This window comes from Methylocella silvestris, assembly GCF_002891535.1.
GTDB classification, from domain to species: Bacteria; Pseudomonadota; Alphaproteobacteria; order Rhizobiales; family Beijerinckiaceae; genus Methylocapsa; species Methylocapsa silvestris_A.
In genome coordinates this window covers 57,672-169,231 of the sequence record NZ_PDZR01000001.1, presented here as the reverse complement: position 1 = coordinate 169,231, position 111,560 = coordinate 57,672, and the positions used below count along the sequence as shown (strand labels likewise).

General features: G+C 64.7%; 106 protein-coding genes, 1 pseudogene and 1 riboswitch (2 of these 108 cut by a window edge). Of the genes and pseudogenes, 65 read left to right on the top strand and 42 right to left on the bottom strand.

Annotation, left to right across the window (positions count from 1 at the left end; genetic code table 11):
- A protein-coding gene (locus CR492_RS00785) for a DUF423 domain-containing protein (protein WP_102842305.1) crosses the window boundary here: on the bottom strand, positions 1 to 369 show its 5' portion. 27 nt of this gene lie to the left of the window's left edge; 369 of the gene's 396 nt are visible here — the first part of the coding sequence; its start codon is at positions 367 to 369; its stop codon lies beyond the left edge, outside the window.
- Positions 370 to 596: 227 nt separating this feature from the next.
- Between CR492_RS00785 and CR492_RS00780 the strand changes: the two genes are divergently transcribed.
- Both CR492_RS00780 and mepA read left to right on the top strand, forming a co-directional pair.
- Positions 597 to 1,229 (top strand): invasion associated locus B family protein, encoded by a 633-nt coding sequence (locus CR492_RS00780; protein WP_102841814.1) that lies wholly within the window; start codon positions 597 to 599, stop codon positions 1,227 to 1,229.
- 132 nt (positions 1,230 to 1,361) lie between these two features.
- Positions 1,362 to 2,282 (top strand): penicillin-insensitive murein endopeptidase, encoded by a 921-nt coding sequence (mepA, locus tag CR492_RS00775; RefSeq protein ID WP_102842304.1) that lies wholly within the window; start codon positions 1,362 to 1,364, stop codon positions 2,280 to 2,282.
- Positions 2,283 to 2,320: 38 nt separating this feature from the next.
- Here the strand turns inward: mepA and CR492_RS00770 are convergent, their stop codons facing one another.
- From CR492_RS00770 to CR492_RS00760, 3 genes are all read right to left on the bottom strand, one after another.
- The gene (locus CR492_RS00770) at positions 2,321 to 2,569 is read right to left on the bottom strand and encodes a hypothetical protein (RefSeq protein ID WP_102841813.1); all 249 of its coding nucleotides are present in this window, start codon (positions 2,567 to 2,569) and stop codon (positions 2,321 to 2,323) included.
- Positions 2,570 to 2,716: 147 nt separating this feature from the next.
- Positions 2,717 to 3,367 (bottom strand): peptide-methionine (S)-S-oxide reductase MsrA, encoded by a 651-nt coding sequence (gene msrA, locus CR492_RS00765; RefSeq protein ID WP_102841812.1) that lies wholly within the window; start codon positions 3,365 to 3,367, stop codon positions 2,717 to 2,719.
- Positions 3,368 to 3,623: 256 nt separating this feature from the next.
- Complete coding sequence (locus CR492_RS00760; RefSeq protein WP_102841811.1) at positions 3,624 to 3,941, bottom strand: hypothetical protein; 318 nt, start codon at positions 3,939 to 3,941, stop codon at positions 3,624 to 3,626.
- 286 nt (positions 3,942 to 4,227) lie between these two features.
- Between CR492_RS00760 and CR492_RS00755 the strand changes: the two genes are divergently transcribed.
- Positions 4,228 to 4,947, top strand: coding sequence for a DUF1013 domain-containing protein (locus CR492_RS00755; protein WP_102841810.1), 720 nt, complete (start codon positions 4,228 to 4,230; stop codon positions 4,945 to 4,947).
- A 162-nt stretch (positions 4,948 to 5,109) separates the two neighbouring features.
- Positions 5,110 to 5,520 carry a hypothetical protein gene (locus CR492_RS00750; protein ID WP_146030126.1) on the top strand — a complete coding sequence of 137 codons (411 nt, stop codon included), beginning with the start codon at positions 5,110 to 5,112 and terminating at the stop codon, positions 5,518 to 5,520.
- Positions 5,521 to 5,855: 335 nt separating this feature from the next.
- On the opposite strand, the gene CR492_RS00745 is transcribed toward CR492_RS00750, so the two are convergent.
- Positions 5,856 to 6,377, bottom strand: coding sequence for a DUF2244 domain-containing protein (locus CR492_RS00745; RefSeq protein ID WP_102841808.1), 522 nt, complete (start codon positions 6,375 to 6,377; stop codon positions 5,856 to 5,858).
- 64 nt (positions 6,378 to 6,441) lie between these two features.
- Between CR492_RS00745 and nth the strand changes: the two genes are divergently transcribed.
- Entirely contained in the window at positions 6,442 to 7,164 is a 723-nt protein-coding gene (nth, locus tag CR492_RS00740) for an endonuclease III (protein ID WP_102841807.1), read from the top strand.
- 12 nt (positions 7,165 to 7,176) lie between these two features.
- Here nth and CR492_RS00735 read toward each other — a convergent pair whose 3' ends face one another.
- The gene (locus CR492_RS00735) at positions 7,177 to 7,683 is read right to left on the bottom strand and encodes a hypothetical protein (protein WP_146030125.1); all 507 of its coding nucleotides are present in this window, start codon (positions 7,681 to 7,683) and stop codon (positions 7,177 to 7,179) included.
- A 276-nt stretch (positions 7,684 to 7,959) separates the two neighbouring features.
- Between CR492_RS00735 and CR492_RS00730 the strand changes: the two genes are divergently transcribed.
- The 3 genes from CR492_RS00730 (at position 7,960) to CR492_RS00720 (ending at position 12,075) form a co-directional block, all read left to right on the top strand.
- Positions 7,960 to 10,041, top strand: a complete 2,082-nt coding sequence (locus tag CR492_RS00730) for a PHA/PHB synthase family protein (protein ID WP_180982379.1) — start codon at positions 7,960 to 7,962, stop codon at positions 10,039 to 10,041.
- A 166-nt stretch (positions 10,042 to 10,207) separates the two neighbouring features.
- Positions 10,208 to 11,095, top strand: a complete 888-nt coding sequence (gene gluQRS / locus CR492_RS00725) for a tRNA glutamyl-Q(34) synthetase GluQRS (protein WP_102841805.1) — start codon at positions 10,208 to 10,210, stop codon at positions 11,093 to 11,095.
- A gap of 272 nt (positions 11,096 to 11,367) precedes the next feature.
- On the top strand, positions 11,368 to 12,075 hold the full coding sequence (locus CR492_RS00720) for a DUF6134 family protein (protein ID WP_102841804.1): 708 nt from the start codon (positions 11,368 to 11,370) through the stop codon (positions 12,073 to 12,075).
- Positions 12,076 to 12,109: 34 nt separating this feature from the next.
- Here CR492_RS00720 and CR492_RS00715 read toward each other — a convergent pair whose 3' ends face one another.
- A complete protein-coding gene (locus CR492_RS00715) occupies positions 12,110 to 14,107 on the bottom strand; it encodes a M23 family metallopeptidase (RefSeq protein ID WP_102841803.1) in 1,998 nt (665 codons plus the stop codon).
- A gap of 745 nt (positions 14,108 to 14,852) precedes the next feature.
- On the opposite strand from CR492_RS00715, the pseudogene rplU reads away from it, so the two are divergent.
- From rplU to proB, 5 genes and pseudogenes are all read left to right on the top strand, one after another.
- Positions 14,853 to 15,161: pseudogene (rplU, locus tag CR492_RS00710) on the top strand (50S ribosomal protein L21); the annotation flags it as partial.
- A gap of 224 nt (positions 15,162 to 15,385) precedes the next feature.
- Positions 15,386 to 15,661, top strand: a complete 276-nt coding sequence (gene rpmA, locus CR492_RS00705) for a 50S ribosomal protein L27 (protein WP_102841801.1) — start codon at positions 15,386 to 15,388, stop codon at positions 15,659 to 15,661.
- Positions 15,662 to 15,841: 180 nt separating this feature from the next.
- Complete coding sequence (locus CR492_RS00700) at positions 15,842 to 16,486, top strand: GNAT family N-acetyltransferase (RefSeq protein WP_102841800.1); 645 nt, start codon at positions 15,842 to 15,844, stop codon at positions 16,484 to 16,486.
- Positions 16,487 to 16,623: 137 nt separating this feature from the next.
- Positions 16,624 to 17,664, top strand: coding sequence for a GTPase ObgE (obgE, locus tag CR492_RS00695; protein ID WP_102842302.1), 1,041 nt, complete (start codon positions 16,624 to 16,626; stop codon positions 17,662 to 17,664).
- A complete protein-coding gene (gene proB / locus CR492_RS00690) occupies positions 17,661 to 18,827 on the top strand; it encodes a glutamate 5-kinase (protein ID WP_245411913.1) in 1,167 nt (388 codons plus the stop codon). The genes obgE and proB overlap by 4 nt, the downstream gene beginning before the upstream one ends.
- 5 nt (positions 18,828 to 18,832) lie before the next feature.
- On the opposite strand, the gene CR492_RS00685 is transcribed toward proB, so the two are convergent.
- On the bottom strand, positions 18,833 to 19,804 hold the full coding sequence (locus CR492_RS00685; protein ID WP_245411912.1) for an aliphatic sulfonate ABC transporter substrate-binding protein: 972 nt from the start codon (positions 19,802 to 19,804) through the stop codon (positions 18,833 to 18,835).
- 240 nt (positions 19,805 to 20,044) lie between these two features.
- On the opposite strand from CR492_RS00685, the gene CR492_RS00680 reads away from it, so the two are divergent.
- Both CR492_RS00680 and CR492_RS00675 read left to right on the top strand, forming a co-directional pair.
- Entirely contained in the window at positions 20,045 to 21,337 is a 1,293-nt protein-coding gene (locus CR492_RS00680; protein ID WP_102842301.1) for a glutamate-5-semialdehyde dehydrogenase, read from the top strand.
- 59 nt (positions 21,338 to 21,396) lie between these two features.
- Positions 21,397 to 21,984: a nicotinate-nucleotide adenylyltransferase gene (locus tag CR492_RS00675; protein ID WP_210200230.1), complete on the top strand. Its 588-nt coding sequence runs from the start codon at positions 21,397 to 21,399 to the stop codon at positions 21,982 to 21,984.
- 97 nt (positions 21,985 to 22,081) lie between these two features.
- Here CR492_RS00675 and cobD read toward each other — a convergent pair whose 3' ends face one another.
- A complete protein-coding gene (gene cobD / locus CR492_RS00670) occupies positions 22,082 to 23,128 on the bottom strand; it encodes a threonine-phosphate decarboxylase CobD (RefSeq protein WP_348626695.1) in 1,047 nt (348 codons plus the stop codon).
- A gap of 70 nt (positions 23,129 to 23,198) precedes the next feature.
- Between cobD and cbiB the strand changes: the two genes are divergently transcribed.
- The gene (gene cbiB, locus CR492_RS00665) at positions 23,199 to 24,191 is read left to right on the top strand and encodes an adenosylcobinamide-phosphate synthase CbiB (RefSeq protein ID WP_102841796.1); all 993 of its coding nucleotides are present in this window, start codon (positions 23,199 to 23,201) and stop codon (positions 24,189 to 24,191) included.
- Here cbiB and CR492_RS00660 read toward each other — a convergent pair.
- Both CR492_RS00660 and cobO read right to left on the bottom strand, forming a co-directional pair.
- On the bottom strand, positions 24,175 to 25,617 hold the full coding sequence (locus CR492_RS00660) for a cobyric acid synthase (protein ID WP_102842299.1): 1,443 nt from the start codon (positions 25,615 to 25,617) through the stop codon (positions 24,175 to 24,177). The genes cbiB and CR492_RS00660 overlap by 17 nt on opposite strands.
- A gap of 35 nt (positions 25,618 to 25,652) precedes the next feature.
- Entirely contained in the window at positions 25,653 to 26,270 is a 618-nt protein-coding gene (gene cobO / locus CR492_RS00655) for a cob(I)yrinic acid a,c-diamide adenosyltransferase (protein WP_102841795.1), read from the bottom strand.
- Between the two features lie 187 nt (positions 26,271 to 26,457).
- Here cobO and CR492_RS00650 point away from each other — a divergent pair, with 187 nt between their 5' ends.
- From CR492_RS00650 to cobJ, 7 genes are all read left to right on the top strand, one after another.
- Positions 26,458 to 26,973 (top strand): c-type cytochrome, methanol metabolism-related, encoded by a 516-nt coding sequence (locus tag CR492_RS00650; RefSeq protein WP_102841794.1) that lies wholly within the window; start codon positions 26,458 to 26,460, stop codon positions 26,971 to 26,973.
- A 35-nt stretch (positions 26,974 to 27,008) separates the two neighbouring features.
- A riboswitch (cobalamin riboswitch) is annotated at positions 27,009 to 27,216 on the top strand.
- A 107-nt stretch (positions 27,217 to 27,323) separates the two neighbouring features.
- Positions 27,324 to 28,373 carry a cobalamin biosynthesis protein CobW gene (cobW, locus tag CR492_RS00645; protein ID WP_102841793.1) on the top strand — a complete coding sequence of 350 codons (1,050 nt, stop codon included), beginning with the start codon at positions 27,324 to 27,326 and terminating at the stop codon, positions 28,371 to 28,373.
- Positions 28,374 to 31,721 carry a cobaltochelatase subunit CobN gene (gene cobN, locus CR492_RS00640; RefSeq protein ID WP_102841792.1) on the top strand — a complete coding sequence of 1,116 codons (3,348 nt, stop codon included), beginning with the start codon at positions 28,374 to 28,376 and terminating at the stop codon, positions 31,719 to 31,721.
- On the top strand, positions 31,715 to 32,986 hold the full coding sequence (cobG, locus tag CR492_RS00635) for a precorrin-3B synthase (RefSeq protein WP_102841791.1): 1,272 nt from the start codon (positions 31,715 to 31,717) through the stop codon (positions 32,984 to 32,986). Before cobN ends, cobG begins: the two co-directional genes overlap by 7 nt.
- 115 nt (positions 32,987 to 33,101) lie before the next feature.
- Positions 33,102 to 33,749: a precorrin-8X methylmutase gene (locus CR492_RS00630; RefSeq protein WP_102841790.1), complete on the top strand. Its 648-nt coding sequence runs from the start codon at positions 33,102 to 33,104 to the stop codon at positions 33,747 to 33,749.
- Positions 33,746 to 34,489 carry a precorrin-2 C(20)-methyltransferase gene (locus CR492_RS00625; RefSeq protein WP_102841789.1) on the top strand — a complete coding sequence of 248 codons (744 nt, stop codon included), beginning with the start codon at positions 33,746 to 33,748 and terminating at the stop codon, positions 34,487 to 34,489. Before CR492_RS00630 ends, CR492_RS00625 begins: the two co-directional genes overlap by 4 nt.
- Positions 34,486 to 35,265 (top strand): precorrin-3B C(17)-methyltransferase, encoded by a 780-nt coding sequence (gene cobJ, locus CR492_RS00620; protein WP_102841788.1) that lies wholly within the window; start codon positions 34,486 to 34,488, stop codon positions 35,263 to 35,265. The genes CR492_RS00625 and cobJ overlap by 4 nt, the downstream gene beginning before the upstream one ends.
- Here the strand turns inward: cobJ and CR492_RS00615 are convergent.
- A complete protein-coding gene (locus tag CR492_RS00615; RefSeq protein WP_102841787.1) occupies positions 35,232 to 35,993 on the bottom strand; it encodes a cobalt-precorrin-6A reductase in 762 nt (253 codons plus the stop codon). The two genes, cobJ and CR492_RS00615, sit on opposite strands and share 34 nt — an antisense overlap.
- Positions 35,994 to 36,025: 32 nt before the next feature.
- Here CR492_RS00615 and cbiE point away from each other — a divergent pair, with 32 nt between their 5' ends.
- From cbiE to CR492_RS00565, 10 genes are all read left to right on the top strand, one after another.
- Positions 36,026 to 37,267, top strand: a complete 1,242-nt coding sequence (gene cbiE / locus CR492_RS00610; protein ID WP_102841786.1) for a precorrin-6y C5,15-methyltransferase (decarboxylating) subunit CbiE — start codon at positions 36,026 to 36,028, stop codon at positions 37,265 to 37,267.
- Entirely contained in the window at positions 37,264 to 37,647 is a 384-nt protein-coding gene (locus CR492_RS00605; protein WP_102842298.1) for a cobalamin biosynthesis protein, read from the top strand. The genes cbiE and CR492_RS00605 overlap by 4 nt, the downstream gene beginning before the upstream one ends.
- Positions 37,648 to 37,657: 10 nt before the next feature.
- Positions 37,658 to 38,419, top strand: coding sequence for a precorrin-4 C(11)-methyltransferase (cobM, locus tag CR492_RS00600; protein ID WP_102841785.1), 762 nt, complete (start codon positions 37,658 to 37,660; stop codon positions 38,417 to 38,419).
- Positions 38,416 to 39,756: a cobyrinate a,c-diamide synthase gene (locus CR492_RS00595; protein WP_102841784.1), complete on the top strand. Its 1,341-nt coding sequence runs from the start codon at positions 38,416 to 38,418 to the stop codon at positions 39,754 to 39,756. Before cobM ends, CR492_RS00595 begins: the two co-directional genes overlap by 4 nt.
- Before the next feature lie 381 nt (positions 39,757 to 40,137).
- On the top strand, positions 40,138 to 40,752 hold the full coding sequence (locus tag CR492_RS00590; RefSeq protein ID WP_180982377.1) for a GNAT family N-acetyltransferase: 615 nt from the start codon (positions 40,138 to 40,140) through the stop codon (positions 40,750 to 40,752).
- A 159-nt stretch (positions 40,753 to 40,911) separates the two neighbouring features.
- Positions 40,912 to 42,282: an ABC1 kinase family protein gene (locus CR492_RS00585; protein ID WP_102841782.1), complete on the top strand. Its 1,371-nt coding sequence runs from the start codon at positions 40,912 to 40,914 to the stop codon at positions 42,280 to 42,282.
- 123 nt (positions 42,283 to 42,405) lie between these two features.
- A complete protein-coding gene (locus CR492_RS00580; RefSeq protein ID WP_102841781.1) occupies positions 42,406 to 42,555 on the top strand; it encodes an aa3-type cytochrome c oxidase subunit IV in 150 nt (49 codons plus the stop codon).
- Positions 42,556 to 42,633: 78 nt separating this feature from the next.
- Positions 42,634 to 44,028, top strand: coding sequence for a Re/Si-specific NAD(P)(+) transhydrogenase subunit alpha (locus CR492_RS00575; protein ID WP_102841780.1), 1,395 nt, complete (start codon positions 42,634 to 42,636; stop codon positions 44,026 to 44,028).
- Between the two features lie 106 nt (positions 44,029 to 44,134).
- Entirely contained in the window at positions 44,135 to 44,572 is a 438-nt protein-coding gene (locus CR492_RS00570) for an NAD(P) transhydrogenase subunit alpha (RefSeq protein WP_102841779.1), read from the top strand.
- Between the two features lie 3 nt (positions 44,573 to 44,575).
- Positions 44,576 to 45,979 carry an NAD(P)(+) transhydrogenase (Re/Si-specific) subunit beta gene (locus CR492_RS00565; RefSeq protein WP_102841778.1) on the top strand — a complete coding sequence of 468 codons (1,404 nt, stop codon included), beginning with the start codon at positions 44,576 to 44,578 and terminating at the stop codon, positions 45,977 to 45,979.
- Between the two features lie 130 nt (positions 45,980 to 46,109).
- Here the strand turns inward: CR492_RS00565 and hisN are convergent, their stop codons facing one another.
- Both hisN and CR492_RS20330 read right to left on the bottom strand, forming a co-directional pair.
- On the bottom strand, positions 46,110 to 46,907 hold the full coding sequence (gene hisN / locus CR492_RS00560; protein ID WP_102842297.1) for a histidinol-phosphatase: 798 nt from the start codon (positions 46,905 to 46,907) through the stop codon (positions 46,110 to 46,112).
- A 193-nt stretch (positions 46,908 to 47,100) separates the two neighbouring features.
- Positions 47,101 to 47,475 carry a hypothetical protein gene (locus tag CR492_RS20330; protein ID WP_146030124.1) on the bottom strand — a complete coding sequence of 125 codons (375 nt, stop codon included), beginning with the start codon at positions 47,473 to 47,475 and terminating at the stop codon, positions 47,101 to 47,103.
- Between the two features lie 709 nt (positions 47,476 to 48,184).
- Between CR492_RS20330 and CR492_RS00555 the strand changes: the two genes are divergently transcribed.
- The 4 genes from CR492_RS00555 (at position 48,185) to CR492_RS00540 (ending at position 54,225) form a co-directional block, all read left to right on the top strand.
- Positions 48,185 to 49,114, top strand: coding sequence for a DMT family transporter (locus CR492_RS00555; RefSeq protein ID WP_102841777.1), 930 nt, complete (start codon positions 48,185 to 48,187; stop codon positions 49,112 to 49,114).
- Between the two features lie 289 nt (positions 49,115 to 49,403).
- Positions 49,404 to 49,715 (top strand): septal ring lytic transglycosylase RlpA family protein, encoded by a 312-nt coding sequence (locus CR492_RS00550; RefSeq protein WP_180982376.1) that lies wholly within the window; start codon positions 49,404 to 49,406, stop codon positions 49,713 to 49,715.
- A 437-nt stretch (positions 49,716 to 50,152) separates the two neighbouring features.
- Entirely contained in the window at positions 50,153 to 53,572 is a 3,420-nt protein-coding gene (locus CR492_RS00545) for a helicase-related protein (RefSeq protein WP_102841776.1), read from the top strand.
- A gap of 83 nt (positions 53,573 to 53,655) precedes the next feature.
- Positions 53,656 to 54,225 carry a hypothetical protein gene (locus CR492_RS00540; protein WP_146030123.1) on the top strand — a complete coding sequence of 190 codons (570 nt, stop codon included), beginning with the start codon at positions 53,656 to 53,658 and terminating at the stop codon, positions 54,223 to 54,225.
- Positions 54,226 to 54,300: 75 nt separating this feature from the next.
- On the opposite strand, the gene CR492_RS00535 is transcribed toward CR492_RS00540, so the two are convergent.
- Entirely contained in the window at positions 54,301 to 56,949 is a 2,649-nt protein-coding gene (locus tag CR492_RS00535) for an MMPL family transporter (protein WP_102841774.1), read from the bottom strand.
- 735 nt (positions 56,950 to 57,684) lie between these two features.
- Between CR492_RS00535 and hpnH the strand changes: the two genes are divergently transcribed.
- Complete coding sequence (gene hpnH / locus CR492_RS00525) at positions 57,685 to 58,833, top strand: adenosyl-hopene transferase HpnH (protein ID WP_102841772.1); 1,149 nt, start codon at positions 57,685 to 57,687, stop codon at positions 58,831 to 58,833.
- On the opposite strand, the gene CR492_RS00520 is transcribed toward hpnH, so the two are convergent.
- The 6 genes from CR492_RS00520 to hpnA form a co-directional block, all read right to left on the bottom strand.
- Entirely contained in the window at positions 58,723 to 59,484 is a 762-nt protein-coding gene (locus tag CR492_RS00520) for a phosphorylase (RefSeq protein ID WP_102841771.1), read from the bottom strand. The genes hpnH and CR492_RS00520 overlap by 111 nt on opposite strands.
- 2 nt (positions 59,485 to 59,486) lie before the next feature.
- Positions 59,487 to 61,505: a squalene--hopene cyclase gene (gene shc, locus CR492_RS00515; protein WP_102841770.1), complete on the bottom strand. Its 2,019-nt coding sequence runs from the start codon at positions 61,503 to 61,505 to the stop codon at positions 59,487 to 59,489.
- A gap of 218 nt (positions 61,506 to 61,723) precedes the next feature.
- Positions 61,724 to 62,983: a hydroxysqualene dehydroxylase HpnE gene (gene hpnE / locus CR492_RS00510; protein ID WP_102841769.1), complete on the bottom strand. Its 1,260-nt coding sequence runs from the start codon at positions 62,981 to 62,983 to the stop codon at positions 61,724 to 61,726.
- A 14-nt stretch (positions 62,984 to 62,997) separates the two neighbouring features.
- Entirely contained in the window at positions 62,998 to 63,768 is a 771-nt protein-coding gene (gene hpnD, locus CR492_RS00505) for a presqualene diphosphate synthase HpnD (protein ID WP_245411940.1), read from the bottom strand.
- 110 nt (positions 63,769 to 63,878) lie between these two features.
- Positions 63,879 to 64,754, bottom strand: coding sequence for a squalene synthase HpnC (gene hpnC, locus CR492_RS00500; protein WP_102841768.1), 876 nt, complete (start codon positions 64,752 to 64,754; stop codon positions 63,879 to 63,881).
- Positions 64,751 to 65,749 carry a hopanoid-associated sugar epimerase gene (gene hpnA / locus CR492_RS00495; RefSeq protein WP_102841767.1) on the bottom strand — a complete coding sequence of 333 codons (999 nt, stop codon included), beginning with the start codon at positions 65,747 to 65,749 and terminating at the stop codon, positions 64,751 to 64,753. Before hpnA ends, hpnC begins: the two co-directional genes overlap by 4 nt.
- Before the next feature lie 225 nt (positions 65,750 to 65,974).
- Here hpnA and CR492_RS00490 point away from each other — a divergent pair, with 225 nt between their 5' ends.
- The gene (locus CR492_RS00490) at positions 65,975 to 67,270 is read left to right on the top strand and encodes an aminotransferase class I/II-fold pyridoxal phosphate-dependent enzyme (protein WP_102842294.1); all 1,296 of its coding nucleotides are present in this window, start codon (positions 65,975 to 65,977) and stop codon (positions 67,268 to 67,270) included.
- 162 nt (positions 67,271 to 67,432) lie between these two features.
- Entirely contained in the window at positions 67,433 to 69,325 is a 1,893-nt protein-coding gene (locus CR492_RS00485) for an ABC transporter transmembrane domain-containing protein (protein WP_102841766.1), read from the top strand.
- Between the two features lie 79 nt (positions 69,326 to 69,404).
- On the opposite strand, the gene CR492_RS00480 is transcribed toward CR492_RS00485, so the two are convergent.
- The 5 genes from CR492_RS00480 to cobF all read right to left on the bottom strand — a co-directional run bounded on the left by CR492_RS00480 (position 69,405) and on the right by cobF (position 74,203).
- Complete coding sequence (locus CR492_RS00480) at positions 69,405 to 69,707, bottom strand: hypothetical protein (RefSeq protein WP_102841765.1); 303 nt, start codon at positions 69,705 to 69,707, stop codon at positions 69,405 to 69,407.
- Positions 69,708 to 69,876: 169 nt separating this feature from the next.
- A complete protein-coding gene (locus CR492_RS00475; protein ID WP_102841764.1) occupies positions 69,877 to 70,368 on the bottom strand; it encodes a GNAT family N-acetyltransferase in 492 nt (163 codons plus the stop codon).
- 28 nt (positions 70,369 to 70,396) lie between these two features.
- The gene (gene ilvD / locus CR492_RS00470) at positions 70,397 to 72,247 is read right to left on the bottom strand and encodes a dihydroxy-acid dehydratase (RefSeq protein ID WP_102841763.1); all 1,851 of its coding nucleotides are present in this window, start codon (positions 72,245 to 72,247) and stop codon (positions 70,397 to 70,399) included.
- A gap of 59 nt (positions 72,248 to 72,306) precedes the next feature.
- A complete protein-coding gene (locus tag CR492_RS00465; RefSeq protein WP_102841762.1) occupies positions 72,307 to 73,227 on the bottom strand; it encodes a LysR substrate-binding domain-containing protein in 921 nt (306 codons plus the stop codon).
- 217 nt (positions 73,228 to 73,444) lie between these two features.
- Complete coding sequence (cobF, locus tag CR492_RS00460; RefSeq protein ID WP_102841761.1) at positions 73,445 to 74,203, bottom strand: precorrin-6A synthase (deacetylating); 759 nt, start codon at positions 74,201 to 74,203, stop codon at positions 73,445 to 73,447.
- Positions 74,204 to 74,320: 117 nt separating this feature from the next.
- On the opposite strand from cobF, the gene CR492_RS00455 reads away from it, so the two are divergent.
- The gene (locus tag CR492_RS00455) at positions 74,321 to 74,749 is read left to right on the top strand and encodes a nucleoside deaminase (RefSeq protein WP_102841760.1); all 429 of its coding nucleotides are present in this window, start codon (positions 74,321 to 74,323) and stop codon (positions 74,747 to 74,749) included.
- Positions 74,750 to 74,776: 27 nt separating this feature from the next.
- On the opposite strand, the gene CR492_RS00450 is transcribed toward CR492_RS00455, so the two are convergent.
- On the bottom strand, positions 74,777 to 76,117 hold the full coding sequence (locus CR492_RS00450; RefSeq protein WP_146030122.1) for a S53 family peptidase: 1,341 nt from the start codon (positions 76,115 to 76,117) through the stop codon (positions 74,777 to 74,779).
- A gap of 126 nt (positions 76,118 to 76,243) precedes the next feature.
- A complete protein-coding gene (locus CR492_RS00445) occupies positions 76,244 to 77,137 on the bottom strand; it encodes an alpha/beta fold hydrolase (RefSeq protein WP_102841758.1) in 894 nt (297 codons plus the stop codon).
- Positions 77,138 to 77,287: 150 nt separating this feature from the next.
- On the opposite strand from CR492_RS00445, the gene ispH reads away from it, so the two are divergent.
- Together ispH and miaA are read left to right on the top strand one after the other, a co-directional pair.
- Positions 77,288 to 78,247: a 4-hydroxy-3-methylbut-2-enyl diphosphate reductase gene (gene ispH / locus CR492_RS00440; protein WP_102841757.1), complete on the top strand. Its 960-nt coding sequence runs from the start codon at positions 77,288 to 77,290 to the stop codon at positions 78,245 to 78,247.
- Positions 78,248 to 78,278: 31 nt separating this feature from the next.
- Positions 78,279 to 79,190, top strand: a complete 912-nt coding sequence (gene miaA / locus CR492_RS00435; protein WP_102841756.1) for a tRNA (adenosine(37)-N6)-dimethylallyltransferase MiaA — start codon at positions 78,279 to 78,281, stop codon at positions 79,188 to 79,190.
- Between the two features lie 3 nt (positions 79,191 to 79,193).
- Here miaA and ftsY read toward each other — a convergent pair whose 3' ends face one another.
- The 4 genes from ftsY to CR492_RS00415 form a co-directional block, all read right to left on the bottom strand.
- Positions 79,194 to 80,597 carry a signal recognition particle-docking protein FtsY gene (ftsY, locus tag CR492_RS00430; RefSeq protein WP_102841755.1) on the bottom strand — a complete coding sequence of 468 codons (1,404 nt, stop codon included), beginning with the start codon at positions 80,595 to 80,597 and terminating at the stop codon, positions 79,194 to 79,196.
- A 103-nt stretch (positions 80,598 to 80,700) separates the two neighbouring features.
- Positions 80,701 to 81,897, bottom strand: a complete 1,197-nt coding sequence (recF, locus tag CR492_RS00425; protein ID WP_102841754.1) for a DNA replication/repair protein RecF — start codon at positions 81,895 to 81,897, stop codon at positions 80,701 to 80,703.
- A gap of 101 nt (positions 81,898 to 81,998) precedes the next feature.
- Positions 81,999 to 82,811 (bottom strand): CDP-diacylglycerol diphosphatase, encoded by an 813-nt coding sequence (locus tag CR492_RS00420; RefSeq protein ID WP_102841753.1) that lies wholly within the window; start codon positions 82,809 to 82,811, stop codon positions 81,999 to 82,001.
- Positions 82,812 to 82,875: 64 nt separating this feature from the next.
- A complete protein-coding gene (locus tag CR492_RS00415; protein WP_102842293.1) occupies positions 82,876 to 84,408 on the bottom strand; it encodes an FAD-dependent oxidoreductase in 1,533 nt (510 codons plus the stop codon).
- Between the two features lie 208 nt (positions 84,409 to 84,616).
- Here CR492_RS00415 and CR492_RS00410 point away from each other — a divergent pair, with 208 nt between their 5' ends.
- Positions 84,617 to 85,606: a DUF58 domain-containing protein gene (locus CR492_RS00410; RefSeq protein WP_146030121.1), complete on the top strand. Its 990-nt coding sequence runs from the start codon at positions 84,617 to 84,619 to the stop codon at positions 85,604 to 85,606.
- 80 nt (positions 85,607 to 85,686) lie between these two features.
- Here the strand turns inward: CR492_RS00410 and CR492_RS00405 are convergent, their stop codons facing one another.
- From CR492_RS00405 to CR492_RS00390, 4 genes are all read right to left on the bottom strand, one after another.
- Positions 85,687 to 86,004, bottom strand: coding sequence for a DUF2853 family protein (locus CR492_RS00405; RefSeq protein WP_102842292.1), 318 nt, complete (start codon positions 86,002 to 86,004; stop codon positions 85,687 to 85,689).
- 123 nt (positions 86,005 to 86,127) lie between these two features.
- Positions 86,128 to 86,535, bottom strand: a complete 408-nt coding sequence (locus CR492_RS00400) for a DoxX family protein (RefSeq protein WP_102841751.1) — start codon at positions 86,533 to 86,535, stop codon at positions 86,128 to 86,130.
- Between the two features lie 27 nt (positions 86,536 to 86,562).
- Positions 86,563 to 87,162 (bottom strand): NAD(P)H:quinone oxidoreductase, encoded by a 600-nt coding sequence (wrbA, locus tag CR492_RS00395; RefSeq protein ID WP_102841750.1) that lies wholly within the window; start codon positions 87,160 to 87,162, stop codon positions 86,563 to 86,565.
- Between the two features lie 83 nt (positions 87,163 to 87,245).
- A complete protein-coding gene (locus tag CR492_RS00390; RefSeq protein WP_102841749.1) occupies positions 87,246 to 87,947 on the bottom strand; it encodes a pirin family protein in 702 nt (233 codons plus the stop codon).
- 116 nt (positions 87,948 to 88,063) lie between these two features.
- Between CR492_RS00390 and CR492_RS00385 the strand changes: the two genes are divergently transcribed.
- The 7 genes from CR492_RS00385 (at position 88,064) to CR492_RS00355 (ending at position 94,313) form a co-directional block, all read left to right on the top strand.
- On the top strand, positions 88,064 to 88,963 hold the full coding sequence (locus tag CR492_RS00385) for a LysR family transcriptional regulator (protein WP_102842291.1): 900 nt from the start codon (positions 88,064 to 88,066) through the stop codon (positions 88,961 to 88,963).
- 79 nt (positions 88,964 to 89,042) lie between these two features.
- On the top strand, positions 89,043 to 89,519 hold the full coding sequence (locus CR492_RS00380) for a hypothetical protein (protein ID WP_102842290.1): 477 nt from the start codon (positions 89,043 to 89,045) through the stop codon (positions 89,517 to 89,519).
- 11 nt (positions 89,520 to 89,530) lie between these two features.
- Positions 89,531 to 89,992, top strand: a complete 462-nt coding sequence (locus tag CR492_RS00375) for a group III truncated hemoglobin (RefSeq protein ID WP_102841748.1) — start codon at positions 89,531 to 89,533, stop codon at positions 89,990 to 89,992.
- A gap of 180 nt (positions 89,993 to 90,172) precedes the next feature.
- Complete coding sequence (locus CR492_RS00370; protein WP_102841747.1) at positions 90,173 to 90,553, top strand: tautomerase family protein; 381 nt, start codon at positions 90,173 to 90,175, stop codon at positions 90,551 to 90,553.
- A 174-nt stretch (positions 90,554 to 90,727) separates the two neighbouring features.
- Positions 90,728 to 91,756, top strand: a complete 1,029-nt coding sequence (locus CR492_RS00365) for an aldo/keto reductase (RefSeq protein ID WP_102841746.1) — start codon at positions 90,728 to 90,730, stop codon at positions 91,754 to 91,756.
- A gap of 58 nt (positions 91,757 to 91,814) precedes the next feature.
- Positions 91,815 to 92,291: a MaoC family dehydratase gene (locus CR492_RS00360; protein WP_102842289.1), complete on the top strand. Its 477-nt coding sequence runs from the start codon at positions 91,815 to 91,817 to the stop codon at positions 92,289 to 92,291.
- 156 nt (positions 92,292 to 92,447) lie between these two features.
- On the top strand, positions 92,448 to 94,313 hold the full coding sequence (locus CR492_RS00355; RefSeq protein ID WP_102841745.1) for a CHASE3 domain-containing protein: 1,866 nt from the start codon (positions 92,448 to 92,450) through the stop codon (positions 94,311 to 94,313).
- 62 nt (positions 94,314 to 94,375) lie between these two features.
- Here the strand turns inward: CR492_RS00355 and CR492_RS00350 are convergent, their stop codons facing one another.
- Positions 94,376 to 95,002, bottom strand: a complete 627-nt coding sequence (locus tag CR492_RS00350) for an HdeD family acid-resistance protein (protein WP_102841744.1) — start codon at positions 95,000 to 95,002, stop codon at positions 94,376 to 94,378.
- A gap of 400 nt (positions 95,003 to 95,402) precedes the next feature.
- On the opposite strand from CR492_RS00350, the gene CR492_RS00345 reads away from it, so the two are divergent.
- Positions 95,403 to 95,840, top strand: coding sequence for a universal stress protein (locus tag CR492_RS00345; RefSeq protein WP_102841743.1), 438 nt, complete (start codon positions 95,403 to 95,405; stop codon positions 95,838 to 95,840).
- Between the two features lie 25 nt (positions 95,841 to 95,865).
- Here CR492_RS00345 and CR492_RS00340 read toward each other — a convergent pair whose 3' ends face one another.
- The gene (locus CR492_RS00340; protein WP_245411911.1) at positions 95,866 to 97,620 is read right to left on the bottom strand and encodes a bifunctional protein-serine/threonine kinase/phosphatase; all 1,755 of its coding nucleotides are present in this window, start codon (positions 97,618 to 97,620) and stop codon (positions 95,866 to 95,868) included.
- Between the two features lie 252 nt (positions 97,621 to 97,872).
- Complete coding sequence (locus tag CR492_RS00335) at positions 97,873 to 98,790, bottom strand: LysR family transcriptional regulator (RefSeq protein WP_102841742.1); 918 nt, start codon at positions 98,788 to 98,790, stop codon at positions 97,873 to 97,875.
- A gap of 114 nt (positions 98,791 to 98,904) precedes the next feature.
- Between CR492_RS00335 and CR492_RS00330 the strand changes: the two genes are divergently transcribed.
- The 5 genes from CR492_RS00330 to CR492_RS00310 all read left to right on the top strand — a co-directional run bounded on the left by CR492_RS00330 (position 98,905) and on the right by CR492_RS00310 (position 102,018).
- On the top strand, positions 98,905 to 99,522 hold the full coding sequence (locus CR492_RS00330; protein ID WP_102841741.1) for a YceI family protein: 618 nt from the start codon (positions 98,905 to 98,907) through the stop codon (positions 99,520 to 99,522).
- Between the two features lie 16 nt (positions 99,523 to 99,538).
- The gene (locus CR492_RS00325) at positions 99,539 to 100,132 is read left to right on the top strand and encodes a cytochrome b (RefSeq protein WP_102841740.1); all 594 of its coding nucleotides are present in this window, start codon (positions 99,539 to 99,541) and stop codon (positions 100,130 to 100,132) included.
- Positions 100,129 to 100,689 (top strand): YceI family protein, encoded by a 561-nt coding sequence (locus tag CR492_RS00320; protein ID WP_102841739.1) that lies wholly within the window; start codon positions 100,129 to 100,131, stop codon positions 100,687 to 100,689. The genes CR492_RS00325 and CR492_RS00320 overlap by 4 nt, the downstream gene beginning before the upstream one ends.
- Before the next feature lie 3 nt (positions 100,690 to 100,692).
- Positions 100,693 to 101,505, top strand: coding sequence for a DODA-type extradiol aromatic ring-opening family dioxygenase (locus CR492_RS00315; RefSeq protein ID WP_102841738.1), 813 nt, complete (start codon positions 100,693 to 100,695; stop codon positions 101,503 to 101,505).
- A gap of 90 nt (positions 101,506 to 101,595) precedes the next feature.
- A complete protein-coding gene (locus CR492_RS00310; RefSeq protein WP_102841737.1) occupies positions 101,596 to 102,018 on the top strand; it encodes an OsmC family protein in 423 nt (140 codons plus the stop codon).
- A gap of 42 nt (positions 102,019 to 102,060) precedes the next feature.
- Here the strand turns inward: CR492_RS00310 and CR492_RS00305 are convergent, their stop codons facing one another.
- The 3 genes from CR492_RS00305 to madL are packed head-to-tail and all read right to left on the bottom strand — an operon-like array spanning position 102,061 to position 104,006.
- Positions 102,061 to 102,774 (bottom strand): GntR family transcriptional regulator, encoded by a 714-nt coding sequence (locus CR492_RS00305; RefSeq protein ID WP_245411910.1) that lies wholly within the window; start codon positions 102,772 to 102,774, stop codon positions 102,061 to 102,063.
- Positions 102,775 to 102,786: 12 nt separating this feature from the next.
- Positions 102,787 to 103,551, bottom strand: a complete 765-nt coding sequence (gene madM / locus CR492_RS00300; protein WP_102841736.1) for a malonate transporter subunit MadM — start codon at positions 103,549 to 103,551, stop codon at positions 102,787 to 102,789.
- A 5-nt stretch (positions 103,552 to 103,556) separates the two neighbouring features.
- Positions 103,557 to 104,006: a malonate transporter subunit MadL gene (gene madL / locus CR492_RS00295; protein ID WP_102842286.1), complete on the bottom strand. Its 450-nt coding sequence runs from the start codon at positions 104,004 to 104,006 to the stop codon at positions 103,557 to 103,559.
- A gap of 484 nt (positions 104,007 to 104,490) precedes the next feature.
- On the opposite strand from madL, the gene mdcA reads away from it, so the two are divergent.
- The 8 genes from mdcA to CR492_RS00255 form a co-directional block, all read left to right on the top strand.
- Positions 104,491 to 106,137, top strand: a complete 1,647-nt coding sequence (gene mdcA / locus CR492_RS00290) for a malonate decarboxylase subunit alpha (protein ID WP_102841735.1) — start codon at positions 104,491 to 104,493, stop codon at positions 106,135 to 106,137.
- Positions 106,138 to 106,148: 11 nt separating this feature from the next.
- Positions 106,149 to 106,466, top strand: coding sequence for a malonate decarboxylase acyl carrier protein (gene mdcC, locus CR492_RS00285; RefSeq protein WP_102841734.1), 318 nt, complete (start codon positions 106,149 to 106,151; stop codon positions 106,464 to 106,466).
- Entirely contained in the window at positions 106,463 to 107,392 is a 930-nt protein-coding gene (locus CR492_RS00280) for a biotin-independent malonate decarboxylase subunit beta (RefSeq protein ID WP_210200224.1), read from the top strand. The genes mdcC and CR492_RS00280 overlap by 4 nt, the downstream gene beginning before the upstream one ends.
- Positions 107,379 to 108,107 carry a biotin-independent malonate decarboxylase subunit gamma gene (locus CR492_RS00275; protein WP_102841732.1) on the top strand — a complete coding sequence of 243 codons (729 nt, stop codon included), beginning with the start codon at positions 107,379 to 107,381 and terminating at the stop codon, positions 108,105 to 108,107. Before CR492_RS00280 ends, CR492_RS00275 begins: the two co-directional genes overlap by 14 nt.
- Complete coding sequence (mdcG, locus tag CR492_RS00270; RefSeq protein ID WP_180982375.1) at positions 108,100 to 108,837, top strand: malonate decarboxylase holo-[acyl-carrier-protein] synthase; 738 nt, start codon at positions 108,100 to 108,102, stop codon at positions 108,835 to 108,837. Before CR492_RS00275 ends, mdcG begins: the two co-directional genes overlap by 8 nt.
- Positions 108,834 to 109,790: a triphosphoribosyl-dephospho-CoA synthase MdcB gene (mdcB, locus tag CR492_RS00265; protein ID WP_102841730.1), complete on the top strand. Its 957-nt coding sequence runs from the start codon at positions 108,834 to 108,836 to the stop codon at positions 109,788 to 109,790. Before mdcG ends, mdcB begins: the two co-directional genes overlap by 4 nt.
- A complete protein-coding gene (locus CR492_RS00260) occupies positions 109,787 to 110,725 on the top strand; it encodes an ACP S-malonyltransferase (protein ID WP_102841729.1) in 939 nt (312 codons plus the stop codon). Before mdcB ends, CR492_RS00260 begins: the two co-directional genes overlap by 4 nt.
- Before the next feature lie 146 nt (positions 110,726 to 110,871).
- Positions 110,872 to 111,560 carry the 5' portion of a quinoprotein dehydrogenase-associated SoxYZ-like carrier gene (locus CR492_RS00255; RefSeq protein WP_102842285.1) on the top strand. The gene runs 142 nt beyond the window's last position, so the window shows 689 of its 831 coding nt (coding positions 1-689); it begins with the start codon at positions 110,872 to 110,874; its stop codon lies beyond the right edge, outside the window.

Genomic DNA, 111,560 nt, shown 5'->3' with positions numbered 1-111,560 from the left:
CAGCGCGACGACACTGATCGCGGTCCAACCGCAGATCAGCAGCGATCCGCCGATCGGAGCGGCCATCGGAAACAGCCGCGCGTCGCGCAGCGCCCTCGCAGCAAGATCGCCGCAAAAGAGGCAGGCGCCTACAAACAACAGCGCCGCCGCGATGAGAAAACCGCCCGCCCGCGCGGGAGCGGCGAGGCCGATTCCAGCCAACGCCAAAATGGCGAGCGCATGAATGAGCAAAAAATTGGCCGCGGTCGCAAGAAGCGGATTTGAGACGGCGTGCGCGCCGACCGCCGACAGGATTACGCCCGCCGCGCCAAGACCTCCGGCCAGGGCCGCGGCGATGAAAAGTTTATTCGGGCCTTCTGGCATTTTCATCCGGCGCGGTTCCTCATGGAAAGAGACAGCATCTAAGGCGCAGCCGCTGAAAAGGAAATGCAAGCTTTGCCCGGCGCGCGGCCCCTGTTTCTGAACCGCGGCCCGTGATATCTGGCCTTGCGGGTCGATGCGAACCCGCAAAAGTTCAAGCGGTCCTGCAAGGACCGATCGGGAGGGCCGGGGTCTTTAGTGATCCGCGGCGCAAAGCTCAGGTGCAAGGCAGTCCTATGCGGAAATTATCAACGCTCACCGCGCTCGCTTTCGTCGTCTCCGTCGGCGCGGCAATGGCGGAAGCGCGCCCTGCAGCATCTGCTGCGGACAATGTCGCCACCTTCGGCGATTGGAAATTGCGCTGCGGCGAGGGAGCGCCCGGCGAATGGGCCTGTGAGGTCATCGCCTCTGTCGTCCCGCCGGGCCAGACAGAGCCAATCGCCCAGGTTGCGTTCGGACGCAATATTCAGCCGCCGAGTGCTCAAAAGGACAAGCCGGCGCCAGGCAAAACGGCCGACAAGGACAAGCAGACCGCCGAGAAACCGGCGGAGAAAACGGCGTCGAAAGACGAGAAAGCTGGCGAAAAGACGACCCGGCTCGTCATTCTCGTGCCCGTCAATATAACGATCGCGCCCGGCATTGAAGTGTTGGCCGATCCGGGGCAGCCCCCTCTCAAGATTCCGCTGAAAACATGCATTCAGGCGGCCTGTTTCTCGGAAATCGAGCTTAACGACGACCAGTTGCATCTGTTTCGGAACCGGCCGCAACCGGCCCAGATCACCTTCACCGATCCCAGAGGCAACGCCGTCAAGATCATCTTGTCGTTAAAGGGGCTCGACCAGGCGCTCGACGCCCTGGCGAAACGCTGACGCGGTCTGTTGCTTCGTTCGCTATAACGATCGATTAACCCTCGGATCCCATTCTGGCGGGATCCGAACGGTCTCCCAAAGCCGCTGTCCCGGCTCATGCCTTGGGACCCGGCTCTGACGGAAGGAGGCCAGATGCGTTTGCTGTCCCTGGTTCTGGCCGCGCTGCTGAGCACGGCCGCGGCGCGCGCCGTAGAGGCTCAGGAAAAGGGAACGCTCGGCGCCAATGTTTTGCCGCCGCTCGTCAACCCCTCCGCGCCTTCGACTCCGGCGAAAGAACTGTTTGGCCGCGAGCATGGGCCGGCGCCGCTCCGCGCCCGCACCATCGGTTTTTATTCGCGCGGTTGCCTTGCCGGCGGCCGCAATCTGGCGGTCAACGGCCCAGCCTGGCAGGTGATGCGGCTGTCGCGCAACCGCAACTGGGGCCACCCCAAACTCATCGCGTTTCTGGAAGAGTTCGCGCGCAAGGTTCCGCGCGTCAGCAACTGGCCGGGCATTCTCGTCGGCGACATGTCGCAGCCGCGCGGCGGCCCCATGCTGACGGGCCACGCCTCGCATCAGATCGGTCTCGACGCCGATATATGGCTGACGCCAATGCCCGGCCGCGAATTGTCGCGAGCCGAACGCGAGGAAATGTCGGCGACCATGGTGGTCCGCGCCGACCGGCTCGACGTCGATCCGGCGCGATGGACGCCCGACCATCTTGCGGTCATCAAGGCGGCGGCGCAGGACAGTCAGGTGCAACGCATTTTCGTCAATGCGGCGATCAAGAAGGCGATCTGCCGCGAAGCCGTCGGCAACCGCTCATGGCTGACCAAGGTGCGCCCCTATTACGGGCACGACTATCATTTCCACATACGCCTCGCCTGCCCTCCGGGGGAGGAGGCCTGCCGCGATCAGGATCCCGTTCCCCCCGGCGAGGGCTGCGACGCCTCGCTGGATTATTGGTTCTCCGACGCTGTGCTGCATCCGCGGCCGGCGCCGTCGCATCCCAAGCCACCGATCACAATGGCGCAGCTTCCCGCCGAGTGCCGGATGGTGCTGAACGCGAAATAACCCCGCGCGAAGCGGCGAAAAGCTGGATTTGCGCTGACTCAATCGTTTTGAGAAGGCGCCTCATCGGAAAATATTTCGTCCGGCTTCAGCCGGACATGATGCATCTTGGTCTTGTGACGCACGCCGACGCTGCGGCCGAGGACAATGGGCGCCTCATGCCTCTCTGGATAGGCGGCCGGCGCGGCGAGCCCCTGATCAGGGGCAGCTGCGAGTGGGTTGGCGGCCAGACCCCCGGCCGCCATCATGAAGATGGCGGCGCCCAGGACATAAACTCGCAAACAATTCATCTATGGCTCCCAACGCCCGACGCAAATCGCGCCAGCCCAAAATAAGGCGCTTTTACGCCACTTTTATAACACAAACGTTGCGCTAGGAAAATCGCCTTCCTGCGCCCTGTTGACGGATGACATTCCCACAAAAAGCGGCATGTTCGCTCAAGCGGCGACGCCGATCGCGATCGGGCAACACACGCCTGTGCCGCCCAGGCCGCAATAGCCGTTCGGATTTTTGGCGAGATATTGCTGGTGATAGCCCTCAGCATAATAGAACGCCGGGCGCTCAACGATTTCGGTCGTGATCGGTCCATAGCCCTTTTGCGCCAGCGCGCGAGAGAAGGCGTCGCGGCTCGCCACCGCCGTGGCGCGCTGCGCGGCGTCGGCGACATAAACGCCGGAGCGATATTGGGTGCCGACGTCATTTCCCTGCCGCATGCCCTGCGTCGGGTCATGACTCTCCCAAAAACTCTTCAATAAGAGTTCGTAAGAGGTGATTTTCGGATCGAAAGCGACCAGCACAACCTCATTATGACCGGTGAGGCCGGAGCACACTTCCTCATAAGTCGGATTGGGCGTCACCCCGCCGGCATAGCCGACAGCGGTCGAATAAATTCCTTCGCCCAATTCCCAGAACTTGCGCTCAGCCCCCCAAAAACAGCCAAACCCGAACAGGGCGGTCTCGATTCCCTCGGGAAACGGCGGCGCGATTGGGCGTCCATTCACAAAATGCTTGTCCGCTGTCTTGATTGGCTCGAACCGGCCCGGCAACGCATCTGCGGCCGCGGGCAAGGTCAGAAGTTTGCGGAACATGCCTTTCCTTTCAGAAAATTTTGCCGCTTTCGGCCAGCCCCGCTCAGATGAGGCGTCCACGCTCAACTACAATGGTTATGGCTGGGTCAAAGTTGCGTAATTGCGTTAATTTCTCATCAATTCCGCGCGCGCGGCCGGACCGCTTTTCGCAATTCCGCCGTCTGCTTTAATTGAAAAGACGTTTTATAACAAGCAAATATGGCATTTCGGCACGTCCACCAAACATGCAAAAGCGTCAGCATTGCGTGAAGGCGCCTCAGCGGCTCGAATAGCCGATCTTCGGTTTCGGCTTCTGCGCCAGCCACAGAGCGATCAGGCCGATGAGCGCGAGCAAAACAAAACTCGGCAGCCGCCCAAAGGCGTCGAGGGCGGGCTCGAGCCATGACGGCGCCCGGCGCGCGACCGTTTGGTGAAAGGCGTCGAATTTCGACGGCGCAAGAGCCGCGGCGGCGGCGCCGACCTCAGTCAGCAGCACGCGCCCGGCGGCAAAGGAGCGCCAGCCGTCGATCATCAGGGCGGCGAAGGCGCTTGCGAGCGAAAACAGGCCGATGAATTGCAGCACGGAACGGATCATCGAACGCGCAAAGCTCCTTGAAGCAGGGTTACGACATAGCGCGGCGCCGGTAAATTGTTTCAAACGGCGCGGCTGGAACGGGCGGCCGCGAGCGCTTCAATGCAGCAAGCGGATTGCCTTCGCAGTCGGGGGCGCCTATATTGCGGCAATTCCCGTCATGGCTAACGTTCAGCCTCGTCTCGTGAGCTTCGTCTCGTGAGCCTCGCCTCTGCGCGGCGGGCGTTCCAGACGTCGCCTCTTCGCCGTCTGGGGCAATTTCCGTTTTGAGCGCAAAGGAGAAGCTAACATGAACACCGCGCCGCTCATGCCCAAGGCAACCGCCGTGTGGCTCGTCGAGAACACCTCGCTGACCTTCGATCAGATCGCCAATTTCTGCAAATTGCATCCGCTGGAGGTCAAGGGCATCGCAGACGGCGAGGTCGCGAGCGGAATCAAGGGGCACGATCCGATCACCTCCGGCCAGTTGACGCGCGAGGAGATCGCCGCCGCGGAAAAGGATCAGAACCGCCAACTCCAGCTCGCCGTCTCCAAGGTGCGGTTGCCGGAGCCGGCGCGCAAGCGCGGCGCGCGCTATACTCCCCTTTCGCGCCGGCAGGACCGCCCCAACGCGATTTTGTGGCTCGTGCGCAATCATCCGGAATTGAAAGACGCGCAGATCATGCGCCTCGCCGGCACCACCAAATCCACCCTGCAGGCGATCCGCAGCCGCACGCATTGGAATTCCGCCGCGCTGACGCCGGCCGACCCCGTCACGCTTGGACTTTGCTCGCAGATTGACCTCGATTTCGAGGTCAATCGCGCCGCCAAGGACCGGCCGCATGTCGAGGAGAGCCATGGCGACACGCTGTTGCCGGCCGAGACCACGACGCGCGCGCCCTATCGCGAGGAGCCAAGGACGGAAGCCGAAGTTTTCGGCGCGGCCGCGCCGAAGCCGGCAGAGGTCGAGGACGATGTCGACGTGCATTCGGTCTTCGCCAGCCTGAAAGGGCTGAAGGTGAAAGAGTGAATACTTAAACTTGTAATCTTCCCGTATTGATTGGCTTTTCCTGCTTCCCGCAAGATCGCATGGCTATGATTGCTTGCGAATCGCGATCAGCCGATTCGCTCCGGCTCGCCTGAGGCTGGCGACCGGGCGATTCGGCTCATCTTGCCTGGCGGGAGAAGCTTTATGAAGCAATTGGCTGCGCCTGCCCGTGGCGCGGACGCGGCGGCGCCAGTTGAGCGCCGGGCTCGCGCAGACGAGGTCCGAGGTTTGGCGGCGCGCGCGGGGCGTTCCGCCGCCGGCCTCGGCATATCCTGGCTCTGCGCTTTTGTCCTCACCGGCGCCTGCGCGGCGGCGGACCTTGGTTATGCGCCGCGGCCCTATCTTGTTCCGCCGCCGCCGGCCCCTCCGCCCTATGCTTTCGCCGTCGATCCGCGTTGCAGCATTGTGCCAATGCCGCAGGCTGATCTTGTCGGCGATACCGCCCGCTTTCGCGCCACGGCGGTCTGTCAGTCGCGCGGCCTCTACGCTGATTCGCTGATTTTTCCGGGGCCGCCAGTGCTGTACCGCGGCTATAATTACGGAAGGGAGCCATAGGCGCCGCGGGAAACATTGCTCGGCCCAAGATCGGCGCTTTATCCGTCGAACATCCGCCGCAGTCGCGGGCGCGGCGCAGCATTCTTCGCGGGAGAGTTGCGAACCGGCGTCAGAGACGCGCCGATCTTGCAAAACTACTGCGGTTTCAATTCTTTTTTATGTTTTCTTAACGTGTTTGGGTCAGGCACACGCCCCGCCACAGGTGTAGTGACAGCACGCGAGGTTCGATGCCTTCGCGACTTTCGGACGGTTCGCGCCGATTCGTTTCTAAATAGCAGGCGCCGCCATGTCTGGCCGGCCGTTTCACAGGTTGAAACGGCCGGGCCTTCTCGATCTCATTTTCCATCTAAGGAATATCGCGGACCGCGCCGGGCTTCCGCCAGCGCGCGCGCCAAAGCGCCGGCAAAATTCGCTTTCTCGGCGGGACCAAGAAAATCCGCGACCTCAAGGCTGAGGCCGCGCGAAACGAGCGCCAGGCGCAATATGCCGAATTCCTCATGCTCCTCGCGCTCCAGCCGCACGAAAGCGGGATTGAAGCGCCACTCCGCCCGCTCGCCCGCCGCGCTCACCTTGACGACAAACAACTCGAACGGCGTCACCGCGAAATCTTCATAAGCGCGCGCGGCGCGGAAATTTGCTTTGAAGGCGACATAGAGCAGCGCGACGTCGAGGCCGCAGAAGCCGGCGACCGGCCAGGCCCCCAGAAAAATAAACGGCAGGCTGGTGATAATATTGGCCCCTAGAAAAGCCATCAGAAGCAGTCTGAAATGAGCGGCGCGAAGCGAGCGATGCGGCTGCAGCCGCGTGGCGAAAAGGGCGACGTCGCTGGGGAGGATGGCGGACTCGGCGGTTGGCATGGGGGACGCGGCTCTTCTCTCTCGCTCCTTGCCAAACTATAACGCGCCGATGGCGAAAAGAACCATGGCAAAATCCGCGGGCGCGCGCGCAGCGGCCGCCCCTCCGGCCGCTGGCGGCGCCCCGGCCGCCGCAAAAACGCGGGCGGCGACGCAGGCCAGTCGCATCGAAGCGATTTTCGCCCGTTTCGAAGCCGCCTCGCCTCATCCGGAAGGCGAACTGGATTATAGCAATCCCTACACTTTGCTTGTCGCCGTCACGCTGTCGGCGCAAGCGACCGATGTCGGCGTCAACAAGGCGACCAAGGCCCTGTTCGCGCTCGCCGACAGCCCGCAAAAAATGCTGGCGCTCGGCGAAGACCGGCTGCGCGAAATGATCAAGACCATCGGCCTCTACCGGACCAAGGCGAAACATGTCATCGAAGCGTCACGCCAATTGGTCGAACGATTTGGCGGCGAAGTCCCGCGCGACCGGGCCGCGCTGGAAACCCTGCCCGGCGTCGGCCGGAAAACGGCCAATGTGGTGATGAACATCGCCTTCGGCGCGGCGACGATCGCCGTCGACACGCATATTTTTCGCGTCTCGAACCGCATCCCGCTGGCGAAAGGCAAGACCCCGCTGGAAGTCGAGCTCGGCCTCGAACGCGTCATTCCGGACGCCTTCAAGCACCACGCGCATCACTGGCTGATCCTGCATGGCCGGTATGTGTGCAAGGCGCGCAAACCCGAATGCGGGCGTTGCCTTATCGTCGATCTCTGTGACTTTCCCGATAAGACGTTTCCCGCCTGAGATGGAAGACGCCTATTGCTGCGCGCCGGCCGGCGGGATGACGCCGCGCGCCTTGTTGCTGGCCTCCGCGCCGCTGAGTTCGCGCCGGAGCGTGTCGAGCTCGGCCGGATTGCGCGGCTTCGGCCGGGTCGGCTCGGCGCCCCAGGTCGGCTGATAGCTGAGGCTGTCGGGATCGGGGCGCGCTTCCTTCACGAAGTCCTTGGCTTCCGGCACATCGGGCCAGAGCTTGGTGTTCAGCAGCGTATCCAGTGGCGAACCGGCCGGGTTGCGTTTCTCGACGGCGGTCTTCTGTCGCGCAGGTGCGGGCGCAGGGGCTGCCGAAGGAGCGGGCGTCGGATCCGCCGTCTGCGCGGCGAGCGGCGGCGCGGCGAGGCTGAAGGCGGCGGCGACGAGCAACGCCAGCGCTGCGCGCGGCGCCGGGGCGAAATCAGTCGGAAGAAGAGGCGCGCATATGGCCATATCGAGGGTCTCGCCAGTCGGGACGCCGCTTCGACGCCGCTGTTGGATTTTTTTGAGCATGTTCCGAAAATTTTCCGGTCGTTCGGATCGCATGATCGTTAAAACAGAAGTTCAAAGAGGGAAAGGCGCGCCTTCGCCCCGCCGCGCCGATCAGGATCCAGGCAGAATAGCGTCACAACATGGTTTTCCGGCGGCGTAAAATCATTATGATGAGGCCGAGCCGGCCACTGGCCGGCGCGTCTTTAGCTTCTATCCCGGGATAAATTTGCCACCAGGCGCCTCAAGCCAAAACAGCCTGCGGTTGAAAAGAAATAAGAAACCTCAGAGGACAACGCCATGAGCCCGACAGGACCCCGCCGCGCACCGGAAACCGGACAGGTCAACAAGGCCAAGATCGCAGCGCGCAAGAAGCGGGCGCTCGCCCAGGCGTCGGCGCAAGAGAAGCGGCGCGCCAAAACCCCCGCTGCGCAGGCCGCGCCCGGCAATGGCGCGGAGGCGAAAGGCGCGGAGGCGAGCGCCGCTCCGGCCGCCGCGCCGCCGGCGCAACCCGGCTTCCCGGTTGGCTTTCCGGCCGTGCCCCCGGCGTTTGCGGCGCTGTCGCCGATCCTTGCGAATCTCGCGGGTCCGAGCGGAGCGGCGAGCGCCGCGCCAAAACCCGATTTCGAGCGAATGGCCTATAATATCGCGCGGCTCTTCGAACAGGGAGGTAAGGCGCTTGCGGCCAGCCTGAAGCCGCCGGCGAAGGGCGAAATCAAGAGCGAACTCTCGACCGAACTCTCGAATGCAGTCCGCTCGATCAGCAAGGTGACCGAACTCTGGCTGAGCGACCCTAAAAAGACCGCCGAGGCGCAGACCGCGCTGATGATGAGCTTTCTCGGCCTCATGTCGAACACGGTGCGCCGGCTCTCCGGCGAATCCGGCGATCCGCTCGTCCCCTATGACCCCTCCGACAAGCGGTTCGCCGCTCCGGAATGGCGAGAAAGCCCGTTCTTCGATTTTCTGAGGCAGGCGCATGCGATCAGCGTCAATTGGGCGAACGGCCTGATCGAACGCTCCGAGGAGCTTGATCCGCGTACGCGCGAGAAAGCCAAATTCTATTTCCGGCAGCTGTCCAGCGCCTTGTCGCCGTCGAATTTTCTCGCGACCAATCCGGAGGTGTTGAAGGAAACCTGGCAATCGAGCGGCGAAAACCTCGTGCGCGGCGCTTCCATGCTTGCGCGCGACCTTGAGGCCGGCAACGGCCGCCTGAAAATCACCCGCTACGACGCGTCGAAATTCGAGGTCGGCGTCAATCTCGCGACGACGCCGGGAAAAGTCATTTTCCGCAACGAACTCATTGAACTCATTCAATATGCGCCGACGACCGAGACCGTCTACAAACGGCCGCTGCTGATCGTGCCGCCCTGGATCAACAAATTCTACATCCTCGATCTTACCGCCGACAAAAGCTTCGTGCGCTATGCCGCGTCGCAGGGGCTGACCGTCTTCATCATCTCCTGGGTCAATCCCGATGCGCGCCATCGCGACAAGGGGTTCGAAAATTATATGCGCGAGGGCATTTTCGCCGCGCTTGACGCCATCGAGAAGGCGACCGGCGAGACCACCGTGACCCCCATCGGCTATTGCATCGGCGGGACGCTGCTCGCCATGACGCTCGCCTATATGGCCGAAACCGGCGACAAAAGGATCGACAGCGCCTCCTTCTTCACGACGCAGACCGATTTCAGCCATGCCGGCGATCTGAAACTCTTCGTCGACGAAGAGCAGCTGCGCGATCTCGAGGAGAAAATGGCCGGGCCCGGCTATCTCGAAGCGGCCTCGATGGCAAATTCCTTCAACATGCTGCGGCCCGAGGATCTGATCTGGTCCTTCGTCATCAACAATTACATGAAAGGCAAGGCGCCGCTCGCCTTTGACCTGCTCGCCTGGAACTCCGACGCGACGCGGATGACGGCGGCCAATCACATGGCCTATCTGCGCGATTGCTACCTCGAGAATAAATTTGCGCGCGGCCTCTCCTCGTTTGGCGGCAAGCCGCTCGATCTGCACAAGGTGACTATCCCGATTTATCACCTTGCCACGCGCGAGGATCATATCGCGCCGGCGCGCTCCGTCTTCATCGGCGCGCAGCTGTTCGGCGGCGAGGTCCGCTATGTGCTCGCCGGGTCCGGACATATCGCCGGCGTCATCAATTCGGTCGCAAAGCCCAAATATCAATATTGGCTTGGCGAGCCGCCCTCAGGGTCTTTCGACGACTGGGTGGCGAAGGCGACCGAGCATCCCGGCAGCTGGTGGCCGGATTGGGTCCAGTGGGTCACGGCGCAAGCGCCCGCGCGCGTGCCGGCGCGCATTCCCGGCGACGGCGCGCTGAAACCGCTCTGCGACGCGCCCGGCGAATATGTGAAGGTGCGCTACTGATCTCAATCAAGGCGGCCGCCCGCCGAAGCCAGCCGGACCGGCCGCTTTTTCACGCCTTTTTGACCCGCCGAAGGATTTTATGCTTGTAGTAGCGACATGAAAACCGCGATCTTCGAGCCATGATCGGAGCGCCGCGAGGCGACCGTCCCCTCGGACTTCTGAAAACATGACGCGGAGCTTCTCGAACCAGACCTTCCGCTTCGCGCCTTCCTCGAACGGTTTGCTTCATCTTGGCCATGCCTATTCGGCGGCGCTGAATTTCGAGCTGGCCCAAGCGACCGGCGGCCGCATGTTGTTGCGCATCGAGAATATCGACGCGGAACGGTGCCGCGCGGAATTTGAGCAGGCGATCTATGACGATCTTCACTGGCTCGGTTTGAGCTGGGAGCTTCCGGCGCGGCGTCAGTCAGAACATTTCGCCGATTACGCCAATGCGCTCGAGCGGCTTCGCGCGCTCGGAGCGGCCTATCCCTGTTTTTGTTCGCGCGGCGAGATCATGGCCGCCGTCGCCAGCAAGCCGGATTGGCCGCGCGATCCCGACGGATCGCCGCTCTATCCCGGCCTTTGCAAGCATCTCTCGCCAGCCGAGCGCGCCAGGCGATTGGCGAGCGGACGCTCCGCGGCGACGCGCATCGATATGGCGGCGGCGCTGGCCCATGTCGGGTTTCAGCTCGATTGGCTCGAGCGCTCTCCCCAAGGCATGGGCGCCTCGCGCCGCCAGGCGACGCCCGCGATCTGGGGCGACGCAATCATCGCGCGCCGCGACATTAAAACGAGCTACCATATCGCCGTTGTAACCGACGACGCGCTGCAGGGCGTGACCGACGTCGTCCGCGGCGAGGATTTGTTCATGGCGACGCATCTGCACCGCCTGTTGCAGACGCTGCTCGATCTGCCGGCGCCAACCTATCGGCATCACCGCCTGCTTCGAGACGCGTCCGGGCAGAAACTGTCGAAAAGCCTGCGCGCCAAATCGCTGCGGGCGCTGCGTCAGGAAGGTCTGTCGCCGCAAGCGGCGCGCGAATCCCTGAAAATCGAGGCGACCGCCGGCTGATGATTTCAATGGCGAAGATGAAGCAAGATTAACCCGACGCGATGTTGACGCGATCGAGCGAATGGGAATAGCTGAGCGCGCGCCGACAGTAGATCACGATGGTTTTGGATCGAATCAGTCCAAAGTCGCGTGTGGGATCGCCCTAAGCGTTTGGAGTGGAAGGCGGCCCCGCTTTTCCTCAACCCGCCTGTGACGCTGCCGAGCTGGCGCGCGACTAAAATCCGACGCTTTTGTAACTTAGACGATTTCGACCGCAATTTACGGGTGCTGACATGAAAATACTTGGCGTTATGCTTGCTTTGACGACCGCATTGGTCGCTGTGACCCCCGGTCGCGCCGATCCAGCGGCGCCAAAGGGCGAAGCCGCCCCGCATGCGCCTGCGTCTAAACCCGCGGCGAAATCGCAGCAGACCTTCGATATCGTCCGCAAGGGCGACAAGATCGGCTCGAATGTAATTGACATCGAGCGCAAGGGCGATACGACAACAGCCAAGAACAAGACCAATATTTCGGTCAAGGTCATGTATATCGAAGCCTATCGCTACGAGCACGCCTGCAGCGAAACCTGGAAAGCCGGTCAGCTCACCGGCTTCAAATCGCAGACCGACGACAATGGGACGAAGCACACGATCGAAATTGCCCCGTCTGCGACGCCGGACAAGATCACGCTCATCGTCGACGGCAAATCATCGGAGGAGCCGAAGTCGATCGCGCCCGCGAGCCTTTGGAGCCGGGATCTTGTCACTCGGACCGAGCTGTTCGATCCCGCCGACGGCAAAAGATATACGGTAAAGGTCAAGGACCTCGGCGAAGAAACGCTGACGATCGGCGGCGTCGCGCGCAAGACGCAGCATTTTCAGCTGTCAGCCAAGCCGCCCGAGGATTTCGACCGCGACCTCTGGTTCGACGGCGACGAGCTGGTGCGGATGAAACTTGTCGGATCCGACAAGTCGGTCGTTGTCTCCGACCTTGTAAAATAGGTTTCTGCGAGCGCGCCAACGCGCGCCGCACACCCTATTTCGCGCGCTGTTCGGCGACGACGCGCTCTGCCGCCGGCGCCTCGGCGAGCAGACCGTCGATACGGTCGCGTTCGCGCTTGAAAGTGGCCAGCATGCGCCCGTCGAATTCGCGCGTGCGCGACAGTTTCACCTTCATCGGATCGACGAAATGGCCGTTGACCAGCACCTCGTAATGGAGGTGCGGCCCGGTCGCGAGGCCGGTCTGGCCGAGATAGCCGATGACCTGGCCTTGCTTGACGCGCGCGCCCTCGCCCGCCCCGCGCGCGAAGCCCGACATGTGGTTATAGGTCGTGACATAGCCATTGGCGTGTTCGATCTCGACGCGCCGTCCATAGCCTGAATCCCATCCCGCCTTGACGATCACGCCATTGCCGGCGGCGACGATCGGCGTTCCGATCGGGGCGGCCCAATCAACGCCCGTGTGCGGACGCGTGTAACCGAGGATCGGATGGAATCGCGACCCGAATCCTGAGGTGAATTTGGCGTTGAGGATCGGCGTGCGCACGAGGAATTTTCGCGTCGATCTTCCGTCCTGATCGTAGAAATCGACGACGCCGTCGTCCGGCGTCTGAAACCGGTAATAGCGGTAGGTCTCGCCGCGCGCCGTGATCGTCGCGTAGAGGAGCTGATTGCGCGCTTCGCCCTCGTCGCTTTCGTCGTAGAAGGCCTCGAACGAATCGCCGCCGCTAACCGAGCGCTGGAAGTCGACGTCATTGGCGAAGACACGCACGAGATCATCGATGATCGGACGCGGGATTTCCTGTTTCAACGCCGTTTCATAAAGCGAATCATAAAGCCGCAGGCCGTCCTCGTCGTCGTTGTCGTCGGCCTGACGCTTCGCCGGACGCGCGGGCGCCGTCACGCGCACATAGTCGCCGCGATCGTTGATGGCGACGGCGCTCTCGAGGCTCTCCTCCTGGTAGACCGAAAGCCGCGCGAGCGTCGTCTTCTCCTCGGCGCCGTCGAGATCGGCGAACAACAATTTGACGCGGCGTCCCTCGGGAGCCGCCGATTCGCCGGACTTCAGCTTGAATGCGGCAATCACCGAAGCGGCTTTGTCCCTGCTCAGCCCTGCCGCGCGCAAAACGTCGTCGAGCGTCTCGCCGTGGCGCACCACAACGAGCCGCTCCTCCGTCTGCGCCGGCTTTGCCGGCTGCGGCGCGCGGGCGACGTTGGTCACGTTTTCGGGCACCATCCGCACTTCGATCGCCGAAAAGGGCGTCGTCTTGATTTGCTCGGCGGGATTTGCATAGGCGAGCATGCCGGGCAGATTGGCGCGCGCGGTGCGCATCAAAAGCAACTGCGGCGGCAGGGCGATCTGCCGTGATCCCGCCGTCGCGCTGTTCTTCACATGTTCGGCGACCTGGGCGCGAACCTCTTCGTCGCTGAGGCCGGTCGCCGCGAGATTTTCGACCGGCACGTCGCGCATCGTCCAGGAGACTTCCGCGTCATCCTGCACCGGCTCCGGCGCGACATCGATCGGATTGCGCGCGTCTGCGAGAATTTTCAAGGGGTTGAACGCTGGCACGTCAGCCAGACCGCTGCTGCTCGTCAGCAACGTGGTCTCGACGCGGGTAAAGGTGTGGGTCTTCATCACCTCTTTGTCGCCGACCTTGATCGTCGTCGGCGCGCGAAAGCTCTGCTTGGCCGCGACGATGTCGACCGCTTTGACGAGGCGGTCCGCCTTGTGCTGGTTCACGCCGAAATCGACATTGATTTCCTTGCGCGGCGCAAGCGAGGGCGGCTCGGCGATAAAGGCGTGATTCCCGAGCGACGCAAAGATCGCAGCGCCGATCAGCGCGCCGCCTGAGACGCCCGTCAAAACCGTGCCGGACAACCATCGGAACGAAATGCGCCGCCGGTCGAAGGACGAATGACGCTTGCCGTCCGCCTCGATTGCGGGCTCATGCCCGAGATCGACGCCGCCCTGAAAGCGACCGAGCCAGAGCCCCGGGACAAACTGATGACTGCGCAAAGGCGCATCCATGGTCATGCGATTTTCTGGCCCTGATCGAATTCTTGGTCGTTTCCTGGCCGCCGCCGCGCGGCGCTCGGGGAGAACCGCGCTGAAGGTCGTTTGGCGATGATTGCAGCCGAAAGGGGCACTTGGGAAACCGGAACCTGGCGGGAGAAGCTGGCAGAGTGCGGCCTAACCGCGGCGACCCGAAGACTGACGCCGAAAGCGCCGCAGAGCCTGATTGACCGAAAAGCCTGTTGACCTCAGACAGAAGACGTCATTTAGCGTCAAGTCTCTTAAATATCTAAAGGCAATCCTTTCCCGGTCCACGCTTGCGCCAAAAACATGATGCGGCGCGCGCCAATATTGCCCGCCAACGACAAAGCCTGCCGAACATGGCCCAAATTGGGCGTTGCGCACTAGTTCGCCGGCATCGAATGATTTGACAAGAGCGGCCAGCTTTTGTAATTGATCCTTCGCAGCGCGGCGCTCTTTCGTCCGCGCTTTTTCTATTCGCGCCTTGGCTGCTTCACCAACTGGCCGACGCGGAGGACCCGACGTAGAGGTTTGCGTGGGGCGAAAAGTCCCGTTGTCACGCAATCGCGCGGCGAACGGCATGACGGAGCGGGGCCCGGCGGGCTACGCGGCGTCATGCGATCAATCGCGGGGACGCGGGCGGTTTCTCAGGAAGCGGCTCCCGTCCCGACCGGATTTCGACAGCTGCAAAGAAGACGGCCCGCGGGGTTGCCCGTAAGAGCCGGATCGAACACAAGGAAAAACGATGTTCGCAGTCATCAAAACCGGCGGCAAGCAGTATAATGTTTCCGCCGACGACACCATTACGGTGATGGCCTTGCCCGGCGAAAAGGGCGACGCCGTCAGCTTTGACACGGTCCTGATGTATGGCGGCGAGGGCCAATCGACCCTTGGCGCGCCCTTTATCGAGGGCGCCAGCGTCGTCGGCGAGATCGTCGAGCAGAAGCGCGGGCCGAAGGTGATCTCCTTCAAGAAGCGGCGCCGCCAGAATTCGAAGCGCAAGCGCGGTCACCGGCAGGATCTGACCCTCGTGCGCATCACCTCGCTCGGGGCCGGCGGCGCGTCGGCCGGGACGGGATCGCCCGCGGGCGAGGCGCCTGCAGCCAGCGCCCCTGAGGCCTAACGCGCTTTCGGCGCCGGCCGCGCGAGCCGGAACAAATTTTGCTTTACGGCTAGGGTCGTATCCGCCCTAACCCCGTGAGGCTCCGCCCAACCAGCAATACGCGGCGAGCGATGTGCGCTTTAGCGCCTCCGCCGCAACAATTTGGAGCCAGATCAATGGCGCATAAAAAAGCAGGCGGTTCATCCCGCAACGGCCGCGACTCCGCCGGCCGGCGTCTCGGCGTGAAGAAATTCGGCGGCGAGCGCGTCGTCAGCGGCAATATCATCGTGCGGCAACGAGGCACCAAATGGCATCCCGGCGCCAATGTCGGAATCGGCGTAGACCATACGCTGTTCGCCCTCGCCGACGGCACGATCAAGTTCCTTACTAAAGACAAAGGCCGGTCTTACGTATCGGTCGTTATCGAGCAGCAAAGCGAAGCAGCAGAATAAGGCGGAGCGTTCTGGAAACCTCCGCCTGATCCCATAGACCCAGGCGGACGCGTTTCCATGTTGAACAAACTCTCTGAGATTCGGCGAGCAGACAAGGGATTTAGCGACGCGTCCGGACCGGCCGATGGGACCACCCCGCTCTTTTTGCAGAGCCCCCCGGTTTTCCGTTCCGGAGCTGAAATGTTCCCCGATCTGACAAGCGACGACATCTTCCGCCTCGAGACAAAGAGGCTTTGGCTGCGCTGGCCGCGCGCCAACGACGCCGCGGCGATCAAGTCTTTTGCGAGCCTTGAAGAGACCGCCCGGATGACGGCGGCGATTCCGCATCCCTATCCCGCTGGTGAGGCCGAGCGTTTCATTTTCAAGGCGCGCGCCGACAACGCCAATGGCCGCGCCATGGTTCTCGTCATCAGCCAGAAGGGCGAAGGCCGGCCGGTGATCGGGCTGACCAGCGCCACGCTGGCTGACAGCGGAGCGATCGAACTTGGCTTTCTGGTTTCGCCGTCCTCCTGGGGCAAGGGCTATGCCCCCGAGGCGGCGCAGGCGCATATCGAGGCGCTGTTCGCGCTGACGCGAGCCGAATATCTTTGCGCCAACGCCCGCGCCCATAATCCGGCCTCGCGTCGCGTTCTGGAAAAATGCGGCTTCGCCTATGTCGACTCCGGCCTCGATCTTTTGCCGGCGCGCGGCGGATTGCATCCCTGCGACCGGTTCCGGCTCAGCCGCAAGGCCTGGGCCGCGCGGCGGCTCAGTCCGCAATTGCCGCCGATGGTGCATCAGACGCCGGACTCGATGCTGGACCATCTGACCATCGCCGGCGGATAGCCACGCAGGCCAACGTAGACGTAACAACCGATCAAACGTTGCGCGTCGCCTCGGCGGCGCGCAACATTGCAATGAAGCCGCCAGGCTTGAAAGCGCCTCGTCTTCCCCATATTGCTGTGCTGACAGGCGACAGGGCCATGAAATTTCTCGATTCCGCAAAAATCTATATCCGCTCCGGCGATGGCGGGGCTGGCTGCCTGTCGTTCCGGCGCGAAAAATTCATCGAATTCGGCGGCCCTGACGGCGGCGACGGCGGCCGAGGCGGCGATGTCGTGGTCGAATGCGTCGGCGGCCTCAATACGCTGATCGACTACCGCTACCAGCAGCATTTCAAGGCGAAGACCGGCGTTCACGGCATGGGCAAGAATCGCGCTGGCGGCCGCGGCGCCGACGCCGTGCTGAAGGTTCCGGTCGGCACCCAGATCCTCGACGAGGACGGCGAGACCATGATCGCCGATATGACCGAGGTCGGCCAGCGCCTGGTGCTGGCGCGGGGCGGCAATGGCGGTTTCGGCAACGCGCATTTCAAATCGGCGACGAACCAGGCGCCGCGTCGCGTCAATCCCGGCCAGGAGGGCCAGGAACGCACCGTTCTGTTGCGGCTGAAGCTCATCGCCGACGCCGGGCTTGTCGGACTGCCCAACGCCGGCAAATCGACTTTTCTGGCGACAGTCAGCGCAGCGCGGCCAAAAATCGCCGACTATCCCTTCACGACCTTAAATCCCCAGCTCGGCGTCGTCGGCTGCGACGGGCGCGAATTCGTGCTTGCCGACATTCCCGGCCTGATCGAGGGCGCCCATGAAGGAATCGGTCTCGGCGACCGCTTTCTTGGCCATGTCGAGCGCTGCCGCGTGCTGCTCCACCTCGTCGGCGCCGACACGGAGCACGCCGGCAAGGCCTATAAAACCGTGCGGCGCGAACTCGAGGCCTATGGCGGCGGCCTCGCCGACAAGCCAGAGATCGTCGCTTTGTCGAAAGTCGACAGCGTTGACGCGGACACGTTGAAACAGCAGGCGATGCGCCTGAAGCGCGCCGCAAAGCGTGCGCCCCTGCAGCTGTCGGCGGCGACGAACCTCAATGTGCAGAAGGCGCTGCGCGCGGTTCTGGCCGAAATCGACGCGGCGGCCGTCGCCGACGCCGCGGAGACGGCCGCCGCCGCCGTCGTCTGGGCGCCATGACGCGGTCCTCCTCAGCTGCAATGCTGGCGAGCGCGTTGCCGAGCCTCGACCGCTTCCGCCGCATTGTCATCAAGGTCGGCTCGTCGCTGCTGGTCGACCGCGCGGAGGGGGGCGTCAAGCGCGAATGGCTCGTCTGCCTTGCGCAGGATATCGCGGCGCTGCACCGGCAGGGCGCGGATGTCCTTGTCGTCTCTTCGGGTTCGATCGCGCTCGGGCGCACCGTGCTTGGCTTGCCGGACGGCATTCTGAAGCTGGAGGACAGCCAGGCCGCCGCAGCCGTCGGCCAGATCGCGCTCGCCCGCATATGGGCCGAGACGCTCGCCTCCCATGCGATCACGGCGGGGCAGATTCTCGTCACCTACGGCGATACCGAAGAGCGCCGGCGCTATCTCAATGCGCGCGCGACGATCGGTCGCCTGCTCGATCTTCGCGCCGTGCCCGTCATCAACGAGAATGACACAGTGGCGACCTCTGAAATCCGCTATGGCGACAACGACAGGCTCGCCGCCCGCGTTGCGACCATGGCCAGCGCCGATCTGCTCATTCTTCTTTCCGATGTTCCGGGCCTCTATACGGCGCCGCCAGGGGACGATCCCAACGCTGCGCTCGTTCCGGTCGTGCCGCGCGTCACCGCCGAGATCGAGGCGATGGCGGGAGGAGCCGCGTCAAACCTGTCGCGCGGCGGCATGCGCACCAAGATCGAGGCGGCCAAGATCGCGACCACCGGCGGCGCGCATATGCTGATTGCCGACGGGCGCATCGCCCATCCGATCGAGCGGATCAAGCATGGCGCGCCCTGCACCTGGTTCCTGACGGGCTCCAGCCCGATCACGGCGCGCAAGAAATGGATCGCCGGCTCAGTCGAGCCGCGCGGCGCGCTGCATCTCGACGCCGGGGCGGAGCGGGCGATTCGCGCCGGCGCCAGCTTGCTGCCGGCCGGCGTCACAAAGGTGGAGGGCGATTTTTCCCGCGGCGATTGCGTCATCATGCGCAATGTCGCGGACGGCGAGATCGGCCGCGGCCTCGTCGCCTATGATTCTGGCGACGCCGTCCTGATCGCGGGCCATAATTCGCAAGATCTCGAGGCGATTTTAGGCGGCCCGCAGCGCCCGGTTCTCATTCATCGCGACGATATGGTGCTAACGGGCGAAAGGATGGGGTGAGCGGCCTATTTGGCCGCTCCGCCCCAGATCTTCACATTGCTGGCGTCGAGTTTGGCAGGGATCAGCCCTTCTCCGGCAAAAGCATCCGCAATGACCTGCTGCTCTGTCAGCCCCTCGCGCGTCACCAGACCGACGGCGTAGCCGCGATGGCTGTTGGCCTCTTCCACGGTCGCGGCGTCGATGCTCCAGATACCGGACAGGAGCGCCGCCGCCTCGGCCGGATGGCTTTTCACCCAAAGTCCGGTCTCACGCAATTTGGCGAAGAGGATTTCGAGCGCCGCGCCGTGGTTTTCGACGAAGTTTTGCGACGCCAGATAATAGCGCTTGTAGCTCGCGATCCCGGCGCCGTCGGAGAGGATGCGCGCGCCCGACTGCAGCCTTGCGCTCGTCAGGAAAGGATCCCAGACCACCCAGGCGTCGACCTTGCCGCCGATAAAGGCCGCGCGCCCATCGCCCGGCGCGAGATAGGCGGGCGAAATATCCTTGAACGTCAGGCCGGCCTTTTTGAGCGCGGCAAGCAGGAGAAAATGACTGCCCGCCGCCTTGGTCACGGCTATCTTGCGTCCGCGCAGATCAGCCAGGGTTTTAATCTCCGAACCCGCCGGCACGAGAATGGCCTGAGCTGACGGCGAGGCGGCTTCATCTGCGACATAGACCAGCTTCGCGCCAGCCGCCTGAGCGAAAATCGGCACGGTGTCGGCGACGTCGGCGCTGAAATCGAGATGGCCCAGATTCAACGCTTCGATCAGAGGCAGGCCGCTCGTAAACTCATGCCATTTGATTTCGACCCCGAGCGGCGCCAGCGCCTTTTCAAGTTCACCGTTCGTCTTGAGAATCACCGAAAGCGTCGAGGATTTCTGATAGCCAAAATTCAGGGTCCATGGCGCGCTTTCGGCGACGGCCGGAGCGCAGGCAAAGAGCGACAGGCCGGCAATTGCGGACAGGATGCGCGCCCAGGGCGCGAGGGTTCGGATCATACGGACGCGCATTTTCACCTCACGGACAGTAATCCTATAAAGACTATATACTTAATGATGAAATGCAAACCGGCTTCCGCCCGCCATCTGGGGCGTCGCATGCCTGGGCCCGGCATCTGCGACCTTCTTGGCCTCAAGCGCCGGGGTTTGACGATCGTCGCCAGTCGCGGCAAATATTTCGCACCGCGCCTTTGGCAAAGACGGCTTGAGGCGCGCCGCCGGGGCGCATAAGCAATGACGATGAATCATTTGAAACGCATCGAAGGCGCAGACGAGAACTTGGCGGCGCTCATGGCCGGGATCGGCCGCGCCGCCCGCGCGGCCGCGCGCGTGCTGGCGACCGCTCCGGCCGAGGTCAAGACGCGCGCGCTCAACGCCGCCGCTGCGGCGATCCGCGCCAATGCCGGCGCCATCGAGGCCGCCAATGCGCAGGATTACGCCGCAGCAAAGGCGAAGGGCGTCGCCGGCTCCTTTCTCGATCGCCTGAAGCTCGATCCCGCGCGCATCGAGGCTATGGCGCGCGGGATCGAGGAAGTCGCCGCCTTGCCCGATCCGGTCGGACGCGTGCTGGCGCGGTTCGAGCGGCCAAACGGGCTGTTGATCGAGCGCGTCGCCGTGCCGCTCGGCGTGATCGGCATCATCTACGAAAGCCGCCCGGCCGTGACAGCCGACGCCGGCGCGCTCTGCCTCAAGGCGGGCGACGCCGCGATTTTACGCGGCGGCTCGGAGAGCCAGCGCTCGAGCGCCATCATCCATGACTGCCTTGTCGCCGGGCTCATCGAGGCCGGACTGCCGCCGGCGGCGATTTCGCGCGTGCCGGTCGCAGATCGCGCCGCCGTCGGGGAAATGCTGTCCGGGCTCAATGGCGACATTGACGTCATCGTGCCGCGCGGCGGCAAAAGCCTTGTCGCGCGCGTTCAGAACGAGGCGAAGGTTCCCGTCTTCGCCCATCTCGAAGGCGTCGTGCATATTTATGTCGATCGCGCCGCCGACCTTGGCAAAGCGACAAAAATCCTTCTCAACGCCAAGCTGCGTCGCACCGGCGTCTGCGGCGCGGCTGAAACGCTGCTCGTGGACAGCGCCTGCGCGGCGACGCACCTCGCCCCGCTCGTCAAGACGCTGCTTGACGCAGGGTGCGCCGTGCGCGGCGACGCTGCGGCGCGTGCCGCCGATCCGCGCGTAACGCCGGCAAGCGAGGCGGACTGGAGCGCCGAATATCTCGACGCCATCATCAGCGTGCGGCTGGTCGACGGGATCGATGGCGCCATCGCCCACATAGAGGCCTATGGCTCGCATCACACCGACTGCATCGTGACGGAAGACCCTGCGGCCGCCGCGCGCTTCCTCGCTGAGGTCGATTCGGCGATCGTCATGCACAACGCCTCGACGCAATTTGCCGACGGCGGCGAGTTCGGCTTTGGCGGGGAGATCGGCATCGCCACCGGCCGCATGCACGCGCGCGGCCCGGTCGGCGTCGAGCAATTGACCACTTTCAAATACAGGGTGCATGGCGAGGGGCAGATTCGTCCGTGACCGGAAAGGCGCCGCGCCTCGCCAGCGCGAGGGCCGGCGAGATTGCCCGCTGCGCCATCCTGCCGCCGCATCCGCCGGGACTGCGCGTCGGCCTGTTCGGCGGCAGCTTCAATCCCCCTCATGACGGCCATCTCGCCGTCAGCCGGATCGCCTTGCGGCGGTTGCGGCTGGATAGCGTCTGGTGGCTGGTCAGTCCCGGCAATCCGCTTAAGGACAGGGGCGAACTTCTGCCGCTTGCCGTTCGCCTCGCGGAAGCGAGGCGGCTCGCCAGAGACCCGCGCATAAAAGTGAGCGCCATCGAGGAGGCGCTCGGCTCGCCGTTCAGCTTCGATACGGTGACCTATCTGAAACGGCGCTGCCCCGGCGTGCGCTTCGTCTGGATCATGGGCGCCGATAATCTCTCTTCGTTTCATCGCTGGAAGCGCTGGCGCGATTTTCTGCGCCTGACGCCGATTGCAATCGTCGACCGTCCGGGCTCCACCCTCAACGCGATGGCCTCGCGCGCGGGCCGCGCGCTCGCGCCCTATCGCATCAGCGAAAGCGCCGCCCGCCTCCTGCCTTGCGCGAAGCCGCCGGCTTTCGTCTTTTTGCACGGGCCGCGCTCGCCCGCCTCCTCGACGGCGCTGCGCGCCGCGCGCAAGCGTTAGAGCATGTTCCGTTCAGATGGAATCATCCGGACGATAAGCACATGCTCCAATCCATTGTTTCAACGATCCGCTTGGTCCAAAAAGCCTTCCTTTTTTTCTAAGCAAGCGCAGCGCGGAGCCTTGCCCGGTCCGCGTCGGAGCCCGGAATAGCGAAGCGTAGCCAGCGCGGACGCTCCGCGAAACGCCGCGCCAAGATCCCCGCCTCGCCAAGCTGGTTAAACCGGCGCTGCGCATCGGCCGCCTCGGCCAGCCGGAACAGCGGGGTTCCGCCGGTCAGCGTAAAGCCGGCTTCGATCAGGATGGCGTCGAGCTTTTCCGCATCTTCCTCCAGAGTCTTGCGCATGCGCCCAAGCCACGCCGCATCGGCCAGCGCCTGCGTCCCGATCGCCACGGCCGCGCCGGAAACCGGCCAGCATCCGAGGGCGGCGCGAAGCTTTGCGGCAAAATCGGGCGCCGACGCGGCAAAGCCGAGCCGGAGCCCCGGCAGGCCGAAAGCCTTGCCGAAGGAGCGCAACACGACGGCGCCGGAGGGCGGCAGATGCGGCGCGAGACAGGCGGAGGGGCCCAGAAAATCGGCGAACGCCTCATCGACAATCAGAAGCTGGCCGCTGCGGTAAAAGCGATCGGCAAGATCGCGCAGGCGATTTAAGGAGACGAGCCGCCCGTCCGGATTATTCGGATTGACGATGATCGCGACATCAAATTTCTCCAGCGCGTCAATGTCCTCAACGACGCTGGTTTGCGCGCCGACCCGGCCCCAGGCGCGGGCGTGTTCGAAATAGGTAAAACCCAAAAGCCCCACGCGCCGCGCCGGAAGGAGATGCGGCAGCCAATTGATGATCGCCTGCGTGCCCGGCGCCGCAACGACGCTCACGGCGCGCTCGACGCCAAAGGCGGCGGCGGCCGCTGATTCGAGCGTCGCAAGGGCCGCCGGATCGGGCAGACGCGCAAAACTTTCGGGCGGGGGGATCTGGAACGGATAGCAATGGGGATTGACGCCGGTCGACAGGTCAAGCCAAGGCTCGGGCGCCGCCGGAAAGTTTTTTCGGGCGGCAGAGAGATCGCCGCCATGCGCCGGCGCCGCCTCGCTTCGTTCAAAAACACGCCCAGCGCTTTCGGTTCCGGCGTCGGCATTATCATGCAAAAATGTTTCGTCTCTCAACCGTATCGACCCTCGAAGGAGCGGCCTGTCCCAAGCCGCCGCCAGACCTAACATGAATTTCCCGATGTTTTTCGCGCTGGCAAGCGTTGCGGCTGGGATCGAAGGCGCGATTGGCTATCCCAGGGTGCTTTTTGCGGCGATCGGCCATCCGGTCACCTGGATCGGCGGCCTGATCGCGTTCGCCGACCGATGGCTCAATCGGGACGATCTGCCCTTTGGCCAACGCCGTCTTCTCGGCGCGGCGGCGCTGGTTCTCGTTCTCGGCGTGGCGGGGGCTTGCGCCTTTTTCATCGAACAATTCATTCTTCATGTGGGGCTGCCGCCCTTCCTCTCGCTCATTCTGCTCGCGCTTGCCGCCTCAACTCTGATCGCGCAAAAAAGTCTTGGTCAGCATGTTCGCGCCGTGGCGCTGGCGCTGGAGGATTCTGGGCTTCCGGGCGGGCGCGTCGCGGTCGGCGCCATCGTCGGCCGCAATGTCGATGCGCTTGATGAAGCGGGCGTCTGCCGCGCCGCGATCGAAAGCCTCGCCGAGAATTTTTCCGATGGCGTCGTCGCCCCGATCTTCTGGCTGGCGCTCGGCGGTCTGCCGGGCGGGGTCGCCTACAAGGCGCTGAACACGGCCGACAGCATGATCGGCCATCTGACGCCAAGGCATAAAGCCTTTGGTTTTGCCGCCGCAAAGCTCGACGATCTCGCCAATTTTCTGCCCGCGCGCCTGTCGGCCGTTTTTATCGTGATCGCCGCCGCCGTCCTGCCGGGCGCTGACGCCGCGGCCGCCTGGCGCGCCACGCGTCGCGACGCGCGCGGCCATCCCTCGCCGAACGCCGGCTGGCCGGAGGCGGCTTTCGCCGGCGCCCTCGGCCTGCAGCTCGGCGGACCAAGGCAATATGGCGACAAACTCGTCACTGACGGCTGGATGGGGACGGGCTCGGCGGAAGCAGCGCCCGAGGCGATTTATTGCGCGCTGGCGCTCTATCGGCGCGCCTGCCTCGTCAATCTCGCCCTGGTTGGGCTCGCCGCGCTTTGCCTCAACTGGCCAGGGTGAGCAGATGGTCGAGGTCCATATGGGCCTCGAGATGGTTGGCGAGCGCGTCAAGCGCCCGCTCGATCGAGGCCTCGTAAGAGAGCCCCGAGCCTTCGCCCCCCAAGCGCGCCATCAGGCTGGCGCGCTGCGCCGGGTCGCTGAAAAGCCCATGCACATAGGAGCCGCTGACCCGCCCGTCCGCCGAGACGGTGCCTTCGCGCCGCCCATCTGCCAAAATCAGCAGCGGCGCCTCGCAACCGGGCCCATAGGTGCGGCCAAGATGCATTTCATAGCCCTTGAAGGGCGCGCCATCCGCCGCGGAGACCCCCTCCACGGGCGCCAGCATTTTTTCCCCGGTGAGTTCGGTCTCGATGTCGAGCAACCCGAGGCCGATGGCCTCCCCCCGCGGACCCTCGACGCCGTCGGGGTCGCGCAACATCCTGCCGAGCATCTGGTAACCGCCGCAAAGGCCGATGACATGACCGCCACGGCGCAGATGCGCGGCAAGATCGATGTCCCACCCCTCGCGCCGGAAGGCTGCGAGATCGGCGATCGTCGTCTTTGAGCCGGGCAACAGCACGAGGCGCGCTTCGGCCGGCAAAACCGCGCCGGACCGCACCATCGCGATTTCGACGTCGGGCTCGAGCCGCAGCGGATCGAGATCGTCAAAATTGGCGATTCCCGGCAAGACGGGGACCGCGATGAGAATTTTGCCGCCGCCTTTCGGTCTTGGCGTCGAGAGACCAAAACTGTCCTCGGCCGGCAGAAGCGCCGCCTCCGCGCAAAAGGGAATGAGCCCGAGCGCGGGCCAGCCGGATCTTTGCGCGATGAACGCCATGCCGTCGGCAAACAGCGTCGGATCGCCGCGGAATTTATTGACGATAAAGCCCCGGATCATTGCGGCGTCCTCGGCCGCGATCACGGATTTCGTGCCGACGATCTGGGCGATGACGCCGCCGCGGTCGATATCGCCGACAAGAATCACGGGAACGCCAGCGGCCCGCGCAAAGCCCATATTGGCGATATCGTTCTGGCGCAGATTGACTTCGGAGGCGCTCCCCGCCCCTTCCACCAGGACAAGATCGGCGTTGGCCGCAAGTTTTGCAAAACTTTCAAGCACAGCGCCGAGAAGTTTGGGCTTCCACTGCTGATAGTCGCGCGCGGCGGCGGTTCCAACGACCTTGCCCTGGACGACGACCTGCGCGCCAAAGCCGGTCTGCGGCTTCAGCAGCACCGGATTCATATCGACGCTGAGGGGCGCGCCGCAGGCCAGCGCCTGCATCGCCTGGGCGCGGCCGATCTCGCCGCCGTCCGGCGTGACGCTGGCGTTGTTCGACATGTTCTGCGGCTTGAACGGCAGCACCTTCAGGCCGCGATTGCGGTAGGCGCGGCAAAGCCCGGCGACGATGAGCGATTTGCCGACATCGGAGCCAGAGCCCTGGATCATCAGCGCGCGCGCCCTTGACCGCCCGCCCGAAGGCGTCAAAATTCGACGCCCGCCTGCGCCCGCACCCCGGCCGCGAAATGATGCTTCACCAGCGTCATCTCGGTGACGAGATCGGCAGCCGCGATCAGCTCCGCCTTGGCGTTGCGGCCCGTGACGACGATATGGAGATCGGGTCGTCGCGCGCTAAGCACCTCGACGATTCGCGCAACCGGAAGATGATCGTAGCGCAAGGCGATGTTCAGTTCATCGAGCACGATCAGTTTGAGGGCGGGATCGCGCATCAGGGCTTCCGCTTTGGCGAAGGCCGCCTCGGCGCTGGCGACGTCTCCGGCGCGATCCTGCGTCTCCCAGGTAAACCCCGCGCCGAGCGCATGACATTCGACGAGATCCTCGAAGCGGGCCAGCGCCGCGCGTTCGCCGCTGTCCCAGGCGCCCTTGCCGAACTGGACCACGGCGCAGCGCCAGCCATGGCCGAGCGCGCGCAGCAAAAGCCCGAACGCGGCGGTCGATTTCCCCTTGCCCGACCCGGTGTGGACCATCAGCAGGCCCTTTTCCGTAATCGTCTTGCCGGCGACTTTGGCGTCCTGAACGCGCTTGCGATTGGCCATCTTCTCGCGATGGCGCAAATCCGTCTGGTCCAGAAGTTCGTTCATCGCTCTCTCCTGCCGTGGAGTGTATCGACCTGCCGGGCCGCCGGCAAAAGGTCAATGTCCGCAACGATTTCGTGACGGAGAAAAAACAACTCTGCTCTTGCGCGCGCGTTCATGGCCCTTGACAATCCGCGCGCGGCTTCGGCGCGACGGCCACGAAAAAATGCGCCCTGTAACGAGGAGAACAAAAATGAAGCTTGCCGCATCTCTCGCCTGCCTTGCCGCGGCAAGTCTCCTCGCAGCGGCAGCGGCGCGCGCCGATGGCGCCGGAGATCCCGCGCCGGTCACCTCGACAAACGGCGAATATTTCGACAAGGACGGCAACCCGACCTACAAGATCGGCAAGGACGGCATGGTCGATTGGTACACTTTCATCGGCTACCGCATGTATGGGGCGAACTGCCTGCAATGCCATGGCCCTGACGCCCTCGGTTCGTCCTACGCGCCCTCACTCGTTGATTCGCTCAAATCCCTGACGACGCAGCAGGTGCAGGGCACGATCATCGGCGGCAAGCGCAACATCAGCGCCTCGCAGGAGCTGGTCATGCCGAGCTTTGGCGAGAACAAGAACGTCATGTGCTACCTCGATCCGATCTACGTCTATCTCCGGGCGCGCTCGGATGGCGCGCTGAACCGCGAACGGCCGAGCAATCACGAGCCGAAGCCGGCGGATTGGCAAAAGACCGTCGACGGTTGTTTCGGGTGAGTCTGACGTCGCGATTGACACGGCAGCCACAGGGTCTACTCTCGCGCCCGTAACGGTCCCTCTGCCGAGGGTTTAAAGGGAATGTGGCGCGCGCTTTAAAAAAGCGCGCAATCCACAGCTGCCCCCGCAACTGTAAGCGGGTAGCCGCACGCCATAAGCCACTGGGAGCCATAAAGCTTCTGGGAAGGCGGCGAGCGGCGCCGATCCGCGAGCCAGGAAACCTGCCGTTCGATCGAGTTCTGGCCGGCGGGGCGCTCCGGCCATGATCGATGTCGGCCGTTCGCGCCGGCAAAGGGCGCTTCCGCGCCCGTGTTCCTCAGCGCCCGCGTCGAGCGGAGACCCCGGGCCTGATGAATGATCTCTCCACCGCACGCCTGTCGCGGATTCCCGCTACCATCATCACCGGCTTCCTCGGCGCCGGGAAGACGACGCTGATCCGCCATCTGCTGGAGCATAGCGCGGGGCGCCGCCTCGCCCTCATCATCAATGAATTCGGCGACATCGGCGTCGACCGCGACATTTTGCGCGGCTGCGACGACCTCGGCTGCGCTGAGGACGCCATTGTCGAGCTCGCCAATGGCTGCATCTGCTGCACCGTCGCCGATGATTTTTTGCCCGCGATCGAGCGCCTGCTCGCCCTCGATCCGCCGCCCGAGCACATTGTCATCGAGACCTCAGGCCTTGCCTTGCCAAAGCCTCTCGTCAAGGCATTCGACTGGCCGCAGATCCGCGCAAGGCTCACGGTGGACGGCGTCATCGCCGTCGTCGACGGCGCGGCGGCGGCGGACGGACGCTTTGCTGACGATCCCATTAAACTCGCGCGCCAGCGCGAGGCCGATCCCTCGATCGGGCATGATAATCCGCTGGAGGAGGTTTTCGAGGATCAGCTGCTTTGCGCCGATCTCGTGATCCTCAACAAGATCGATCTTCTTGGCGCTGACGACGAGGCGCGCGTTCGCGCCGACATCAGGGCGGTCCTGCCGCGCGCCGTCAGAATCGTCGGCGCGGCGCAGGGGCGCATCGATTCTGCCATTCTCCTCGGCCTCAACGCGGCCGCCGAGGATGATCTTTTGAACCGGCGCTCGCATCATGACGACGAGGCCGATCACGACCATGATGATTTTGAGAGCCTCATTGTCGAGACGCCGGCGATCGACGACGCCACCTCATTCGTCGGCCGCCTCGCGAAGATCGCGGAGGCGCACGACGTCCTCCGCGTAAAGGGCTTCGTCGAGGTGCGCGGCAAGCCGATGCGGCTTCTGGTGCAGGGAGTCGGCGCGCGCTTCAAGCACAGTTTTGACCGCCCCTGGGCCTTGGGCGAGGCGCGTCAGGGGCGACTCGTGGTCATCGGCGAAAAGGGCCTGAACGCCGCCGCAATCTTGCAAGCGCTGGAGCGCTGAATGCATCTGCTCCGTACAGAGAGCCGATCGCTCGACGAGGCCGAGGTCGCCATCGATCTCGCGCAGACGCCGGCCGATCTGGTCTTTCTGTCCTTTTCGGACAGCGACCTTTCCTCTCTTGCCGGCGTCGCGCAAAGGCGCGGCCTGAGCATAAGGCTCGCCAATCTTTCCGATCTGAAGCACCCCTATTCTGTCGATCTTTACGTTGAAAAAGTCATCGCAAAGTCGCGCTTCGTTCTCGTTCGCCTGCTCGGCGGCCTCGACTATTGGCGCTATGGCGTCGAGGAGCTTTGCCGTACGGCGCGGAACAACGGCGTGAAACTCGCCATCGTTTCGGGCGACGCCGCCGCCGACCCGCGCCTCAGCGACGCCTCGACCATCGCGCAAGCCGATCTTGACGAAATATTCGCACGGCTGCAGAGCGGCGGGAGCGCAAATATCGCGACCGTTCTCGACTGGGTCGAGGCGACGCTGCGCGGACCCGCGCCATGGACCTCGCAAGGCATAGAGCCGCCTGCCGGACTCTATGATCCCGCCCGCCGACGCGCCGGCAAAGACGCGCCCCGCGCGAAAATCATATTTTACAGATCATATCTTCTTGCCGGAGACAACGGGCCAATCCTTGCGCTCGCCGACGCGCTACACCTGCGGGGCTTTGACGTCGAGGCGATTTTCGTGTCGAGCCTCAAGGACCCGCAAGCGGCCGACTTTCTCCGCGCCCGGTTCGAGGAAGAAAGACCAGACGTCATTCTTAACGCCACGGCGTTTTCCGCCCGGCTCGACGACGGCGGCAGCGTGCTTGACGAGGCCGACGCGCCGGTCCTGCAAATCATCTTCTCAAGCGCGACCGAGGCGCAATGGGCCGATGATCCAAGGGGCTTGCGGGCGGCCGATCTCGCCATGAATGTCGTGCTGCCGGAAATGGACGGACGGCTGATTACGCGCGCGATCGCCGTGAAGGCGGAGACGGCGCATCGCGCCGATCTCGAATTCACGCCGCTGACCCATGTCGCCCTCCCCTCCCGCGTCGACTTCGTGTCGGACCTCGCCGCGGCCTGGGCCAAATTGCGCAGGACGCCGCGCTTCGAGCGCAGCATCGCCTGCATCCTGTCGGACTATCCGGGCAAGGCGGGACGCGGCGGCTATGCCGTCGGGCTCGACACCGCAAAAAGCGTCGGCGCGATCGCGCGCGCCTTGGACCAATCCGGCTATGACATCGGCGCCTTGCCCACCGACGACGAACTGATGCGGCTCCTCGAAACGCAGGCGTTCACGGTTTGCTATCCCCTGCCCGATTACCAGCAGGCGCTCGCCGCCGCGCCGCGCGCCTTTTCAGAGCAGGTTTTCGCGCAATGGGGCGATCCCGCAGGCGAAGCCGATGGCGACGGAATGTTCCGCTTCTCGGTTATTTCCGCGAACCGTTTCTTCGTGGCGCTGCAGCCCGGACGCGGCGCGGCCGCCGAGCACAAGGCGAACTATCATGACGTGACGCTGGCGCCGCGCCATGCCTATATCGCCTTCTACATGTGGCTGCGGCGCGTAGCCAAAATCGACGCGCTCATTCACTGCGGCGCCCATGGCACGCTGGAATGGCTGCCTGGCAAGGCCAATGCGCCTGGCCCCTCCTGCGCCCCCGAAGCCGTGCTGGGGCCGACGCCGGTCATCTACCCGTTCATCGTCAACAATCCGGGCGAGGCGGCGCAGGCGAAGCGTCGCATCGCCGCCCTGACCATCGGCCATCTGACCCCGCCGCTGATGAGCGCGGGCCGTTTTGGCGCCGCGCAGGACATTGAAGCGCTGCTCGATGAATATGCCAGCGCCGAAGCGCTCGACCCGAAACGGGCAAAGCTGATCGCAAAGGCCATTCTCGCCCGCGCGCGCGAAACCGGCCTCGCCCAGGACTGCGGCATCAAGGATGACGAAAATCATCTTGACGCCCTGGCGCGCCTCGACGCTTTCCTCTGCGACGTCAAGGATTTGCGCATCGGCGACGGGCTGCATGTGTTTGGGACGGCGCCCGATCCCGGCCGGCGCGAGGCGTTGGTTGCGGCTCTCCCGCACGAGGCTCGCGCCGGCGCGGGCGAACTCATCGCGCGTTGCGGCGAGGCCGAGCTCGCGGCTCTGATCGCAGCGCTCGATGGACGATTCGTCGCGCCGGGACCTGGCGGCGCGCCCTCGCGCGGGCGCATCGACGTTCTGCCGACAGGGCGTAATATCTACAGCGTCGATCCGCGCTCCGTACCAACACGCACGGCGTTCGAGATCGGCAAGCGCGCGGCGGAAGAAGTCCTGCGCCGCCATGCGCAAGATAACGGCGATTGGCCGAAGCGCATCGTGATGGACATCTGGGCGAGCGCGACCATGCGCACCGGCGGCGACGATCTCGCGCAGGCCATGGCCCTGATCGGCGCCGCCCCCGTCTGGGACCATGCCACCTCCCGCATCAGCGGTTTCGAGGTCGTCCCGCTCGCCAAACTCGGACGCCCCCGCGTAGACGTCACCCTGCGCATTTCCGGCATGTTCCGCGACGCCTTTCCCGCGCAGATCGCGCTCTACGATCAGGCCGTTCGCGCCATCAGCGAGCGCGATGAAGATGACGATGATAATCCTCTTTCGGCGTCTGCGCGCGAGAGCGGCGAAGCGCCGCTGCGCATCTTCGGCGCCGCCCCCGGCGCCTTCGGGCTCCAGCTATCGCGGGCAATCGACAACGACGCGTCGGTCACGCGTGAAGAGTTGGGGCGACTCTACATCAAGGCGACTTCGCACGCCTATCGCGGCGCGCAGGGCGAGGCGACCCAAACGTCGGCGTTCGCGGGGCGCGTCGCCAGCGCCGACGCGATGATCCACGTTCAGGATCAGGTCGAGCAGGACCTTCTTGAATCCGACGCCATCGTCGATCACGAGGGCGGATTTTCCGCCGCCGCCGAAATGCTTGGCGGGCGCCCCGCGATCTACCATGTCGCGACAAGCGACGCCCAAAAGATCACAGTGCGGACGATGCCCGAGGAGATCGCCCGCATCATGCGCGGGCGCGCCGGCAACCCGCGCTGGATCAGAGGCCAGATGCAACACGGCCATCGCGGCGCGGCCGAGATCGCCGAGACCGTCGATCATCTCTTCGGCCTTGCGATCATGACCGATGCGACGCAAAGCCACCACTTCGACCTGATGTTCGACGCGACCTGCGGCGACCCTGAGGTCGCAGCATTTCTCGCGAGCGCCAATCCGAGAGCCGCCGGCGCCATCCTGTCCCGTTTCGAGGAAGCGGCGCGGCGCGGCTTTTGGCGAAGCCGGCGCAATTCGGCGCATGAGGATATCAGATCGATGCGCGAGCGCCTGTCATGTTGACGCGCGCGGAGCTTCGCAAGGGCTGGTGCCCCGGGGCGCGCGCGCCGATGCAGGCGCGCGACGGGCTGATCGCGCGCCTCCGCATCAGCGGCGCCTGCCTGTCGTCGGAAACGGCGCGCGCCATCGCCGGCGCCGCAAACAGGTTCGGCAATGGTCAATGCGAGCTAACATCGCGCGCAAATCTACAGTTGCGCGGCGTGACGCCGGAGCGCCTGCCGGATCTTCTCGCCGAACTCGATCGGCTTGGCCTGATCGACGCCGACGCCGCGGCGGAAGCGGTGCGCAATGTCATGATCAGCCCGCTCGCCGGACTTTGCGGGCGGGCGGATGTGACGCCGATTGGCGCCGCGCTCGAGGCCGCGCTCATCGACGCCACAGATCTCCACAGCTTACCAGGAAAATTCGGCTTCCTGATCGATGACGGCGGCCCGCTTTCGCTCTGGGATGAGATAACCGACGTTCGCTTTGCCTTCGACCAGCCGCGCGGCAAATTCGACATCGCGCTCGGCGTCGACGCAATCGCCATCGGCTCTTGCGCGCCGGAGGAGATCGTCGCCGTCGCATTAAGAATCGCCCGCGCTTTTCTGGCTGTCGGCGAGGCTATGCCGGAGCCGCCCCGAAGAATGACAGACGTCATTTTTGGAGGCGGGCTCGCTGCGCTCGCCGCCGCCGCGGGCCGACCGGCCCCGCAACAAGAATGGGCGCCGCCCCGCCCCGCGCCGCCGGCGCCAGTCGGGCTATTGCGCTTCGGCGATCTTTCCTGCTTCGGCGCGGCGGCGCCGTTTGGGCGCCTCTCCGCAAATATGCTGGCGGCGGTTGCCGGCGCGGCGCAGACCCATGGGCGCGGCGAGATCCGCCTGACGCCGTGGCGGGCGGTCATTCTGCCCGGCGTCGCGCCGCAAGAGGCAGACGCGCTCGCAGAATATTTTCACGCAGCCGGCTTCATCGTCTCCCCCGACGACAAGCGGCTCGGCGTCGCGGCCTGCGGCGGCGCGCCGGCCTGCGCGCGCGGCACGACGCCAACGCATGCAGACGCGTTGGCGCTCGCGCCGCTTGCGGGACAACTTTTCCCCACTGGCCTCGCCCTGCATGTCTCGGGCTGCGCCAAGGGCTGCGCCCGGCCGCGCAGGGCTCCGTTGACGCTGGTCGCCCATGACGGCCTTTACGATCTCGTTCTCGACGGCTCGGCCTTTGACGCGCCATCTAGCCGAAATCTCTCATTGACGGCCGCGCGGAATTTGTTGCACGCCATGGCCAGCACATGACGCCGGCATCATGCCCCGGACTTTTGAAATCGATCACGTTTTATGAGTTTGGTCCGCATCGGTCGAAAATCATCGTGATCTCGAGCGCTGTCGAGCGCGCAGCAGCAGCGATGAGATGAGCGCAGAGCAACAGCAAGGCCGCTTCGACTATCTGCGCGACGGGGCGGAAATCTACCGCCGCTCCTTCGCGACGATCCGCGCTGAAGCCGATCTTTCGCGCTTTTCGGCGGATGAGGAGATCGTCGCCGTGCGGGTGATCCATGCCTGCGGCATGGTCGAGATCGCCGCCGACCTTGTCTTTTCGCCGGGCGCCGCGACCCGCGCGCGGGTCGCCCTGCGCGAGGGCGCGCCGATCCTGTGCGATTCGAAAATGGTCGCCGAAGGGGTGACCCGCGCCCGCCTGCCGAACCGCAATGAGGTGATCTGCACGCTCGATCATCCATCCGTCGCGACGCTGGCGAAAAATCTCGGCGATACGCGCAGCGCCGCTGCGATCGAACTCTGGAGCGAGCGCCTCGATGGCGCGATCATCGCAATCGGCAATGCGCCAACCGCGCTGTTTCGCCTCTTAAACCTCATGGACCGCTCGCCGCTGCGCCCGGCCTGCATCATCGGCATGCCGGTCGGCTTCGTCGGCGCGGCCGAATCGAAAGAGGCCCTGATCGAGACGGCGCAGGCGCCGTTCATCACCGTGCGGGGACGCAAGGGCGGCAGCGCCATGACGGCGGGCGCCCTCAACGCGCTGGCGGGCGAGGCCGAATGACCACGAACTCGCCTCCTATCGGCCGTCTTTACGGCGTCGGGCTCGGGCCGGGCGACCCGGACCTTTTGACCGTGAAGGCCGTGAAGATTTTGAAAGCCGCGCCGGTGGTCGCCTATTTCGCCAAGAAAGGCCGGCGCGGACAGGCCCGCGCGATCCTCGAAAGCTGGCTCAGCCCCGCCTCGACGGAGCTCGCCCTGCTCTATCCCATGACGACGGAGCGCCATTTCCAGGACCCCGTCTATGTCGAGACGCTGGGCGCCTTTTACGCGAACGCCGCCGAGGAGATCGCCGGCCATCTTTCGGCCGGCCGCGACGTGGCGCTGGTCTGCGAGGGCGACCCATTGTTCTACGGCTCCTTCATGCATCTTTACGTGCGGCTGAAGGACCGCTTCTGCGTCGAAGTCGTGCCGGGCGTCACCGGCATGTCGGGCTGCTGGAGCGCGGCGAAACTGCCGATCACCTGGGGCGACGATGTGCTCAGCGTGCTGCCCGGGACGCTCGGCGGACCGGATCTCGCCCGGCTCCTTGGCGCCTGCGACGCCGCCATCATCATAAAACTCGGCGCAAATCTCGCCAAGGTCAGGGCGGCGATCCTCGAGGCAGGCCGCTCGAGCACGGCGATCTATGTCGAGCATGGCACGCAGGCGGCCGAGCGGATCCTTCCGCTGGACGAAAAGACCGACGATCTCGCGCCCTATTTCTCGATGATTCTCATTCCCGGCGAGGGCAGACGGCCATGATCGCGGGTCCGCCATCCTCTGGGTCTCTGAGCGTCGTTGGCATCGGCCCGGGGTTTGCGGACTGGGTGACTCCGGAAGCGGCGCGCCTCATCCATGCGGCCTCCGATCTCGTCGGCTATGCGCCCTATCTCGAACGCTGCGAGCTTGTGCCCGGACAGGCGCGCCATGCAAGCGACAACAGGGTGGAGCTCGATCGCGCCCGCGCCGCCCTGCAGCTGGCGAGCAAGGGCCGGCGCGTCGCGGTGGTCTCGGGGGGAGATCCCGGAATTTTCGCCATGGCGGCAGCGGTGTTCGAGGCGATCGAGGAAGGCGAGGCCGGCTGGCGCGAGATCGACGTCACTGTCTCTCCCGGCATATCAGCAATGCAGGCCGCGGCCGCACGGCTCGGCGCCCCGCTTGGCCATGATTTCTGCGCCATTTCGCTCTCTGACAATCTAAAGCCCTGGGCGCTCGTCGAAAAAAGGTTGGCGGCGGCGGCTGACGCCGATTTCGTCATGGCGCTCTATAATCCCGCCTCGCGCACGCGGCATGAACAGATCCGCAGCGCCTTCGCCCTTTTGCGTAAACTGAAGGCGCCGGCGACGCCGGTGATCTTTGCGCGGGCGATCGGGCGCGCGGACGAGCGCATTACCCTCTGCGACCTTGGCGACGCGGATCCCGATCTCGCTGATATGGCGACGCTGGTCATCGTCGGATCGAGCGAAACGCGCCTGCTGCGCCGCCCGAACGGCGCGCCTTATGTCTATACGCCACGCGGCGCGAGGGCGGCCTCATGAATCGCGCATTGGCGAAGGATCAGTCCCAGAGCCTCGGCCGGAGTTTTGAGCGCGCCTTGCCCGGGCGGGCGCTCGACCATGACGACCGGCAGTCCGAGTTCGCGCGCCGCTTCGATCTTGCCGTAAACCGCAGGGGAGCCGCTGTTCTTGGCGACTACGACGTCGATACGCTCTTCCCCCAGAAGCCGCCGCTCCGCCTCCCTCTCAAACGGCCCGCGCGCGCTGATGAAGCGATGGTCCGGCAGCTTCGGCGAAACGGGCTCGATGCCGCGGATCAGATAAAAGTGCTGCGGCGCGGCCTCGAAGGCGGCAAGCTGCAGCCGGCCGATGGCGAGAAAAACGCGCCGGCGCGCCGCGCCAAGGAGAGCGGCGGCCTCCGCCATGTCGCCCGCCGGGATCCAGCGGTCGCCGGGCAGCTGCGTCCAGGGCGGACGCCCGACGACGATCAGAGGAATTTTTTCCGCGCACGCGGCGCCGACGGCGTTGCGCGAAATCGCGGCGGCGAAGGGATGCGTCGCATCAATCAGGAGCTCGACACGCTCCTCCGCGATATAGCGCGCGAGACCCTCAGCGCCGCCAAAGCCGCCAATGCGCATCGGGATCGGCGCCTTTACGGGGGCCGCGGTGCGCCCGGCGAGCGACAGGAGCGGCGCGATTGCGGGCCTGTCGGCCAAGAGCGCGGCAAGGGCGCTAGCTTCAGCCGTGCCGCCAAGAATAAGAACGCGCAAGCTTCGCTCCAAAATTCGGGCTTTCCTGCGCCATGACCGCCGCGTCGGACCCAGCCGCCCCCTGGCTCGCTCTCATCGGCATCGGCGAAGACGGCGCCCACGGCCTCATCCCTGCCGCGCGGGAAAAACTGGCGCAAGCCTCATTTGTGATCGGCGGCGCGCGCCATCTGAAACTGGCCGGCTCGTTCGAGGCGCAAACCATGGTCTGGCCTTCGCCGATCGAGGCGGCGCTGCCGGAGATTTTGCGGCGGCGCGGCGAAAAACTCTGCGTGCTGGCCTCGGGCGACCCTTTTTTCTATGGCGTCGGCGCGCTGCTTTCGGCGCATATCCCGCACGGCGAGATGATCTGCCTCCCGGCGCCATCCTCTTTCAGCCTCGCCGCCGCACGCCTCGCCTGGAGCCTGCAGGATTGCGCGCTGCTCTCCCTGCATGGCCGCGATTTCGAGCGCATCATCCCGGCGCTCCAGCCAAGCGCAAAAATCCTCTGCCTCTCCTGGGACGGGGCGACGCCGGCGAAAATCGCCGCGCTTTTGCGTGAGAGGGGTCTTGGACGCTCCATGATCCATGTGCTGGAAGCGCTCGGCGGCCCGCGTGAAAAAATCCGCGCCGTCGAGGCAGATCAATTTGATCTTGCCGACATAGATCCCCTCAATCTCGTCGCAGTCGAGATCACTTCAGCGCCGCGCGAAAATTTTGTCCCTATATCGAGCGGACTCGACGATTCGCTGTTTGAGCATGACGGCCAATTGACCAAGCGCGAAATCCGTGCGGCGAGCCTGTCGGCGCTGGCGCCAAGGCGCGGCGATCTCCTATGGGACGTCGGCGCCGGCTCCGGCTCCGTGGCGATCGAATGGCTGCGCCTTGATCCGGTCAATCGCGCCATCGCAATCGAAGCCCGCGCGGAGCGCGCGGCGCGGATCGGCCGCAACGCCAGAAATCTCGGCGCGCCGCAGATCAAAATCGTCGAAGGAAAGGCGCCGGCGGCCTTTGCCGGACTGCCGCGGCCGCAGGCGATCTTTGTCGGCGGCGGCTCCAGCGATCCGGATCTCCTCGATCAAGCTTTCGCCGCGCTGGAGCCTGGCGGACGCTTCGTCGTCAACGCCGTCACGCTCGAAGCCGAAGCCGAACTTTTGGCGCGCTTTCAGGCGATCGGCGGCGAACTGACGCGGCTGAGTGTAACGCGTGCCGAAAAACTCGGCGGCTTTTTCGGCTGGCGGCTGGCGATGCCTGTGACGCAATGGTCCGTCACGAAAGCCGGGCGGGCGGCGACATGACGCTCGCCATCGGCGTCGGCTGCAGAAAGAATTGCCCCGGCGGGGCGATCGAGACGCTGATCCGTCGCGCGATCCTGCGCGCGGGATGCGCGGAAGCGCCCGCGGCCATCTATGCTCACGCCGCCAAGAATGGCGAACCCGGCCTTTTTATCGCGGCGGAGAGGCTTGGCCTGCCTCTCGTGTTTCTTCCGCCGCAGCTTTTGCAGGAGGCCTCGCCTCGCGCAGAAACCCGCTCCGTGAAAGTCGAGGCGCTGTTCGGACTGCCGTCGCTCGCCGAAACGGCGGCGCTCGCCGGGGCGGGCGCCGGTTCGCGACTTGTGCTCGCCCGCATCAGCGCGGCGGGCGCAAGCTGCGCCATCGCCAGCACCGACCCACAATGAGCGCCGCGCCGTGACCGTGCATTTCATCGGCGCCGGACCGGGCGCGCCGGACCTCATCACCGTGCGGGGCCGCAATCTCATCGCGCGCTGTCCGGTCTGCCTGTTCGCCGGCTCGCTCGTGCCGCGCGCGATCCTCGCCTATTGCCCGGACGGCGCGCGGATGATCGACACGGCGGAGCTCGATCTCGATCAGATCATCGAGGAATTCCTGCGCGCGCAGGGGCGCGGCGAGGATGTCGCGCGGCTGCATTCGGGCGATCTCTCGATCTGGAGCGCGATGGGCGAGCAGCTTCGCCGCCTCGACGAACTCGAAATTCCTTACACGATCACGCCCGGCGTGCCGGCTTTCGCCGCCGCCGCAGCCGCGCTTCAATGCGAACTCACCCTGCCGGAAGTCGCGCAATCGCTGGTTCTGACGCGAACCCCGGGACGCGCGTCCTCGATGCCGGAGCGCGAGACGCTGAAAGCCTTCGCGGCGACCGGAGCGACGCTCGCCGTGCATCTGTCAATCCATGCGATCGAACGGGTTTGCGCCGAACTGACGCCCTTCTATGGCCCCGATTGCCCCGCCGCCGTCGTCTATCGCGCCTCCTGGCCGGATGAGCGCGTCTTGCGCGCAACGCTGTCAGCGATGCCGCAAGCGGTCGCCGCGGCGCCGATGGAGCGGACGGCGCTGATCCTCGTCGGGCCAGCGCTGGAGGCGCGCGATTTTCGCGACAGTGCGCTTTATAATCGCGATTACCGGCGCCGTTTTCGCGGCGGCCCGTCATGAACGCGCATGGTGCCGTTCCCGGCCTGATGATCGCCGCGCCGCGCTCGGGGAGCGGCAAAACGCTGCTGACTCTCGGCCTGATGCGGGCGCTGAGGAACAAGGGACTCGCCGTCGGCGCCGCCAAATGCGGGCCGGATTACATCGACCCTGCCTTCCATGCCGCCGCGACGGGGCGGATCAGCGTCAACCTCGATAGCTGGGCGATGGCGCCGGAGCTTTTGCGCGGGCTGGCGAACATGGCGGCGGAGAACGGAAATGGCGCCGCCGACCTCGTGCTGTGCGAGGGCTCCATGGGGCTGTTCGATGGCGTTCGGGGCGCGCCCGGACGCACCGGATCGTCGGCCGACGTCGCCGCCGCGCTTGGCTGGCCGATCCTGCTGTGTGTCGATGTGAGCGGACAGGCGCAATCGGCCGCAGCCATCGTCAAAGGCTGCGCGGTCTACGATTCGCGCATAAGAGTCGCGGGCGCGATCCTGAACCGGGTCGCGAGCGAGCGGCACCGGCGCCTCGCCGCCGACGCGATCGAGGCGTTGGGCGTTCCCGTCCTCGGCGCGCTGCCGCGCGACAAAAAAATCGAGCTGCCCGAACGCCATCTCGGCCTCGTGCAAGCTCAGGAGATCGCAGGGCTGGAGACGCTGCTTGAAGAGATCGCCGGCTTTGTCGCGGGCAATTGCGCCCTCAATGAAATCGTCGCGCTGGCGCGCGCGGACGGCGCGGGCGCGTTAACCAAGATCGCCGCTCTACCGCCGCCGGCGCAGCGGATCGCGGTCGCGCGCGACGCCGCTTTCTCCTTTCTCTATCCGCATATTCTGGAAGGCTGGCGCGCGCTTGGCGCCGAGATCATCTTTTTCTCCCCGCTCGCAAATGAGCCTCCGCCGCCCGACAGCGATCTTTGCTGGCTGCCCGGCGGCTACCCGGAACTTCATGCGGGACAACTCGCCGCGGCGGAGCAATTCATGGCGGGGCTGCGAGGCTTCGCGCAAACGAAGCCGATCCATGGCGAATGCGGCGGCTACATGGTTTTGGGCGAGGCTCTCATCGACGCAAAGGGAGAAAGCCACGCAATGGCCGGGCTTCTGGCGCCGGGCTTCAGCTTCGCCAAACGGTCGCTGCATCTCGGCTATCGCGAGGCGAGGCTGGCCGCGTCCCATCCGCTCGGCAGGGCGGGCGCGCGGCTGCGCGGGCACGAATTTCATTACGCCACCATGCAAACGCAGGCCGGCGAGGACCCGCCCTTCGCCCATGTGATCGACGCGCATGGCGGATCCGAGCGCGGGGAAGGATCCCGCCGGGCCCATGTCAGCGGCAGCTTTTTCCATCTTATCGCCGCGGCCTAACGAAACATTAACCAACTCGGCGCGACTGCGACGTTCCGCCGCTTTTTTACGTCGAATCAAGAGGGTGGCGCGCACAGCCGCCTTTCGATCGATGTCCGTTCCGGCAAATGCTGCACTTGCGAAGTAGGCTGCGCGAGGGCATATTTGCCGAGACCAGAGAAGGCCGCCCGATCCAATCGACGCTGAGTCGAGCGCGGGCCGGAATGAGGACGCGACGAAAGTCGTGAATCCAGCTTGGGGGCGCCCATGCCGGATACCGTGACGCCTTCCGGGTCCAGAGCACATCAGGCCAATGCGCTGAAGACGCTGCTTGATGCCGCAAGATGCGCCTGTCGCACCTTGCGGTTTGGAATCAGACAGGTCAAATCGAGGCCCAACTCCATGAATATGCCGATCAGACAGTCAGAGCGCCAGCACATCATCAGGCTCCCAGACGGCGAACGCTTCCAGTTGCGCTATGTCCGGCCAGACGACAAAGCGCGTCTGGAGGAGATGTTTTCGCACGCCTCGCCTGAGGACATCCGCTTCCGGCTGCTCGGCGCCGTGCGCGGCTTTGCCGCTCACATGGCGGAACGGTTCGCCCATCTTGACCCCGAGAGAGACGCGGCCATCGTCGCGACCAGTCTGCCGGACGCGGGGCCCGAGGAGATCTACGGGATCGTTCATATCGGCCAGGACACGCCGCAATCCGACACCGCAGAATATGACGTCATGGTGCGCTCCGACTTCAAGGCGCACGGCCTCGGCTATCGGCTGATGACGGAAATTCTGCAATGCGCGCGCCGCCGCGGCCTTCGCGCCGTGACCGGATATATCTCCCCGGACAACGGGAAAATGCTGATCATGGCCGAGGAGCTCGGCTTCGTCGCGCGCCGAGGCGAGGGCAATGTCGTCGAGGTGCGGCTGGACTTCGCTGAATTCGACAAAAGGCTCGAGGAAGGGCTCGCCAGCGGCCAGCCGACCGCTACCGAGCTCGCGCGCGCGCCGGAGCGTTGAGCCTTGCGCGCATTGACAGCCGCATAAGCGATAGCCCCTAGATCGCGATGAGTTTGGGTTGGATCAATCCAAACTCATGAACGCGATCGAATCGCGTGGTTTGGAGCGTAACGTCCGTCGCGCTCCGACCGACGCGAAAAAGATCCGCAAGGGGCGCGTATGAAGGATCAGGAAGCCAATCGCTTTTCCGCCAGAGCCGCGCGCTATGCAAGGGTCGGCGCGAATGTCGGCGGGGTCGCGGCGCGGATCGCGGGCGCCAGACTGACCGGATCACGCACGGGCGACGCCTCGAACGCCGCCGCATTGGCGCAGGCGCTCGGCGGCCTCAAGGGGCCAATGATGAAAGTCGCCCAGATGATGGCGACCATCCCGGATCTCCTGCCGCAAGAATACGCCGACGAATTGCAAAAGCTGCAGGCCGATGCGCCGCCGATGGGCGCCGCCTTCGTCAAGCGGCGGATGCAGGCCGAACTCGGCCCCGACTTTGCGTCCAGATTCAAAAGCTTCGATCTTAAGCCCGCGGCCGCCGCCTCACTCGGCCAGGTGCATCGCGCGATAGCGCTCGATGGCGCCGTGCTGGCCTGCAAGCTGCAATATCCGGATATGAACTCGGCCGTCGAAGCCGATCTCAGCCAGCTCGCAATCCTGTTCGCCCTGCACCGCCGGCTCAATCCGGTCATCGACACGCGCGAGATCACGCAGGAGATCAGCGAGCGCGTGCGCGAAGAGCTGGATTATCAGCGCGAGGCGCGCCATGCCGCGCTTTATCGCGATATCCTCGGCGACTTCGCCGATATCCGCGTTCCGGCGATTCGCCCCGAATTGTCGACGGCGCGGCTCCTGACGATGGACTGGCTCGAGGGTGGCAGGCTGCTTGATTTCAAATCGGCGGATGAGGCCGCGCGGGCGCGCATTTCGAGCGCCATGTTCAAGGCGTGGTGGATTCCATTCAACCGGTTTGGCGTCATCCATGGCGATCCGCATCTTGGCAATTACACGGTCTTCGGCGGCGGCGACGGAAGCGGCGAGGCGGCCGGCATCAATTTGCTGGATTATGGCTGCGTGCGGATCTTCAAGCCCGGCTTCGTTCAGGGCGTGGTCGATCTCTACGAGGGCCTGTTGCATGATGATTTCGCCCGGACCTTTCACGCCTATGAGATCTGGGGCTTTCAGGGCCTGACGCGCGATCTCGCCGAAATCCTCAACATCTGGGCGAAATTCATCTACGGTCCGCTGCTCGACGACCGGGTGCGCACCATCGCCGACGGCGTCTCACCCGGCAGCTACGGGCGCAAGGAAGCGTTTCGCGTGCATCAGGCGCTGAAGCAGAAAGGCCCGGTGCGGGTGCCGCGCGAATTCGTCTTCATGGACCGCGCCGCGATCGGCCTTGGCGGCGCCTTTCTCCATCTTGGGGCGCGCCTGAACTTCTATCGCCTGTTCAATGAAGCGATCGGCGACTTTTCCGTCGAGGCGCTGTGCGCGCGCCAGAGCGCGGCGCTCATGACGGCCGGCTTGCAGCCGCCGCAATGACCCGTCGCCACTCCAAAAGTCGATAGAGCTATCGGCGTTCACGCGCCGCAAAAAGGCTTTTGTTCTCTTGCGCGGCGGTCTATTCATTGCCAAAGCTTCAGAACCGTCAATCGGAGGAACGCCATGGCGCACGATCTCGCCGACCCCGTCAGCCATCCTGATATGGACTATGCGGAGCACGTCCGAACCTACCGGCATTTCGTGAAATTCGCGCTCTATGGCACGATTGGCGTCGCCGGAATCGTGATTCTTCTCGCCTTGATCACCCTCTGACTTCACACGGCGCCGCAGAGCGCCGGGAACGCTGAACGCGCCCCCGCCCGGGGGCGCGATCTTCTATCGGAGAGCTAAATGCGCATAGCGGTTCAAGCCGAAACCGACCCTCACGAAAGCCGCGTCGCGGCGACTCCCGAGACCGTAAAGACATTCATCGGCCTCGGCGCAGAGGTCGCGGTCGAGACCGGCGCGGGCCGGGGATCGGCCATCGCCGACGACGCCTTTGCCGCAGCCGGGGCGACGCTCGCGCCGACCGCCGCCGCCGCCGCCGCGGGGGCCGACGTCGTGCTGCGGGTGCGCCGCCCCAAAGCCGCCGAACTCGCGGGCGTGAAGCCCGGCGCCATCGTCCTCGCCGTCCTCGACCCTTATGAAAACGTCGCCGCGCTGCAATCGCTTGCCGGCGCCGGCGTCAGCGCCTTTGCGATGGAGCTCATTCCCCGCATCACGCGCGCGCAGTCGATGGATGTGCTGTCGAGCCAGGCCAATCTCGCCGGCTATCGCGCCGTCATCGACGCCGCCGCATCCTACGACCGCGCCATCCCGATGATGACGACGGCTGCGGGTTCGATTCAGCCGGCCCGGATCTTCGTCATGGGCGTCGGTGTCGCCGGACTGCAGGCGATCGCGACGGCGCGCAGGATCGGCGGCCTCGTCACCGCAACGGACGTCCGGCCAGCCACCAAAGAGCAGGTTCTGTCGCTCGGCGCGAAATTCATCGCCGTCGAGGATGAAGAATTCGCCGCCGCCGAGACGGCGGCCGGCTACGCCAAGCCGATGTCGCCCGAATATCAGGCGAAACAGGCCGAGCTCACCGCCTCTCATATCGCCAAGCAGGACATCGTCATCACCACCGCGCTGATTCCGGGCCGCAAGGCGCCGGTCCTGATCACGGCGGACATGGTCGCCTCGATGCAGCGGGGGTCGATCATCATCGACCTTGCCGTCGAGCGCGGCGGCAATTGCGAATTGTCGCGGCCAGGCGAGACGGTGATCAGCGAAAATGGCGTCAAGATTATCGGCAATCTCAACGTGCCCGGACGCGTCGCAGCCTCCGCCTCGGCGCTCTATGCGCGCAACCTCGTCAATTTCCTGAAGCCCCTGATCGACAAGGAGACACATGAGCTCGCGATCGATTGGGACGACGAAATCGTCAAGGCCACGCTACTGACGCGGGACGGCGCGCTGCCGCATCCGAATTTTCAGGCCCCGGCGCCAGAATCCACGACCGAAGCCGCGGTTGAACCTCAGCCTGAGGCCGGGGCCGGGGCGCAAGCTCAGGCGCCTGAGAGCGCCGCGGACGCCGTGGCCGAAGCGCCCGCCCTGGTCGAAGCGGAACCTGGCGCAGAGATCGCGCCTCCGCCCGCGGCTGGCGACGAGCAGCCTCAACCCACGGCCGAAGGGCCGGAGCCCGCGGCAAAGCCGCGCCAAAGATCGAAGTCAGGCAGGGGATCGGCCCAGGGCAAGCCCTGATCTTTCAAGCCGCACGGCGGCCGAAGGCGCCCGGAAGCGAGCGCTCACAACGCCGATCCGCGACCAACGGTCCGGCCGCCCCACAAAAATTCCGAGGGAGAGAGTGATGGCGAACGAAATCGACCCAGTGGCGCTGCAACATCTTCATGATGCGGTGACCGCGGCAAAGCAGGCCGCGCAAAACGCCGAAACCTACGCCGACCAGCTCGCCGGAAGCGGCCACGCGCTGAGTGGCGGGGTGATTGATCCGATCATCTTCCGTCTTGCGATTTTCGCGCTCGCCGTCGTCGTCGGCTATTACGTGGTCTGGTCTGTCAAGCCCGCGCTGCATACGCCGCTGATGTCGGTCACCAATGCGATTTCATCGGTCATCGTCGTCGGCGCGCTCTTGTCCGCCTCCGTCGGCGTTGGCGCGCATGGCGATCCGGGCGCCGTCGCGGCGAAGATTTTCGGCTTTATCGCCCTCGTGCTCGCCTCGGTGAATATTTTCGGCGGCTTCCTCGTCACCGAGCGCATGCTCGCGATGTATAAAAAGAAGGGCTGACCGATGAACGCCAATATCGCGGCCGTCCTCTACCTCGTCTCGGGACTCCTGTTTATTTTCGCGTTGCGCGGCCTGTCGTCGCCGGAAACCTCGCGGCGCGGCAATCGCGCCGGCATGATCGGCATGGCGATCGCGATCATCACGACGCTGTTCTATCAGCCCCCCGCCGGCGGCGTCTCCTTTCTGATCATCTTCGCCGGCATTGCGATCGGCGGCGGCATCGGCGCCTGGCGGGCGCGCACGATCCAGATGACGGCGATGCCGCAGCTCGTCGCGCTGTTTCACGCGCTCGTCGGCCTCGCCGCCGTGCTGGTCGCGGCGGCCGCCCTGCATGCGCCGCGCGCCTTCGGGCTCGGATCGCCGATCCACACGAGCAGCCTCGTCGAAATGTCCCTCGGCGCCGCCATCGGCGCCCTGACTTTCACCGGTTCGGTGATCGCGTTCCTGAAGCTTGACGGCCGCATGTCGGGCAAGCCGATCATGCTGCCGCACCGGCATCTGATCAATATCGCGCTCGGCGTACTGCTGCTCTTGTTCGTCATCGCCTTTTCGACAACCGCCAATCACATCGTGTTCTGGGCGATCGCGGTCGTGTCCTTCGCGCTCGGCGTGCTGCTGATCGTGCCGATCGGCGGGGCGGACATGCCCGTCGTCATTTCGATGCTGAACTCCTATTCCGGCTGGGCGGCGGTCGGCATCGGCTTTACGCTCAGCAATCTCGCTTTGATCATCACCGGCGCGCTCGTCGGCTCCTCCGGCGCGATCCTGTCCTACATCATGTGCAAGGGCATGAACCGCTCCTTCATCTCCGTCATTCTTGGCGGGTTCGGCGGCGAGGTGGCGGCGCCCGCCCCGGGAGCAGGCGGCCATGTGGAAGACCGTCCGGTCAAGCAGGGCACGCCCGAAGAAGCGGCGAAACTGCTCAAGGCGGCCAAGCTCGTCATCATCGTGCCGGGTTATGGCATGGCGGTGGCGCAGGCCCAGCACGCCCTGCGCGAAATGGCCGATCAGATCAAAAAGGCCGGCGGCGAAGTCAAATATGCGATCCACCCGGTCGCCGGGCGCATGCCGGGCCACATGAATGTTCTGCTCGCCGAGGCCAATGTTCCTTACGACGAAGTGTTCGAGCTCGAGGAGATCAACGACGACTTCAAGAAAGCCGACGTCGCCTTCGTCATCGGCGCCAATGACGTCACCAACCCGGCCGCCAAGACCGATCCGAAATCGCCGATCTACGGCATGCCGGTGCTCGACGTCGAGGACGCCAAGACGGTGCTGTTCATCAAGCGCGGCATGGGATCTGGCTATGCAGGCGTCGAGAACGAGCTGTTTTTCAGGCCGAATACGACGATGCTGTTCGGCGACGCCAAGAAGGTTGTCGAATCGGTGCTTCGCGCCATGGAATAGACGCGCCGCCTCGACCGTTCCATCAAGGGCCGCGTCCGGCAGGGCGCGGCCCTTTGCTTTGGAGCATGTCCCGTTCGGATGGAATCATCTGGACGACGAGGACATGCTCCAACTTATTGATGTGGAGCGCTCAGTCCTGCAGCAGCTTTAACGCCCTGACATGCAGCTGGGCGCAGCCGCTCGCGACGATGTCGCCGCCCTGAACGGCGCTTCCTCCGGCCCAATCGGTGACGACGCCGCCAGCCCCCTCGATGATCGGAATGAGCGGCGCGATATCGTAAGTCTTGAGACCCGATTCGATCACGCAATCGACATGGCCGGCGGCAAGCATGGCGAAAGCGTAGCAATCACCGCCATAACGCGACAATCTGACCAACGCCTCAACGCGGCGGAATGCGGCGAGCTTGTCTTCCGCGTAGAGCAGCGGCGAGGTGGTGAGCAGCGTCGCCTCCGTGAAATTGTCGCAAAGGCGCGTCGTCAGCTTGCGCTCGACCAGCTCGCCGGCCTGCCCCGGGCCGCGCCAAATCGCGCCGACGCCGTCGCCGATGAAGCGCTCTCGCGTGAAAGGCTGAACGAGCACGCCATAGGTCGGAGCGCCGTTATGCAGGAGGCCGATGAGGCTGCCCCAGGTCGGAAGCCCGGCGATGAAGCTTTTCGTGCCGTCGATCGGATCAAGAACCCAGACAAATTCCGCATCGCTGCGGATCGATCCGAATTCCTCGCCGATAATGCCGTGATTTGGGAAAGTCGTCATGATCAGGCGCCGCATGGCCGCTTCGGCGGCATGGTCAGCTTCCGTCACCGGATCGAAGGCTCCGCCGACATTCTTGTCGGTGGCTCCGAGCGCGGTGCGGAAAAACGGCAGGATCGTCTCGCAGGCGATCTCGGAGAGACGTTCAACGAACGCGGCAAAATCCACAGCTGTCATCATCAGGCTTTCTTATCGAATCGCGTTATCGGCAAAATCATAGATTGCCGTGCGGATCATACGCTGAAAGCCGAATCTGAACGGAAGATCGTAAGGGCGCGCAAGCGAAAGGGGCTGTCACTTTTGGCGGCGAAAATCAGCAGGGCCGTCGCTGGAGTCGCAACGCGCAAAAAACGCCAATTAATACAAGGAGCTAAAACAAGTTGACGCACCCGTCAGAAAATAGGTCAGCGGCACTTGCTTTTTGTGCGTCGCACGTGCATATTATTGCGGTGCGACAACGCTTGTTGTCGCCGATGCCCTCCTTGGGCGTTTCCTCCCTAGACTTGGGCCGCTTGCGGAAATCGCGAGCGGCCTCTTTATTTTGGCGGGCCATCCAGAATGCCCGGCTTATCCGGCTGGCTGAAACCAGCGCGGCGCCCGCCATTCCGTCGCGGTCGGCATGTTTCCGACTCTTGCTTTTTGTGCGCTGCACGCGTACATTTATCGCAGTGCGACAACGCTTGTTGTCGCCGATGCCCTCCTTGGGCGTTTCCTCCCTAGACTTGGGCCGCTTGCGGAAACGCAAGCGGCCTCTTTAGTCTAAGCGATGTTTTTTTGCTTCCATGAGGCCTGCGGGATGCGCGTTTTCCGCGTCGTCTTTCAGGCTCGTTTGAAACGCTGCGTCGAGGCGGCGCTCCGGTCGGAATAATGAGAGGCCGAAAAGCCACGGCCTCATAAGTCGTCCAGACAACCAGACCAAGGCGCTGAGCCCGATCAAAACCAAAATGGCGGCCCTCCGATCGGATAGCTCGGCAACCTATTGGTCGAATTCCCTGGATCTCGTTTGACCGCGCCTTGCAGCTTTTTTGCTTTTCTTGCGCTTCCCTAAAGGAGCCGCGACAATGGGCTTGTCGCAATACTCTTTCGGGCGTCCCCCCTAGACTTGGACCGCTTCTGGCAATGCCGTCGGCTCTTTATTGTTTGCCGGCGCCCCCTGTTTTTCTTCACTACGTGGGTTCGCGCCTGCTCATTTCGAAAGGCGACGCAAAGGATATTCCCTCCAGCGCCGTATCCCCTTCCGTATTTCTTACGCTAATGCATTTTTTCGTGAATGAAAAGACTTGCTGCGACAAATCGACCATTTTTTCCCGGATGCAACCCGAGGCTGTCGCCGGCGCCGTCGATAGCTGCCAATAGCCTGAATTGATTGAAGCTTCGTCCCCATCGTCGCGACGGCCGCAAAGGCCGGAACCGCCACGGGACAGCCACCCCCTCTACTTTGGTCGTGATCCCTCATGAATTTTTCCTGGATCTGGATTCCCGCGACGCTGATCGCGGCCGCGGCGCAGACCGCGCGCAATGCGACCCAGCGAGAGCTCGTCGACGCGGCAGGCCCGGCCGGCGCCGCCTTTGTCCGGTTTCTCTACGGCGCGCCCTTCGCGGCGCTGTTTTTGTTTATTCTTTGCGGCATATCGGGGTATGCGCCAAATCCGCTGACGCTCAAGGGCGCGGCATGGATTGCGGCCGCGGCGGTGGCGCAGATCGCGGCGACCGGCCTGATGCTGGCGGCGATGCGCCGCCGGTCTTTCTTCGCGACAATCGCCCTGACGAAGACTGAACCGCTTCAGATCGCGGCCTTCGGCCTCGCCTTTCTCGGCGAAAGGCCAAGCGTTTCGACCGCGACGGCGATTTTGCTGTCAACCGCAGGCGTCGCTATTCTTTCGCTGCCGCCGGGATTCTTCAAACACGGCTCATCGGGTCGCCCCGTGGGGTTAAGCGGAACCGCCGATCGACGCGCAGTCGTCCTCGGACTTGCGTCGGCGTCCTGCTTCGCGCTTTCGGCGATCGGCTTTCGCGCCGGCATTCTTGAATTCAATGGCCCGACATTCATCATCGCCGCCGTCGCCGCGCTTGCGGCCGCCCTTTCCTTCCAGGCTCTGCTCATTTTGGTGCTGCTGCTTCTGTTCGATCGCCCGCTGCTTCGCACGATAAGCTCTCAATGGCGCCCATCGCTCTTTGCCGGATTTATCGGCGCTTTCGCCTCGCTGTTCTGGTTTCTCGCCTTCGCGGTTCAGTCGGCCGCGCCCGTGCGCACGCTCGGCCTCGTCGAAGTCGTTTTCGCCCGCGTCGTCTCCCGGTGGATTTTCCGAGAAGCCGCCTCAAAGGCGGAGCTTTTGGGCGCCGGCCTGATTGTCTGCGGCGTCGCGCTCCTCCTCAACGGCTGAACCGCCGTCCCTTCCGCGCCGTGTCTTTGCCGCGGATTTGGGCGCGGCGAAGGCCGGGGCCGCCTTCTGCCAGTCCAAAGACCAACTCTGCTCTCTACCTCGCTAAATCAGTTGCGGTGACTGCCACAAAGATGCGGGGAGCGTAAAACATAGATCGTTTATTAAGGCGCTAATGTAAACATAACAAGTAGTATATAAAATACATCGCCATTTTTTGATCACATACTCTGGCCATAAGCCGCGCCCGTTCGTCAATGAACGGTATCAACGGATTTATGGAGTTGTGATATTGAGGAAAGTCATCATCATCGCTGCCGCATTGCTTCCCTTGTCCGCCGCAGCGCAAGCGCAAATCTGGACAGGTAAAGCGTCCTATTATCGCGGTCGTGGCCATATGACTTGCGCTCATCGCTCCTTGCCTTTCGGCACCCAGGTGCGCGTCACCAATCTCTCCAACAAGCGATCCGTTCTGCTTGTCGTCAACGATCGCGGACCATTCATCGCCGGCCGCATCGTCGACGTCTCGACCGGCGCAGCCGACGCGCTCGGCTTCCGCCATCAGGGCGTCGCCAGAGTAGCGCTCGAAACCATCGTAAATTGACAGGCCAGACCGCTTGACAGCGTGACGAAGCCGAGTCCGCGCGAAATCGCCGACAGCGCGGCGAAAATCGCCGGGCCGGCCTTGCGAAAACAGCCCAAATAACCAAATCCAGTATGACCTCAACGCGCGCTGTCATCATATAGCCGGGAACAAAGCGGGATTTCGCCGCGGCGCCGATTCGGGCGCGATTCGTTCCACTCCCGTTCGAAGCGTAAACAATGGTGCGCCTGCCGGCGCCATTATGGTACAGGAGGAGCGATGGACCTCGGCCTCCAGCCTCCTCGCTTGAACATCCTGTCGCGGCGGCTTGGCCAAGCGCTTGGCCGGGAGAGCGACATGCCGGGTCTTCGGACCGAAGGAACTCAACCTTTCGGCGTCCGTTCGAGGTGTCAGGCGCGACAGGTCCGGCGCTCCATCGGCGCAGGCGGCGATTAACCATGAATGTCACCTTTCCTGCCGGAGCCTCGCGCCGGGCCGCGTCAACGAACGGCGTCAGCGCCGTTCTCGGGCCTACCAACACCGGCAAGACGCATTACGCGATCGAGCGCATGCTCGCCCATCCAAGCGGCATGATCGGTCTGCCGCTGCGCCTGCTCGCGCGCGAAGTTTATAATCGCGTCGTCGAAAAAATTGGTCCCGGCGCGGTCGCCCTCATCACCGGCGAGGAGAAAATCAAGCCGAAGGGCGCGCGCTATTTTGTCTCCACCGTCGAGGCGATGCCGCGCGACCTCGATCTCGACTTCGTCGCCGTCGACGAAATCCAGCTCGCCGCCGATCTCGATCGCGGCCATGTCTTTACCGACCGGCTGCTGCATCATCGCGGCCGCTCCGAGACCCTGCTGATCGGGGCCGCCACGATGCAGCGTCTGGTGCATGAGCTCCTGCCCGGCGTCAGAATCCTCGATCGTCCGCGGCTGTCGAAACTGAGCTTTGCCGGCGAGCGCAAGATGACGCGCCTGCCGCGACGCAGCGCCATTGTCGCCTTTTCCGCCGAGGACGTTTACGCCATCGCCGAATGGATCCGCCGCCAGCGTGGCGGGGCGGCCGTCGTGCTTGGCGCGCTTTCGCCGCGCACCCGCAACGCCCAGGTCGACATGTTCCAGAACGGCGACGTCGATTATATCGTCGCGACCGACGCCGTCGGCATGGGGCTGAACCTTGACGTCGAGCACATCGCCTTCGCTTCGGACCGCAAATTCGACGGCTGGCAGTTTCGCCGCCTGACCCCGGCGGAGTTCGGCCAGATCGCCGGCCGCGCCGGACGGCACATGCGCGACGGGACCTTCGGCACCACGGGACGCTGCCCGCCTTTCGACGAAGATCTCGTCGAGGCGCTGGAGGCGCATCGCTTCGACAGCGTCAGAATGCTGCAATGGCGCAACGCCAGCCTCGATTTTTCCTCGATCCGCAGCCTTGCCGCCTCGCTCGACGTGCTGCCGAACGCGCCTGGATTGACGCGCGCGCCGCTCGCCGAGGACCAGATGGTGCTCGACATCGCCTCCCGCGAGGAAAAAATCATGCGTGAGGCGGCGACGAAAGCTGATGTCGCCCGCCTGTGGGACTGTTGCCAGATCCCGGATTATCGTAAGCTGTCGCCAGCGGCGCATGCGGAGCTTGTTCTTTCGGTCTATGGGTTCGTGGTGCGCGCAGGGCGGATTCCCGACGATTGGTTCGCCCGCCACATCAGAGCTCTGGACCGGGTCGACGGCGATCTCGACGCTTTGTCCGCACGGATCGCACAGGTCCGCACCTGGACCTTTATCGCCAACCGATCCGACTGGCTGCTTGATCCTGACCATTGGCAGGGGGTCGCGCGTCAGGTAGAGGACACCTTGTCGGACGCTTTGCACGCCCGTCTCGCCCAGCGGTTCGTCGACCGAAGGACGAGCGTGCTGATGCGCCGCCTCAGAGAGAACGCCATGTTGGAAGCGGAAGTCACGAATAGCGGCGATGTGATCGTCGAGGGCCAGCACGTCGGCCAGCTCAACGGCTTTCGCTTCACGCCCGACCCGCAAGCGGTCGGGGAAGCCGCCAAGGCGCTCAACGCCGCGGCGCAGAAAGCGCTCGCGAGCGAGATCGAAGGGCGCGCCACCCGCGTCCATGAGGCCGTCGATGAGGCGTTCGTCCTCGCCAATGACGGCATGATCCGCTGGCTCGGCGAACCGGTCGCGAAGATCTCCGCCGGCCCGCATGTCCTTGAGCCGACGCTGCGCATTCTGGCCGACGAGCAACTTACCGGACCCGCGCTCGAGAATGTCCAGCGGCGGCTTGACCTCTGGCTGGCGCAGCACGTCAAGAAGCTGCTCGGCCCGCTCGTCGATCTCGAAAAAAGCGAGGGGCTTGAGGGGCTTGCGCGGGGCGTCGCGTTTCAGATCGCTGAATCGCTCGGCGTCCTTGACCGCGCCAAGGTCGCCGAGGACGTCAAGGCGCTGCCGCAGGAGGCGCGCGGCGCGCTGCGGAAATTCGGCGTTCGCTTCGGCGCCTATCATCTTTATCTGCCGGGCCTCGTCAAACCGGCGCCCCGCGCCCTCGCCGCCCAGCTCTGGGCTTTGACCAATGGCGGCGTCGAGGAAATCAAGGGCATCGACGACGTTCCGCACCTCGCCGCCTCCGGCCGCACCTCCTTCGTCGCGGACAAGGACGTTCCCAAGGGATTTTACCGGGCCGCGGGATTTCGCGTCTGCGGCGAGCGCGCCGTGCGCGTCGACATCCTCGAGCGTCTCGCCGATCTGATTCGGCCGGCGATCGCCTATCGCCCGGGCGCCACGGCGGGCGATCCGCCGGCCGGCGCCGCCGACGGCGACAGTTTCATCGTCACGGTCGGGATGACCTCCCTTGCGGGATGCTCCGGCGAAAGCTTCGCCTCCATCCTGCGCTCGCTCGGCTATGTGGTCGAACGGCGGGCCGGACCGGCGATCACCGTTCCTCTTGTGCCAAAGGCGGCGACCGAGCCGCTTGCGCCGCCGCCGGCCGAGGCTGCGCCTTCGGCCGAGATGGAAGGAACGATCGAGGCCGACCATGGCGCCCTTGAGTCGGCCGAACCGCATGAGGACGCCGCCGGCGTTGATTCGGCCGAGACGGAGACCGCAGCGGCCGAGCCTGGAAGCGGCGAGACGATATTTCAGGATGACGTTGCCGCAGTGATTGCGTCGGAGCCGGACGCGCCTGTCCCCGAGGCCGGACCGGACGCTGCGCCGGACCTCGAGGCCGTCGCCGAGGCGGAGCCTGTCGCCGCGCCGGAGCCGTTCGCTGAAGCGCCGGCCGACGACGAGAACGCCGCTCCGGCCGCCGCCGAGGCTCCGGAGCTGACCTCGGAGCTCGCGCCCGATGCGGCCGGGACCGAGGCGGGGCAAGCGGAGCCAGAGCCCGTCCTGATCGAAGTCTGGCGTCCCCACCGGCAGCATTTCCACGCGCGCAGGCCCGAGGCCCGCGCGGCCAAGCGGCCGGAGCGCCGCCGCGCCGCTCCGCACGGCGAAACGCCCGAACTGGCGGCGCCCGCGCCCGAACCCGGAGCCGCCGAGGTCCGCGCCAATCATTCGAGGCCGCGCAACAGCCGTGGCGGCGCCAATCAGGATCATGGCGCGAGGGAGCGCCAGGGCGGCGCGCCGTCCGGCGCTCAAACGGGCGCCCCCGGAAAGCCGGGCCAAAGACAGGGACGTCCAAACGACCGCGACCGGCACGAGAGGCAGGGCGCGGGGAGCAGCCGGCCGCAGGACAATGACCGCCGGCCCCAGCGCGGCTCCTTTGCCACACCGCAGAAGAAATCCTACGATCGGCCGCCAGATCCCAATTCTCCCTTCGCAAAGCTGCTTGTGCTGAAAGCCAGCATGGAGGAAAAAAACAAGCAGGATAGCTGAAGCCTGCGCCCGCTCTCATGATGAGCGTGCGACGATGGTCGCCGCGCGCGGAATGGACGGCAGCCGGGAATGAGGCCAATCACATGCGTATGATCCTGCGGCGGGCGCCGCTCGCTATCTGCGCCGCCCTTTGCGCCGGCTTTCCCGTCGTCAGCATGGCGCAGACCGCCATTACGCGTAACGGCGGCATCGCCGGCACGGCCATCAACGCCAATGCGACCGCCGGAGCGACAAGCTCCACAGGAACGTCGACTTCGATTACGACATCGTCCGCGACGGCCTTCGGCGGCGCGCGCGCGGCGGCGGTTATCTCCGGCACCGGCCATATCGGCGCCGGCACGAGCGGGACTGGCCTCGGGCTGGGCAATGCCGTCGGCGGCATTCGCGATAATGCAGCCAAAGCCGGGACCGGCGGCCTGCAGGATCACGACACGCAGGGCGGCCTGACCGGCGGCGTTACGGCCGCGGGCCTTGGCCTGAACGCCCAGACCGGAGGGCTGAAGGACGCCAGCCAGGGCATCAGCACAGGAGGCATCTCCGGCTCGGCCATCGGCGCGGGCACGGGCGGCCTCAAGGACCTGAATACCCTCGGCGCCTCCACCGGCGGAACCAGCGAAGGCAATAACGCGCCGAGATTCCGGGTCGTCCAGTAGGGCATGACGCCGATATTCCGGCCGATCAGATTGAGTGAGATCTGATCGGAATTTGCACGAGGATCGGCGGCGCCGTCAGTCGTCCTCGCCGGTATCGGCCACCTTGCGCGGCGGCCCCATCAGCGCCGGCTGGAACAGGATCGCCGCCGCCAGCGTGCAGACCAGCGAGAGCGCCAGCAGCTTGCCCATGCTCGAAGTGCCGGGATGTTTCGACAGCCACAGGCTGCCGAACGCCGTCGCCGTCGTCATGGCGCTGAAGAACACCGCCCGCGTCAGGCTCGACTGCAGGAGATTGGTTGTGCCGGCGCGCCACGCCATCACAAAATAGATCTTGAACGCGACGCCGAGGCCAAGCAGCAGGGGCAGCGCGATAATATTGGCGAAATTCAGCGGCAGGCCGATCAGCACGGTGATTTCGAGCGTCAGCGCGCCGGCGAGCAGCAGCGGAACGAGAGTCAGCAGCACGTCGCTGAACCGCCGCAGCACGATCCAGAGTAGGATGCTGATCGAGAGGAGCGCCCAGGCGCCGGCTTCGATGAAAGCCCGCACGACGGTTTTGCCCGATTCCTGAATTGCGATCGGCTCGCCCGTGGCCTCGGGATCGATTTGCTGCACGGCGGCGGTGAAGCGGGTTAGCGTCGCATTGTCATTGCCGTCGCCCTTCGGCGATACGGCGATGCGCGCGCGCCCGTCCGCGGCGACCCAATCGCTCTTGAGATCGGCGGGGATCGAATCGATCGTCGTTTTCTGCGCCGAAAGCGAATCGCGCAAAAGGGAGAGCATCGTGCCGAGGCCGGGCAGCAGCGCCTTGCGCGCCGTCTCCCGCGTCGCCGGCGGGGCCGCCGCCATCTTGCGCAACAACTCGCCAAGGCGACGCGCGTCATCGGCGCCCTTGCCCTTGGAGTCGCCAGCGGTCGCCTCAAAGGCGTCCGCCGCCTTCAGCATCGCGGCGACATCCTCGGCGTCGGTCGGCGGCTGGCGCGCGCGCGTCGGATCGAGGATCGGCGCGAAAGCCACAGCAGCTTTTTCAATCAGCGGAAGCTTCTGGTCCTGATCGACCGGCACGAAGCTTTCGATCGTCACCACCTGCGCGACTTCCGGCAGAGCGCTCAATCGTGCCGCAAGCCCGCGCGAAGCTTCGATCGAGGGCGCGAGCACGTCGATCGTATTGGTGTCGGTCGCCGGATCCTTCATGAGATCGAGCAAGGTCGACACCGATTCGACGTTCGGGCTGCGCAGATTGATCGGATTGAAGTCGAAGCGCAGATGCGCGAGCAACGGCGTTCCGGCGAGGGCGACCGCGAGCGTGCCGATCACCACCGCGTGGCGGTGACGCGACAGAAATTCATCGGCAGGCGCAAGGAAGAGATAGCCGACGCCCTCCTCTTCGGCCGGCGGCTTGAACACCGCCAGCAGAGCCGGCAGCACGGTGATCGAGGCGAAAAAGGCGATAAACATGCCGGTGCCAGCGATCAGCCCAAGCTCGGACACGCCGCGATAGTCGGTCGGCAGGAAGGAATAAAAGCCGGCCGCCGTCGCCGCAGCGGCGAGCGCGAGCGGACGACCGACCTTCGCCGCGGCCTGATTGAGGGCTAGGTCGAAATCGCCGACCTTGTGGCGTTCGGCGCGATAGCGCACGCTGTACTGGATGCCGAAATCGACGCCTATGCCGACAAAAAGAACGGCGAAGGCGACGGAAATCAGATTGAGCGCGCCGACCATCCAAAGGCCCACCGCCGCCGTCGCGAACAGGCCGACGATGACGCTGACCGTCACCGCAAGGACGATGCTCGGCGACCGGAGGGCCCGCCAGATGATGAAAAGCACGATCAGCCCGGTGATCGCTCCATTCAGCCCCGCGCCGTCCTCGACGGTGGCAAATTCCTCATCGGCGAGCGGCACGAGACCGGTCAGCCGCAACCGAAGGCCCGGCGTCGCCGCATAGCCCATCTCGGCCCAGGTCTGACGGATAAAATTGCTCGGCGCCGCGCCGGGCTGCAGCGCGGAATAATCCAGCACCGCCTTGACCTGGATGAAGCGCCGCAGTTCGCGAGGATCGGGCGCCTCGCCGGTTAAGAGGCCGCGCCAGGAAAAGAAAGTCGGACGATCCGCCAGCAGCGAGTCGAAGGCGTCGCCAAGCGCGACGAGGGGCCGGTCGAAGTCGTCATAGGTTCCGGCCTTGGTGCGCACGCCCCTGTTAATAAAGGAAAAGGCGTCGGTGACGCCGCGCAGGCTCTGATCGGACGCGAGAACGGAAAGGAAGGGCTGCGCCTTGAACAGGCCGTCGATGGTGTTTTTGACCTCGTCGACCGGCAGATAGAGGAGGCCATTCTTGTTGAAGAACGGCCCGCCGTCCGGGCGCAGCACAAAAGTGAAGAGATCGGGCTTGGTCCGCAGTTTCTCGGCGAGCCGCTGCGTCGCCTCCTCCGCGAGCTCCGGCGTCTTGCCGTCGATGACCACGACGATCTGATCGGCGCGCTGCGGAAACGCCTTGTCCATCGCGATAAGATTTTGCCGCCAGGGTAGTTTCGCGGAAATAAAATCGTTGGTGTTGGTGTTGATGTCGAAATGGGTCGCGGCATACCAGCCGGAAAAAACCGTGATCGCGGTCGCAAGGGCGAGCACGCCCCATTTGAAGCGCCGGCAAAAATCGACGATCGCGGTCACGATTCGCGAGATGATCGGTTCGGCCGTCGGCGCGCCGTGCGGAGGGGGTGAGATCATGCGGTCCTATCGCCAATCGAAAGTGCCACGCCGCAGCGGATCGGGCATGGGAGCGGATTTACGAGGGATATGGAAACTTCGAAGAAGATCAGAACGCTTCATCCCGGCGGGCCGGCGCGAGAGCATCCTCGGCGACCGGCTGGAGGTTGTCACTGTTATAGCTTGATCGCAAAAGAAAATGCGCCTCGCCCGGTTCTAAAGGCACATTGCGGCGGGCGCTAGGGCCGGATGATTTCGGACGAAATTGCCTTCCGATTCACTCTACGGCTTAAATTCGTTTTTTATCAACTACTTAAAGATAATCCTACCCGAAAGGCGGCTTCCGCATTTCGCTGTCGCGCTCCGCGCGCGATGCGATTTTATGAGCCGGTCCCGTTCGCCGCCCTAGCATCCGGCGCCTTTCCTGCTTTGCCGCAATTGCCACCGATGCGATTTTGCCCCGAGCGTTGCAATGATTCGCATTCAAATTTGAGCTGCGCGCCAAGCCATCGCCTGTTAAATTGGAGACGCTTTTCATATGATATCGTCTGGCAGCCCAAGCTTGGGGCGGGTTTCGCCCGGGATTCCCAGGAGCGCCATTTTGTGAATCGGCGCCGCAGGTCTAAATAGGCCGCCCGCGAAGCGAGGCGGGATGGACAGCGGTCAAATGATCGCCTTGGCGGCTCGATCGAGCCGCATTGTGATCGAGGACTTGGAGCGCCCGACGTCGCCGGGCCGCTTTATCAGGAGCACGCATTGGGAATTTCAGTCCTTCAGATGGCCCAGATCGGCGGCTACGTCGTCCGCCAGCGCATCGCCGGCCGCAAACGCTTTCCGCTGGTGCTGATGCTCGAGCCGCTGTTTCGGTGCAATCTCGCCTGCGCCGGCTGCGGCAAGATCGACTATCCCGACGAAATCCTGAACCAGCGCCTGCCCCTCGCCGACTGCCTCGGCGCCATCGACGAATGCGGCGCGCCCGTGGTCGTGATCGCTGGCGGCGAGCCGCTCTTGCATAAGGAGCTGCCGCAGATCGTCGAAGGCGCCATCGCCCGGCGCAAATTCGTGACCGTGTGCACCAATGCGCTGCTGCTTGAGAAGAATCTGCACAAATACAAGCCGAACCGCTACTTCAACTGGTCGATCCACCTCGATGGCGACAAGGAAATGCATGACCATTCGGTCTGCCAGACCGGGGTTTACGACCGCGCGCTGAAAGCGCTGAAGCTCGCCAAGGAGGCGGGATTTCGCGTCACCATCAATTGCACGCTGTTCAACAACGCCGAGCCCGCGCGCGTCGCCGCCTTCTTCGACGACGTCGCCGCGATTGGCATCGAGGGCATCACCGTCTCGCCAGGCTATGCCTATGAGCGCGCGCCTGACCAGCAGCATTTTCTCAACCGCGAGAAGACCAAGACGCTGTTTCGCGACATCTTTTCACGCGGCAAGGGCGGCAAGGCTTGGCCGTTCTTCCAGTCGACGCTTTTCCTCGACTTCCTAGCCGGCAACCGCACCTATCATTGCACGCCGTGGGGCAATCCGACCCGGACCGTGTTCGGCTGGCAGCGGCCCTGCTATCTCCTCGGCGAAGGCTATGTCTCGACCTTCAAGGAATTGATGGAGGGGACCGACTGGGACCGTTACGGCACCGGCAATTATGAAAAATGCGCCGACTGCATGGTCCATTGCGGCTTTGAGGCGACCGCCGTCGATGAGGCGTTCAAAAACCCGCTCGCGGCGCTAAAAGTCGCAATCGGCGGCATCCGGACGACGGGGCCGATGTCGCCCGACATCGCGCTAGACCGGCAGCGGCCCGCCGAGTTCGTCTTCAGCCGGCATGTTCAGCACAAGCTCGACGAAATCCGGGAGGGCAAAGCCGACGGCGAGCATCTTTCGGCCGCGGAGTAGGCTTTTGAACGCCGCCCGCGCGTCGCGGGCGGTGTGAACCAGATGCGGGATCTGCCGCGGATCGCGCGCGAGCGAACGCGTGAGCGCGCCGAGGGCGAGGCCGCCGTCGGGCCGCATGGCGACAAGCGCGGCATGCGGCAATTGCCGTTCCGCCGGATCGGCGACCGCCCGCACCGCTGCGAACGGAATGCCGAGCCTGCCCGCGACATCCGCGGCGATGTGGGATTCCATGTCGACGAGGTGGGCGCCCGTGCGCAGATGCAGGGCGCGCTTGGCCTCAATGCCCGCGACGGCCGCGTCGACCCCGGCAAAATCGGCCATCGCTGCGCCAAGCGCGGCCCGCAGCGCCAGCGACCAATCGGGATCTGCGTCGAAAAACGATCCATCCTCCGCGATGATCTTGCGTGCAACAAAGAGCGCGCCGCGTTGCAGCCCGGGCGCGAGGCCGCCGGCGACGCCGAAGCTGACGATCGCGCTCGCCTCCGGCGCCGCCGCCTCGATGTCCCGGCGAAGCCGCGCCCCGTCGCCACCCCCGGCGATGACATGGACGCCCTCGCCGGCGGCGATCTTCGCTTCGGCCTTGAGGCCCGTCACGGCGATGATCCGCCCCGGTCGTTGGCCCCGCCGCCCGTCGGCGCCTGATAAGGCCATGGTCACATCCCGAACCGCGTCTTGAGCCGATTGCCGCTTTTCAGATTGCGGTAGCGCGCCATCGCCCAGAGCGGAAAGAATTTGGCGTAGCCGTGATAACGCAAATAGAATACGCGCGGAAAACCGGTGGCGGTAAAGCGCGCCTCGTCCCAGAATCCATCGTCCGCCTGCGTCCGGACGAGATAATCGAGGCCAAGCGCGACTTCCGGCGCATCGACTTCGCCGGCCGCCATCAGCGCCAGCAACGCCCAGGCCGTCTGCGAGGCGGTGCTAGGCGCAGGATCATAGCCCTTATAGCCAAGCGCATAGCTCTCGCCGTCTTCGCCCCAGCCGCCGTCGGGATTCTGGATGCGCTTCAGCCAGGCCGCCGCCTTCCGCGTCGCGGGGCAGTCGGCAGGACGTTCAACGGCGTTGAAGGCGCTGAGGACCGACCAGGTGCCGTAGATATAATTCATGCCCCAGCGGCCGAACCAGCTGCCCTCCTCCTCCTGCTCGGACAGCAGGTAATCGATGGCGCGGGAGAGCGCCGGACTCGTCTCCGGCCGCTCGCCAAGCTGGCCAAGCATAGAGACGCAGCGGGCCGTGACGTCGGCGGTCGGCGGATCAAGCAGCGCGCCATGGTCGGCGAAGGGGATATAGTTCAGATAATCACGGTCATTGTCGGCGTCGAAGGCGCCGAAGCCGCCATTGGCGCTCTGCAGCCCGAGAATCCATTCCCGCGCCCGCGAAATCGCCTCGACATAGGCGGTCTCTTCCTCCCCCGCGATCAGGGGCGAGGTCTTGACGGCGCGATCCATCGCCAGCACGACGACCGCCGTATCGTCGAGATCGGGATAATGCGGATTGGCGTATTGAAATGCCCAGCCGCCCGGCCGGACGTCGGGATTTTGCGTCGCCCAATCGCCCTTGACGTCGAGCACCTGCAGCGGCTTCAGCCAATCCAGCGCTTCAAAGACCGCCGCCGCGGCCGGGGCCGCTCGCGCCTCCAGCCGCTGCGAGGCGCTCTCCATCAAAGCGTGGCTCGCGAGCGCTGTGTCCCAGACGGGCGAAACGCAGGGCTGGCAATAGGCTTCATCGTCCTTGATGACCAGCAGACGGTCGATCGCCTTCCGGATCTGCACGATCCGCGAATCGGATAGCGGCGCGCCGAGCGCGAAAAACATCATCGCGGAATAGGCCATCGCCGGATAGATCGCGCCAAGCCCATCCTCGCCATTCAGGCGCTCGGTGACGAAGGCGACCGCCTTGTCGATGGCGGTTTGATGCGAGCGAGCCGGCAGCAACGGCTCCGTTTTGTGCAGCACGCGGTCGATCGCGCCGAAGATGGTCGTCCAGGGAAAGGACTTGTGCGGCGCTCCCGGCCAACGGGACACGGTTTCGGCCGGCGCGACGAAAAGCTCGGACACCGTGATTTTACGCGGATTCTTCGCCCGCGGCTTCAGCGCATGAACCACGATCAGGGGCGCGATGACCGTGCGGCCCCAATAGGAAATCTTGCTCAGATGGAACGGGAACCAGCGCGGCAGATGCATGATCTCGACCGGCATCGCCGGTACGGCGCGCCAGGGGACTTCGCCGTAGAGCGCGAGCAGCGAGCGGGTAAAGACATTGGATTGGGCGGCGCCGCCATGGGCGAGAATGGCGTTGCGGGCCTTCGCCATATGCGGCGCGTCGGGATCGTCGCCGATAATTTTCAGCGCGAAATAGGCTTTGACCGAACTCGAGACATTGAAAACGCCCTCGGCGAACAGCGGCCATCCGCCGGCCGCGGTCTGATGGCGGCGCAGATAGACGCCGATCTTGCGCTCGATCTCCGCCTCGGCCGGATCGCCGAGAAAATGCCGGAACAGAATATATTCGGCCGGAATCGACACATCGGCTTCGAGCTCGAAGACAAAATGGCCGTCCGGCTTCTGCGTAGCCAGCAAAGCCGCGCGACCACGGGAAATCGCAGCCTCGATCGGTCCGAACCCGGCGCTCGGCTGGGCTTCGAATGTCGCGGCGCCAACTCTATCGTCCACTGCAACCTCTTGGGGAAAGCCAGATCGCGGATTGAACCCATCCAAAATCATGAAACGTGATCGATTCCAACTGTTTGGAGGATGATGACGGTCCGAAAATCTTGCTGCTTTCGGCGCCCTGCTCTTGAAAAAGCCGCATAGCCTTTCGTCAAGATCATGCGTTAAAACAAGAGGATGCACAACATGACCGGCGCCTTTCGGCGAAGACCTGTGGCAAATTAGCCGCTTTTTCGCGGCCGCGCCGCGACCGCTGCGGCGGCGCGATGGCCGGAGCGCACAGCTCCTTCGATCGTCGCGGGCAGGCCCGTCGCCGTCCAGTCGCCGGCGAGCGTCACATTGGCGAAATCCGTCGCCGCGCCGGGACGGCGGGCGTTCTCAACCGGCGTCGCGGCAAAGGTCGCGCGCTTTTCCTTGATGATCTGCCAGGGCGGCAGCGGTTGATCGAGGCCGCAGGCGCACGCTGTCTCGGCCCAGATCGTGGCGGCGAGCTCTTCGCGGCCGATGTCGAGCAGGCGGTCGGCGCCGCTAATCGTGATCGAGATCCGGTCCTTGAAAGCAAACACCCATTCGATCGTCCCGTTGACGACCCCAAGGATCGGCGGCAGATTTTGCGGCGGATCGATTTTGAAATGCGCGTTGACGATGGCGCGAAATTCGACGGGAGCCTCAAGTCCCGGCAGCAGATCCTGTGCGACCGGCGCCGGCGCCGCCAGAATGAGTTCGTCGTCCGGCCCGAGTTCCGTGCGCGCGTCGCCAAAATCGAGCGCGCTGGCGCGCGCGCCGTCGAAACCGATTTTGCGCAGCCGGTGGTCGAGCCTCACATCGGCGCCGCGCTTGACGAGATAAAGCAACGCCGGCTCGATGAAGGCGCTTGAGAGCCCGTGCGCAATGATTGGCCGGCAGGCGCCGCCGCCGCGCGCCAGGCTCTCGCGCACGACTGCGCTTGCGAGAAGCGTCGAGCCCTCGGGCGGATCGGTGTTCAGCGCCGCGAGAAGAAAGGGACGCCACAGCCGCTCATAGAGAGGCCCGTTGCAAGCGATCACCTCGTCAATGCGCCTGTCGGAGCGCTCAAAGAGAAGACCGGCGAGGCCGAAATAGTCGCGCCAGCGCGTGGCCGGGACGCGCCGGCCCTTCAGAAAAATCCACCACGGCAGCGGCCCGGCGTTCGGGCGCAGGCGCCAGCGCGCGCCGGTCGAAAGATCGATGAAGGGAAAATCCGCCTCGGCCGCCTGCCAGACCGATTTGAGGCCGCCAACCGTCTTCAGGAAATCGAGCGCCGCGGCGTTGCCAGACAACAGAAGGTGATTGCCATTGTCGATCACAAGCCCGAGCGACGTGTCGAAATAGGAGCGGCAGCGCCCGCCCGCCTGCCGCGCCGCCTCGTAGACGATGACGTCGCGCGGGCCGCCGGCCAGGCGAACCGCCGCGGCGAGCCCGGCGAGCCCGGCGCCGACGATATGAACGGTTGACCTCGCCATTTAGCGCGCGCGCATCAGATCAGGCCGTGCCGCAGGATCGCGACAAGGACGCGCCATTTCGACGTCCGGATGCGCTTGCGCGGCGGGGCGAAGCCGCGATGGGCGAGCCCATCGAGGATCGGCTCATACGCGTCGGCCATGATCATCGGCGCGCGGACGGACTGGCGCGGACAGCGCGCCATGATCACGCGCGCCGCGTGAAAATGATCCTTTGCGCGAAGGATGACCGGAGCGCTCGCCGCGTCGAGCCCGGAATCGGCCAGCGCCGCCTCAGGCGTTGCGAAAGAGACCCCGGCCGCGGCCAGCGTTTCGCGCGGTAGATAAAGCCGGCCGATCGCAGCGTCCTCATCGAGGTCGCGCAGGATGTTCGTCAGTTGCAGCGCCCGGCCGAGATGAAAGGCGAGCGGGCGGCCTTCGCTCTCAGGGACGCCGAAAATCCTGACGCTAAGCCGGCCGACGGCGCTGGCGACGCGGTCGCAGTAAAGATCGAGCGTCGCGAGATCGGGCGCCCGGATGTCGCCAGCAAGATCCATCTCCATGCCGTCGATCACCGCATGAAAATCCTCGCGCTCCAGCCTGAACGCCGCCACGGCGGCAATGAGGCCGTGGGCCATCTCCGGGGGCGGCGATCCGGCATAGAGGGCGTCGATGTCGCGCCGCCATTTTGCCAGCGCCGCGCAGCGTGGCGGCAGCGGACCGCCGTCGTCGGCGATGTCGTCGACAGCGCGGCAAAATGAGTAGATCTCGAACATCGCGTCGCGCTGCGCCTGCGGCAGCATGCGCATGGCGAAATAGAAGGAGCTGCCGCGCGATTGCGTGGCGGCGGCGTCATCTTGCGGCGCGCGCGCCGCGGCGACGACCGCTTCAATCTCCTTATTTTTCTCGATCTGCCCGCTCACGTCGCCGCCTTCGGCATCGGGGCGAGCGAGCGGCGCGCCAATCCCGATAGCGCGGAGACGACGCCAACGCAGGCAAAGCCGAGCGTCGCAGGTTTCGACAGATGGGTTTCCTCGCTGAGCGGATCGCGCCGCTTGAGGATCAGATTCAGTCGCTTCGCCAGCGTCGCAATCACCGCGGTTTCGAGGCTGAGGCGGATGTCGCGCACCTCGCCGGGAAGTTTTTCCCCCTGCTCGATCAAGACCGCGGTCTTGGCCACGAGCCTGTCGAGCGCCGCCCGCAGATGCGGGGGCGCTGAGGGCGCTGCGAGCTCCTCGACTGGCGCGCAGCAGGATTTTAGAAGATCCTGCGGGAGATAGACGCGATCGAGATTGCGGTAATCGGCCGCGCAATCCTGCATATGATTGATGATCTGCAGCGCGCTGCACAGCGCGTCGGAGGCGGCCCAGGTCGTCTCGCTCTCGCCGTGAACGTCGAGAACGAAGCGTCCGACCGGCGCCGCCGAAAACGCGCAATAGGTCATCAGTTCGTCAAAGCTCGCATAGCGCGTCTTGACCGCGTCCATCCGGAAGGCGGTGAGGAGATCCAGCGCATGACGCGCCGTGAGACGCCTGTCGGCGGCGAGCGCGGCGCGCAGCGGTTTTGCCGCCGGGGCCGCCTCGCTCTTGCCGAGCAGCGTCGCCTCGAACTGATCGAGGCCGTCGAGTTTCTGCTGCGACGTCAGCGCGCCATTGTCCGCGACATCGTCGGCGCCGCGGGCAAAACGGTAATAGGCGAGAATCGGCGCCCGGCGCTCCGGCGCGATCAGCAACGAGGCGACGGGAAAATTTTCGCCCTTATGCGTCTTCGAGGGAGCCTGTTCCACCGCGCTCATTTCAGCCGTCCGTTTTCGGTGAACCAGTTCAGGGCGTCGTTCAGCGCTTCGCGATAGGGCCGAGCCACATAGCCAAGGCAACGCTCGGCCTTGGCCGAGCTGAAGAACATGGTGTGGCGCGACATGCGCAAACCGTCGATCGTCACGAAGGGTTCTTTGTGGGTAAGATGCGCCGCGGCCTCGGCGGCGAGGGCGAAGGGATAGACGAGCGCGCGCGGCAGGCGAAGCCAGGGCGGATGGCGCCCGCAAAGCTCCGCAATGTCTTTCAACATGCCCGCCAGCGGCACGTCCTGACCGCCCAGAATATAGCGTTCGCCGATCTTGCCGCGGCGCAGCGCCGCGACATGACCCGACGCCACGTCGTCGACATGGACAAGATTGAGGCCCGTGTCGACATAGCCCGGCATGCGCCCCATCGCCGCCTCGAGAATGATGCGGCCGGTCGGCGTCGGCCTGACGTCGCGAGGCCCGACCGGCGTCGAAGGGTGGACGATGATCGCCGGCAATTGATCGCGAACAATCATGTCTTTGACGATCTGCTCCGCCAGCACCTTGCTGCGCTTATAGGCGCCGACGGCGTTGCATTCGGCCAGCGAGCTGGTTTCGTCCGCGGGCGCGCCATTGTCCCGGCAGGCGATCGTCGCCACACTGCTCGTATAGACGATGCGTTCGACGCCTTCGCGCAGAGCCGCCTGCATCAGGACGCGCGTGCCGTCACGGTTGGTGCGCACGATTTCGCCGGGATCACGCGCCCAGAGACGGTAATCGGCCGCGACGTGAAAAAGAAAGCGCGCGCCGGCCATCGCCTTTTCGACCGAGCGCATTTCGCACATGTCGCCTTCGACGATTTCGGCGTCCAGCCCGTACAGATTCTCACGCGTCGCCGTCGGCCGCAGCAGCGCCCTGACGCTATAGCCCGAATGCGTCAACGCGCGCGCGACCGCCGATCCGACGAAGCCCGAAGCTCCTGTGACCAGAACCGTGTCCGCAGTCACGCCGCCGCGCTCCCTTCGCCGGATTCTTGCATCGTTCCTCTAGGGTTCGTCTCGCGGCAATATCACCATGGCGGGCGATTGGGCAACAGCCTTCGTTTGCGCCAAGGCTCCCGCGCCGCGCAGGCTGCGGCGACGACGCTCTGGCGCTGATGCGGCCGGGAGGCTATGTACGTCGAAAATCTTGCCCCCGCCTTAACCCATCCATCCTGCCGGGACGACGGCCCCATGACCCCCATCGACCGACTTTCCAACGCCGAGCTTGCGGCGCTGCGCGCCAGCGTCCAGGCGAATTACGACGCCTTTCGCGCACAGGGGCTGAAGCTCGACATGACGCGCGGCAAGCCGGCCCCCGATCAACTCGACCTCGCCAATGCGATGTTGTCGCTGCTCGGCAACGCCGATTATCGCAGCGAGGCGGGGGAAGACGCGCGCAATTACGGCAATCTGCAGGGGCTCGCCGAAGCGCGGGCGCTCATCGCGCCGATCCTCGGCGCGCCGCCGGAACAGATCGTCGTCGGCGACAATTCAAGCCTTGCGCTGATGCATGACAGCCTCGTCTACGCCCTGACGAAGGGCGTCCCGGGCTCGGCGCGGCCATGGGCGAAGGAGGAGAGCATTGCCTTTATCTGCCCCTCGCCCGGCTATGACCGCCATTTCGCGATCTGCGAGGAATATGGCGTGCGCATGCTGCCCGTGCGCATGACCGGCGAGGGCCCCGTCATGGACGAGGTCGAGCGCCTTGCCGCCGACCCCTCCGTCAAGGGCATTTGGGCGGTGCCGAAATATTCCAATCCGACCGGCGATATCTATTCCGATGCGACGGTCGCCCGGCTCGCCGCCATGCGCACGGGCGCGCGCGACTTTCGGATTTTCTGGGACGATGCTTATTGCGTCCACCATTTGACGGCGCAGCGCATCACCGTCGCCAACATCCTTGAGGAATGCGCGCGCGCCGGAAACCCCGACCGGGCGTTCGTCTTCGCCTCGACCTCGAAGATTACCCTCGCCGGCGCGGGGCTCGCCTTTTTCGCAAGCTCGCCGGCCAATGTGAAATGGTACCTTTCCAGCGCCTCGAAGCGCTCGATCGGCCCTGACAAGCTGAACCAGTTGCGCCACGTGCGCTTTCTGCGCGACGCCGACGGGATCAACGCGCATATGGACGCCCATCGCGCGCTGATCGCGCCGAAATTCGCCGCCGTGATCGAGGCGCTGGAGCGTCATCTCGCCGGAACCGGCGCAGCAAACTGGAGCGTCCCGCAGGGCGGATATTTCGTCAGCGTTGAGGCGAGCGCGGGGACGGCGCGGCGCGTCGTCGAACTGGCGAAGGCCGCCGGCGTCGCCCTGACGCCCGCCGGCGCGACCTGGCCCTACGGCGAGGATCCGGACGACAGCAATCTGCGCCTCGCTCCGACCTTTCCGACGCTCAGGGAGGTGCAGGCGGCCTCGGAGGGCATCGCCCTTTGCATTCTTCTCGCCGCGATCGAGGCGAGGACCGCGCAGGCGGCGGAGAGCGCCGCCTGATCGCAACACCAAGCGCGGACTGGATTTTCACCCGTCTTTTGAAATAAACAAAAAATTGACGCCGTCCGGACTGGCTATCGCGATCCGGCCATGCCACGGCCTTAAAAGGCGGCAACATCCGCCATCGCCGCCAACAAGCAAAAGCGCTGCGGATCGAGATCAATGATGACCGTGACGACAGACCCCGCCGTTTCCCGCAAGCGCTTTTCCCGCAAGGCTTCAGCCGCCGCGCCCGCCGAAGGCGTCCTCGCCGTCGAGGCCGCAGCCTCTGGTGAAGCCAAGCCTTCGCCGCGCGCGCTGCTGCCGCTCCTGCCCTATGTGCTGCGCTATAAGGGTCAGATCGCCGGCGCGCTCGCGGCGGTGATGGCGGCGGCGGTCTCGACCCTGGCGGTGCCGCTGGCGATCCGCCGCATGGTCGACTTCGGCTTCACCTCCGAAAGCGCCGGCCTCATCAACCAGTATTTCTTCGCCCTCGTCGGCGTCGCGGCGGTTCTCGCGCTGGCCTCTGGCTCGCGCTATTATTTCGTGAATTCGCTCGGCGAGCGCATTGTCGCCGATCTCAGATCGAAGGTGTTCGAACATCTGTGCCGGCTCGACGCCAGTTTTTTCGATACGGCGCGCATCGGCGAACTGATGTCGCGGCTGACCGCCGACATGACGCAGATGCGGGCCGGATTTACGACGACGGCCGCGGCGGCGCTGCGAAACTTCCTGCTCTGCGTCGGCGCCATCGCCATGATGATCTATACGAGCCCAAAGCTTTCGGCCTTCGTGCTGATCGCCATTCCTGTCATCGTCCTGCCGCTCGTCGCCTCGGGGCGGCTGGTGCGCAAGCGCTCGCGGGCGGCGCAGGACACGCTGGCCGACGCCACCGCCTACGCCAGCGAAAATCTGTCGGCCGTGCGCGTCATGCAGGCTTTTGGCGCGGAAACCGCGACGGCGCGGCGTTTCTCGACCTCGACGGAGGAAGCGTTTGGGGCAGCGCGCAAAGCCGCCTTCGCCCGCGCGCGGCTGACCACCATCGTGATATTTCTGGTTTTTTCGAGCATTGTCGCGGTGCTGTGGTTCGGCGCCCATGACGTGCTGGCCGGCCGCATCAGCGGCGGCGCACTGTCGCAATTCCTGCTTTACGCCCTGCTTGGCGCAAGTGCGCTGAGCGAACTCAGCCAAGTCTGGGGTGAGGTCGCGGCGGCCGGAGGCGCGGCGGGACGGATTTCCGAAATTCTCGCGATTCAGCCGGTCATCACCGCGCCCGCCACCCCCGTGGCCTTTCCCGCGGCCGCCCGCGGCGAGATCCGCTTTGAAGACGTCGTCTTCTCCTATCCGAGCCGGCCGAATGACGCGGCGCTGAGCGGTCTTTCCTTCGCCGTCGCACCCGGCGAAACGGTGGCGATCGTCGGCCCGTCAGGGGCTGGCAAAACCACCTTGTTCCAGCTGCTGCAGCGCTTCTACGATCCCTCGGCCGGACGCATCCTGCTCGACGGCGTCGACATCAAGACGGCGGACCCCGCCGAACTGCGCAAGCGCATCAAGAATGTGCCGCAGGATCCGGTGATCTTCGGCATTTCCATGGCGGACAACATCCGCTACGGCAAGCCGGACGCGAGCGATGAAGACGTGCGCTCGGCCGCGCGCCGGGCCGCCGCCGATGAATTCATCAGCGCCCTGCCCGAGGGCTATGCCTCGCGCGCGGGCGAGCGCGGCCTTACCTTCTCAGGCGGGCAACGCCAGCGGATCGCCATCGCCCGCGCGATTCTCCAGGATGCGCCGGTGCTGCTGCTGGATGAGGCAACCTCCGCGCTCGACGCGGAAAATGAAGTGCTGGTGCAGACCGCGCTCGAACGGGTGATGTCGGAACGCACCACCCTCGTCATCGCGCACCGCCTCGCGACCGTGCTCAACGCCGACCGCATTCTCGTTCTCGATGGCGGAATCGTCGTCGAGGAGGGCACGCATGCGAGCCTCGTCGCGCGCAACGGACTTTACGCGCGGCTCGCCAAGCTCCAGTTTGAAACCGGCGCGGCGGCCATGAAGTCCGATCAGGCCGCAGAATAGATTTGCGGAAAAGAAATCGGCATTAAAAAAGCGCCCATCCAGATGGAGGGCGCTCAATGCTTAGAGTTGAAAACTGCGGCTAGTCGTCGCAGTCGAAGTCGTCTTCATCGTCTTCCATGGGCTGAAACTGGCCGAGCTTCGCCCAGGTCATCGCGCAAGTCTGTTTTTCAGCTTGCCATTGCGCCAAAAGATCGTCGAAGATAGGCGGATCGAAGTTGTAGACCTGTTCCGGGCTGACCGCGATCGGGCGCGAGACGCCAAAGCGGATGGCGTACAGCATGCCGGGATCGGCGACGTGGACGCCTTCGTCAGAGGTCGTCATCAGAACGCGCTTGAGCGGCTTTCCGCCAAGATCCTGTACCGTGACAAACTGTTGAAGCATCTAAATTCCTCGTGCGCTAATATACGCGGGCGTCTTTCGACAGCCGCGTCGCTATGCGCGGCTTACATGCATTGATTGAGGGAAAACCTCAAGCCCCCTGACAGATTTTTTTGTCAGAAGGTTGCAGCAAAGAAATTTTTCAGCCGCTAAAGCGATCGCTTAAAATAAATCAGCCGGCGCGAAGCTGAAAGGTCTTGAGCCCCGACATCGGGTTGACGCCCTCTTCCGCGGTCACGAAGCCCTCTTTCCGATAAAAAGCCAGCGCGCGCGGATTGTCCTGATTGACGTCGAGTCGGAGCGGCGCGCAGGCGACGCGCCGCGCCGCGTCAAGAAGGAGGCCGGCCAGTCCCGCGCCTTTCGCCGCAACCGAAACGGCGATCTGGTCGAGGTAGCCGGTCCGCGGATTGACAGCGACAAAGCCCAACAGACCGCCATCGCGGTCACAGGCGCAGAGCGTCTCGCCCCCACCCGCTTCCAGCACATCAAGATGGGCGCGAAGCCAGTCCCGTCGCGCTGAAAAATCGAGTCCCGGCATCGCTTCGGTCCAGCTTTCGATCCAGAGCGCCGCGAGCGCGTCGAAATCGCCGGGTCGACGCGGGCGAAGAGAAATCGCAGCCAGCGTCTCGGTCGTCATGCCTGGCGGGATTTCGGCGGCGCTCATGCCAAACGCGCCCTCGCGCCCATGAACACTAGTGAAACAGCTGATCGACGTCGCGCACAGCGCCGCGCGCGGCGCTGGTCGCCATCGCCGCATAGGCCCTGAGCGCGGTCGAGACTTTTCGCGTCCGATGCGCGGGCTTCCATGCGCCCTTGCCTTTTTCCGCCATCGCGGCGCGGCGATGGGCGAGCGCCTCATCGGAAATGTCGAGATGCAGGCACCGGTTCGGAATGTCGATCTGGATCGAATCGCCCTCCTCGACGAGCCCGATCAGCCCCCCTTCCGCCGCTTCCGGCGAAACATGGCCGATCGAGAGGCCCGACGTGCCGCCGGAAAAACGCCCGTCGGTAATCAGCGCGCAGGCTTTGCCAAGGCCTTTCGATTTCAGATAGCTGGTCGGATAGAGCATTTCCTGCATGCCGGGTCCGCCGCGCGGCCCTTCATAGCGAATAACGAGGACGTCGCCTGCCTTGATCTGATTGGCGAGGATCGCCTCGACGGCGGCGTCCTGGCTCTCGAACACGCGCGCGGGGCCGGAAAAGACGAGGATCGAGGCGTCGACGCCGGCCGTCTTCACGATCGCACCGTCCTCGGCGAGATTGCCATAGAGCACGGCGAGGCCGCCATCCTTGGAAAAGGCATGTTCGACGTCGCGGATGACCCCGCTTGCGCGGTCGACATCGGTCTCTTTCCAGCGGGCGTTCTGGCTGAACGCGACCTGCGTCGGCACGCCTCCCGGCGCGGCGCGGAAAAACTCGGCGACGGATTCGCTGGACGTGCGCCGCAAATCCCAGCGCTCCAGCGCCTCCTTGAGGCTCGGCGCATGGACCACAGGCAGATCGCCATGGATCAGCCCGGCGCGTTCGAGCTCGCCAAGGATCGCCATGACGCCGCCGGCGCGATGCACGTCCTCGACATGCACGTCGGCGACCGCGGGCGCGACCTTGCACAAAACGGGGACCCGCCGCGACAAACGGTCGATGTCGGCCATGGTGAAGTTGATTTCGCCCTCATGCGCAGCGGCGAGAAGATGCAGCACGGTATTGGTCGAGCCGCCCATCGAAATATCGAGCGTCATGGCGTTCTCGAAAGCGGCAAAGCTCGCGATCGAGCGCGGCAGCACGGAGCTATCGTCCTGCTCGTAATAGCGCCGGGCGAGATCGACGATGAGATGGCCGGCCTCGACGAAGAGGCGCTTGCGGTCGCCATGCGTCGCCAGCATCGAGCCATTGCCCGGCAGCGCGAGGCCGAGCGCCTCGGTAAGGCAATTCATCGAATTGGCGGTGAACATGCCCGAGCACGAGCCGCAGGTCGGGCAAGCGGAGCGCTCGATCGCCGCAACATCGGCTTCAGACACTTTGTCGTCGGCGGCTGCGACCATCGCGTCGACGAGATCGAGCGCCTTGGTCTTGCCGCCGAGCAGGACCTTGCCCGCCTCCATCGGCCCGCCGGAGACGAACACGACCGGGATGTTGAGACGGAGCGCGGCCATCAGCATGCCGGGCGTGATCTTGTCGCAATTCGAGATGCAGACGATCGCGTCGGCGCAATGGGCGTTGACCATATATTCGACAGAGTCGGCGATGATCTCGCGGGAAGGCAGGCTATAGAGCATGCCGTCATGCCCCATGGCGATGCCGTCATCGACCGCGATGGTGTTGAATTCCTTGGCGACTCCGCCCGCCGCCTCGATCTCGCGCGCAACCAGCTGGCCGAGGTCCTTCAGATGAACGTGGCCCGGCACGAATTGCGTGAAGGAATTGGCGACAGCGATGATCGGCTTGCCGAAATCGCCGTCCTTCATGCCGGTGGCGCGCCAAAGTCCGCGCGCGCCGGCCATATTGCGTCCATGCGTCGTGGTGCGAGAGCGATAGGGAGGCATTGGCGGCGTCCGATCCGATTTGGAAGGATTCGAGCTTATAGAGGGGCTCGGGGCGATCGTCATCTTTTTCGAGACGAAGAACTCATTTGGGCCGGGGCGGCGGCATTTGCAATAACACCCAAAAGCGCCCCGGCCGCCTGGCTGCGCCGCCGCTCGCGGCTCGCGACCTCGTAAAAGGGGCGATCGCCGAGCCGCAAAGGCGCCTCGCACAGAAGCCCGGCTTCAAGGCTCGGCGCGGCGACCGAGGCGGATAGCGCGCTGACGCCGAAACCGGCCTCGACGGCGGCGCGCACCGACTCGTTCGAAGGCATCTCGACGACAACGTTGAGCGCCGCCGGCTCGACGCCGAGCGTCGCCAGCGAGGCCTCGAAAGCAGAGCGCGTGCCGGAGCCCTGTTCGCGCATCACCCAGCGGGCTCCGACGAGATCCTCGCGCCCGAGCGTCGCGCGCGCCATCCATTCATGCTGCGGCGGAACGATCAGAATCATCTGGTCGCGCGCCACCGGCGAAAGGATTATGCGCCGGCTTTCGACCATGCCTTCGAGAAAGCCGATGTCGGCCGAGCCGTCTTCGACCGCGTCGGCGACTTCGGCGCTGTTGCCGATGGAAAGCTTGAGCAAGACCAGTGGGTAGGCGTGCTGAAAGGCGGCGAGATGGCGCGGCAACCAATAATTGGCGATCGTCTGACTGGCTTTCACCGACAGGATGCCGCGCCGCAATCCCGCGATGTCGGCGAGCGCCCGCTCCGCCGTCTCCGCGCAGGACAGCACCGAGCGCGCTTCGCCAAGAAAGAGCCGGCCCGCCTGCGTGAGTTCGATCCGTCGTCCGATGCGATCGAACAACTGCGTTCCATAACGCGCCTCGAGCGCCGCGATCGCGCTGCTCGCGGCCGATTGCGTCAGATTGAGCGCGCGGGCGGCAGCCGTCACATGCTCGCGTTCTGCGACGGCGACGAAGATTCGAAGCTGTTCCAGCGTCATGATTTGCTCGTCATCGGGCGAAGAGGGGGGATAATCTCATAACAATACCTTGAGGCTCTCTCCGCTTTCGGAGGGGCGCTTGTGCTCTGTCTTGCGGCGCTCTGGCTGATCGTCGCCTCGCGCACGATCATCGGCGCCTTGCGCGGCTATCTGTTCGTCTCGCCTGTCTTGCCGCTTTCCCCGGAGCGCGCGCGCCCGCGTGACGCCGCAGAGAGAGTCAGCGCGGCGGTTTGCGCAGCAGATAAACGTCCATGACCCAGCCGGCGGCGGCGCGCACGCGCGCGCGCAGCTCCTTGATGCGGTCCTTGACGTCGCCAAGCCGGCCCGACGCGAGCGCCTGTTCGGCACAGCCGATATTGGCGCCCCAGTAGATTTCGAGATCCTCGTCTTCGAGAGCGGCGAAGGATTCTTCGCCATCGAGCATCACGACGACGCTGTCGGCGTTGTCGGGGAAGTTGTCACGGAGCTTGCGGCCCGTGGTGATATGCACCGGCTCACCTATGCGGTTCAGCGCGATTTTGTGCTGTGCCGCCAGCGCCTGCACGCTGCTGATGCCCGGAATGATTTCATAGTCGAACGCCAAGGCGCCCCGCGCATGCAGGGTCTCGACGATCCGCAAGGTTGAATCATAAAGCGCCGGATCGCCCCAGACGAGAAAGGCGCCGCATGCGGTCTCTCCGAGCTCGCACGCGAAAAGCGCCTCGAAGGTCGCCGCGATCGCTTCATGCCAGTCGGCGACATCGGCTTTGTAGTCTGAAGTTTTTGCGCGTGGCGGCGTTTTATATTCGACGAAGCGAGGCGACGCCGATTTGAGATAGCGTTCGCAGATTTCCAGCCTCTGCTGGCGCAGGCCAGATTTTTCCGCGCCCTTGTCGGGGATGAAAAAGACATCCGTCCGGTTCAGCGCCTCGATCGCCTGGATCGTGATCTGCGCCGGATCCCCCGAGCCGACGCCAATAATCAGAATTTTCCGCAAAACCGCGTCCTCAAGAGTTGGGGCGATCGCTGGATCGAAGGCCGGCAGAACGGTTACATGGGCGCGTGATGATTTTCAAAAAGCGCCGCCGCGGAGACTAGAAATTTGACCGATCCCATGTCCGCCGCCTTCGAAGAGGCAGAGGCAGCCTTCGCGCGCGGAGAAGTGCCTGTGGGCGCCGTCATCGTCCGGGACGGCGCCATTCTGGCGCGCGCGGGTAATCGGACCCTCGCCGACGACGATCCAACCGCGCATGCCGAAATGCTGGCGATCCGCGCCGCAGCCAGGGCGCTTGGTTCGCAGCGGCTCGCGGGCTGCGATCTTTACGTGACGCTTGAGCCCTGCGCCATGTGCGCGGCGGCGATCTCTTTTGCGCGGGTGAGGCGGCTTTATTTCGCCGCCCTCGATCCGAAAGGCGGAGCGGTGGAGCATGGCCCGCGCTTTTTCGCGCAATCCACCTGCCACCACGCGCCGGAGGTCTATGAGGGACTGCGCGCCAGCGAGGCGGCGGCATTGCTGCGGCGGTTTTTTGCGCAGAGGCGCTAGAGGATTTTCAACGAGGCTGCGCGAGAGCTATTCCTGCGCATCCACCACCGGCAGGACATTTGCGGTTCCCGTTCCCTTGATCGTCCCAACGCCGAGGCAAATGTTCCACTTCGTGGTGGGCTGATAGGCCGCATAAGGGCCGCAATAGCCGATGGTGGCCGTCGCGAAGGCTTTGGCGCTCGCCTTTTTCGCCTTGTAGATCGCGGTCAGCTCCGTCGCCGTGTTGGCCCTGAAATTATTATGCGCGTTGGTGATCGCCGCCACCAGCGGCGCCGCGACGCTGGTGCCGCCGTACACATACCAGCCTGTGCCGTAGTACGGATTGCTGTCATAAACCCACACGCCGGTGTCAGGGTTGGCGACGGCCGAGATATCAGGCGTCAGCCGGGCCGTTCCGGTTATGCCCGCGCCGCTTTGATAGGTCGGCCGCGGGAAAATTTCGCTCGCGCCGCCCCCGGCCTCGCTCCAGCTTGCATAATGCAGGAATTTGTAGGTTTGCGGGTCGCGGGCGATGCTCGTTCCGCCAACCGAGACGACATTCGGCGAGGTCGAAGGCCAGCTTGGCCCCGGGGCGTCGCCGCTCGACGCGAAATAGACGACGTTGTTTGCGCTGAAATAGTTTTCGTAGTTCGAGACTTCGCTTCCGCCCCAGCTCATCGAGACTTCGCCGCCCCCGCTCGCCTGAAGCAGGCTGTTGGCGCAAGCGACCGCCCCTGCCAAATTAGCGTTGGAGTTGTCCTGCGCCTCGACGAGGTAAAGGGTCGCCTGCGGCGCCATGGCGTGCGCCATTTGAACGTCGAGCGCTTCCTCGCCCTCCCAGCCGGAATCATTCGCCGGCTTTGGTCCATTGCACGAGCCGGCCGCCGTGGCGTATTTCACGATCAGATTGGGCAGGGGAAGGCCAAACTGAACGCTGAAGGTTTGCAGATCGCTGAGGGCGGTCGGATAGTCATAGGCGTCCACCAAAGCGATCGCCTTGGCGCCCTTGGCGGTCGGCACGGCGGACGCGACGTTTGGATTGCATCCCGCGGAAGCGGCGACCAGCCCGTAGAGACAGGCGAGCGAAGCGGGCGTTTCAAAGCCATAGTCCGCGTAAGGCGGGCTTCCGGCCGGCGCCGCGCCGGAGCGCGGCCCCGCCGCGTTTGACGGAGCAAGGCCCTTCGGTCCTATGAATTTTGTGTTCGTGTGCGCCGCTTTGCCTGCTTCGGCGGATTTGGCGATGCTCGAGGAAGGCGTCGTCACGGACGCTTTCGGGGCATGAACGAAGCGCCCTGTCGCCGGCGTCTCCACGTCTTGCGCCAGGGCCTGCGCGCCATGAAAAAACATGGCGGCGAGTGCTGCCGCTGATGCAATTGCCGCCGTTTTCATCGACTTCCTCCCGTTCGGGAAACAATAAAATCAATTTGTTGGCGACACCAAGGCTGAGGCCGTGGTTTTGGAAGCTACGGCTTTATGGCGCAGACCAAAAGGCGCGGCGGCGGAAGCCGGCTCTCCTTACAAAAACGCCAGCAGCGCCTCCAGCGTCGTCTGGGGGTTCTCCTCCGGCAGAAAATGTCCGCCATGGATCGCCTGACCCGTGACATTTGTCGCCCATTGCCCCCAGATGTCGAGGGTCGAGGCGTCGCCGCCGCCTAAGCCGCGTCCGCCCCAGAGCACGCAGAGCGGCGTCGTGATTTTCCTGCCGGCGGCCTGATCCGCCTCATCGTCGGCGCGGTCGAGGCTCGCGCCGGCGCGATAATCCTCGCAGGTCGCGTGAATGCGCGAAGGCTCGTTGAGGGCGGCGCGGTAGTGCGCCAGGGCGCGCGGATCGAAGGCTGCGAGGCTTTTGCCAAGGGTCCAGCTGGCGAGCGTGTGATCGACATAATAGTTCGCCGCCCCGCCGATCAGGGTTTCCGGGAAAGGCTCCGGCTGCGCCAGAAACAGCCAGTGATATCCCTTGAGCGCCTCCGCAGCGTTGAGGCTCGCCCAGCGCGCCGCGGTCGGGATGATATCGATCAGCGCGAGCTTTTCGAGCCGTTCGGGATGATCGAGCGCGAGCCGGTAGCCGACGCGGCCGCCGCGGTCATGGCCGACAAGGCTGAAACGGATATGGCCGAGCTGCTCCATCACCGCGATGGCGTCCTGCGCCATCAGGCGCTTGGTATAGAGCGCGCCCTTCTTGCTTGCCGGCGCGCTCGACCAGCCATAGCCGCGCATGTCCATCAGCACGACCGTGAAGCGCTCCGCCAGCGCCGGCGCGACCTTGTGCCATTCAACATGGGTCTGCGGATAGCCGTGCAGCAGCAGAAGCGGCGGCCCTTCGCCATGCGAGCGCACGAAAAAGCGCCCTGAGTCGATGTCGATCCAATGGGTGGCGAAGCCAGGAAAAAGATCCGCAAGATCCGACATTGACCATCCTTTCGCGCCGCAAAACCCCTTATTTGCAAGCACGGATGGGCCTATGTGACAAGCCTGAGCCAAAGGCCCTCGCCGGCCCCGCGCTTGACACGCAATTGCGCGGGCGCCTAAACCTGACCTTGTGCTCAAGGCGGGAACCGCATGACAGTCAAGCCGAAGCTGAACGTCCTTCTTTGCGCCCCGCGCGGCTTTTGCGCCGGGGTGGTGCGCGCCATCGACGCCGTCGAGGAGGCGCTGCGCATCTATGGCGCCCCTGTTTATGTACGCCATGAGATCGTGCACAATAAATATGTGGTCGAGACGCTGAAGTCCAAAGGCGCGGTCTTCGTCGAGGAGCTCGACGAAGTGCCCGACACCTCGCAGCCTGTCATTTTCTCCGCCCATGGCGTGCCGAAATCGATTCCGGTCGAGGCGGCGACGCGCAATATTTTTGCGATCGACGCCACCTGCCCGCTTGTGACCAAAGTGCATCGCGAGGCCGAACTGCACCACAAGAGGGGCCGGCAGGTTCTTCTCGTCGGTCACGCCGGCCACCCGGAAGTCGTCGGCACAATCGGCCAGCTGCCGGCGGGATCGATCATTCTGGTCCAGACCATCGAGGACATCGCCTCGCTGCAGGTCGAGGACGAGCATAATCTTTCCTATGTGACGCAGACGACGCTGTCGGTCGATGACACCCGGAGCATGGTCGAGGCGCTGACCCAGCGTTTCCCCGACATCGTCGGGCCGCATCGCGAGGATATCTGCTACGCCACCACCAACCGGCAGGAAGCGGTCAAGCAGGTCGCCCCGATCGTCGACGCCCTGATCGTCGTCGGCTCGTCCAATTCGTCGAATTCGCAGCGGCTGAAGGAAGTCGCCGAACGCTCAGGCTGCAAGCTCGCCCGCCTCGTGCTGCGCGCCGAAGACGTCGAATGGGAGTTATTCGCCAATATCTCCTCGCTAGCGATCACAGCGGGCGCCTCGGCGCCGGAAATCCTGGTCGAGGAGATCATGGACGCCTTCGCCGAGCGCTTCGATCTGCATGTCGAGGAGGTTTCGACCGCCAATGAAGGCGTCTTCTTCCCGCTGCCGCGCGAATTGCGCCGGGCGACCGTTTAAGGTTTACGGGGCCCAATTCGGCCTGATCTAAATGGCCGCCGCAAAATACTCGGCCCTTCTCATCGCCGGCCCGACAGCGAGCGGCAAGTCCGCCTTGGCGCTGCGCGTCGCCGAAAAACTTGGCGGCATCCTCATTAACGCGGATTCCATACAGGTCTACCGCGATCTGCGCATCCTCAGCGCCCGCCCGAGCGCTGCCGAAGAGCAGCGCGCGCCACACCGCCTGTTCGGCGCGATCGATGGCGCCGTCAACTTCTCGGTCGGCCTCTGGCTGGAAGCGGCGCGAAACATCCTCGAAGAGACCCGCCAGGCGGGGGCCCTGCCGATCTTTGTCGGCGGCACCGGACTTTATTTCAAGGCGCTGACGCAGGGCCTGTCCGACATTCCTGCCGTGCCGGACGACGTCCGCGCAAATCTGCGGGCGCGGACCGAGGGCCTCGCCGCCGCGGAGCTTCATGCTGAGCTTTCCGCGCGCGATCCCTTGATGGCGGCGCGGCTGCGGCCAAGCGACCCGCAACGGCTTTTGCGCGCGCTGGAAGTGCTGGAGGCCACGGGACGCAGCCTTGCTTCATTTCAGAGCCAGCGCGGGCCGCCCGTTCTCGATCCCGCCGCGACGCGGGCGATCTTCCTCAGTCCGGAGCGGGCCGCGCTGAATCTCCGCATAGATGAGCGCTTTGAGGCGATGCTCGCCTCCGGCGCGTGGGAGGAAGTCGAAGCGCTGCGCCGCCGCTGCCTCGATCCGGCGTTGCCGCTGATGCGCGCGCATGGCGTTCCGCATCTCATCGCCCATCTTGAGGGAAAGATCCCGCAAGATGAGGCGATCCGCCTCGGCAAGCGCGACACGCGCGCTTATGCGCGGCGCCAATTCACTTTCGCGCGGCATCAGCTGCCGGAATTTGCCTGGGCCGCGGCGTCTGAAGCAGAGGCGCTGGCGCTCGCCTGAAGATCAATGTGTTGCGGCGTCAGCTTCGTCGAGGCCCGCGATGGCCCTCGCGAAATCTCTTGCGGCAAAGGGCGCGAGATCGGCCGCCGTCTCGCCGACGCCGACATAATGAATCGGCAGTTTGAACTTCTCGGCCAGCGCCACGAGGATGCCGCCCCGCGCCGTGCCGTCGAGCTTGGTCATCACGAGACCGGTCACGCCCGCCACCTTGCTGAAAATTTCGGTCTGGCTCACGGCGTTCTGCCCGACTGTCGCATCGAGCACGAGAAGAACGGCGTGCGGGGCCGCCGGCTCGACCTTTTTCATGACGCGCACGATTTTCTCAAGCTCGGCCATGAGTTCGGCGCGATTTTGCAAGCGTCCGGCGGTGTCCATCATGAGAATGTCGGCGCCGCTGTCGCGGGCGGCGTGGATGGCGTCGAAAGCGAGCGCCGAGGCGTCGGACCCCTGATTTCCGGCGATCACCGCGCAATTCAGCCGATCCCCCCAGAGACGCAGCTGCTCGATCGCCGCGGCGCGGAAGGTGTCCCCGGCTGCGAGCAGCACTTTCCGACCCTCATGCGAAAATTGCGCGGCGAGCTTGCCGATGGTCGTCGTCTTGCCCGATCCGTTGACGCCGACAACGAGGATAACGAAGGGTTTTATGGTCGGATCGATTTCGAGCGGGCGGGCGTAGGGGGCGAGAACGCGCTCCACCTCCTCGGCAAGGATCGTCTTCACCTCATCGACCTCGATCGATTTGTCATAGCGGCCCTTGCCGACAAGTCCGGCGATGTGTGTCGCGGTCGCGACGCCAAGGTCGGCGCGGATCAGCACCTCTTCGAGTTCGTCGAGCATCGCGGCGTCAAGCTTGCGCTTGGTGAAGATGGCCTTGAGCCCGGAGCCGATCGAATCGGAGGAGCGTGCAAGCCCCTGGCGCAGCCGCGTCCACCAGCCCTTCGGCGCGGCGACGTCCGCCGGCGGCTCCGCAATGGCGGGTTGCTGTGGCGCGGGCGCCGTTTCGAGGACGGGCGGCGGCGCGCCCTCGGCGCCGGACGGAGGCAGCAGCCGCTCCCACCATTTTGGCGGGGCGGGCTCCGCGGGGCGCGGCTCATCCATAGGCGCCGCGGGAGCCGGCTCGAGGTCCAGACTTTGCCGAGGCGGCGGCGTCGGAGCCGATAGCCGCGCCCATAAATCGGAGCTTGCCGCGGCTGCGGAGAGGGACGGGCCCGGCTCGGCGCCGCCGGGCGCCACGGACGCCAAACCTTCCGACGCAGCCTCGACGGCCGGCGGAGACGGCGGCGCGTCAAGCGCGGAAGGCGGCTGCGGCGGCGCGATCGGCTCATCCTTGCGGGCGCCAAAAACCCGGCTGAAAAGACTGGAGATCTTCGCGCCGCTGGCGCCCGCCCGTTTGTCCTCTTGTTCCATCAAAACGTCCCGTTCCCGGCGCTGAGGCGCGCAGACGCCGCTCTTAAAAGGGGCCGAACCCTATATAGGGCGCCGCCGCGCCGCGCAGGCGTTTCTCCAAAACTCAATGCAACTCACGGATCGCGCCGGGCGTGACCTGGAGCATTTGCGCCTTGCCCTTGAGCTCGGCGAAAGCGCTGGGGTCCGCCCCGGTCAGCCAGACCTGAGCGCCAAGCGCGCCAAGCAGTTCATAGAGCGCCGCGCGGCGCTTCGGGTCGAAATGGGCGGCGATCTCGTCGAGCAGGACCAGGGGCGCGAGCCCGCTCATCGCCTTGATAAGTCGCGCCTGCGCCAGAATGAGGCCGACGAGCAGGGCTTTCTGCTCGCCGGTCGAGCTGTGGGACGCCGCAGCCTGTTTGCGCGCATGCCGGACGGCAAGATCGCTCGACTGCGGGCCGATCAGCGTGCGGCCGGCGCTCGCGTCGCGGGCGCGGTTGTCGCGCAGGATTTTGCGATATTCGTCCTCGGCCTCGAGCGCCGGCCGCGTCTCGATCAGGCGATCGATGTCGCCATCGAGGCTCAGCTCGGCGAGCGGAAAGCCGCCCTCCGTCTCCGGCCCGGCCTGGGCGATCAGGGCGGCGAGCTTGCTGACCGTCTCGAACCGCGCCGCGGCCACGGCGATCGCAAGCTCGGCGACCTCGCGCTCCACCGCATCGAGCCAGAGCCGTTCATTGCCGCCGCCGCGCTCCTCAAGCAGCCGGTTGCGGCTGCGCAAAGCGCGCTCCAGCGCACTGACCCGCGCGCCATGATCGGCGTCGAGCGACAGCACCAGCCGGTCGAGGAAGCGCCGGCGGTCGCCGGGCGAGCCGACAAAAAGCCCGTCCATGGCGGGCGTCAGCCAGACGACGCGAATATGGTCGCAAAAGGCCCGGATCGAGGGAGCGGGTTCCCGATCGATGCGAAATTTGCGCGCCGGCGCCGCCCCGCCATTCGGCTCGACGCCGGTCCCAAGCTGCAGCCGTCCGCCCTCGGCGTCGATTTCGATCGAGACGGCGAAACCTCCGCCGCCGCTATTCCGGGCGCAATTGGAAAGCTCGGCGCGGCGCAGGCCCCGACCGGGGGTCAGGAGCGACAGAGCCTCGAGCACATTGGTCTTGCCGGCGCCGTTGTCGCCGGTCAGCACGACCGTCTGCGCCAGGATTTCCATGTCAAGCGACGCATAGGAGCGAAAATCGGCCAGCGTCAGACGCCGGACTCCCCGCCGCGCCAGCTGGGGCGGCGGCGCGGGCGACGCGTGGGTTGCGAGGGCTTCAGTCTGCATGGATCCAGGGTTCATCAGGCGCGCGCTCGCCGCCAGAACAGCTTAGGGCAGAATTCGGCGCGGCGGAATCGCCCGACTTTGCGCTTTCCGCCGGAAAGAAGCTATTCGTCGGCAACTTTGCAGAAATGGTCTTGCAGATCCTCAAGATGCGTCGCGCCCCCCGGCGCCTGCTGCGCGATTGCGATAAAGCCGGGCGCGCCATCGGCGAAGCTTGCGCCGATCACCGCCAGCGAATCATCGCGCAGGGGCAGCGAACGTTTGTCCTCCGCGAGCAGGCGGAACGGGTCAGGCTGCGGCTCTTCCCCATCAATCCGCCGCGCGCGGTAGTTCTGGCCCAACATGCGGAAATCGGCCCAGTCCGTTCCGATCTCCGACGCGCGTTTGCGAAGCTCGTCGCGGACGGCCGGACGGACGCAATCGACGTGAATATGCAATTGGTTCTGGCTGCGCGCGCCGGCGCCGTTGATGGCCATGGCAATCTCGTCGCGCGCCAGCGCCTTTTTGGCGTTGGCGGCGACCAGTTTGCGCGTCGCCCAGGCCGGAATCCAGTAATTCGGCAATTCGTCTCCGCCAAGCAGCGGATCTTCCATGCCGGAGAGGCGCCGCGTCGGGATGAGCAGGAATTGCGTGCGCCCGACAATGTCCTTCAGCACCGCCCAGCCGCCCGCTTCGCCGTCCTTGAGATTGATTCGTGCGCAAGGCGCGGGACTCTTGAAATGCGTTTCATTGAAGGTGCATGGGCCATGCACGATGGTCCAAAGCGCATTGCTGTCGATGGCGGCGACGGCGCCGACGGCCAGCACCCAAAGCGAGCAAACGCCAAGAGCGAGCAGCCTGATGCGCCCGCGAAGGGCGTCAGAACGCGTCGTCTTCAAGACGGCGGCCACGAAGGCTTTGGGCGGTTCGGAAAGCACGGACTTCCCTAACCGGCGCCCGCCCTTTCGTAAAGCTCAAGCGAGCGGTCGCAGCCGCGGCAGATCAGCTTGGCGCAAGCGCGTGCTCCATCCGCTCCCGCTCTTCGAGGCATTCGCGCTCGCGTCCGATCATCACGCTCGCCATCACGCGGCCGGCGCGAATATAGCGGACGGCGCAGTCACGGCGCTCAATGTCGCCATCGATTTTGATCTCGTCCCATTCCGTTGCGTGGCCGAGATAGAGCGGCGAAAAATCGAACTGCCGTGTCCAGAAGAACGGGACGTCGCGATAGGGGATTTCGCCGCCCAGCATGTTCTGCGCCGCCACCTGGCCCTGCCGCACGGCGACATTCCAATGTTCGACGCGCAGCCGCTGACCGCTGTGCGGATCGGGCCACGCCGCAATATCGCCGGCGGCGAAGATGTCGGGGTCGCTCGTCCTCAGGAATTGGTCGACGACGACGCCCTTTTCGACGCTGAGCCCTGCCTCTTCGGCAAGATCGAGGCGCGGCGTGACGCCGATGCCGACGAGAAGAAAATCGGCGGGAAGGTTGGCGCCGTCATCGAGCGTCACCGCCGCGCCGTCGAAATTCTTGATTTGACGCCCAAGATGCAGGCGGACGCCGTTCTTTCGATGCGTCGCGACCATGGCCGTCGAGATTTCGGGTCCGAACACGCGCTGCATCGGCGCCGTATCCTGACTGACGACGTCGACCTCAAGGCCGCGCGTGCGCAGGCTCGCCGCCGCCTCAAGGCCGATGAAGCTCGATCCGAGAATGACGACGCGGCGCGCCTCTTTGGCGGCGGCGACGATCGCCCGGCAATCGGCGAGGGTGCGCAGCACATGCGCCTGCGGCAGGCGCGCGCCGGGAAAATCCGGCCAGCGCGGCGCAGCTCCCGGCGCGAGCAGGAGCTTCTGGTAGGAAAGCTCGCGTCCATCGGCGAGCCGGACAACATGGCGGTCCCTGTCGACGCGCGCGGCCTTGGCGCCGAGTCGCAGCGTAACGCCGCGCCGATCGAGCGGCTCCGCGCCAAGATTGATGCGCGGATCGTCCCATGAGCCGTCGAGAAAATCCTTGGTGAGCAAAGTGCGCTCATAGGGCGGCGACTGATCTTCGGAAACGAGAGTGACGCCGCTTCCAGCGCCGTGGCGGCACAGCATATCGGCCGCTGCGAATCCGGCCGCGCCGCCGCCGATGATGACGAAGCCCGCCGAGGCCGCATTGTTCGTCCTGGCGGGCGCAACGGATTGCGGGGCCTCAAGATGAATAATTTGTCCCTCGCGGCGCACCCCATAACGCTTCAAGGCTGCAAAGGCGGGCGCGGCGATCGCCTCGCCGGTTTGCATGTCGAAGCAGGCTTGATGCCAGGGACAACGCAAGCGATCGCCGGACAGCGAGCCTTCGCTGAGCGGCGCGCCAAGATGGGTGCAGGTTCCGCGAAAGACCCGAATATCCTCGCCGCGGCGCAGCACGAGGACGCTCTTTCCGCCATATTCGCCCTCGATCAGTCGGCCGTCCGGCAGCGCCTCGATTGCGACGCCATGGTTGAAATCAGGCCGGCCGCCTTCGCTTTTTGTGTTCTCGTTCGTCGCCATAGCGATCTCCTCGCAAGCGAAAAAGCTAACGCTTTGGGCGCTCGCGCGTTGCCTCGGATCGCGGCCATCTGCGCCACAAACGGAATCCATCAAAGTTTTAGATGCTTGCGCAAAATCAATGCGCCTTCTATCTTGAGGAAGTCGTCCGGCCTTGCCGCTCAGCGCCGCCAGCTTTCCACGCCGACCAACCCTCGATCAAGGATAAGCAATGGCCGTTTCCTACGCCGCCATGGGCCGCTCGTGTGCGCCGCGCCGCGTTCGGGACGCCTCTTCCTCTTCAAGGTTCGGTCGTTACATTTCCGTTGCTGATCTCGTTGAGCTGCACGCGGCGGCGCGGGACATGGGCTGGCAGTCGCGCCAGCCGAGGCAAAGCGTGATATCGAGCCGGCGTCAGCGCGGCTCCAACTTGCCGCCGGCCTCCGACGTGTTCGGTTCGCTGATGTCCGGCGATCTTCCCGGACCCGACCGGCGCCGACGCCTCGGGGACTCAGACCTTGCCGCGGCGGACGAGACGCCGCCGAGGCCGGTTTTCATCGTCGTCGACCAACGCCAATGCATGTTTTACGGGTCGCGCCGTTCGCTGAAATCTGTCGCAGCGGCTGAGGCCGCCGCGCTTTGCATCTGGCGCGCCCTCGACGACGGCGCGCCGATCGGAGGCGTTATTTTCAACGACGCCGCCATCGAGGCCGTCGATCCGTCGCCCGGCAGTTCCGCGGCGATGACCTTCATCAAGGCGATCGCTGCGCAAAACGCCGAGCTTCGCGCCAGGCCGGCGCAGCCGCGTGCGCCTTCGCAGCTCGAAAAGGCGCTCCAATGCGAAACTCTGGAGCGCGCGAGCGGCAGCCTCGTCATTGTCATCAGCGATTTTCAAGGCCATGGCGCGCATGCGCGCGCCGCTCTGCAAAAACTCGCCGAGGTCAATGAAGTCGTCGCCGTCTGCGCCTATGATCCCTATCTGTTGGACCTGCCGAAAACGGGCGAGATCATCTTCAGCGGCGGCGAGGTGCAGATCGACCTCGAATTCGGCCGTGGCCGCATTCGCCAACGCCTGTTCGATTATGCCGACGCGCAGGCGCAGGGACTGTTGACGATCGAGAGAGAGATCGGCGTTCCGGTGCTGTCTTTGTCCGCGGCCGAGGACACCTCGGTGCAAATGCGCCGCCTGCTGGACGAGAACGTCCGGCGCATCCGCCAATAGGGCGGCCGGTCCGCCCGGCGTTTTAAGGACGGCGATCGGAAGCGGAAGACGGAGCCGGGAACCGATCCGTCCCGAAAATTCTAGCCCTTGAACGTATCGAGCTTGCCGAAATGTTCGGCCAGCAAATAATAAAAGGTCAGCCGCGACTTGGTGCGGTCTTCCTTCATCGCGACGCACACGGATTTGATCGCGCCGTCGAGATCGCCCTCGGTCAGGCCAAGTTTCTTCTTCAGGAAATTTTCGCGCACCCGCTCAACTTCGGCGGGATCGGAACAGGCGACATAGCGCGAATCGGCGTTGCTCAACACAAGCCTGTAGTTTTTCTCAAGGCCGGCGACAGCCGCCTCATCGACGGGCTTGGCGGCATATTTCTTGACGTCTGCGAGATGATCCGTCATGGCGGCGCGTCCTTGTTTCCCGGGGCGAAAGAGCGGCGCGCCGCTCTTGATCCAGCTTGCGCCAGAGCCCTTGATTCGGGGCGCCGCGCAACAAGCCAAGCTCCCCATAGAACCGCGCCGCCGTCAAGACGCAAGCCCGCGTGCTGATAAACAGGCGTCAAGACTGCAGGAACCGCCGCCGAAGGCGTAGACCTGCAGAAAGCCGCCGGCGATGGCGATATCCTTGAGGAACGCCAGCCAATGCGCCTGATCGGCAAAATCATGATGAAAGATCGTCGCGGTCACCACCGAGAAAAGCGCCAGCGCCAATGCGGCGAGACGTGTCTGATAGCCGAAAAGAAACAACAGGCCGACGCCAAGCTCCATGGCGACGGCGCCAAGGTAGAAGAGATCGACCAAAGGCATCCCGGCGGAGGCCATATAGGCTTTGGTCGCGGCCGGCGCCAGAAGCTTGCCGACGCCGCTGATGATGAAGATCGCCGCAAGCAGCGCCCGTCCGAGCGCCGCCGCATAGTCCTGATAACGCGCCATGAAATTCGACCTTTCTGCGGATCGCGCTCAGCCTTTGAGCTTGCCCGCGACTTCGGCGACCCTGCGGCCCTGATAGCGCGCGCCGGCAAGCTCGGTCTCGCTCGGCTGGCGCGATCCGTCGCTGGCCGCGATGGTGGTCGCGCCATAGGGCGAGCCGCCAGTTATCTCGTCGAGCCGCCCCTGCCCGGCGAATCCGTAGTCGAGGCCAACGATCACGAGGCCAAAATGCAGCAGATTGGTGATGATTGAAAACAGCGTGACTTCCTGACCGCCATGCTGCGTCGCGCTCGAGGTGAAGGCCGCGCCGACCTTGCCATTGAGCGCGCCGCGCATCCAGAGGCCGCCGGCCTGATCGAGAAAATTCGCCATCTGCGAACTCATGCGGCCAAAGCGCGTGCCCGTGCCGACAATGATCGCGTCATAATGCTCAAGATCGGCGATCGTCGCGACCGGCGCCGCCTGATCCAGCTTGAAATGAGATTTCTGCGCGATCTCGAGCGGCACGAGTTCCGGCACGCGCTTGATGTCGACCTCGGCGCCGGCTTCGCGCGCGCCTTCGGCGACCGCCTCCGCCATTTTTTCGATATGCCCGTAGGCGGAATAGTAAAGCACAAGAACTTTGGCCATCGCTTAACCCCTCTTAAAAGTTCTGTTTGGACGTTTCGAAAAGACTGGCCCGGGCGGCCGCGCTTGGCCGCCCGGCGCCCGTTTTAGGCGGCGGCGTCGACCATCACCACCTCGGAATCCTCGATCGCAGTGATCGTCAGCCTGTCCTCGTTCTCGATCGCTCCGCCGTCGCGCGCCTCAAGTTTGACGCCATTGACCTCGACCGCACCTTTGGCCGGCACGAGATAGCCCTTGCGGCTGGCGCCAAGCTCATAAGTGACGCTCTCGCCGGCCTTCAGCGTCGCGCCAAGGACGCGGGCGTCAGCGCGGATCGGCAGCGCGTCGGCGTCGCTCTCAAACCCGCTGGCGAGCGGCACCAGCCGCCCGTTGCGCTCCGCTTTCGGGAAGGGCTTCGCCCCCCAGGAGGGCGAACCGCCGCTGCGCGTCGGCTCGATCCAGATCTGGAAGATCCGCGTCGCCTGCGGCTCGAGATTATATTCCGAGTGGCGGATGCCTGTTCCGGCGCTCATCACCTGCACGTCGCCGGCCTCGGTGCGGCCCTGATTGCCGTAATTGTCCTTATGGGTGATCGCGCCCTCGCGGACGTAGGTGATGATCTCCATGTCCTTGTGCGGATGCGGCGGGAAGCCCGTGTTGGGCGCGATCTCGTCGTCGTTCCACACGCGCAGGGCGCCGACGCCCATGCGATCCGGATCATAATAGCTGGCGAAGGAGAAATGATGCTTGGCCTTCAGCCAGCCATGATCCGCCCCGCCGAGCCCTTTGAAACTTCTGCGTTCGATCATCTGCGTTCTCCGTTGAGAGATTTTGCGAGCGCCTCGCGCTCGGCGTCTGGGCAAAAGATAAAGCGTCGGCTAGAATAAAAAACAGAAACTCTTGAAAGACATTGTTTCCAGAAATTATGTCAAAGCTGCCGGATTTTGAAGGCCTCGCCATCTTCGCCAAGGTCGTCGAGATGCGCTCCATCGCAGGCGCAGCAGGCGAACTCGGCCTGTCTTCGCCGACCATCTCAAAGGCGCTGACCCGGCTCGAACGCCGGCTTGGCGCCCGGCTGTTCAATCGCACCTCGCGCCGGCTGGCCTTGACCGACGCCGGGCGTGAGCTCGCCGAGCGCGCGCGCCAGCTCGTCGCCGACGCCGAGGCGACCGAGAGCGCCCTTATCGCGCAATCATTGAGCCCGCGCGGCCTCGTGCGGCTGGCGGCGCCGATGTCCTTCGGCCTGCGCGAGGTCGCGCCGATCCTGCCCGCATTCCTCACGCGCTATCCCGATGTTTCGATTGATCTCCACCTCAGCGACGGGCTTGTCGATCTGATAGGCGACGGTTTTGACGCCGCTTTGCGGGTGGGCGTCCTGCCGGATTCCTCGCTTGTCGCACGGCGCCTTTGCGCCTCGCCGCGCTATACAGTGGCCGCGCCCTCCTATCTCGAGCGCCATGGCAGGCCGACGCATCCGGCGCATTTGTCCGACCATCTCTGCCTCGGCTATACCTATCTTGCGAGCCCCGACCTCTGGCGCTTCAAAAACAAAAAAGGCGAGGAGGCGTCCGTCAGGCCAAAGGGCCAGCTTCGCGCCAATAATGGCGACGCGCTGATGCCGGCGCTGATCGCGGGTCTTGGCGTCGGCGATCTGCCCCAATTCATCGTGAAAGAGGCCCTCGCCGACGGTCGGCTCGAGCGCGTGCTGGCCGATTGGCTGACGCCGCAGGGCAGCCTCTTTCTGGTGACGCCGCCGGGAGGTCCGCGCCCGGCCCGCGTCGAGCTCCTGGGGGATTTTCTCGCTGAGCAGCTGGCGCGGCGATGAAACGCGCGCTTTGCGCGGGCATAAGGCGGCTAAAGGCGCCGCGTGGTATTTTAGCGTTCGGAACAAATCGGAAAACTTGATGAACGACGTCATAGCCGCGCGGGCGATTCATGTTCTTGCGATCGTCATCTGGATCGGCGGGGTCGCCATGATCACGCTCTCGATCCTGCCCGCCGCGCGCAGCCGCGAACTCGGGCCTGACCGGCTCAAGGCCTTCGAGGCGGTCGAGCGGCGCTTTGCCTCGATCGCGCGCATCGCCGTGCTGTTGGCCGGCCTCAGCGGATTGTACATGGTCTATCGCCAGGGTTTATGGGCGCGATTTTCGCAGGGCGAGTTCTGGTGGATGCACGCCATGGTCTTTGTCTGGCTCGTCTTCGCCTTTTTGCTGTTCATCGCCGAGCCGCTTTTTCTGCATCGCGTCTTTCATGAGTGGGGGCGACGCGATCCCGAAGCCGCGTTGACAGCTTTGCAACGCGGCCACATCGTCCTGTTGACGCTGAGCCTTGCGACAATCTTCGGAGCGGTCGCCGGCGCGCAGGGCTGGGGCCTCTTCTGACCGGAGATCATATGACGCTCGACATCGACGACGCTGCCGCCCGCCGCGCGCAAATCGTGGACAAGCTCCGCGCCGAAACCGGCGTCGACGAGAAGGTGATCGAGACGCTGATCCGCGCCTTTTATACGCGCGTGCGCGCGGATGATCTGATCGGGCCGGTCTTCGCCGCGCGGATCGACGATTGGGAGCCGCACTTACAAAAAATGTTCGCGTTCTGGTCTTCCCTGATGCTGATGACCGGCGCCTATCACGGCCAGCCGATGCGGCTGCACGCGCCGCTGCCGATCGACGGCGCGCATTTCGACCGATGGCTGCGCCTGTTTGAGGAAACCGCGCACGACATTTGCCCGCCGGGCGCAGCCAGCCTCTTCATCGAGCGGGCGCGGCGCGTCGCCGAAAGCCTCGAACTCGGCGTCGCCGTCTCGAACGGCGCCCTCCTCGGCAAGGGCGAGCGCTACAAGCGAAGCGCCTGAGCGCCTGCGCTCCGGCGCACTCGACTTCCGAGCCATGGCGCCTTAGAGCATGGCGGATTCCTCTGCACGGAATCGATCATGCCCTCAGCCAAGGCCGACGCAGGGCCATTGGCGGAGGCCTGCCGCATCCCCGAGGCGCCCCCCCGCGCGGACGGTTGATGCAACATTGGAGGGTCCGCCATGCCGCTCGTTCGAATCGATCTTGCCCGCGGCAAGACCGAACATTATCGCCATACGATCGGCGAGGTTATCTATGACGCAATGGTCGCAACGCTCAACGTGCCGGCCAATGATCGCTTCCAGATCATCGCCGAGCACGCCGACAATGATTTCATCATCGACCGCACCTATCTGGGCATCGAGCGAACGGACGACGTCATCGTCATACAGGTGACGCTCAACGCCGGACGCACAATCGAATTGAAGCGCGCCTTCTACAAAGCAATCGCCGACGGCTTGCATGAACGGCTCGAAATACGCCGCGAAGATGTGTTCATCAGCCTGATCGAGGTCGTCAAGGAAAACTGGTCGTTCGGCAACGGCGAGGCGCAATACGCCTGAATCCATGCCGTAACCGGCCGGCGCGCGCCCTCGCGAAATCGCGCAAAATTGCGGCGCGCTCCTCGACCGGCAGGCGTAAGACGCAAGATGAGATGCGTCATCAAAAGACGCGAAGGAGTTCCAGCCGGGGGCGCAGGACGCGCCCGGATCCAAGATTCCAAAAGGAGGTCCGCGATGGATTACAGACGTCTTGGGCGGTCCGGCTTCAGCGTGCCGGTCCTCAGCTTCGGCACCGGCACCTTCGGCGGCAAGGGCGAACTCTTCGCCGCCTGGGGCGCGACCGATGTCGCGGAGGCCAGCCGGCTCGTCGACATCTGCCTCGACGCGGGGCTGACGATGTTCGATAGCGCCGACATCTATTCGTCGGGCGTCGCCGAAGAGGTGCTGGGCGAGGCCATCAAGGGCCGCCGCAACCAGGCGCTGATCTCGACCAAGGCGACTTTCCGGTCCGGCCCCGGCCCGAACGAGGTCGGCTCGTCGCGCTTCCATTTGATCGAGGCCGTTGAAGCCGCGCTGAGGCGCCTGCAGACGGACCATATCGATCTTTTTCAGCTGCATGCCTTCGACGCCATGACGCCCGTCGAGGAGACGCTGTCTGCGCTCGACGATCTCATCCGCGCGGGAAAGATCCGCTACATCGGCTGCTCCAATTTTTCCGGCTGGCATCTGATGAAATCCCTCGCTGCGGCGGACCGCTATAATCTGCCGCGCTACATTGCCAATCAGGCCTATTATTCGCTGGTTGGGCGCGACTATGAATGGGAGCTGATGCCGCTCGGCCTTGAAGAAGGCGTCGGCGCAATGGTCTGGAGCCCGCTTGGCTGGGGCCGGTTGACTGGAAAGATCAGGCGCGGCCAGCCTCTGCCGGAGGTAAGCCGGCTGCACAAGACGAAAGACATCGGGCCGCAGGTCGAGGATGATTATCTCTACGACGTCGTCGACGCCCTCGACGAAATCGCGAAAGAGACCGGCAAGACCGTTCCGCAGATCGCGCTCAACTGGCTGTTGCAGCGCCCGACCGTGTCGAGCGTCATCATCGGCGCGCGCGACGAGGCGCAGCTGAAACAAAATCTCGGCGCCGTCGGCTGGTCCCTCACCGCGGAGCAGGTCGCAAAGCTCGACGCGGCGAGCGGGCGCGAACCCGCCTATCCCTATTGGCATCAGCGCGGCACTTTTGTGGAGCGCAATCCTCCGCCGGTCTGACCGCACGCATCGCTTCGAGATGCGAGTATATTTCTATCGTCATATGACGGAGATTTCCATGCAAGGCGATGGCGAACGCTTGTTTCTTGACGATCTCAAAGTAGGGCAACGCTTCCTCAGTGGAAGCTGCGAGGTCGACGCGAGCGAGATCAAGGCCTTTGCGGCGCAGTTCGATCCGCAGCCCTTTCATCTCGACGAGGAAGCGGCGAAAGCGTCGCTCTTCGGCGGACTCGCGGCGAGCGGATGGCATACCGCGGCGATCACCATGAAGCTTCTTGTCGGCGGCGGCGCGCCCATGGCGGGAGGCCTCGTCGGCGCTGGCGGCGAATTGCGCTGGCCGGCGCCGGTGCGGCCCGGCGACCGTCTCGAAGTCGAAAGCGAGATCATCGCCATCGCGCCGTCCCGATCGAAGCCCGATCGCGGCATGGTCACGATCCGCAGCTGGACGCGCAACCAGCGCGGCGACGTAGTGCAGGATATGACGGCCAAGCTCGTTGTGCCGCGTCGCCCCGCCGAGCCGCTTGCGCAGACTTAAAGCGCCGACCGGAGCGCAACTCCAGGCTGAAGGCGCGGCGGATGCGCAACCGCTCAGCTTGTCGCCCAGGGCACAGGCGGCTATCGTCGAACTCGCCCCCCCCTTTCGAGCGATCCCCTCGCGCAAGCGCCAAGAGGCCGCGTCCAGGAGAGATCGATGCCTATTTTCCTGCGGAAACGATCGATCGTCTCGCTTTGCGTCGCGCTGATTCTGCTCGTTGGAATTATCGGCGCCACCCTGTTTCTCGTGGCGCGACTGCAGCAAGATCAGATCAATATGCAGCGCCACGTCGCACTCGAACTGCGCGTTGCGCGTTTGTTTTCGCTGCTGCAGGACGCGGAAACGGGACAGCGCGGTTTTCTTCTCACGCAGAAGCCAAGCTATCTCGATCCCTACGTCGGAGCGGCGCGCGAGATCGGCGATGAAATGGACGCGCTGCGCGAGAATTACCGCGAGGACCGGCTGCGCCAGCCGCTCGCTGCGCTGGACGAAGTCGCCAGAGCGAAACTCGCGGAATTGCAAAAGACAATTGATCTCGCCCGCGAGAATAAAACCGAGGCGGCGGCTGCGCTCATCCAGACCGACGAGGGCAAGAAGCTGATGGATCGCGCCCGCGAAATCGTCCGGGCGATCGAGGCCTCCGAGCAGCATTTGGTGGCCGAGGGGCAGACGTATGTTTTGCGCACGGCGCAACTCGTCCGCGCGGGAGTGATCCTCGCGCTCTTGCTCGCGGTCCTGCTTGGCGCCCTGACGATCCGCGACAGCCAGAAGCAGTTTGCCGCCGTCGACGACGCCAATGTTGCGCTACAGCTCGCCAACCGAAAAATTCACGATGAGATGGCGCAGAACGAGCAGCTGGAGCAGCAATTGCGTCAGTCGCAAAAGCTCGAGGCGATCGGCCAGCTGACCGGCGGCATCGCGCATGATTTCAATAATATGTTGGCTGTGGTGATCGGCAGCCTCAATCTTCTCAAGCGGCGCGTCGAGCGCGGCGAGAAGGATTTTATGAAATTTGCCGACGGGGCGCTCGATGGCGCCGAGCGCGCCGCCGTCCTGACTCATCGCTTGCTCGCCTTTGCGCGCCAGCAGCCCCTTGCCCCGCAACCCGTGGACTGCAACACATTCGTCGGCGGCATGTCCGATCTGCTGCGCCGAACGCTCGGCGAGACGATCAAGGTCGAGACCGTTCTCGCCGGAGGCCTGTGGCGCACCTTCGCCGACCCGAGCGAGCTTGAAAGCACAATCCTCAATCTGGCGGTCAACGGCCGCGACGCCATGCCGGACGGCGGCAAGCTGACGATCGAGACATGCAACGCCAGTCTCGACGAAGACTACGCGGCTCTCCACGTCGGCGTGCCGGCGGGCCAATATGTTCTGGTCAGCGTGAGCGACACCGGAGCCGGCATGGCGCCCGAGATCGCCGCCAAGGCCTTCGACCCCTTCTTCACGACCAAGGGGCCGGGCAAGGGCACGGGGCTCGGCCTCAGTCAGGTATTCGGTTTCGTCAAACAATCCGGCGGCCACATCAAGATCTACTCGGAGATTGGCCAGGGCACCTCGATGAAGATCTATCTGCCGCGCTTCTTCGGCGACGATCTTGAGCCCGCCCGCTCCGCCGCCGCGTCAGACGCCCCGCTCCCGACCGGAACCCCGGACATCGTCGTGCTCGTTGTCGAGGATGAGGATCGCATGCTGCGCCTGACCGCCGAGGCCTTCCGTGATCTCGGCTACAGCGTGCTTCTGGCCGATGGCCCGAGAATGGCGCTGCGGATCATCGCCGAGCGGCCGGACATCGACCTCTTGTTCACCGATGTCGTGATGCCCGAGATGAACGGACGCCAGCTCGCCGAAGCCGCGCTCAACGCGCGGCCCGGCCTCAAAATCATCTATACGACAGGCTTCAGCCGCAACGCCGTCATTCATAACGGCGTGCTCGATCGAGACGTCAATCTTCTCGCCAAGCCCTTCACCCTGGAGCAGCTCGCGCGCAAGGCCGCCGCGGTGCTCTCGCAAGCCGGATGAAGATCCGGGCCTGTCAACACAGCGTCAGAGCATGACGCCGGCGCAAAGCCGGCGTTTTGGCGTCATGCCTCGGCCGCCTTGCGCGCCGCCAGAGCAAGGCTGATGATCGAGACGCCGGCAAAAGCGAGATCGATGCCGACGAGCAGGCCGACCGCCCAAAGGAACGAGCCCGGCAGGCCGGAAATGACCAAGGCGGCGAGGATCAGGTCGACGACGCCGCTGAAGATCACCCATTGCCAGCCCCCCGACAGGTGGCGGCGCTGCTCGAGGCCAAGCATGATGGTCACGATGCCGTCGATGATGAAATAGGCGATCAGAACGAAGGTCAGGGAAAACAGGCCGCCGACCGGATTCGCCAAAAGCGCAAGACCGGCCAGAACCGCGACGGCGGACGACAGCAGCGCCCACCAGAAGCCCGGATCGCCGCGCGACTGATAGGTGAAGATGAGGCCGGCGACGCCGGAAAAGAGAAACAGCCAGCCGAGGAACAGCGCGGTGGCGACGCCGGCGACAAAGGGCGTCATCACGGCGAGAACGCCGAGCACGAGAAGCAGGATGCCCTCGGCGAGGATCAGCTTCCAATGCGCGCCCATGGCGCGGCCGAGCGAGGCGACGAGTGGCCGGCTCCCGGGCGCCAGCGGGTCGGGCGGAACAGGGGTCGGCGAATTGGCGGCGGGATTGTTGCTCATTGCGGTTCCTTATTTTCGGCGGCGCCCCAGGAAGTTTGGCGGCGCGGCTGGATCATCGGACCTTTGGGCTGTAACGTTCAACTCTCTCATCGCAGGCTTCACAGCATTCGGCGCCGCCAGGAGGGAGCCCGCAGCTCCATAAATATTGTGGCGAAGCAACCTTGCCCCAAACGCATTCACGCCCCCCGCGCGCCAATTCGGCCGGGTGGCGAAAGCCCATTGCCCGCGCCCCAGCGTCGTCCTCGTTTCAGCTCAATATCGCACGGGCCTTGCCTCGTGCTGACCGGCGCGGCCGATCCCGCATTGATCAACCTCAACGCTTAGGCCATGTATCGAGGATAAGCCAATCAGGCGACACACGCCGCAAGGCTTTAATCAAAGATGATCGAGGGAGAAACGCGTGTACACCAATATTCTTATCCCGACCGACGGCTCCGAGCTTGCCGGAAAGGCGGTGATCCACGGCGTCGAACTCGCCCAGAAGATCGGCGCGAAGGTCACGTTTTTGACGGTCACGCTGCCGTTCCAGGTCTTTTCGGCTGAAGCGGCCATGATTGAGGACACGCCCGCCGACTATACAGCGCGGATCGCGGAGCAGGCGGCCAAGACCCTCGACGCGGCGGCCGCGATCGCCACGGCGGCCGGAGTCGCCTTGGAAACCGTGCAGGTCGAAAACGACCGCCCCTATGAGGCCATTATTTCGACCGCCACGCAAAAGGGCGCCGATCTCATCATTATGTCCTCGCATGGACGCAAGGGCATTTCCGCGCTGATCCTTGGCAGCGAGACGGCCAAGGTCTTGACCCATTGCAAGGTCCCCGTTCTGGTCCATCGCTGAGCGGCTTGCAGACAGACTCGCCTTCTCAGCGATGCAGCGCGGCAAGCGCCGCGAAAAGCGCTATGGCAAGCAGCGCCGAGACGGCTTTCCAGAACATCAGCGGATTGCGCTCGTAAAGCGGCAGCCGGACGTCGTCGGCCGGGCTGGCGCGGTCGGCGCCGTGCTCGAACTCATAAATGAGCTCGAGCACATCGTTGAACCGGTCCTCCCGCTTGACCGCAAAGGCCCGCGACAGAGTGCGGTCGATCCAGGCCGGCAGATCGGGGCGCAGCTTCAACAAACCGACCGGGCGGCCGAAGCGCGGGCGGGAGAATGGCTCGATCTCGCCATAGGGATAGGCGCCCGAGAACATCCGAAAGATCGTCGCCCCCAACGCAAACTGGTCGGATAATTCGTCCCCCGGCGCGCCCTCGAACAGTTCAGGCGCCATGAAGCTCGGCGTGCCCGGCGCCGCCGCCATGGCGACGTCCTCAAGCTGCGGCAGACGGGCGACGCCGAGATCGACGAGCTTTAATCCGCCATCGTTTTGCAAGATCACATTGTCGGGCTTGATGTCGCGATGAATGACGCCGGCGCGGTGCAGCGCCGCGACCCCTCGCGCCAGCGCAATCGCAATCTGAAGGCCGGAGGCGAGCCGGATGGTCGGCGTCCGGGTAAGCCGCCGCTCCATCGTTTCGCCTTCGTAAAAGGGCATCACCGTATAAAGGCAGGAGCGCCGGCTCGCCGGCACGTCGACACATTCCCCGACGAAGGGACTGCGGATCCGCGTGGTAATCCAGCTTTCCCGCAAAAAAGCCTGACGCAACACCGCATCAGCCGCCACCGATGGTTTTGGCAATTTGACGACGACCGGCAGGCCGGTGGTTTCGTCGAGGCCGCGAAACACCCGGCTATAGGGTCCGTCCGCGAGGATCGCGCTTAGAGAATAATCATCCACGCGCTCGCCGACCGACGGCGGCGGGATGATCGGCAAGGCGGCGGCGGCGCGCTGGAGATCCGCCAGATTGGCGACAGGAAGACTCAGCACGTCGAGCACGATCGCCGTCATATTGTCGGCGCTGCGCCCGTCGGTCGCGGCATCGATGATGTGGGACGCGGTTTCCTCGGGCGAAGTCCGGCGCGCCAGCTCCTCCGCCAGGGCGCGGTCCGGCAGCACGCCATGGACGCCGTCGCTGCAGATGAGATAACGGTCATGCGTGCGCGCTTCTTCTTTCAGATAATCGATTTGCAGCGCAGGCGACGGGCCGATAGCCCGGGTCAGGATGTGGTTGCGCCCCGCTCCTCTTAGCGTGTGGTCATTGGTGAGCAGCGTCAGCCTGCCGTCGCGCAGCCGGTAGAGGCGCGAATCGCCGACATGCAGCACATGCGCCTGCCGCCCTTGCAGCACCAGCCCGGTGAAGGTCGATCCCATGTCCTGCAAGGCGGCGTCGGCGCGGCCGATCGCATGGGTCCAGCGGTTGATCGCCTCAAGGCTCCGCGCTCCGGCAAGCCGGACGCCGCGCAACGCAGCCTCGCTGACATAGCCGTCGATAAAACTGCGCACGGCAAGTTCGGCGGCGACGCGGCCGCCCTTGGCGCCGCCCATGCCATCGGCGAGCGCAGCGACGACGCCAAGAGTCGCCCTCTCCTCGGGAGCGCCAAGATAAACGCCCGCATAATCCTCATTTCGCTCGCGCTTTCCGGTTCGCGAGCAGAGGCCGAATTCGATCTCGAGCCCATCGCGCGCGCCGGCCGCGGCGAGGGACGCCGGCTGTTCCCCGCGCGCGTCCGTCGCGGTCACAGGCGTTTCCTGGGCAGCGGCAAGGGCGCGGCTGGACCCGGCGGTATGGACATTGCTTTTCCGAGGTGGGGAGGCGACCGGACCTCGCGGCCTGATCTTATTATTAAAGACATGCGTAGCGTAATGATCAAGCGAGAGTTCCAGAAAGCCGACCGTAAGGCGCGGCGGCGCGCGCGCCTGTCGGCGGCGAGCGATGACAAGCTTCATCCTGGCTTGGCGAAGGCGCCAACCACACGAATCTGACTCTCTCCATCACGCGGGCTTTCGCGCCGCGCCCGCTGACAGATGGGCGAGAAGATGCCGGCCGGCCGGGCCCGGCGGACGATCGCGGCGAAAAGCGGAGCAGAGCGGCAGCCGGACGACTTCGCTCAAACCGGCCTCATCCCGAATCGTGAGGCGCCGCAAGCGCCCATTGGCAAGATCCTCGGCGACGAGATGGGCTGGCAGGCTGCCCCAGCCGAGCCCGGCCTTCAGCATGGCGTGCTTTGCGCCAAGATCGGCGATGCGCCAGGTCCGCGTCGAAAACACCCCGTAGTCGCGATCGCCGGAGAGCCCGGACCGATCCGATAAAACGAGCTGCACATGCGGGCGCAGATCCTCGATCGACACGGGGCTGTCGGCGGCGCCCAGCGGATGGTTTGGCGCCGCCACCGGAATCATTGCGATGTCGATGAGCTTGTCGCGCTGGAGGTGCTCGGAAACGCTGCTGAATTCGAGCAGGAGGCCAATGGCGCAGACGCCATTCAGCACCAGTTCCGCCGCCGCTCCCATCGAGTCGACATAGATGCGCGGCGGCGAGTGCGGAAAGCGCGCGCTGACGAGACGCAGCGACTCGACCAGCCTGTCCATCGGGAACATGGCGTCGACGACAAGCCGCAGCTCCGGCTCCGCTCCAGCGGCGATCGCCTCGGCGTGGTTGCGCAGCGCCTGCATCTCGTCGGCGACGAGGCGCGCGCGCGGCAGCAAGGCGCGTCCGGCTTCGGTGAGCGCGGGCCGGTAGGCCGCGCGGTCGAACAGTCGCACGTCGAGCTGTTCTTCCAGCTTCTGGATCGCGTAGGTGACGGCCGATTGCGCTCTTTTCAAACTCCGCGCGGCGGCCGAAAAACTGCCTTCGTCGACGACGGCGAGAAAGACCTGCAATTGGTCATAGGAAGGGGTCAGCGCGGGCATGATCGAATGTTTCGATAGAGTCGATCAACTCTTTATCAGTTTTCCTGCGAAAGAAACGCGCTATTGATCGCCCAACCGGGCCATGCGCCCCGAAACTCAGGAAGCGAGCCTCGCATGTTGAACAAAATTCCGTCCAAGGCGGCCCTGCTGGCGGCCCTTCTCGCCGCGCCTTTCCTCAGCGCTCCGGCCAAAGCCCAGACGGCCCCCGCCGCGGTTGAAGCCGGAAGCTATGCCGTCGATCCGACCCATACGCGCGTCCTCTTCAAGGTCTCCCATATGGGCTTCACCAATTGGTACGGCGAATTCACCGACGTGACCGGGCAGCTGACGCTTGACCCCAAGGCGCCTGAAAAAAGCGCGGTGGCGATCCATATTCCGGCCAAGACCATTTCGACCACCAACGCCAAGCTCAACGGAGAACTGAAAGCCGACGATTGGTTCGACGTCGCCAAATATCCCGACATCGCCTTCAAATCGACCAAGCTCGTCGTCACGGGGGCCGGCTCCGGTCAACTCACCGGCGACCTCACCTTCCATGGCGTGACGAAGCCGGTGACGCTCGCCGTCACCTACAACGCCGCCGGGCCCAATCCGCTGAACAAGAAATATACGGTCGGCTTCGACGCCACGGGTTCGATCAAGCGCAGCGATTTCGGCGTCACCAAATATGTGCCGCTGATCGGCGACGAGGTTGGCCTCATCATCAGCGCCGGCTTCGAGCGCAAGGAATAGGCGGGGCGAATCGGCCGTGAGCAGCGCGCGTGTTGAGCCAGCATATGACGGCGTCGCCATCGCCCTGCACTGGCTGATCGCCCTTGGCGTCGTCGCCCTTGGCGTCATCGGCTTTTCGATGACGCGGCTGACGCTTTCGACGCTGCAGCAGTTTGAACTCTATCAGCTGCACAAGTCGATCGGCGTCACGGTGCTGCTCGCCGTCCTCCTGCGCATCTTATGGCGGCTTTCGCACAGGCCGCCGCCGCTTCCGGACGCAATGCCGGAAGCCGAACGGCGCGCCGCCAAGGCCGCTCACATCGGCCTCTACGGCGCGATGCTGCTTGCGCCGCTGACCGGCTGGGCAGTGGTCTCGGCCTCGCCTTACAACATTCCGACCGTGCTGTTTGGCGTCCTCCCCTGGCCGCATCTGCCTTTTTTCGCTGAGATCGAAAACAAGGCGCCGGTCGAAGCGGCTTTCAAGCTCGCGCATCATCTTTGCGTCTATGCGCTGCTCGCGCTGGTTGCGGTTCACGCGGCGGCGGCGCTGCGCCATGCCCTCGTGCTGCGCGACGGCGTTCTCGCGCGCATGCTGCCGGCGTCGCGCAACACCCGGAAGCAGAACTCATGAGACACTTCAAACTGGCGATCGCGCTGGCCGCCTTGACGCTGGAGCCCGCCCATGCGGCGAATTGGATCGCTGACCCGCATAAAAGCCGGATCGGCTTCTCCGGCATGCAGACGGGCGTCCCCTTCCAGGGCAGCTTCGGCAAATGGAGCGCCGAGATCGCCTTCGATCCGGCCCATCCCGAATCCGGCCACGCCAGGGTGACGATCGATCTTTCGAGCGCGCGCACGGGCGACGGACAGCGCGACCGCGCCCTGCCCGAACCTGAATGGTTCGCCGCGAAAAAATTCCCCGAGGCGATTTTCGAGACGACCCGCTTCATCGCCAAGGGGGCGGGAGCCTATGATGCGCTGGGCCGACTGACCATCAGGGACGTCTCGAGGGATATCGTGCTGCCCTTCACCTTGACAATCAACGGCGACGCCGCGACGGCAAAGGGGCGTCTCGAACTGATCCGCACCGACTTCGGCGTCGGTCAGGGTGTCTGGGCGTTCGGACAATGGGTGGCGCTCGAGGTCGGCGTCGACGTCGATCTCAAGGCGACGAAAGCAGGAGATTGAAACATGGGCGCCCATCGTTTGCCGGTCTGGTTCATTCCGCATGGCGGCGGCCCGTGCTTTTTCATGGACCCGCCGCCGAAAGCCCCCGACGCCTGGAAGAAAATGGAGGCCTATCTGCGCGGGATTTCGGCTGCGGCCGGCGTCCGCCCGCGCGCGATCCTCGTCGTTTCCGGCCATTGGCTTGAGAAGCGCCCGACCGTCACGGCCGGCGCCAATCCGCCGCTGATCTATGATTATCAGGGCTTTCCGAAGCACACTTATGAGCTGCGCTATCCGGCGCCGGGCGACCCTCGCCTCGCCGCGGAGATCGTCGCGCGGTTGAAACAGGCTGGGATCGACGCTGGAGAGGACAAGGAGCGCGGCTTCGATCATGGCGTCTTCATCCCTCTCCTGCTGCTCTATCCACAGGCCGATATTCCCGTCGTGCAGCTCTCCCTCGTCGAGGGCATGGATCCGAAGACGCATATCGCTATCGGAGAGGCCCTTGCGCCCCTCCGCGACGAAGGCGTGCTGATCATCGGCAGCGGCATGAGCTTCCACAATCTGCAGAATTTTTACGGCGCCGATCCGCGCCTTCTGAAAATCGCCGAAAAATTCGACGCCTTCCTCGATGAGACTGTCGGACTCGACCCGGCCGCGCGCGCGCAGGCGCTGGCGGGATGGGAGAACGCCGCGGGCGCGCGCATCAGCCAGCCGCATGAGGATCATCTGATCCCGCTGATGGTCGCAGCAGGCGCCGCCGGCGCCGACAAGGGCGTGCGTGATTATTCTGATCACGTCTTCGGCGCGCCGATTTCCGGCTATCGTTTCGGCTAGCAAAACAATCGCTCTCGGGCGGAGCTTTGCGGGGGCTGAAAGCGTTACCGTGGCGCCGGCGCAGCCGGCGTAACGATTAAGAGGAAACTCATGAAAAAAACGGCATCAGCCGCCTGGCAGGGCGGATTCAAGGACGGGCAGGGCTCCATCTCGACACAAAGCGGCGCGCTCAAGGCCTATCCCTATGGCGTCGCCAGCCGCTTTGAAGACCAGCCGGGCACCAATCCGGAAGAATTGCTCGGCGCCGCCCATGCGGGATGCTTCACCATGGCGCTCTCGCTAATCCTCGGCGAGGCGGGATTCACCGCCGAGCAGATGGACACGCATGCCGAAGTAACGCTCGAAAAACAGGGCGAAGGCTTCGCCATCACCAAATCCCATCTCATCCTGCGCGCAAAAATTCCCGGGATCGACGCGGCGAAATTCGCCGAGCTCACAGATCAAGCGAAGCAAGGTTGCCCCGTCTCAAAGGTGTTGAACGCCGAGATCACGCTCGACGCCGCGCTGGCGTAGGCGCAAGACGCACGGCGAGGATCCGGCCGAATAGGCCGGGTCTCAATTTTCGGGATCGAGGCCGGAGAAATAGGCGCCGAGCGCGCTTGCCGCATTCAGCATATGCGCGCGCATGCGGCGGGCGGCTTCCTCGCCGTCGCCCTGCGCGATCGCGGTCATGATGCCGTCATGCTCGTCGCGCGAGCGGATGATCCGATCGGCCTGGCGCAATTGGGTGCGGCGGAAGGATTTCAGCCGGGCGCGGATGTTGACCGCCTGCTCGGCCATGAAGCCATTGTGGGTTGCTAGATAAATGGCTTCGTGGAAGCGGGTGTTGAAGGCGTCGTAGCCGTCGATATCGCGCCGGTCGACGAGTTTTTTCGACTGTTCGTGCATTTCGAGCAGACGGCTGCGTTCGAGCGGCGTGATGCGATAGGTCGCAAGGCGCACGCACATTGCCTCGATCTCGGCGGTCGTCTCGAACATGTCCATGATCTGCTCGGGCGTCAGCCGTGTGACGATGACGCCGCGGCGCGGCCGCATCTCGACAAGCCCGCTGACCGACAATTGACGCAAAGCCTCACGCACTGGGGTACGCGAGGCGCCAAAGCGATCGGCCAGATCCTGCTCGTCGAGGGCCGCTCCGGCCGGAAGACGGCCGGAGGCGATTTCATCCGTCAGCGCGTTGCGAATCTGATCCGAGAGAAGACCCGGATCCTCTCCAACCACTCTCAAGGACGCAAGTGTTCCGGCGCCTATGCGCACGCCCTTGGCCATAATGCCCGCTCCTCATCCCGTGATGGCGCGAACCGCCAGAAAGAAGATCGACGGCGCAACAAGACAACCGATGCCGGTATGGAAGGTTGCCGTCAATGCGCCATAAGGAACCAGCTTGGGGTCTGTTGCGGCAAGACCGCCGGCGACGCCGCTGACCGTTCCCATCAGGCCGCCGAAGGCCATCGCCGAGCGCGGATTGTCGAGGCCGATGATCTTGGCGAGCATCGGCGTGAACACCATCACCATCACCGCCTTCAACACGCCGGTGGCGATGGAAAGAGCGATCACGGTCGAACTCGCGCCAATCGCCGCTCCCGTCACCGGGCCGACAATATAGGTGATCGCGCCGGCGCCGATCGTCGTGATGCTGGCCGCATCCGTATAGCCGAAGGCGACGGCAAAGCCAGCGCCGATGAGGAAGGGCAGGACCGTGCCGATGGCGAGGGCGACGACGCCAATCAGCCCCGCCTTGCGCGCCTCGATGGCGTCGACCTCGAAGGCGGTGGCGACGATGGCGAAATCGCGCAGCATGGCGCCGCCAAGAAGACCGATGCCGGCGAAGACCGGGATATCGGCGAGGCCCTTCTGGCCGCCGCTGATGACGCCGCCGACATAGGCGAGGCCGAGACCGATGAGAATTGCGATCGCCGAGCCGTGGATGCGTCCGGCGGTTAGGCGTTTCGAGATGATGAGGGAGATCCACATCACAGCGCCGACTACGAAGAAGGCGGCGACGAGACTCTGCTCGGTGAAGACGTGCTCGATCATGTGCAACATGGCTTTCAGACCTTCCTGGCCGGGGCGTCGGGAATGAGGTCGCCGGCAATAATGTCGCCGCCGCGTTGGATCTCTTCCGGGTCATGCACGTCGGACGGCCGCTCGCGGCCGATGCGTCCGAGCAGCGCGGTCGCTGCGAAACAGGCGGTCACCGCCGTCACAGCGGTGACGAGCACCAGCGGGCCGCCGCTCAGCGCCTTGACCACATTCTGCTGCGCCGCCATGGCGACGACGATGGGGATATACATCGTGCCCCAGAATTCGATCCCGAGCTTGACGCCATGATTGAGGCCGCCGGATTTCTGGAGCCAGATCCGCGTGGCGATCAGCAGCATCATGGCGATGCCAACGCCGCCGACATTCGCCTTGACGCCGAGCGCGACGCCGAGAAGATCGCCAAGAAACACCCCGATGAGGGTGCAGAGGGAGAGAAGAGCGACGCCGAAGATCGTCATGATCCTGCGCCCTCCCTGAAAGCCGCGCGCGATGCGCCGGCGACGAGACATGGTCTCATTGCGCGTTCCTCCATCAAAAAACGTCGCTCTTGTTGGCGACTGGTAAAGTATACGTTATCCGCTAATAAAGGCAACTGTGTATACAAATTTATTTTGGCAATTCCCGCGGCCAAGCCATATCCTCAAATGGATGCGCAAGCGAAATTCTCCTGCACCGTATTTTCTATATAGTTGTAAAATAAAGCATATTTAAAAAAGGAGATGGCCACATCGCTGGCTGGAGCATGAAGGAAATTCTCTTTCCGCAAAGGCGGCGCTTACGTCAGCCTCATTTTATTTTGCAAGTTGTGTATGCGGGATATTGCCTTTTTGTTTTTTTTGTATGCACAATGGGTCCGTCAAATCCGGGCCGGGGCGCCTTTTCGCGCGGAAAAGCGCTGTCGCAGCCGGCTTGAGACTAATAAAGTTCAGGGGGGAGCGAAGCATGAGGCGATGGAACGCTGAGCGGGAAGCGCTGGCGCAGCGGATCGCGGCGGGGTCCGCCTTCGCGCGCGGCAAAATCGTCGCCGCCGCTGACGCGGGCGCGCTGATCGAGGCGGTGATCCGCCCCTTCGACCGCGTCTGCCTCGAAGGCGACAATCAGAAACAGGCCGATCTCCTCGCCCGCGCGCTGGCCGGCGTCGATCCGGCCAAGATCCACGATCTCCACATGGTGCAGTCGGGCGTTGTCCTGCCCGAGCATCTCGACGTCTTCGAGACAGGCGTCGCCAAGAAACTCGACTACGCCTATTCCGGCCCGCAGGCCGGGCGCATCGCCAAAATGCTGTTTGGCGGAAAGATCGAGCTTGGCGCCGTCCACACCTATCTCGAACTGTTCGCCCGCTACTTCATCGATCTCACGCCGAATGTCGCGTTGATCGCGGCGGTCAGCGCCGACCGCGACGGCAATCTCTACACCGGCCCCAATACCGAGGACACGCCGACCGTCGTCGAGGCGACCGCCTTCAAGAGCGGCGTCGTCGTCGCGCAGGTCAATGAGGTGGTTGAAAAACTGCCGCGCGTCGACATCCCCGGCGACCGCGTGCATTTCGTCGTCGAGGCGAAAAAGCCTTTCTATGTCGAGCCGCTGTTCACACGCGATCCAGGCGCCATCACCGAGACACAGATTCTGACCGCCATGCTGGCGATCAAGGGAATCTACGAGCCCTATGGCGTCAAGCGGCTGAACCATGGCATCGGCTTCAACACGGCGGCGATCGAGCTCTTGCTGCCGACCTTCGCCGAGCGTCTTGGCCTCAAAGGCAAGATCTGCACCCGTTTCGCGCTGAACCCGCATCCGACGCTCATTCCTGCGATCGAATCGGGCTGGGTTGAGCAGATCCACTGCTTCGGCTCCGAAGTCGGCATGGACGACTATATCGAAGCGCGCCCCGACATCTTCTTCACCGGCCCGGACGGATCGCTGCGCTCGAACCGGGCCTTCTGCCAGACCGCCGGCCTATACGCCTGCGACATGTTCATCGGCGCGACGCTGCAGATCGACCTTTCCGGCAACAGCTCCACAATCACCGCCTCGCGCATCGCCGGCTTTGGCGGCGCGCCCAACATGGGCTCCGACGCGCGCGGGCGCCGTCATCCGGCCGAACCCTGGCTAAAGGCCGGCCGCGAGGCTGACCCCGACGGCCTGCCGGCGCTGCGGCGCGGCCGCAAACTCGTCGTGCAGATCGGCGAGACCTTTGGCGAAGGCAATGCCCCTACTTTCGTGGAAAGTCTCGATGCGCTGATCCTCGCTGAAAAGCTCGGACTGGAGCTTGCCCCGGTCATGATCTACGCCGACGACATCACCCACATTGTGACCGAGGAAGGGATCGCCAATCTGCTGCTTTGCCGCGACAAGGACGAGCGCGAGCAGGCCGTGCGCGGCGTCGCCGGCTATACGGAGGTCGGACGTGGCCGCGACGCCAAAATGGTCCAGCGCCTGCGCGAGCGCGGCATCATCAAACGCCCCGAGGATCTTGGCATTAATGTGCTCGACGTCGACCGCAGCCTGCTCGCCGCGCGCTCGATCAAGGACCTCGCGCGCTGGTCCGGCGGCCTCTACCGGCCGCCCTCGAAATTCCGCAACTGGTGAGGAGTCCGGCCTTGGAAAATCTCTCTTTTGAACTCAAGGCGCGCCAAGCCGCCGGCGGCGCCAAGCATGAGGCTCTCGTTGGCGTCGTCGCCTCCGGCAATCTCGAAGTGCTGGTCGAGCGCGTGTTGCCGGAGCTTGAGTGCCGCATCGACATCGCAACCGCCGCGCATGGCTTTGGCGAGGTCTGGTCGGCTGTGGTCCGTGACTTCGTCGAACGCTATTCGCCGGGCGGGTTGCGCCTCTCCATCAATGACGGCGGCGCGCGGCCGGACACGGTCGCGCTACGGCTGGCGCAAGGGGTCAGAACCATCGAGGAGGTCGAATCTTGAGCGCGCTCTTGAACGAACATCCGGCGGACGTCAGCTGGTATGAGGCGAGCGCCAGAGCCCGCATCGCCGGATTGCTCGACCCCCACTCCTTCGCCGAATTCATCGGACCCGCCGCGCGCGAGTCGAGCCCGCATCTCGATATTTTCGACTTGCCGAAGCAATTCGACGACGGGCTTGTCGCCGGGCGCGGGACGCTTGCGGGAGAGCCGGTTTTGATCGCCGCTCAAGAAGGCCGCTTCATGGGCGGCGCCTTTGGCGAGGTCCATGGCGCAAAGCTTACCGGCCTGCTGCGCGCGGCCCATGCCTCGGGCGGGAGGATCAACACCGTGCTGATCGCCTTCGACACCGGCGGCGTCCGGCTGCAGGAGGCAAACGCCGGCGAACTCGCCATCGCCGAGATCATGCGCGCCATGCTCGAATTTCGCGCCGGCGGCGGCAAAGTGATCGGCCTCATTGGCGGGCGCGCCGGCTGCTATGGCGGCGGCGGACTGATCTCCGGTTGTTGCAGCGGCCTCGCGGTCTCCGAAGAAGGCCGCATCAGCGTCTCCGGCCCCGAAGTGATCGAGACCAACAAGGGCGTCGAGGAATTCGATTCGAAAGACCGCGCGCTGGTCTGGCGCACCATGGGCGGCAAGCACCGAAGGCTGATCGGCGTCGCGCAGCAATTCGCGGATGATACGGTCGCAAGCTTTCGCGCCGCCGCCTTGAGCCTCGTCGCGAAAGCGCCTTTGTTCAACCTCGCAGCGATGGACAAGGAACAGGCGCGGCTCGAACGCAGGTTGCAGCGCTTTGGCGCTTGCAAGGACGCCACCGAAATCTGGGCCGCCCTCGGCGCCAATGATCCGAAAGCCATCCCCGAGATGAACGCAGATGATTTCATCGCGCTCGCCGACCAGATTGCGGAGAATTCAGATGACGCTCGATGAAATTCTCGCCTCGCTGTTTCCAGCGGGCCATCAAGTCGCAGTCGACGCCGACGGGTTGATTTCCGGCGAAGGGCCGCTGCCGGACGGCGGCAAGGCCCTGGTCACTGGCGTCGCCAACGGGGCGCCCCTCGGCATTGAAGGCGCGGCAAAACTGGCAGGCGCGGCGCTCGCCGCCATCGCCTCCGGCCATAAGGGTCCGCTGGTCGTTCTCGTCGACAGCGACAGCCAGCGCATGAGCCGGCGCGACGAATTGCTCGGCCTCTCCGAATATCTCGCCCATCTCGCAAAAAGCCTCATCCTCGCCGACATGAGCGGGATCCACACCATCGGTCTGCTCTACGGCCACACGGCGGCGGGCGCCTTCATCGCGACGGCGCTGGCGACGCGCACGCTCGTCGCCCTGCCCGGCGCCCACCCCGAGGTCATGGATTTGCCGTCCATGTCGCGCGTGACGAAACTGTCGATCGACGTGCTGCGGGAAAAGGCGAAATCGACGCCTGTGTTCGCGCCCGGCCTCGAGAATCTGGCAAAAACCGGGGCGGTGCTGGAAACCTTCGATCCGGCCAGATCGCTTGCCGCGCAATTGTCCGAACTTCTCCAACGCAAAACCGCGGCCGGAGACGACCGCGACCTCATCGGCAAGGAGCGCGGCGGACGGCCGAAGGCCTATGACATCACGCGCGAGATCGAACGCCTGGCCGCAGCTGATGCCTGAGCCGGTTTGCGCGTGGGGAACGCCGTCCGCGCCCCGGCGTCACGCCCTGCTGCGGATCTGCCCGGAGGGTTTTGCCGCCGCGCTCGCAGCATTTGCGCAGGCGGAGCGCCGGGCCGGCGCGCCGGGCGAAATCCCGCCGATCGTCGCCGAATGGGCGAGCCGCGGACGCCCGCTGATCGCGCGGCGGCGCGGCGCTGGCGATCCGGCGGGCGCAGTTCCCGCCGGCCTGCCGCTGCCGCCCGCCTTCGGCAAGCTGCGCCTGGCGCTGGCTCTGGCGCCCTCGTCGATTCGCCGCATTGAACCGCCGCCATCTCTTGCTGACTGCGTCGACTTTGCGCCGGAAGACTGGCGCGAGCCAATCGCTGCGATCTTGCAGCTTTCCGGCCGCCTCGGCGTCGAGGCCAGAACCTTCGGCTCGCTCGCCTGGTCGCAGCTCACCGGCCTCACCTATCTCGGCTTGGCCTCCGACCTCGATCTGCTTTTCATCCTGCAGCCGGAGACGGACGTTGAAGCCCTTCTTCATGGCCTCGAACAGATCGACAGCGACTCGGCAACCCGCCTCGACGGCGAATTTCTGCGACTCGGGAGCGGTCAGGCCGTCAATTGGCGCGAGCTGGCGGGTGGAGCGGCGGAGGTTCTGGTCAAGGCGGACGACGGCCTCGCGCTGCGCCGGCGCGAGACGTTCCTCTGTCGCGATGATGCGGCCTCGCTCAGGCGGCGTGTCTCGTGACCGGGGCGCTGGCTGTTCGCGCGGATGCGCCTCGACTTGCTCCTTCGCTTGACAGGGGCGCAAAACCCTCGCCGCGCGAACTCGGCGCCCTCGCCGCCGCCTGTCTGCATCTTGAGGTCGAAACCTATCCGAAGCCGGGCCTCGTCAGCCAGATCGACAATGGCAGCCATAGCGACATGGACGCCGCTTTGCTCCATCGTAGCGCGCGCGCGCTCGAGCCCTTTTTCGTCACCCTCGCCGAGGCGGGCGCCGCGGGCGCGGACATGGGCAGTTTGCGCGCCATTGGCGTCGCGGCCGAAGCCGTCATGCTGAAGGCGACCTCGGGCGTCAACACGCATCGCGGCGCAATTTTCGGCCTCGGCCTGCTTTGCGCCGCAGCGGGCGCCGGCGCGGCGGCGCCGCTTGGCCTGACCGTGCGCGCCCGCTATGGACGCGCGATTGCCGAGGGTCCCGTTCCGCTGCGCAGCCATGGAGCCGAGGCGCGCCGCAGATTTGGCGCGAGCGGCGCGCGCGGCGAGGCGGCGGCGGGCTTTCCGGCTGTTTATCGAACTGGCGCGCCGGCTCTGGTCGACGGCCTGAAACGATCGGGCGGCGATTTCGAGGCCGCGCGGGTTCAGGCCGTCTTCGCGCTTATCGCCGGCGTGACAGACACGAATCTGCTGCACAGGGCCGCCGCCGCCGGACTCGCCTTTGCGCAAAGCGAGGCGCGCGGCTTTCTTCGGCGCGGCGGCGTCGGCGCCGCGGACTGGCGCGATGAAGCCGCGCGCATTCATGCGGCCTTTGTCGCAAGACGGCTCAGCCCCGGCGGCTCGGCCGACCTTCTCGCCTTCAGCCTGTTCGTTCATGCGGTCGAGCAGCTTCCGACCAGATTGAACCCATCCGTTCGACCTTTCGAATCCGGCCCGATTTCCTCCCAGTCGAATGATTTCATTCCACCGGAAAGCGGGCGATGACGCTCGCTATCCTCTGCTCGGGTCAGGGAACGCAGCACCCGGACATGTTCGCTTTGACCGGCGACGCGCCAGAAGCGGCGGATATTTTCGCAGCCGCGACGCAGGCGCTGGATGGCCGCGATCCACGCCGCTTTGTCAAAGAGGCGAGCGAGGCCGAATTGCACGCCAATGTGGCGGGACAGATTCTTTGCGTGACGCAGGCGCTCGCGGCCTTCGCGATTTTGAAGGACGAGCTTATTGTCGCCGGCGCGCGACAGTTGCTGGCCGGGTACAGCATCGGCGAGCTGGCCGCCGCGGGTTGCGCCGGTCTGTTTTCGGAAACAACGACGATCGATCTCGCCCGCCGCCGCGCGCTGTTCATGAATGAGGCGAGCGGGCCCGACGATGGCCTTGCTTTCGTGCGCGGTCTGGCGCGCGAGCCAATCGACGCGCTGTGCCTTCGCTTCGAGGCCAGCGTCGCCATCGTCAATCCCGGCGCGATGTTCGTGCTCGGCGGGACGAAGGAGGCGCTGCGCGGGCTCTGCGCCGAGGCCTTAAATCTCGGCGCGGCGAAGGCTGGCGCGATCAAGGTCAATGTCGCCTCCCACACGCCGCGCCTCAAACAGGCGAGCGCCCGTTTCGCCGAAGCGCTCGCCGCGACGCCCGCCAACCGGCCGTCCGCCGCTCTGCGCCTCGTCAGTGGGATCGACGCCGCGCCCGTGGTGAGCGTCCCGGTCGCGCTCGAAAAGCTCTCGGCGCAGATCTCCCAGACGATCGACTGGGCCGGATGTCTTGAAGCCTGCCTCGAAGCGGGCGCGTCGGCGTTTATCGAATTGGGGCCGGGACGCGCGCTCGCCGCCATGGCGGGAGACGCGTTTGGCGCCCCGGCGCGCAGCCTCGATGATTTCCGCACGCTGGCGGGAGCGAAGGCCTGGCTCGCCAACGCGGCGTCGTGAAGGAGCAGGACGCCGCCGGACTGGCGCGCCGCGGCTTGCCTTTTGGAGCGCCGCGCCACATCTGATAGGGTGAATGAACGGGAGACCGGCGCGGAACAGACTGCAAGAATCCGGCGCTGCAAAAAACTGCCATGGAGGAGACGACGATGCGGGCAACTTTCGCGCTCAAACTGGCGCTTTCGCTAGGCGTCGCTTTCGCGGCTCTCGCGGCGGCGCCTTTTACTGCGCCATCGGCCCGCGCGGCGGCCGGCGACGATCCGGCTCAGCGCGATGCGCGCTGGCTGGATATCGCCAAGACGATGTTCCAGGATCGCGCCCGCCAGAATGGCGAAGCGGTCATTTCGCTCGACGCGCCGCAGCGCGCGCTTGATGCGTCGCTAGTGCCGATGACCGTGACGCTCTCCGACAAGATCCCGATTAAGGGCATTTATCTCATCATTGACGACAATCCGTCGCCGGTCGCCGCGCATTTCACTTTTGGTCCCGCCGCCGATCCGCGTCAGATCAATCTCAGGGTGCGCATTAACTCCTACACCAATGTGCACGCCATCGCCGAGGCGGCGGACGGGACGCTTTACGAGACGGTGCAATTCGTCAAAGCGGCGGGCGGCTGCTCCGCGCCGATGGGCATGTCGGATGAGGAGGCGATGAAGGGAATGGGCGAGATCAGGCTGAAGCTTGCCGATGAGTCCTCTGACAAGCCGGCGCGGGCGACTTTGATGGTGCGCCATCCCAATTTCAACGGCATGCAGATCAACCAGGAGACGCGCGGCTACACGCCGGCGCGCTATATCCAGACCATCAGCGTCACAAGCGGCGACAACAAGGTCTTCGA

What these genes read in the sequence shown, in the direction of transcription:
- CR492_RS00260 (WP_102841729.1), top strand. Translation starts at nt 109,787, where the DNA reads ATGACGCTCGCTATCCTCTGCTCGGGTCAGGGAACGCAGCACCCGGAC.
- CR492_RS00465 (WP_102841762.1), bottom strand. Translation starts at nt 73,227, where the DNA reads ATGACGCTGGAACAGCTTCGAATCTTCGTCGCCGTCGCAGAACGCGAG.
- wrbA (WP_102841750.1), bottom strand. Translation starts at nt 87,162, where the DNA reads ATGGCCAAAGTTCTTGTGCTTTACTATTCCGCCTACGGGCATATCGAA.
- CR492_RS00730 (WP_180982379.1), top strand. Translation starts at nt 7,960, where the DNA reads ATGAGCCCGACAGGACCCCGCCGCGCACCGGAAACCGGACAGGTCAAC.
- CR492_RS00330 (WP_102841741.1), top strand. Translation starts at nt 98,905, where the DNA reads ATGTTGAACAAAATTCCGTCCAAGGCGGCCCTGCTGGCGGCCCTTCTC.
- CR492_RS00680 (WP_102842301.1), top strand. Translation starts at nt 20,045, where the DNA reads ATGAATCATTTGAAACGCATCGAAGGCGCAGACGAGAACTTGGCGGCG.
- CR492_RS00555 (WP_102841777.1), top strand. Translation starts at nt 48,185, where the DNA reads ATGAATTTTTCCTGGATCTGGATTCCCGCGACGCTGATCGCGGCCGCG.
- CR492_RS00595 (WP_102841784.1), top strand. Translation starts at nt 38,416, where the DNA reads ATGAACGCGCATGGTGCCGTTCCCGGCCTGATGATCGCCGCGCCGCGC.
- CR492_RS00735 (WP_146030125.1), bottom strand. Translation starts at nt 7,683, where the DNA reads ATGCTCAAAAAAATCCAACAGCGGCGTCGAAGCGGCGTCCCGACTGGC.
- CR492_RS00410 (WP_146030121.1), top strand. Translation starts at nt 84,617, where the DNA reads ATGGCCGTTTCCTACGCCGCCATGGGCCGCTCGTGTGCGCCGCGCCGC.
- hpnD (WP_245411940.1), bottom strand. Translation starts at nt 63,768, where the DNA reads ATGCGCATGCTGCCGCAGGCGCAGCGCGACGCGATGTTCGAGATCTAC.
- CR492_RS00545 (WP_102841776.1), top strand. Translation starts at nt 50,153, where the DNA reads ATGAATGTCACCTTTCCTGCCGGAGCCTCGCGCCGGGCCGCGTCAACG.
- CR492_RS00650 (WP_102841794.1), top strand. Translation starts at nt 26,458, where the DNA reads ATGAAGCTTGCCGCATCTCTCGCCTGCCTTGCCGCGGCAAGTCTCCTC.
- CR492_RS00445 (WP_102841758.1), bottom strand. Translation starts at nt 77,137, where the DNA reads ATGTCGGATCTTGCGGATCTTTTTCCTGGCTTCGCCACCCATTGGATC.
- CR492_RS00780 (WP_102841814.1), top strand. Translation starts at nt 597, where the DNA reads ATGCGGAAATTATCAACGCTCACCGCGCTCGCTTTCGTCGTCTCCGTC.
- cbiB (WP_102841796.1), top strand. Translation starts at nt 23,199, where the DNA reads ATGAATTTCCCGATGTTTTTCGCGCTGGCAAGCGTTGCGGCTGGGATC.
- cobO (WP_102841795.1), bottom strand. Translation starts at nt 26,270, where the DNA reads ATGAACGAACTTCTGGACCAGACGGATTTGCGCCATCGCGAGAAGATG.
- hisN (WP_102842297.1), bottom strand. Translation starts at nt 46,907, where the DNA reads ATGACAGCTGTGGATTTTGCCGCGTTCGTTGAACGTCTCTCCGAGATC.
- ftsY (WP_102841755.1), bottom strand. Translation starts at nt 80,597, where the DNA reads ATGGAACAAGAGGACAAACGGGCGGGCGCCAGCGGCGCGAAGATCTCC.
- CR492_RS00380 (WP_102842290.1), top strand. Translation starts at nt 89,043, where the DNA reads ATGAACGACGTCATAGCCGCGCGGGCGATTCATGTTCTTGCGATCGTC.
- CR492_RS00535 (WP_102841774.1), bottom strand. Translation starts at nt 56,949, where the DNA reads ATGATCTCACCCCCTCCGCACGGCGCGCCGACGGCCGAACCGATCATC.
- CR492_RS00755 (WP_102841810.1), top strand. Translation starts at nt 4,228, where the DNA reads ATGAACACCGCGCCGCTCATGCCCAAGGCAACCGCCGTGTGGCTCGTC.
- CR492_RS00625 (WP_102841789.1), top strand. Translation starts at nt 33,746, where the DNA reads ATGACCACGAACTCGCCTCCTATCGGCCGTCTTTACGGCGTCGGGCTC.
- miaA (WP_102841756.1), top strand. Translation starts at nt 78,279, where the DNA reads ATGGCCGCCGCAAAATACTCGGCCCTTCTCATCGCCGGCCCGACAGCG.
- CR492_RS00630 (WP_102841790.1), top strand. Translation starts at nt 33,102, where the DNA reads ATGAGCGCAGAGCAACAGCAAGGCCGCTTCGACTATCTGCGCGACGGG.
- madM (WP_102841736.1), bottom strand. Translation starts at nt 103,551, where the DNA reads ATGTTGCACATGATCGAGCACGTCTTCACCGAGCAGAGTCTCGTCGCC.
- CR492_RS00480 (WP_102841765.1), bottom strand. Translation starts at nt 69,707, where the DNA reads ATGCTTCAACAGTTTGTCACGGTACAGGATCTTGGCGGAAAGCCGCTC.
- CR492_RS00415 (WP_102842293.1), bottom strand. Translation starts at nt 84,408, where the DNA reads ATGGCGACGAACGAGAACACAAAAAGCGAAGGCGGCCGGCCTGATTTC.
- CR492_RS00720 (WP_102841804.1), top strand. Translation starts at nt 11,368, where the DNA reads ATGAAAATACTTGGCGTTATGCTTGCTTTGACGACCGCATTGGTCGCT.
- CR492_RS00745 (WP_102841808.1), bottom strand. Translation starts at nt 6,377, where the DNA reads ATGCCAACCGCCGAGTCCGCCATCCTCCCCAGCGACGTCGCCCTTTTC.
- CR492_RS00275 (WP_102841732.1), top strand. Translation starts at nt 107,379, where the DNA reads ATGACGCTCGATGAAATTCTCGCCTCGCTGTTTCCAGCGGGCCATCAA.
- recF (WP_102841754.1), bottom strand. Translation starts at nt 81,897, where the DNA reads ATGCAGACTGAAGCCCTCGCAACCCACGCGTCGCCCGCGCCGCCGCCC.
- CR492_RS00520 (WP_102841771.1), bottom strand. Translation starts at nt 59,484, where the DNA reads ATGGCCTTATCAGGCGCCGACGGGCGGCGGGGCCAACGACCGGGGCGG.
- CR492_RS00310 (WP_102841737.1), top strand. Translation starts at nt 101,596, where the DNA reads ATGAAAAAAACGGCATCAGCCGCCTGGCAGGGCGGATTCAAGGACGGG.
- CR492_RS00355 (WP_102841745.1), top strand. Translation starts at nt 92,448, where the DNA reads ATGCCTATTTTCCTGCGGAAACGATCGATCGTCTCGCTTTGCGTCGCG.
- CR492_RS00315 (WP_102841738.1), top strand. Translation starts at nt 100,693, where the DNA reads ATGGGCGCCCATCGTTTGCCGGTCTGGTTCATTCCGCATGGCGGCGGC.
- CR492_RS00365 (WP_102841746.1), top strand. Translation starts at nt 90,728, where the DNA reads ATGGATTACAGACGTCTTGGGCGGTCCGGCTTCAGCGTGCCGGTCCTC.
- CR492_RS00575 (WP_102841780.1), top strand. Translation starts at nt 42,634, where the DNA reads ATGCGCATAGCGGTTCAAGCCGAAACCGACCCTCACGAAAGCCGCGTC.
- proB (WP_245411913.1), top strand. Translation starts at nt 17,661, where the DNA reads ATGACGCGGTCCTCCTCAGCTGCAATGCTGGCGAGCGCGTTGCCGAGC.
- ispH (WP_102841757.1), top strand. Translation starts at nt 77,288, where the DNA reads ATGACAGTCAAGCCGAAGCTGAACGTCCTTCTTTGCGCCCCGCGCGGC.
- CR492_RS00760 (WP_102841811.1), bottom strand. Translation starts at nt 3,941, where the DNA reads ATGATCCGTTCCGTGCTGCAATTCATCGGCCTGTTTTCGCTCGCAAGC.
- CR492_RS00585 (WP_102841782.1), top strand. Translation starts at nt 40,912, where the DNA reads ATGAAGGATCAGGAAGCCAATCGCTTTTCCGCCAGAGCCGCGCGCTAT.
- CR492_RS00590 (WP_180982377.1), top strand. Translation starts at nt 40,138, where the DNA reads ATGAATATGCCGATCAGACAGTCAGAGCGCCAGCACATCATCAGGCTC.
- CR492_RS00485 (WP_102841766.1), top strand. Translation starts at nt 67,433, where the DNA reads ATGATGACCGTGACGACAGACCCCGCCGTTTCCCGCAAGCGCTTTTCC.
- cobJ (WP_102841788.1), top strand. Translation starts at nt 34,486, where the DNA reads ATGATCGCGGGTCCGCCATCCTCTGGGTCTCTGAGCGTCGTTGGCATC.
- gluQRS (WP_102841805.1), top strand. Translation starts at nt 10,208, where the DNA reads ATGACGCGGAGCTTCTCGAACCAGACCTTCCGCTTCGCGCCTTCCTCG.
- cobG (WP_102841791.1), top strand. Translation starts at nt 31,715, where the DNA reads ATGTTGACGCGCGCGGAGCTTCGCAAGGGCTGGTGCCCCGGGGCGCGC.
- cobW (WP_102841793.1), top strand. Translation starts at nt 27,324, where the DNA reads ATGAATGATCTCTCCACCGCACGCCTGTCGCGGATTCCCGCTACCATC.
- CR492_RS00450 (WP_146030122.1), bottom strand. Translation starts at nt 76,117, where the DNA reads ATGAAAACGGCGGCAATTGCATCAGCGGCAGCACTCGCCGCCATGTTT.
- CR492_RS00475 (WP_102841764.1), bottom strand. Translation starts at nt 70,368, where the DNA reads ATGAGCGCCGCCGAAATCCCGCCAGGCATGACGACCGAGACGCTGGCT.
- CR492_RS00385 (WP_102842291.1), top strand. Translation starts at nt 88,064, where the DNA reads ATGTCAAAGCTGCCGGATTTTGAAGGCCTCGCCATCTTCGCCAAGGTC.
- cbiE (WP_102841786.1), top strand. Translation starts at nt 36,026, where the DNA reads ATGACCGCCGCGTCGGACCCAGCCGCCCCCTGGCTCGCTCTCATCGGC.
- CR492_RS00570 (WP_102841779.1), top strand. Translation starts at nt 44,135, where the DNA reads ATGGCGAACGAAATCGACCCAGTGGCGCTGCAACATCTTCATGATGCG.
- hpnC (WP_102841768.1), bottom strand. Translation starts at nt 64,754, where the DNA reads ATGAGCGCGGTGGAACAGGCTCCCTCGAAGACGCATAAGGGCGAAAAT.
- CR492_RS00715 (WP_102841803.1), bottom strand. Translation starts at nt 14,107, where the DNA reads ATGACCATGGATGCGCCTTTGCGCAGTCATCAGTTTGTCCCGGGGCTC.
- CR492_RS00400 (WP_102841751.1), bottom strand. Translation starts at nt 86,535, where the DNA reads ATGGCGCGTTATCAGGACTATGCGGCGGCGCTCGGACGGGCGCTGCTT.
- CR492_RS00455 (WP_102841760.1), top strand. Translation starts at nt 74,321, where the DNA reads ATGTCCGCCGCCTTCGAAGAGGCAGAGGCAGCCTTCGCGCGCGGAGAA.
- rpmA (WP_102841801.1), top strand. Translation starts at nt 15,386, where the DNA reads ATGGCGCATAAAAAAGCAGGCGGTTCATCCCGCAACGGCCGCGACTCC.
- madL (WP_102842286.1), bottom strand. Translation starts at nt 104,006, where the DNA reads ATGACGATCTTCGGCGTCGCTCTTCTCTCCCTCTGCACCCTCATCGGG.
- CR492_RS00540 (WP_146030123.1), top strand. Translation starts at nt 53,656, where the DNA reads ATGCGTATGATCCTGCGGCGGGCGCCGCTCGCTATCTGCGCCGCCCTT.
- msrA (WP_102841812.1), bottom strand. Translation starts at nt 3,367, where the DNA reads ATGTTCCGCAAACTTCTGACCTTGCCCGCGGCCGCAGATGCGTTGCCG.
- mepA (WP_102842304.1), top strand. Translation starts at nt 1,362, where the DNA reads ATGCGTTTGCTGTCCCTGGTTCTGGCCGCGCTGCTGAGCACGGCCGCG.
- nth (WP_102841807.1), top strand. Translation starts at nt 6,442, where the DNA reads ATGGCAAAATCCGCGGGCGCGCGCGCAGCGGCCGCCCCTCCGGCCGCT.
- CR492_RS00335 (WP_102841742.1), bottom strand. Translation starts at nt 98,790, where the DNA reads ATGCCCGCGCTGACCCCTTCCTATGACCAATTGCAGGTCTTTCTCGCC.
- CR492_RS00390 (WP_102841749.1), bottom strand. Translation starts at nt 87,947, where the DNA reads ATGATCGAACGCAGAAGTTTCAAAGGGCTCGGCGGGGCGGATCATGGC.
- hpnE (WP_102841769.1), bottom strand. Translation starts at nt 62,983, where the DNA reads ATGGCGAGGTCAACCGTTCATATCGTCGGCGCCGGGCTCGCCGGGCTC.
- CR492_RS00700 (WP_102841800.1), top strand. Translation starts at nt 15,842, where the DNA reads ATGTTCCCCGATCTGACAAGCGACGACATCTTCCGCCTCGAGACAAAG.
- CR492_RS00580 (WP_102841781.1), top strand. Translation starts at nt 42,406, where the DNA reads ATGGCGCACGATCTCGCCGACCCCGTCAGCCATCCTGATATGGACTAT.
- cobN (WP_102841792.1), top strand. Translation starts at nt 28,374, where the DNA reads ATGCATCTGCTCCGTACAGAGAGCCGATCGCTCGACGAGGCCGAGGTC.
- CR492_RS00565 (WP_102841778.1), top strand. Translation starts at nt 44,576, where the DNA reads ATGAACGCCAATATCGCGGCCGTCCTCTACCTCGTCTCGGGACTCCTG.
- CR492_RS00770 (WP_102841813.1), bottom strand. Translation starts at nt 2,569, where the DNA reads ATGAATTGTTTGCGAGTTTATGTCCTGGGCGCCGCCATCTTCATGATG.
- CR492_RS00490 (WP_102842294.1), top strand. Translation starts at nt 65,975, where the DNA reads ATGACCCCCATCGACCGACTTTCCAACGCCGAGCTTGCGGCGCTGCGC.
- CR492_RS00370 (WP_102841747.1), top strand. Translation starts at nt 90,173, where the DNA reads ATGCCGCTCGTTCGAATCGATCTTGCCCGCGGCAAGACCGAACATTAT.
- CR492_RS00750 (WP_146030126.1), top strand. Translation starts at nt 5,110, where the DNA reads ATGAAGCAATTGGCTGCGCCTGCCCGTGGCGCGGACGCGGCGGCGCCA.
- CR492_RS00375 (WP_102841748.1), top strand. Translation starts at nt 89,531, where the DNA reads ATGACGCTCGACATCGACGACGCTGCCGCCCGCCGCGCGCAAATCGTG.
- CR492_RS00605 (WP_102842298.1), top strand. Translation starts at nt 37,264, where the DNA reads ATGACGCTCGCCATCGGCGTCGGCTGCAGAAAGAATTGCCCCGGCGGG.
- CR492_RS00305 (WP_245411910.1), bottom strand. Translation starts at nt 102,774, where the DNA reads ATGGCCAAGGGCGTGCGCATAGGCGCCGGAACACTTGCGTCCTTGAGA.
- mdcG (WP_180982375.1), top strand. Translation starts at nt 108,100, where the DNA reads ATGCCTGAGCCGGTTTGCGCGTGGGGAACGCCGTCCGCGCCCCGGCGT.
- CR492_RS00350 (WP_102841744.1), bottom strand. Translation starts at nt 95,002, where the DNA reads ATGAGCAACAATCCCGCCGCCAATTCGCCGACCCCTGTTCCGCCCGAC.
- CR492_RS00660 (WP_102842299.1), bottom strand. Translation starts at nt 25,617, where the DNA reads ATGATCCAGGGCTCTGGCTCCGATGTCGGCAAATCGCTCATCGTCGCC.
- CR492_RS00320 (WP_102841739.1), top strand. Translation starts at nt 100,129, where the DNA reads ATGAGACACTTCAAACTGGCGATCGCGCTGGCCGCCTTGACGCTGGAG.
- ilvD (WP_102841763.1), bottom strand. Translation starts at nt 72,247, where the DNA reads ATGCCTCCCTATCGCTCTCGCACCACGACGCATGGACGCAATATGGCC.
- CR492_RS00685 (WP_245411912.1), bottom strand. Translation starts at nt 19,804, where the DNA reads ATGATCCGAACCCTCGCGCCCTGGGCGCGCATCCTGTCCGCAATTGCC.
- CR492_RS00360 (WP_102842289.1), top strand. Translation starts at nt 91,815, where the DNA reads ATGCAAGGCGATGGCGAACGCTTGTTTCTTGACGATCTCAAAGTAGGG.
- mdcA (WP_102841735.1), top strand. Translation starts at nt 104,491, where the DNA reads ATGAGGCGATGGAACGCTGAGCGGGAAGCGCTGGCGCAGCGGATCGCG.
- obgE (WP_102842302.1), top strand. Translation starts at nt 16,624, where the DNA reads ATGAAATTTCTCGATTCCGCAAAAATCTATATCCGCTCCGGCGATGGC.
- CR492_RS00405 (WP_102842292.1), bottom strand. Translation starts at nt 86,004, where the DNA reads ATGACGGATCATCTCGCAGACGTCAAGAAATATGCCGCCAAGCCCGTC.